We start from the raw sequence: 115,343 nt of genomic DNA on the forward strand, positions 1-115,343 counted from the left end.
ATTAACGTAGAAAGTCTCCGTTCTACTTCAAAATGGATAGGTAAGGGCTGAGTAAAATTTTTAACACGTTTCAACACATGATATCGAATATTCGTTTCACTTTGCTTTTCTTGCTGAGTAATACGTGGTGTTACCATAAATCGGTCTAGCACATTATCTTCACTGAAAATAGGAGGAAGAGCTTCGATGAATGGATTTCTACTATACTCTGATAAAGCTTGTTTCTTATATGTAGCTTCCTCTAAATCGCCTTTAAGGACTAGGCTACTCGTCTTTTCCAAACGCCTCATCTCTTTTCTTCTTTAGTTTTTCCATTAGACTTGAACTAGACCTTTTAGGTATATCATCTTGTACTTTTTCTTTAGTGACAAAATCAATAACACCCGCTTGATCACTAACTATAGTTGATGATAGATCAAACTTTTCCTTTTCACGATTCAACTGTTTTTCCGTATGTTTGTTATCTCTTATCGAAACAATTTTTTCTTTCTTACTAGTCGATTGGTTGAAAGTTTGCCTTTTTTTCTTTTCTGCCCTTTTAATTATTTCGTTCATTACGGCATCTGTATTAATTGTTAGCTGTACTTGATGAGAACGTTCAATTTCTTCCAACTCGCTTCGTAGCTGTTGTTGAAAAATGATTTCCTCTAAAAAATCATTTCGATATTGTTGACTTTGTTCAAGTAATATACATACTTCATAATCCATCCCATTATCATGAGGAATATATATCTTCTCGACATTACGAGGATCATAAACAATTTCAATACTGCGGTTTTTAAGCTTCAGGTACCACTGTTCTTCAATTGCTTGTCGTGAACCATATAACAAGTTTTTAAACTTAATACCTGCTCTAGAAATGGTTGCCTTACCACGTGGTAACACATTTAAGCGTAGAATATTACGATCAATCGTTCGTAAACGCCCTTTACGATTTTGAATTCCCCATTTCCATAAGTTAACCGGCGTTGGTACTAAACTGTCTGAAATCATTTCCTTTTCCATTGGATATTTATCAATAAGTTTATGATTATGGTGAAGTACTAACGTAATTATTAATGTTGTGAATTCTTTAAGATTTAATGTAGCATCTAAGCGATAGTCTTGATCTCCACGTTCTCGATATTCCTTTTGAATTGCACCAGGAGCCTTTTGTTTTATCTTGCCGTTAAACGTACGAAATTTACGTTCAACAATTCCTTTTAAATCTCCTCGGTAAGCTGTGGTATTTTCTATTTTTATATTTAAGTTATTGATTAAATTTTCTACAGAATAACCTTCAAACTCTCCACGGTCTGCAATAATAATTTCGGGTAAATGTTTCGTTGGCCATTGTTCCTCTGTAATCTCGATTCCACATTGCTTACAAAACTCCACCTTGTCAGCTACCATATTATCTAAAGCCATCATCGCTCCAATCCATGAAGGCCCTTCTAATCCAACATATAGTCCTGTTATTATTCGCGAATACACATCGATAACAGCATAAATAACAGGACGACCAATTACTTTATTTACATCAAACGAGCTCACTAAATATATATCTGCAATTGTAGCGTCAATTTGATAACGAGTACCTGGGCCATTCGTTTCCGATTTTGAATTATTTAAAATAGGGCGATGCTTCAGTTCATATTCTTTAGCGCTTTTACGGAACTGAATATCTTTCTTCGGATCTTCTAGTTTCTTAAACCAATAATAAAATTGATTGTAAGATGGAATTCGGTCTGCTTCCCACACTCTGAATTTCATTTCACCATTTTCTTTATAACGGTCTGAATAAAAATCACGTAATATGAAATGATAGACATCTTTTAATGAGTAATTGTTCGTTTTGCGGTAGTATCTATTTATGGCATGCTCAAACTGGATCTTCACTTCATTCGTTATATTAATACCAGTTTGATAATCGCCACTAATATTCACTCTGCGTGGACGACCTGTTTTTGCTTCTGTCAAAGACTTCGCTTTACCCTTACCTCCTGAGTTTGCATAGTCTGGTAACATGGAATTTTTATTCATACCACGCTGCCAATAACGACTAAGCAATTTCTTTATTTTCGTTTTGCCAATTCCACTTGTCTTAACGATTTCAGTAATCTTCTTCTCTCTTCCTTTTTTTCTTAGTAACTCTCTTATATTAGGAAGGATATATTCTTCTACTGTTCTCCAATCTTCTTCACGTTTACGAATTTGAACTTCCGTAAGTTCACTATCTGGAATGGCTTTTGCATAAGGATCACTTACAACAAAAAGCTCATCTTGATTCATCTCTGCCTGTAAGTTTGAATAAATTTCCCTTTGGGGCATAGCACTTGTCGTATCAATATTAACTATATACACATAAGTTTCTTCTATCTCAATAACACGTAGTCTCCTTGAATCAGAAACATATTGAAGCACTTGGTTTATCAATATCATCCGTATTTCACCTTCTTTAGATTACTATCATCAATTGACTTAATGGTGACTGGCTTTTCTAAATCTAAAGGCTCAATCATATCTATGATAATGATTTTTCGAGATAATAAATGATAGAACATCGTTATACCACTACCAAAAGGCAAATGTGTATCTTTATCAAATTCATTTGTGATTTTACGTATGCTTTCTTTAGTTCCTAATAACCTTTGCATTAATGAAATAGATAAATCTTTAATATTCTGGGCACTCATTTCTCTAAATACATCATAGTCTCGAATTTCATAGTAATTGTGAATATAACTGATATTTCTTGCCATTGTTTTATGTATTTCTTCTTCTGTCACTATGCCCCAATTAACTTCTTTTCGATGCCAATACTCACGTTCAATCTCAAATTTTTCAAGTATTCGCTCTTTTAATAATTCATCCTTCATTTTAATTGTATGAGCTACATCAAATATACTTTGTCCATTATTAATCGTTACTAAAAAATCCGTTGTCATCACAATAGGTTCTCCCGTTTTGGGATTGGTAGGATGTTTAATACCTAACTCATCTGCAATGACAATTGTTTCTTCCAGTGGAAGTAAAGGAAATTGTTCACGAATATCCAGGACTAAATCCGAATATTCAGTAATATAAAAGTAGTTTCGTTCTAAATCTGATAAAAACTCATGCTGCCTTTTTGTCTTAATTCCTTTTAAGCGAGTAGATCTACCTAGCGAAGATACATCTTGAATCTTTAACCATGGTTTATATTCTGAACCAATTCCTGAACCACGACCTTCTTTAATCCACTTCTCGATTTCAGATGTTCTTTTTCTTTTAGACATAAAAACACCCCTTTAGACAATCATATCTAAAGGGGTAAAGTTTCGCAACTTTCTTTAAAACATCGTGACTTTCTTCAAAACATCGCATCTTTTTTATAAACATCGCGACTTTATTTCAAAGCCACAATCGACTTTATTACATAAGTCTACCTTATTCTACCGTAACAGACTTAGCCAGATTACGTGGTTTATCTACATCGCAGCCTCTGTGAAGTGCTGCATAGTAGGCGATTAATTGTAACGGTAACACAGAGATTAGGGGTGTTAACAACTCGTGCACTGCTGGAATGATAAAGCGGTCGCCTTCCATTTCTAATCCTTTCATGGAAATGATGCAAGGATTTGCCCCACGCGCAACTACTTCTTTTACGTTTCCGCGAATGCTTAAGTTAACTACTTCTTGTGTTGCTAATGCGATAATAGGTGTGCCATCTTCAATTAAAGCAATGGTTCCATGCTTTAATTCGCCACCTGCGAAACCTTCTGCTTGAATATAAGAGATTTCTTTTAGCTTTAAAGAGCCTTCCAGTCCAACATAGTGATCGATTCCACGGCCAATAAAGAACGCATTGCGTGTTGTTGCTAAATATTCCTTTGCCATGCTTTCAATTTCTTCTTTTTCTTCAAAAATAACTTCCATTGCATTAGCGATAATACCTAACTCATGAATTAAATCAAAACCTGGATCAAAGCCTTTGCTCTTGGCTGTTACTTCAGCAAGAATAGAAAGAACTGCCATTTGTGCCGTATATGCTTTTGTCGAAGCAACGGCAATTTCCGGTCCAGCATATAATAAAAGGGTGTGGTCAGCTTCACGGGATAATGTAGAACCAGGAACATTTGTGATTGTAAGCGTTGGATAGCCTAATTCTTTTACATGTACCAATACTGCTCTGCTGTCTGCCGTTTCGCCACTTTGTGTAATGAAGATAAAGAGTGGTTTTTCAGAAAGCAGCGGCATATTATAACCAAACTCACTTGCAACATGAACCTCAACAGGGACTTGCGCTAGTTTTTCAATAAACTGTTTGCCAAGCAATCCTGCATGATAAGATGTTCCCGCTGCAATGATATATAAGCGGTCTGCTTCCTTAACTGCCCCTACAATAGCAGGGTCAATTGTTAATTTCCCATCATTATCTTGGTATTCTTGAATGATTTTACGGATCGCTACAGGCTGTTCATCTATTTCTTTTAACATATAATGTGGGTATGTTCCTTTTTCAATATCACTAGCATCTAATTCCGCTGTGTATGCTTCCCGGGAAATAACCTCTCCATCTAATGTTTCGATGATCACTTCATCTTTTGTTACAAGCACAATTTCTTTATCGACAAGCTCCACATATTGATTTGTTACTTGCAGCATAGCCATTGCATCACTTGCAACAACGTTAAAGTTTTCGCCTAACCCGACTAAAAGCGGACTTTTGTTTTTAGCGACATAAATAACATCCTTGTTTTGTTCATCCAACAATGCAATCGCATAAGAACCTTTTAACAATTTTAACGTTTGTACAAAGGCTGTTTTTACCTCTTCGCCTGCTTCCACAAAATGTTCGATTAGCTGTACCACTACTTCTGTATCTGTATCACTTTTTAACATTGTTTCTGGAAGATATTCTTTTTTTAATAAATCATAGTTTTCGATTACACCATTATGAACAATCGTAAAACGATCGGATCCGCTTTTATGTGGATGGGCATTTAATTGACTTGGAATACCATGTGTTGCCCAGCGCGTATGACCAATGCCTGCTCTCGCGAATACATCCTCATCAACAATCTTACGCAAATCTGCGATGCGTCCTTTTTCTTTAAACACTTGAATGCCCTCTCCGTTGCTTAAGGCAATACCTGCAGAATCATATCCTCTATATTCAAGCTTTTCTAGCCCTTTTAATAAAATCTCTTTCGCATCTAGGTTTCCAATATAACCAACTATTCCGCACATACTTCTTTTCCTCCGTTCTAGGGAAGCAAGAAGCCATTTTTAGGGGCCATTACTTGCTCCCCTATCTCTGTAGTATTTTTTATTATTAGCATGCTCTTCTCTTTGTCCATTAAGTTGCCTTCATGTTTTAAAGAAGAACCAGCGATTGGCTAATGCAATCGGGAGGCATCCGCCGAAAAATCGATTAACCTCCTCCTCGTCAACTAGTTTTGTGTCGTCCATAACTAGTCCAGGCGCTTTTATTCCTACTTAAACCTCTATCCCCCTTGCAAAAAATAGCGCTTTTTTACAAAAGCAAGTTAATCATACCTCACATGGAAACGTTCCGTCAATTGCTAACTGTTTTCCAAACTACTGGAAGGAAATCCAATTATTTTAAGGAGAAAATCAACTTACTATCACTAGAAGTGCGAGTTCAAAAAGGAGGATAAAAAGGACCAAGAAGTTCGAGGCGGTTTAGCTCTTGAGCATCACAGCGTATGGTGTTAATACGTGAGAAGCGGAAAAGCAAACCAACGAAGAAATTCGACGTGTCATTTTTACCGGACTTTTGAACAACCTCTAGAAAGAAAATCTTTTTTAATAGGAAAACAGGGCAATGAAAATCTAACAAAGTAGTATTTTCATCACCCTATAATTTATGCAAAAGTGTTTTTTTCGTGTCATGGGACATAGTAATAACTTTAAGTGCTTTTAGCAAGCAACTTTCTATTCTTCTATTCCCATCTCTTTTTGCACTACTTCTTCAATTCTATCCACATATGCATTGCATAAGTCTTCTGTAGGAGCTTCTGCCATTATACGGACAAGAGGCTCTGTTCCAGAAGGTCGTACTAAAATTCTGCCATTTCCATTCATTTCTTGTTCTACTTTTGTAATAACTTCTTTTACTTTTTCATTATCTGTTACATGATATTTATCTGTTACTTTAATATTTACAAGTTTCTGTGGGAATTTTTTCATTTCTCCAGCTAGCTCGGAAAGGGGCTTTTTCGTTGCTTTCATAATATTCACAAGCTGTAAGCCCGTTAATAAACCATCCCCTGTTGTATTATAATCAAGGAAAATAATATGACCAGATTGTTCTCCGCCTAGATTGTATCCGCTTTTGCGCATCTCTTCCACTACATATCTATCACCAACTGCAGTTGGAATGCTTGCAATTTGGTGTGCTTCTAATGCCTTGTAAAAGCCTAAATTACTCATTACAGTGGAAACAACGGTGCTCTGCTTTAAACGATTCGTTTCTTTCATGTATTTTGCGCAAATATACATGATCTGATCTCCATCAACTGTTTCTCCGTTCTCATCAACCGCGATTAAGCGATCTCCATCTCCATCAAAAGCAAGACCCACATCTGCTTGTTTTTCCTTAACAAATGCCGCTAGCGCTTCTGGATGAGTAGAGCCAACCCCATCATTAATATTTAAACCATTCGGGGATGCCCCCATTGTCGAGATATCTGCATCTAAATCAGCAAACAAGTGCATCGCTAAAGAAGACGTTGCACCATGTGCACAATCTAATGCAATATGAATATCTGTAAAATCCTCATCAACCGATTGTTTTAAAAATTGAAGATATTTCTGTCCACCTTCAAAATAATCATCTACTTGTCCTAAGTCAGCACCAACCGGTCTTGGCAATGAATCATTTTCTTCATCAATGAAAGCCTCAATTTCTAGCTCTTGTTCATCTGACAGTTTAAAGCCGTCAGGACCAAAAAATTTAATTCCATTATCCGCAACAGGATTATGGGATGCTGAAATCATTACCCCTGCCTGAGCACCTAACACCTTGGTTAAATAAGAAACCCCAGGTGTTGAAATAACACCTAAGCGCATTACTTCAGCACCAATTGATAGCAAACCTGCTACAAGAGCTCCTTCCAGCATATGGCCAGAAATACGAGTATCACGACCAATTAATACTTTTGGCCGGTCTTTATCTTTCGTTAATACAAAACCACCACATCTACCAAGCTTAAATGCTATTTCCGGCGTCAGTTCACTGTTAGCAATTCCTCGTACTCCGTCCGTACCGAAATATTTACCCATTAAATAATCGCTCCTTCTAACTATATTAAAACCTTTTCTTAAGCATCCTTTAAAGTGATAGAAACGCTGGCTGTCTCACTCCCCAATTCCCAGCTTGCGTCATCAGGACCATCAACGCTTACTTGCACTTCATGGTCTCCCTCTTTCAAGCCAGTAACATCTACATAGATGGAAAAGTCTGATGCCTTCATTCCATTCAAGATTGAATCTTTCGCAGTAACCTCCACATTGGTACTTTCGTTTTTAGGAGAAGTAATAGTGCCTTCCAGATTCTCTCCTAATCCTTTTATATTTATTGGAACATTTGATAAAGTTTTTGTGCTAGTTTGTTCGGGCGTGGAAGTCTCTGTTGAATCTGCTTCCCCGTCTGTTTCTGTTTGTTCGTTTGTTTCCTCTGTTGATTCTTCGTTGTTTTCCTTTGCAATGGTTACTTTTACAGTTGCATTTACTAATTGAGGCTGCACAGCTGTAATCCCATTAGAAATAATAACCGGTAATGATAGTATTTGATCTTTTTCAATTTTACTTAAATCAACTTCTACTCGGACATTTTTCGTATCTTTTAATACATTTTCCGCCCCTGAAATTGTTGCTTCTTTCGTATCTAACGTAATAGAATCTATCGTTACATTAGATGGTGGTGAGCCTTTTTTCTCTATTTCAATTGGTACTTTTTTACTTACCCTTTTAACAGGTATCGCTACCTTAACTGTTTCTGGCTCTACTTGTACATCCAATTTATTTAAACTACTATCTAAAGCAGATATCTCTGCATCTTGTTCAATCGATTGTGATGTAGATCCATCAATTTCTACATTTGCTTTTACATAGGCGATTTTATCAATTTCATCCTTCGCACCAGTAATCTTTACTGTGCTTGGATTTACAGTAGCTGCTTCTGCTGAATATCCGTCTGCTATTATTTTGCTGCTATATTCTGCTTCCACCTTAAATTCTCTTGTTACTTTTTCTTTTACAGTTACTTCAACCTGTTTAGGGTCAATCTTCGCTTTCAGCTTATCTGATAAATTCTTAATCTGTAGCTTTACCTCTTTGTTGCCAATTTTTGCATTTGCTAAATCAACATACACTTCAAAATCTTTTCTTTGCTTTGCGATTTGCAAATGACTTGTTGGCCCGGTCAATGTAACATCTACCGTCTTAGGCACACCTGTAACGACCACATTTTCTGTATCGTAATATACTCTTACTGGCACATTTTCGACAACTTCTGTATCATTATCTCCTGGAACATTTACATCACTGGACTCTTTATTTGGATCGTAAACAGTGGAAAATAAAAGCAGCGCCAATGCAAAGGTTATTATTTTCATAAATAAAGTACTATCTATAATTTTATCAAATAGTTTATTCATTTTTCTTCCCCTTCCAGCCCCATTTAACGGAAGAAGTCTGCTTTGTAGATGGTATAATTAAGGCGCTTGTCAAAAGCTCTCTAAATACATCTAGTTTTAAATCACGGTGGAGCTCCGCATTTTTCGTAATGGAAATAGCTCCCGTTTCTTCTGATACTACCACCGTTATACTATCAGTCACTTCACTAATTCCTAAAGCTGCCCGATGCCTAGTGCCCAGTTCCTTTGATATAAACGGACTTTCAGACAAAGGAAGATAACAAGCCGCTGCTGCTATATTTGCTTTTTGTATAACTACCGCTCCATCATGCAAAGGAGTGTTTGGAATAAATATATTAATTAGCAGCTCAGAAGATATTTTTGAATCCAATGAAATACCCGTTTCTATATAATCACTCATACCTGTTTCTTTTTCAATCGATATAAGCGCTCCAATTCTTCTTTTAGCCATATAATCAACGGCTTTGACGATCGATTCAATAATATATTCCTGACTCTCTTCTTCCTGCATTCCGCTTCTAGCGAAAAATTTCCCTCGTCCTAATTGCTCAAGGGCTCGCCTTAACTCCGGCTGGAAGATAATGATTATTGCTAATGCACCCCAATAGATAACTTTCTCCATCATCCAGCTTAATGTTTGTAATTGGAGATAATCACTTAGTAGCTTCACAATAAGAATGACAAAAATTCCCTTTAACAGTTGTACAGCTTTTGTCCCTCTTATGATCATTATTACTTTATAAACGACATACCACACAAGGAGAATGTCTACTGTATTCGCTAAATATTTTAAAAAAGGGAGATCTGCAAACGACATTTTCCTTCCTCCAAAGTATATATTTCAATAGTAGTATTTTATTTTTAACCTACAATTATCATATTATATCATAATTCGTTTTAATACCAATTTAGACAAACTTATTGAATTCTTCCACTTCTTATCGATGCCTTCCTTATTATATGCCTTTTTTCCTCTTAAAAACAAAAATAAGCGGCTTTTCTTTGCACATCACGAAAAGCTCCCCACACTTAAGATGCAGGGAGGCTATTCTTTTCCACTTGGTCATCACCTTTAAAGATATTTACTGTATCAGAAAATACTTTTTTCGTGTGATACCATAACCACTCAAATATTTCATTTACCTCTTTTATTTCCCCGGTAACTTGATCAGCTGATGCCATGTATTTTTTACCATTTATTACCGTAACATCTCCTTGAACCTGACCTTCTATTTTTATATTGCCATTTCGAACAATGATATCTCCTTTTACTACTTCCCCTTTAGGGACAATAGCAGTATCATTCTGTACAACTAAATTCGCTTGCTTCGAAACAGAAAATTGATGATCCTCATTCCAAGCAGACAATAAGCTAGAAACCATTAATATAATAAACAACGATGCTGCCGCAAAAAGCGGATGATGTCTTATCCATCTTTTAAACGTGACTCTCTTCTGTTCCTTTGGCAACATTGCCATTACATTATCCGTAAAATGGACAGGCACTTGTATATGTGAAGTACTTTGCACTAAAGCAATTGTTTTCTTTAATTCATGAAAATGCGTAGAGCAAGCCTCACATTTCTGCAAATGCTCTTTTAATTTTTCTTTATGGTCAGCCTCAATTTCTTCATCGAGATAGTCATGCATATATTCAATAATTTTGTTTGAACAAGTCATACATTTCACCTTCTTTATCAGACATGCCGTAATTGTTTTCTTAATGCTTCTCTTCCTCTGTGGATCCGTGTTTTCACTGTTCCTAAAGGAAGCTCTAAAATTTCACTTATTTCATTCAAAGAAAGTTCCTCGATATACTTCAATACAATAACTGCTCGATATTTATCAGGCAATTTCGAGATTTCTCTCTGTATTAAAGCTTGCAGCTCCAAGCTTTCTACATCATCTTCTGGCAGTCTTGTATTAGAAGATATTTGGGAATACATATTAAGCCCTTCTGTCCCTGGAACTTCTGCATCAAGATAATAATCCGGCTTTTTCTTCCTAATACGATCAATACAAAGATTTGTAGCAATACGATACAGCCATGTCGAAAACTTTAATTCTATGTTAAATCTGTGTATATTAACATATGCGCGAATAAAGGCTTCTTGTGCCATATCTTCTGCTTCATGACGATTGCCAAGCATACGATAGCAAATTTGAAATACCTTGTCCTTATAAAGTTCGATAATTTCGCCAAAGGCATTTTGATCCCCTTTTAATACTTGTTTAATTCTCTTCTTTACTATTGCTTCCATCTATTTTACCTCCGCTCTAAATGCGGCTAATCGATAGTACGTATCGATAGCGGAAAAGGTTTCACTTTAATAATTATTTTTTATATTTTCTTCTTTTGTATATGTTGTATTTTCCTACTAATTGGGAAATTTTAAATAAATTATATGTATTTTTCACTTTTTTTTGATAGACTTGCTATTATTTTAACAAATTATGACACATAATGTTTAAAAATTTTATTATTGGTTATAAAAAAACTAATATTATGCTAAAATCAAGAAAATAAAATGAAGAGATAGATTGAGGGTGAAGCTTATGTCGGAAAAAAAATTGCTCCAAGATATTGAAGAATACCGTGAGATGATGGTTTATCTTGCAAATTGTACATCTTTTTCACACCCAAGAGTTATTGATATAAGCATTAAATTAGATGAATTATTAAATGAATATAACAGCTTCCAACGTTCAAGATACACTCCCAGAAATAATTAAAGTATGACGATGTTAAGAAAAGCGCAGGGTGCCTTGAATAGCTCTGAAGAAAAATGTTCACATTACTCAAAAAAGTGTTTTTTACTTCTAGAGGCATCGGGCAACGCTCACTAGAGCTAGACAGACTTCAAAATTCAACAATTTTATACGTTCTTACCTTTTAAGCAAGGTATCCTTAAAGTGTCCAACTTCACTAGCGTGTATGAATAAATAAACATACATGATTAGTTACAGATAATCCCCCTTAATAGGATGCCTTCTTTATTTATCCAGCTATTAATGAAACTATCCATTTAAAGAACCTTTTAAAACAGCAGTTACCCTAAAGCCGTTAACGCTAGATTCTTCGCCCTAAAAAACTTCCGTAAAACCTTTTCCTTATAAACTTTACACAATAGCTCGGTTTGCTTTTACGAGATTCAACAATCTTTTTGTTTAGAAACTAATTTACTGCTATGAAACTTCTTCATAGAGAAATGCTGCTTCTTCTATTTGATATTTAAAACTTACCGCTAAAAGAATCAACTATTATCTATCGTAATGCAGGCCAAGGATGCTTTCTTAGAAGTTAAAAATAAATTCTAACACTACAAAAAAAGATCAAACACAATTGTGCTTGATCTTTTGGATGAGCCATGGAGGATTCGAACCTCCGACCCTCTGATTAAAAGTCAGATGCTCTACCAACTGAGCTAATGGCTCTTGGCTGGGCTAGCTGGATTCGAACCAGCGCATGACGGAGTCAAAGTCCGTTGCCTTACCGCTTGGCTATAGCCCAATAAAAAAATAAAAGGACATATCTATGTTGTCCAATTTTAAAATGGTGGAGGGGGACGGATTCGAACCGCCGAACCCGAAGGAGCGGATTTACAGTCCGCCGCGTTTAGCCACTTCGCTACCCCTCCGATATTAAAAATCCATTTTATTTCGTGTAAATGGTGCCGGCGAGAGGACTTGAACCCCCAACCTACTGATTACAAGTCAGTTGCTCTACCAATTGAGCTACCCCGGCAAGTATTAATATCTTCTATAATAGTTTCCCTATTAAAAAGGATATTATTCATGTTGTTATCAATTGTTAGTATATGATAAAATGGAAAAGGCTTGTCCATTTTATTTTTCATAAATAACAATATGGTGGAGGATGACGGGATCGAACCGCCGACCCTCTGCTTGTAAGGCAGATGCTCTCCCAGCTGAGCTAATCCTCCATTTGGTGACCCATACGGGATTCGAACCCGTGTTACCGCCGTGAAAGGGCGGTGTCTTAACCGCTTGACCAATGGGCCATATGTTTTTTTTCGTTGTTCTCTCAACTGACAAGATTTATTATATAAAAAACTTATAAGATTGTAAAGTAAAAATAAAAAGTTTAAATTTTCAGATTTTAATAGAGGAATTTTTCTATATTCTGATTCCTAGCTACTAAGAACAGCGCGGGGCGCCTTGTTTATTTCCGAAGAAAAATGCTCTCCAGACTCAAAAAGGGTTTTTACTTTTAGAGGCTAGAAGCATACTCACTAGAGCTTGGCGCTGGCCGGCTAAATACGCCACCACGTCTTGTGAGCTACGTTGAAGTCACCACATCCTTTGGAAAGTCGATGCTTAAAGTAAAGCAGAAGCAGCCTCAAACTTTTTGGTCCTTTTTATCCTCCTTTTTGAGTATGCACTGTAATAACAAGGAGTAAAAATTTTATTTTACTATCCAAATGTGTGATTTAACTTCACCATTATTTGCTTTCACCTTCTATGTTGGTATCCATACTAAAGCTGTGAGGGGAAAAGATATAGACTAATATGAAAAAACGGTCATACGTTTTTTGATAGCGAAATTCATGTGATCTGCGTAACAAATATAGATATTAGGTATTACATGGATCGACTGCTGTAAGATATTAAGACAAGGATCTGAAGGGGAATTAATATCTTATAAGGGAATGTTAAGAAAGATCATATCCAATTATTATTAGCCTGCTCATCAAGTATTGCCCTCAAGTAAATCATACAAGCACCTAAAAGGAAAGTTATCGAGGCTTCATCAAGAGCAGTTTCCTGCGTTAAAAGATTACTGGGGTCAAATACTTATAGCCTAAAACTATTTTTGTGCGACAAAGATAACAACTTTAATTGTAGGCATTTTATTTCCAAATTCAACTCCTTTAGCAGGTGGTCGTTTAAGCTTTTTCCACCACCAAACGAAAGTACTATAGAAAATCTATGTTTGTTTTCTTGAGACAACCTTTGGCAGCTTGTCTTTTATCGAAACCGGTCAGTTGTTGAGTCGGTTCGAAGGGAAAACAACAAACAAAAAAGCCATCTCTCATTAAGGAGAAATGACTTTATATCAACGTTTATAGAGTAAGCTTCCAACCGGACTCGAACCGGTGACCTCTTCCTTACCATGGAAGTGCTCTACCAGCTGAGCTATGGAAGCACTTTGCTAACATATATGTAAAAAACTTATTAAAATAAAAAAATGGCTCCGCAGGTAGGACTCGAACCTACGACCGTTCGGTTAACAGCCGAATGCTCTACCACTGAGCTACTGCGGAATAGTAAAAATATATATGCCTGGCGACGTCCTACTCTCACAGGGGGAGAGCCCCCAACTACCATCGGCGCTGAGAAGCTTAACTTCCGTGTTCGGTATGGGAACGGGTGTGACCTTCTCGCTATCGCCACCAGACTTATTAAGACAATTATTATTATAACGTCTTTTTTAAATTTTTCAAGTGAAATTTTAAAAATTATTCACTGAAAACTAGATTATGTGTAAGAAGAAAGAACCGAATTAATCATTTTTAGTTAAGTCCTCGATCTATTAGTATTTGTCAGCTCCACATGTCGCCATGCTTCCACCTCAAACCTATCAACCTGATCATCTTTCAGGGATCTTACTAGCTTACGCTATGGGAAATCTCATCTCGAGGGGGGCTTCATGCTTAGATGCTTTCAGCACTTATCCCTTCCGCACATAGCTACCCAGCTATGCCTTTGGCAAGACAACTGGTACACCAGCGGTGCGTCCATCCCGGTCCTCTCGTACTAAGGACAGCTCCTCTCAAATTTCCTACGCCCACGACGGATAGGGACCGAACTGTCTCACGACGTTCTGAACCCAGCTCGCGTACCGCTTTAATGGGCGAACAGCCCAACCCTTGGGACCGACTACAGCCCCAGGATGCGATGAGCCGACATCGAGGTGCCAAACCTCCCCGTCGATGTGGACTCTTGGGGGAGATAAGCCTGTTATCCCCGGGGTAGCTTTTATCCGTTGAGCGATGGCCCTTCCATGCGGAACCACCGGATCACTAAGCCCGACTTTCGTCCCTGCTCGACTTGTAGGTCTCGCAGTCAAGCTCCCTTGTGCCTTTACACTCTACGAATGATTTCCAACCATTCTGAGGGAACCTTTGGGCGCCTCCGTTACTTTTTAGGAGGCGACCGCCCCAGTCAAACTGCCCACCTGACACTGTCTCCCACCCCGATAAGGGGTGCGGGTTAGAATGTCAATACAGCCAGGGTAGTATCCCACCAATGCCTCCACCGAAGCTAGCGCTCCAGCTTCCAAGGCTCCTACCTATCCTGTACAAGCTGTACCAAAATTCAATATCAGGCTACAGTAAAGCTCCACGGGGTCTTTCCGTCCTGTCGCGGGTAACCTGCATCTTCACAGGTACTATAATTTCACCGAGTCTCTCGTTGAGACAGTGCCCAGATCGTTACACCTTTCGTGCGGGTCGGAACTTACCCGACAAGGAATTTCGCTACCTTAGGACCGTTATAGTTACGGCCGCCGTTTACTGGGGCTTCAATTCAGAGCTTCGCATTGCTGCTAACCCCTCCTCTTAACCTTCCAGCACCGGGCAGGTGTCAGCCCCTATACTTCGCCTTACGGCTTCGCAGAGACCTGTGTTTTTGCTAAACAGTCGCCTGGGCCTATTCACTGCGGCTCTCTCGGGCTTTAACACCCAAAAGAGCACCCCTTCTCCCGAAGTTACGGGGTCATTTTGCCGAGTTCCTTAACGAGAGTTCTCTCGCTCACCTTAGGATTCTCTCCTCGCCTACCTGTGTCGGTTTGCGGTACGGGCACCTTGAACCTCGCTAGAGGCTTTTCTTGGCAGTGTGGAATCAGGAACTTCGGTACTATATTTCCCTCGCCGTCACAGCTCAGCCTTTATGGTAACGGGATTTTCCTCATTACCAGCCTAACTGCTTGGACGTGCTAATCCAACAGCACGCTTACCCTATCCTCCTGCGTCCCCCCATTACTCAAACGGTTCATAAGGTGGTACAGGAATATCAACCTGTTGTCCATCGCCTACGCTCTTCAGCCTCGGCTTAGGTCCCGACTAACCCTGAGTGGACGAGCCTTCCTCAGGAAACCTTAGGCATTCGGTGGATGAGATTCTCACTCATCTTTCGCTACTCATACCGGCATTCTCACTTCTAAGCGCTCCACCAGTCCTTACGGTCTAGCTTCAACGCCCTTAGAACGCTCTCCTACCACTGACATCAATAGATGTCAATCCACAGCTTCGGTGATACGTTTAGCCCCGGTACATTTTCGGCGCAGAGTCACTCGACCAGTGAGCTATTACGCACTCTTTAAATGGTGGCTGCTTCTAAGCCAACATCCTGGTTGTCTAAGCAACTCCACATCCTTTTCCACTTAACGTATACTTTGGGACCTTAGCTGGTGGTCTGGGCTGTTTCCCTCTTGACTACGGATCTTATCACTCGCAGTCTGACTCCCAAGGATAAGTATTTGGCATTCGGAGTTTGTCTGAATTCGGTAACCCGATGGGGGCCCCTAGTCCAAACAGTGCTCTACCTCCAATACTCTTACCTTGAGGCTAGCCCTAAAGCTATTTCGGAGAGAACCAGCTATCTCCAAGTTCGATTGGAATTTCTCCGCTACCCACACCTCATCCCCGCACTTTTCAACGTGCGTGGGTTCGGGCCTCCATCCAGTGTTACCTGGACTTCACCCTGGACATGGGTAGATCACCTGGTTTCGGGTCTACGACCACATACTTATTCGCCCTATTCAGACTCGCTTTCGCTGCGGCTCCGTCTTCTCAACTTAACCTCGCATGTAATCGTAACTCGCCGGTTCATTCTACAAAAGGCACGCTATCACCCATTAATGGGCTCTAACTACTTGTAGGCACACGGTTTCAGGATCTATTTCACTCCCCTTCCGGGGTGCTTTTCACCTTTCCCTCACGGTACTGGTTCACTATCGGTCACTAGGGAGTATTTAGCCTTGGGAGATGGTCCTCCCTGCTTCCGACGGGATTTCTCGTGTCCCGCCGTACTCAGGATCCACTCAGGAGGGAACGAAGTTTCAACTACAGGGTTTTTACCTTCTATGACTGGCCTTTCCAGACCTATTCATCTACCCCGTTCCTTTGTAACTCCATGTTGAGTGTCCTACAACCCCAAGAGGCAAGCCTCTTGGTTTGGGCTAATCCCGTTTCGCTCGCCGCTACTCAGGGAATCGCGTTTGCTTTCTCTTCCTCCGGGTACTTAGATGTTTCAGTTCCCCGGGTCTGCCTTCAGTACCCTATGTGTTCAGGTAAAGATTCTATCCCATTACGGATAGAGGGTTTCCCCATTCGGAAATCTCCGGATCAAAGCTTACTTACAGCTCCCCGAAGCATATCGGTGTTAGTCCCGTCCTTCATCGGCTCCTAGTGCCAAGGCATTCACCGTGCGCCCTTTCTAACTTAACTTTGGTTTCGGCTAAAGATAAACTTCACATCTCTTCGTCAGCTTCTTCGCTCCGCTCCTCACGTACAAAGTACGTTCCGGTGCTCGCTCCGGCGCTTCCTTGACCTGTTTGTTTCTCTTTACCCTCAAGTTTTTGATAATAGTTTCACTTTTAACAGATTCACTATATCTCAATTTGATACTCTATAAATAGAGAATCTAAGATGGCGATTACTCGGTTTCTTTCTTGGTTCTTACATAATCTAGTTTTCAAGGAACAATTTACGGTTGAAAATAAACTTCACATCTCTTCGTCAGCTCTCTCACTCTGCTCCTCACGTACCTTTGTACGCTCCGGTGCTCGTTCGGTCGCTTCCTTGACCTGTTCGTTTCTTTCCATCCTATAACGGCTGAAAATTAACTTCAACCTACTTTGAGGAATTGCTCCCTCAAAACTGAACAACAAACTCGTCAACAATCTGTGATGGAATGTACATTCCATTTTCCTTAGAAAGGAGGTGATCCAGCCGCACCTTCCGATACGGCTACCTTGTTACGACTTCACCCCAATCATCTATCCCACCTTAGGCGGCTGGCTCACATAAGTGTTACCCCACCGACTTCGGGTGTTACAAACTCTCGTGGTGTGACGGGCGGTGTGTACAAGGCCCGGGAACGTATTCACCGCGGCATGCTGATCCGCGATTACTAGCGATTCCAGCTTCATGTAGGCGAGTTGCAGCCTACAATCCGAACTGAGAATGGTTTTATGGGATTGGCTTGACCTCGCGGTTTTGCTGCCCTTTGTACCATCCATTGTAGCACGTGTGTAGCCCAGGTCATAAGGGGCATGATGATTTGACGTCATCCCCACCTTCCTCCGGTTTGTCACCGGCAGTCACCTTAGAGTGCCCAACTAAATGCTGGCAACTAAGATCAAGGGTTGCGCTCGTTGCGGGACTTAACCCAACATCTCACGACACGAGCTGACGACAACCATGCACCACCTGTCACTCTGTCCCCCGAAGGGGAACGTCCTATCTCTAGGAGTGTCAGAGGATGTCAAGACCTGGTAAGGTTCTTCGCGTTGCTTCGAATTAAACCACATGCTCCACCGCTTGTGCGGGCCCCCGTCAATTCCTTTGAGTTTCAGCCTTGCGGCCGTACTCCCCAGGCGGAGTGCTTAATGCGTTTGCTGCAGCACTAAAGGGCGGAAACCCTCTAACACTTAGCACTCATCGTTTACGGCGTGGACTACCAGGGTATCTAATCCTGTTTGCTCCCCACGCTTTCGCGCCTCAGCGTCAGTTACAGACCAAAGAGTCGCCTTCGCCACTGGTGTTCCTCCACATCTCTATGCATTTCACCGCTACACGTGGAATTCCACTCTTCTCTTCTGCACTCAAGTCCCCCAGTTTCCAATGACCCTCCACGGTTGAGCCGTGGGCTTTCACATCAGACTTAAAGGACCGCCTGCGCGCGCTTTACGCCCAATAATTCCGGACAACGCTTGCCACCTACGTATTACCGCGGCTGCTGGCACGTAGTTAGCCGTGGCTTTCTGGTTAGGTACCGTCAAGGTACGAGCAGTTACTCTCGTACTTGTTCTTCCCTAACAACAGAGTTTTACGATCCGAAAACCTTCATCACTCACGCGGCGTTGCTCCGTCAGACTTTCGTCCATTGCGGAAGATTCCCTACTGCTGCCTCCCGTAGGAGTCTGGGCCGTGTCTCAGTCCCAGTGTGGCCGATCACCCTCTCAGGTCGGCTACGCATCGTTGCCTTGGTGAGCCGTTACCTCACCAACTAGCTAATGCGCCGCGGGCCCATCTGTAAGTGACAGCGTAAACCGTCTTTCAGCTTTCCTACATGAGTAGAAAAGGATTATCCGGTATTAGCTCCGGTTTCCCGAAGTTATCCCAGTCTTACAGGCAGGTTGCCCACGTGTTACTCACCCGTCCGCCGCTAACTTAAAAAGCAAGCTTTTTAAGTCCGCTCGACTTGCATGTATTAGGCACGCCGCCAGCGTTCGTCCTGAGCCAGGATCAAACTCTCCATATAAGAGTAAGATTAGCTCATTGCTAAACTCTAGCTTTTTTTGTTGCTTGTTGTGTCTATAACTTAGTTATAAACGTTTATTGTTGACGTTTTGTTTGTTCAGTTTTCAAAGAGCAATTTGTTGCTGTTGTTAGAAGCAACTTTATTATAATATCACATCAACTTAATTTAAGTCAATAACTTTTTTTAAAAAATTAAATTCGCGTCGAAGTGACGCTTATTAATATACCAAGTTAAGAAATATAAGTCAATATATTATTTCATTTTTTTATCTAAATATTTTTTATTCCTAATTATGTATTGTAAACATACTTTCGGAGGGGCTACTCTTTTTAACAAAGAAAATAGTTCTTGGTACCTTTCCATCATCGCCTTTTTTACACTTTTATCTATTCTTTCATCATTAAGATCAAATATGATCTCATCTAACTCTCGTTTGATTAAATATTCTACTTCCTTTACTTCCGTTTGATTTAGTAATAATCCAATCACATTTGTTCCTCCCTGGTGCAATACGAATTTAAACAGTTTCCTAAGAAAATTCCTTTCTCTCATTAGATTCAATATTCATTTTTTCTATTCAACTTTCTGTATTATTGCCATAATCTCATGGATTATGATTTTTTTGTAATTTTCCTTGATTTTACTTCATAAAATGGGACGAGGTGAGAAATAGATGAATATCTTTTATGTACTTAACGGAAAATCCTTAAAACAATTTGCATTAATAATAGTTGTTTCATTTTTCACAGCATGGTTTTTGTATATGGAGAATATCGTACAAGTACCTGTTTTTTCGGCAAAGGATGGGCCAAAAGCAGTTTATAAAGGTGAAAAAGGAATTGCCCTTACCTTTAACATTGGATGGGGAGATGAGAAGGCAGAACCTATACTTGATACTTTAAAACAAGAAAAAGTAACAGCCACCTTTTTTCTAGCTGGCTCTTGGGCAGAACGACACCCAGATACTGTAAATAGAATTATAAAGGATGGGCACGAAATAGGGATTCTTGGATATGATTATGTTGATTATTCTGAAATAAAAGAAGAGAAAATTACACAAGACCTGTCTAAGGCGAAAACTGCATTTGAAAAATTAAATATTAAAGATATTTCTCTTGCAAGAGCTCCAACTGGTCACTTTAATCAAGAAACATTAAACATAGCAAATCAATATAACTATACACTCGTACATTGGAGCATCGATTCTAAAGATTGGACAAATCCAGGTGTAGATAAAATCATTAAAAATATTTCTTCGGCCAAAAAAGGCGATATTATTCTACTACATGCCTCAGATTCTGCAAAACAAACAGCAAAAGCACTTCCAGCTATTATTGAACGCTTAAAAGGCAAACATTCAAAATTTGTCTCTGTTTCTGAAATGCTATCTAATGCACAATCAAAATCACAAGAAATCAATTGAACATTCATTCCACTCTTTCCCATGCAAAAGATTAGTTACATAATCTTTTGCATTTTTTTATGATAAAAAAGAGACGCTATACACCAAATAGACGATTAGCCTATGATAGGCATTTTCTTTTTATTTCTATGCTGATGAAGTTGGACGATAAAACTTAATATAAAATAACTTAACAGGAATAATATCAGTCAAAAAACAACATTCTACTTAATAGGTGATATTTCATGAAAGGAGCAAAGATTTTATGCTGAGAAAGAGTATTGTCATCCTACTTTTAGCCACTTTTGTTTTAAGCGGCTGTTCTGATAGCGATTCCGCTTCTCAACAAATGGATTATGAACAAACAAAAAAAATGATTGTTGATATATTAAAAACGGATGATGGAAAAAAAGCGATTCGAGATGTTATTGGCGATGAAGAAATTAAACAAAATTTAATTATGAACGAAAAATCGATCAATGATACCATTGAAAAAACGTTAATTTCGGATAAAGCAGCAGATTTCTGGAAAGAAAATTTTAAAGACCCTAAGTTTGCAGAGACAATGGCTAAAAGCATGAAAACCGAAAATGAAAAGCTGTTAAAATCTCTAATGAAAGATCCTGAATACAGAAAAATGATGGTAGAGCTTTTACAAGATCCTGAAATGGAATCAGAAGTGAAGAAAATTCTGAAGAGCACCGAGTATAGAGAGCACCTAGAAAATATCTTAAAAGAAACAATGGATACCCCATCATTTAAGACAAAATTTCAAGATCTATTAGATAAAGCAGCGAAAGAGGCCTCTTCTAATCAAGGGGGAACTAGCAGCAAATCATAAAACTGCTTTTTTTATCAGTAAAAAAGAACTAGTCATGTGACTAGTTCTCTTTATTATCTAATGCTGCTACTATTTTTTCAGCTATTTCTTTATATTTACCCGCTAAAGAATCCGTTTCCTGATAAACAGATGGCGCAAAATCATCTGTATCCCAATTTGGCTGTGCTAAAGGCAATTGCCCTAGCAAAGGAACATCCAAATCTCCAGCTAACTTATTTCCGCCACCTTTTCCAAAAACATACTCTTTATTGCCTGTTTCCTTACTTTGGAAATAAGACATATTTTCAATTACACCTATAATTTCATGCTCTGTTTTTAATGCCATCGCCCCAGCCCTTGCCGCAACAAATGCAGCTGTAGGATGAGGGGTAGTCACAATGATTTCTTTACTGGACGGAAGCATGGAATGTACATCTAGAGCAATATCCCCTGTCCCAGGTGGCAAGTCCAAGATCAAATAATCTAATTCTCCCCAATCTACTTCTCCAAGAAAATTAGCTAACATTTTTCCAAGCATTGGCCCTCTCCAAATAACAGGCGCATTATCTTCAACAAAAAATCCCATGGACATCACTTTTACACCAAATCGTTCAACAGGAATGATTTTTTCCTTATCTACTGCTGGACGTGCAGAGATCCCCATCATATCAGGAATACTAAATCCATATATGTCTGCATCAAGTATGCCTACTCTTTTTCCTAATCTTGCGAGAGATACACCAATGTTTACAGATACAGTGGATTTGCCTACACCGCCTTTTCCGCTCGCAATTGCAAGATAAACAGGCAGTTGCTTAGACGCTTTCTTTCCCTCTTCCAATATCTCTTCCACTAATCTACCTGAAAGTTCAGTAAATCTTAGCCCTACACTTTCTACCCCCTTCTCTTTAAGCATAGAAACAATTTGCTCTTGCAACTCCAACTGAGCAGGAGAACCTAATTTGGCAACAGCGACTTTAATGCTTACATGCCCTTTTTCTTCATACCTTTTAATATCTTTAATAGAATTCAATTCCAATAAGGTTTTATGTAAAAAAGGATCAATCATTTTTTCAAGTATCAACTCTATTTCATCTTTTGTTATCATGATAATCCCCCTATCATTTTACAAATAGTATAACATAAAAAATTTAGGGGTTGCCTTTCTACTATTCCCTCTGAACCAACAATAGCTTTTCTTTCCATGAATTATTTCCCGGGAATATATACCTGATAAAAGGAAGTATTTGCGTCCTTTTATTCTTCATCTTTTATAGGCTCTTCATCTGAAAAATACCGATTAATCCCTTTATATACAGATGCAGCTATTTTATTTTGATACTGATCATCCATTAATTTCAACTTCTCTGTAGGATTGGATAAAAAACCAATTTCAACTAAAGCACCAGGTTTTTTAGCATATTTTAATATATATACACTACCTAATGGTTTTGCTTTCCTAGTCGTATTCTCTAAATTTTCAATTAATTCATCTTGAATAAACTTTGCTGCATCTTCATTTTCTTTTATATGAGGAGCATAGAATGTTTGCGCACCGCTCCACTTTGAAGAAGGAATAGCATTTAAGTGAACACTTAGAAATAAATCTGCATCAGAGTTATTAATAATATTCAACCGTTCTTTCAAATCCTCTACCTTTCGACTACGATAACCTTTTGTATTCTCATCCGCTAGATCTTTATCTTCTTCTCTCGTCATAATGACCAAGGCTCCTTGCTCTTGTAAATAATCACGGATTTTAAGAGAAACCTTCAATGCTATATCCTTTTCTAATACCTCATCGTCTCCTGCTCCACCATCAGGTCCTCCATGTCCTGGATCAATCACAATAATCTTTCCAGTTAACGGAAGGTTCCACGCATCCCAAGAGTCATCATTTGAAAAATCGTATTGTAAAATGAAAAATAGGAGTACTAATCCTATTGTAAATATGCCTATTTTAATTTTTTTATTCACTGTTCTAGTCAGTCCCCCCTGCCCGTCCTTAACAATACTATATGGGACAAGGGGATATTTTAGAACCTGATATAAAACAATTTATCGACGCTAATTTCTGTTCTTTATAACCGGCTAAACAACATCTAATGTAGCCTTAACTTTCTTCTTTTGTTTGCTTTTGTAAATCCTTCTTTCCACCATTCATCTACAAATTGCTCGCATAAATAGAAGAGTGACTCATTTTTACTGCTTTCTTCACTTCCCCAATAAAGCAGAAAATGAAAGAGAGTATCCTTTAAATGTTTATCTTCTTCATAACACCTATTCTTAATCATTTCTTTGCTTTCTCCATAATTGCTAAATTTGCTAAAATTCGCGCCAAGCAGATAAGCTTCAATTGCGACATCATAACAAGCCTCTTCTATTCCTGTATCCATAATTATATTCGAAGTTAAATTAGATGAACCAAAATAACGGGCCACTTTTTCTTTTAAATTTTTTATAGAAATTTCCCTCAGAACCGATCTTTCATATTTCATTTGTTTTTCTCTTTTTTTTTCATCAAAGTTTGTTATAACGGTCACTTTATTTCTCACCCCTTAAAATTAGTTTTTAACTAACCTTTAGGAGTAATACCAGTTACAAACCATTTTTAACATCCAATATATAGATGATTATTTAGATTATTGTAAATCTGAGATAACTTCCAATTAATTAGGAAGCTTTAAAAAAAGCCCCTGATAGTTCAGGGACAAAAAAAACATAAAAGACGAATACTCGTGACAGACCAAGCTCACGCCGAGGATTACTCTAATTTTGTCGATATTTCTTTTATTCGTTTTTGATACCAAGTATAAAAGGAAGCTGCTTTATGAAGAGGGATATCTTTTATGTTAGTATGTATAATCGGCTTCGAACGATTTATCAAGTCTATGGTTGCAAGACCAAAAAACCTCTGCCACTTTGTGCATAATACTTCGATTTCTATAACTTTTTTTCTTTTTGTCATAAACATAGTGGTACTAAAACTACCTTTTTTTATTTGGATAAATTCATTATTTATTACATATCCACTATGAAGAAAATCCAAAACACGATGCAAATACATGAAAATAAAGATAATAACTGAAACATACCAAAAGGACGGCCAAAAGTACATAATAGCCAGCGTCGCTACAATCCATAAATAACTAGGACGTACTAAGCGTGCAATTAAAGCCTTTTTAGAGAGCCTTTCCATTACCTGTTCTACTTCATACTCTGGCAGTAATTCATGAATTATCTCGTATGCCCTTTTATTCGGTAAAAACGGATACAAAGAATTGGTTTCTAATTCACTCTCTCCTGTATCACCCGCACTTATTAACTTCACCTCTGTAATACGAAGCAGCCTCTTCATGAGCGTTTGCTTTATTTCAATCGCCTGTACTTTCTCTTTTAAAATAGAGAAAGATATTTCTTCTACTAAGCCTTTCTTTATATAAATCTTATTGGCATCAGAAGATATTTCATAATTACCATACTTCCAAAAGGTGCGTACTATACCGAACAATATTCCTGCAATTAGAAATACAACAAATACAAGAAAGATAACCCACCAATAACGGAAAACTATATGTACTATATCTTCTGTGATCGTATCTAAACGAAAAACATCATCGATATGAAAATAAACAGTGGAGAAAAAGGGGATTATCGCTAGAAAACTTAAAGAAGTAAATGAAGCTCTAATTAAATCTTTTTTTACTGCTTTAAAATGGATTATCCTTTCCTTATCGTTTTCATTTCCTTCCATTTCCTCCTTCACCACTTTCTCGAGAATATCTTGATTTCCATTAATAGACCTCTCAATCCAGTCTGCCTCTTTCTCCGATATAGCAACAAAGGAAATAGAACTTTCATCACTTGTTTCCCCAGTCTCTAAAGTAAGGGAAGTAGCTCTCCCCATTCTATGTAAAATAGTTGTCCGTCTTTGAATATTTTGGATTTTATTTAAAGCAACCGTGCGATAAGACTTTGTTAATTGTTTATGGCAAACTAAATATGTAGGGTATGGCAATTAATTTATGCAGTGTCCGGAGGACACTGCATAAATTAAAAAAACCACTTGTCAACATTCCAAAATACACATACACTTCCTGTTGGGACAAACAAGCGCAGGAGGTATTAAGGAGATGTTGGCAGTGGCCGAGATTAATTATATCAGACATGAAGCAAACAAAAAAGATAGTAACTACTCAGATATTGCACAAAGAATAGGAAGAGATTCAAGAACAGTTAAAAAATATGCAGAACAGGAAGACTTTAGTCCGGAGATTAAAGGAAAACAAGATAGACCTTCTCCTGTGATTGATCCAGTCAAACATATTTTGGATGAATGGATATTAGAGGATTTTAAACAAAAAAAGAAGTTTCGTAGAACTGCAAAGAGAATGTGGGAACAATTGAAAGAGGAATTCGATTTTAATGGATCAGATCGAACGGTTCGATATTACGTCTCCAAGCGTAAAAGAGAATTTTTAAATGAAGCAAGTCAAGCAGCTTTACCATTGGAAAATAAGCCCGGTTCAGCACAAGTGGACTTTGGGGAAGCTCCATTCAATTATCATGGGGAACAGATTACTTTACCTTATCTAGTTTTATCTTATCCCTACAGTAATGCTTTTTATTTTCAAGTATTCCCTTCTCAAAATAGAGAGTGTTTTCTAGAAGGATTAAAGCGTATTTTTCACCATATGGAAGGAGTTCCAAAAAACATACGATTTGATAATCTTTCAGCTGCCGTAAAGAAGGTATTGCCAAATGGCGAACGGCAATTAACAGAGGAGTTTCAAAACTTCGTTCTTCACTATGGTTTTGAGTGTGAATTTTGTAACCCTAACAGTGGCAATGAAAAAGGCCATGTAGAGGCAATGGTGAAATATGTTAGAAACAATTTTTTACTCCCTGGCCTACATGTGCTTGATTTAGATGAACTTAATAAGACTTTATGGGAAAAAGCCGAAAAAGATCGAATACGAAAGCATTATGAAAAGGAATCTTTTATTTCAGAATTATATGAGGATGAACGAAAAGCTTGGTTAGTTCCACCAAGTAAGGAGTACCAATGTATTAGATACGAATCTTTGAAAGCTGATAAGTATGGATACATAAAGTTAGATAAAAACCTATATTCTACCTCACCTAGGTTTGCGTTAAATAAGGTCTTGGTAAGAATTTCATACGATAAGGTTGATATCCTTACAGAGGATCATCAATTGGTAGTAAGCCATTCTAGATTGTATGGACAATACAGAAAGTCAATGAAATGGCAACCATACTTAAACTTAATGGCCAAACGTCCTTTGGCACTCAAATATACTAGTTTCTATGATCAACTTCCAACTGAATGGCAAATATATTTTCATTCCTGTACACAATCTGAAAAGTCAGAGGCTTTAAGATTATTGGCAATGGTATTAAAAGAATATGATTTTAACAGAATCACAGAAGCTCTAAGCATAGCATCAGAGCATGGTCACCCATCCGTAGAATCGATTAAACAAATATTCTATCAGCTCATCAATGGTCGAGGAATTCGAGAAGAAATACAGCTTCCAAAGACATTACCAAGTATGCCAGAAGCATCTAGAGGACTACAGCATTATGATCAGCTTCTGAAAGGAGCTGGATTAAATTGAACACACAGATTCAGGAGTTCGCCAGACGGTTGAAATTGAGTTGGATAAGAGAACATTATCACGAGGTCGAAGCAGAGACAAATGAAAAGTACCTACTTCAGCTCTTTGAAAAAGAAATAGAGCAACGTGAAGAACGTAAGATGAATCTACTACTTACACAAGCAACCCTCCCTAAAGTAGGTAGAAATCCTTTTAATTGGAAGGATATTGTCCTTACTCAAGGACTGAACAAAGATGATTTATTAAATGGAGAGTTCATAGAACAGCAAGAAAATCTAATTTTTTATGGTGGGGTCGGGACGGGTAAAACCTACTTATCGACACTTATTGGACTGAATGCCATACAAAAGTATGGCAAGTCTATTAAGTTCTTTACAGTAGCCTCATTAGTCAATAAATTATTAGAAGCAAATGAAAAAGGAAATCTCAATAAGCTTTTTAAGCAAATAGAAAAGTTAGATCTTTTAATCCTAGATGAGTTAGGTTATATCCCCTTGCATAAACAAGGAGCAGAATTATTATTTCAGGTTATTTCCATGTGTTATGAAACAAAAAGTATCATTATCACTACTAACCTACAGTTTGGTCAATGGAATCATGTATTTGGAGATCCCATTTTAACGGAAGCAGTCATTGATCGACTCATTCATCATTCTCATTTAATTGTATTTAACGGCGATAGTTATCGCTATAAAGAATCAATCGTACAGAGTTAAATTCCGTTGGCAAGTGGTAACATTTTTAATTGCCGTTCTATGCATTTTTTGCTTGCCAAATACATTAATACTCCTGATTTTATTTGTATAACCGTATCACTGATGCTATAACGATAGGTTATCCAGTTCACGATAATAAATAGTATTCCTACACCGATATAAATTAGAAATAGGAATTGAAATATTTTTAGATAGAGTTTCTCTGTACCAAAATTACTTACAAATAAAATAACAAAAAATATAAGATTACTTTTCATAAAATGAAGCATTTTTATTAGGATAAAAAAATAATGTAATCGCCTTGCCCTTCCAATCATCATTCCACTTCCTTTATTTTTGCAAAGTGGGCAATTTGATCTTTTAATTGGTAGGCTTCATCCTTTGGAATAGCAGGTATTTCATGACTAGAACCCATTGTAGTAATCTTAATGGTATATAAATGATACTTTCGTAAAAAAGGGCCCTGATTTAACTCTACCGACTGCACCTTTGTCATTGGTATCAATTGGTGTTTTTCATTCCATGCTCCTGATTTTAACTGAACGAATTCTTCACTTATATCATACCGCCAATACTTTTGCTTTAAGATGGGTTCTAATAAAATTTCCCAGATGGCAGATAAAATGGTGAAAATAACTAAAGCGATAATAATCCAGCCAATCCAATTTTTCCACGCGAAATAATAATCTAAATAATATAAAACACCTAGAATCATTAATACCACTAAGTTAGTGATTACTTCTGTAATGCGCCAAACTTTAACTGCCTCTTTAGAGATTTGCTTCGTCGGCGCTGGTATAGTTGAAAACATAAATATCTCACTCCCAAATCTTATGACTACTTATACGGATTATTCATCTATTAAGTTTCGAGTTTTTCTGAATAATAAAAAAGACTCCCAAACCAAAATGGTTCGAGAGTCTTCTGAAACGTAAAATTAACGTTTTGAGAACTGAGGTGCACGACGAGCGCCTTTAAGACCGTATTTTTTACGTTCTTTCATACGAGCGTCACGAGTTAATAACCCTGCACGTTTTAATGTTGGACGGTATTCAGGATCTACTTGAAGCAAAGCGCGTGAGATACCATGACGGATAGCTCCAGCTTGACCAGTATAACCTCCACCATTTACATTTACAAGAATATTGTAGCTTCCAGTTGTTTCAGTAGCTACTAATGGTTGTTTTACAACTTCACGTAAAGCTGCAAATGGAATATAAGTTTCGATTTCACGACCATTGATGATGATTTGACCGTCGCCTGGAACTAAACGTACACGTGCAACGGAACTTTTACGACGACCAGTACCGATATATTGAACCTGTGCCATTTCTTTTACCTCCCTTTATTAATTATCCGCGAAGTTCGTAAACTTCTGGTTGTTGTGCTTGGTGCGGATGCTCGCTACCAGCGTATACATGTAATTTTTTAAAGATTTGACGACCAAGAGAATTTTTTGGAAGCATGCCTTTAATAGCAAGCTCAAGCATTTTTTCTGGGTAGTTTGTGCGCATTTCTAATGCTGTTCTTGTTCTTAATCCACCTGGGTGCATTGTATGACGGTAGTAAATTTTGTCTGTTAATTTTTTACCAGTCAATTCGATTTTTGAAGCATTTAAAAGAATAACATTATCACCAGTATCCACATGTGGTGTGAAAGTTGGTTTATGTTTACCACGTAGTATTGATGCCACTTCACTAGCAAGACGACCTAAAGTTTTGCCTTCAGCATCAATAACGTACCATTTACGATCAACAGTGTTTGAATTAGCCATAAACGTTGTACGCATGAGTTTCCCTCCTGAAATTGAATTATTTTATTTGTTTTTTAAGTTCTGTTACGTCTATATGTTCACACAATTAAGTTCCGGGGCTTAATGTGGGTTTAAAATACATACCATATTATGATATATCCTAGACTAGTATATGTCAAGGAAATGTTACACCAGGTTTAGTTGTTATGAAATTTTTCTTTCGACAAATGTAGATAAGCATTATTTCTAGTTTAATAAAGCGAAGTATATTCTGACTGCGGAATATTCGAGAAAGCTAAAGCCGCTTTTCAGGGTAGATATCCAATGCAACTAATTTTGCACCATGGCGCATGAAAAGAAGTGATTTTTAGCACAGAGCAGGTGGAATACACGAAGACTCCCGTGGGAAAGCGAGAAAGACGAGACCCTGCAGGAGCGTAGCGACGAAGCGGCTCGGCGCTCGCCCACAGGAAAGCGAAGTGTATTCCACCTGCGGAACCCTTTTTTCAGGATAGCTCTGCCTTAACTTAACAGTGCCTTTAGTAAAATACTTTCCACAAGTACAACCCATTAGCAGATGCTGTTTTTCCGGCTGCTTGTCTGTCTTTTTTTTCAATTATAGCAGGAATCGATTGTGGGTCTCTTTTTCCTCTGCCTACATCTAAAAGAGTTCCAATCATAATACGAACCATATTATATAAAAAACCATTTCCTTTGAAGCTGAAAATTAACATATCTTCTTCCTGTGTTAATTCCATCGATGTTATTTCCCTTGTTTTATCTTCTTTATCTGTCTTCGCGGAGCAAAAGCTTGTAAAATCATATTCACCGATAAAATGTCTCATCGCTTCTCGTATTGCATCAATATTTAATGGATATGGATAATAATAAGCATAATTTCGTTTAAAAGGATCTCTGCGCTCGGCCATGTGGATAAAATAACGGTACTCTTTGCCTGTTACATGATATCTCGCATGAAAATCTCTGCTGACTGCTTCCACAGAGGAAACAACAATATCATGAGGAAGCAGCGTATTCAGCGCTAATTCCCATCTTCCTAACGGGATATCTAAAGCTGAATCAAAGTGAATAACTTGTCCCTTTGCATGAACACCAGCATCTGTTCTGCCAGAGGCTTGAATCTTCACTTCTGTTCCTTTGTGAATCTTCATTAATGCTCGTTCTATTTCGCCTTGAACCGTACGATCCTTAGGCTGAATTTGAAAACCACAATAGGCAGACCCATCATAACTAATTGTACATTTATATCTTTGCATCTTTTTTCTCCATTATGACCGTAGTAGTAAAAGCAGACATGTAATAAACAATAGAAGAATAAGCATTACAGTATCTACCGTTTTCCAGATTAATTGCCTGTATTTTGTTCTTCCCTCTCCGCCTTGATATCCTCTTGCTTCCATGGCGATTGCTAGTTCTTCCGCCCGCTTGAAGGAGTTGACGAATAAAGGAATTAATAAAGGAATAATTGCTTTAATGCGATTTTTTATGGAGCCGCTTGAAAACTCTACCCCTCTGGCTATTTGCGCCTTCATAATCTTTTCTGTTTCATCCATTAATGTCGGAATAAACCGTAAAGAAATGGACATCATTAAAGCAAGCTCATGAACAGGTAGTTTAAACTTCTTTAAAGGTCCTAATAATGTTTCAATAGCATCAGTCAGCTCAATTGGAGTTGTTGTTAACGTCAGAAGAGATGTCATAATGATAAGCAAAAAGAATCGAATCGAAATTAGAATACCCATTCTAATTCCTTCTTCATAAATCTTAATCCAGCCATAATGAAATACTACATTTCCTTCTTTAGTAAAAAACAAATGAATAAATAAAGTAAAAATAATTAGCCATAGAATTGGCCTTAATCCATTATAAATAAATTTGATTGGAACTTTAGATAAAAAAACCATAAAAAATACATAGCCGATTAATGTGATATATGTCCAATTATTATTCGCAAGAAAAACAACACAAATAAAGGAAAAAATGATGATTAGCTTGGAACGTGGATCCATTCGATGCAGGGTAGAATCCATAGGAACAAAACGACCAATTAGCATTTTACCCATCATAAGCCATCTTCTCCCCTATTTAAATAGTGAACGAATTCCTTCATAAAACTATCTATAGTAAAATGAACAGTTTTCATCTTTATTCCAAACCTTTTTTCGATTTTTCGTTGAAACCTTACTACTTCTGGAACATCTAGCCCTATTTTCAATAAGTTTTCTGTGTTGGAAAAAATCTCTTCAGGTGTTCCCCTCTGATATACTTTCCCTTTATTCATAATCACAATTTTATCAGCATATAAAGCAGCATCCTCCATACTATGTGTAACTAATATAGTAGAAAGCTTCCTGCTTTGATGAAGGGTATAAAACATATCCATTATTTCTTTTCTTCCTCTTGGATCTAATCCAGCCGTTGGTTCATCTAATACAAGTACGTCCGGTTCCATGGCTAGTACTCCAGCGATTGCCACTCTTCTCATTTGCCCGCCAGACAAATCAAAAGGAGATTTTTTCAGAAATTCCTCTGAAAGGCCAACTTCCGCTAATGCCTTTTTTGCTCTTAGCTTTGCCTGATTTTTCGAAACGCCAAAATTCATCGGTCCAAAACAAATATCTTTTTCGACTGTTTCTTCAAATAGCTGCTGCTCCGGAAACTGAAAAACAATGCCAACTTTTTGACGAATGCCTTGTAAATGTTTATGCTTTTTTCCTGCCTCTAGAATCCTATCTCCAATCACTACTTTTCCCTTTGAAGGGCTTAATAACGCATTTAAATGCTGTAGTACAGTAGATTTTCCTGAACCAGTATGCCCGATAATAGCCATATATTCTCCACTTGGAATATTTATATCTACATCCTGAATCGCCAATCTTTCAAATGGGGTATTTTCTTGATAGCGATAATCTACTTTTTGAAGTGAGATGTCCATAACTCTGTCACCAACTCTTCTTCTGATAAAAATATTTTTTCAAGCGAAATTCCATTATTATGAAGCTCGGTTCTTAATTTAACGGAAAACGGAATATCCAATCCAATAGAGACCAGTTCTTTGTCCAGCTGAAAAATTTCTTCAGGTGTTCCTTCACGATAAACTTTCCCTTTGTTCATAATAATTAATCGATCTGCTTTTGCTGCTTCCTCTAAGTCATGGGTAATAGAAATGATCGTCATATTTTTTTGTTCACGCAGTTCTTTAATCAATTGTAATACTTCTTCTCTTCCTTGAGGATCTAACATGGAAGTTGCTTCATCCAAAACGATAATAGCTGGCTGCAAAGCAATGACCCCAGCTATAGCTACCCGCTGTTTTTGCCCTCCAGACAGATGGTGCGGCTCTTGATCAAGAAAAGATAACATCTTTACTTTTTCTAAAGAACTCTCTACTCTCTTGAGCATTTCTTCTCTTGGAACTGCATTGTTTTCTAAACCAAAAGCCACATCATCCTTAACAGTTGTTCCAACAAATTGATTATCAGGGTTTTGAAATACCATACCTAGTTTCTTACGCGCTTCCCATACCGTATCTTCAGAAATTAAAATATCATTAATCATAATAGTGCCTTCATTAGGAAAGTACAATCCATTTAATAATTTAGCAAGTGTAGATTTCCCTGAACCATTATGTCCAACAATAGCTACCCATTCTCCTTGATTTACTTTAAAGGTAACATCATCCAAAGCATAATCCTCTTGCCCTTCATAGCGAAAAAAAACTTTATCTACGGATACTAAAACATCTTGGTTCATATACTCCCTCCAGTTATGTCCTTTTGATAAAAAAAGAAACTCGCCAATTGGGCGAGCTTTGAATTGGTTTAACATAAGATTATCAGATTATAATCTTTTCATTTCCTATTATACTAGGTTTTCTTCATTATGCCTCGGTATACATCTTATGCTGCGCCATTCTTAGCACCCATTTCCCTGTTTGATTACATGAAAAAAGCCCGCACCTCCATTTATAATTATCCATTATAAACGAGGTGCATGAGCTAGACGAGTCATTAACAATTATTCAATTACCTTAACGCTCATCGTAACACTCTTTTGGTGGCTTGTTAGTGTTAGAAACAATTAAAGAAAAAGGGCACTTGAACAAGTTTCATATCAATATAAACTGTCCCGCACCCTTGTTGTCTTGTAAGTGTCTATTAAACTAACTCGATAATTACCATTGGTGCTCCGTCTCCACGACGAGGTCCCATTTTCATGATACGAGTGTATCCGCCTTGGCGTTCTGTGTAACGAGCAGCAACATCACTAAATAATTTTTGAACTGCATCTTGGTTTGTTTCTTCGTTAGCTACTTCATGACGTACATATGCAGCAGCTTGACGACGTGCATGAAGATCTCCACGTTTACCAAGTGTAATCATTTTTTCCACAACAGAACGAAGTTCCTTTGCACGAGCTTCAGTTGTTTCAATTCGCTCATTGATGATTAAGTCTGTTGTTAAGTCACGTAACATAGCTTTACGCTGTGCGCTAGTGCGTCCTAACTTTCTGTAACCCATGTGAGATTCCCTCCTTTTGTTGAAAATTTATTTAGCGTATAGCTATCAAAAGCTATACTAATCAATCATCTTTTCTTAAGCCTAAACCAAGTTCTTCTAACTTATGTTTAACTTCTTCAAGAGATTTTCTACCTAGATTACGAACTTTCATCATATCTTCTTCCGTTTTATTAGCTAATTCCTGCACGGTATTAATACCAGCACGTTTTAAGCAGTTATAAGAACGAACAGATAGATCTAATTCTTCAATCGTCATCTCAAGAACTTTTTCTTTTTGGTCTTCTTCTTTTTCTACCATAATCTCAGCATTTTGTGCTTCGTCTGTTAAACCAACGAAGATATTCAAATGCTCCGTTAAAATCTTTGCACCAAGTGCAACAGCATCTTGAGGACCTGTACTACCGTCAGTCCAAACGTCAAAGGTTAATTTATCATAATTAGTCAATTGACCAACACGAGTGTTTTCAACTTGATAAGACACTCTAGATACAGGTGTATAGATAGAGTCAATAGGAATTACACCAATAGGTTGATCCTCACGCTTATTTTGCTCGGCAGGAGTATAACCGCGTCCACGTTTAGCAGTTAAACGCATACGAAGATTTCCATTTGAGCCTAATGTTGCGATATGAAGATCTGGATTTAGTATTTCTACATCACTATCATGTGTAACTTCTGCAGCAGTAACCACACCTTCACCTTGAATATCAATTTCTAATGTTTTTTCATCATCAGAATAGATTTTCAGTGCTAGTTTTTTGATATTTAATATGATAGATGTTACATCTTCTACGACGCCTTCAATTGTTGAGAACTCATGAAGTACCCCATCAATTTGAATGGATGTGATAGCGGCACCAGGGAGTGAGGATAATAGAATACGACGTAAGGAGTTACCCAAAGTAGTACCATATCCACGCTCAAGTGGCTCTACGACGAATTTTCCGTATTTGGCTTCATCGTTGATCTCAACCGTTTCGATTTTTGGTTTTTCTATTTCGATCATCAAAATATACCCTCCTTCAAAACGTCGAAACCCCGGTCAAAACTTAACCGAAATTCCCCATGTTTACGTTCCCGTTTGTGCACAACAACTGGAATAAAATCTCTGTACGGGCTTTAAAAGTTTTAATCATATCCCATTATAGACAAGGATACAAAATTTATACAGAAAAATTAAACTCGGCGACGTTTAGGTGGTCGACAACCGTTATGAGGAACTGGAGTTACGTCTCTGATTGCAGTAACTTCTAGACCTGCAGCTTGAAGTGCACGGATTGCAGCTTCACGACCAGCACCCGGTCCTTTTACTGTTACTTCAAGAGTTTTCATACCGTGTTCCATAGACGTCTTTGCAGCTGTTTCTGCAGCCATTTGAGCAGCAAATGGAGTTGATTTACGAGAACCTCTAAATCCAAGAGCTCCAGCACTTGACCAAGAAAGCGCATTTCCATGAACATCAGTAATTGTAACAATTGTATTATTGAATGTTGAACGAATGTGAGCAATACCTGCTTCTATATTCTTTTTAACACGACGTTTACGTGTATTAGTTTTACGTGCCATTTATAAAGTACCTCCTTTACTGATTATTTTTTCTTGTTAGCTACAGTCTTACGAGGACCTTTGCGTGTACGAGCGTTGTTTTTCGTATTTTGTCCACGAACCGGTAAACCACGGCGGTGACGAAGACCACGATAACATCCAATCTCCATTAAACGTTTGATGTTAAGAGAGATTTCACGACGAAGATCACCTTCAACTTTTAATTTATCAATAAGATCACGGATTTTACCTAACTCATCTTCAGTTAAATCACGAACACGAGTGTTTTCAGAAACACCAGCTTCTGCTAATACTTTCTGTGCAGTATTTTTTCCGATACCATAAATGTATGTTAATGATATTACTACACGCTTTTCACGTGGAATATCCACACCAGCAATACGTGCCATCTATATGCGCACCTCCTTGTTTTTAGCCTTGTTTTTGTTTATGTTTAGGGTTTTCACAGATAACCATAACTTTCCCACGTCTGCGGATAACTTTACATTTTTCGCAGATTGGTTTTACTGATGGTCTAACTTTCATTATCCTAACCTCCTTGATAGTACGGAGTGCAATCAGATTATTTAAAGCGGTAAGTGATTCTTCCGCGAGTTAAGTCATATGGAGATAACTCAACCGTTACTTTATCACCAGGTAAAATGCGAATAAAATGCATACGAATTTTACCAGAAACGTGAGCCAATACAGTATGACCATTTTCTAATTCTACTTTAAACATGGCATTCGGCAAAGTTTCAGTTATTGTGCCTTCAATTTCGATTACATCGTCTTTAGCCATCGAATTTGTCTCCCTTCATTTTAAAATACGAAATCACCTTTAACTTTATCGTAAAGTGCAACTTTTCGTTTGTAACACGATCGGTGTACATCAAACTAGTCTGAACTGTTCATATAATATATTAAATTATCAGTTGACAGCAACCAAATAATTATAACATACAATGAAGTATTCCGTCCGCTTTAATTACAATAAATTTGTAGAAGTTTACGAACTTGAGCTAGAGTGTAAAGATGCAACTACCAGAACATAGGCCTTTGTTAAATACTTGTTTCTTAATTAATTGTTGGAAACAATCTGATCTTTAAGAAGCGGTATATAGCATTAGCAAATGTATGATCGTATCGAATCTTTACAAATGATTCATATAATATGGTGTATACGAAGAAATTAACTGTTTGAAGAAGAATCATTCTTCTAGAGTCTATCCCTAATTTTGTAAACACATACTCTTTTACACTTGAAAAGCCACTTAGATTCCGCATCTATATAAACTGAATTGGAGTTATCGATAACGCACACCTGGTACAATACCTTATGTCCATAATAGAAAGAATAATAGTTACCTTCTTCACTACTAGATAAAAAAGCAAATTAAGCGGAGTTACCATGAAATCCAAAATACTCTGCACCAATTATCTAAATTGATTAATCTTTTAACGAAGATAAACATGTTAAAAACATGAATATACTATTTTGTTACAGATATAACCATAAAAATTATTATACCTTTTGAAAAAAGGAAATGCATCATGTTTAGGAATAAACTCCTTAGCCATTTCATCCCAATTCTTCTATTTGTTAACTCTGATTTAAGTCCATGCTAGATTCAGATTAGTCTAAGCAAAAGTATGGAAAAAGTGTTTACTTTAAATTACTTAGTAGTTCATCAAGATCTAAAAATACTTTTTGAATATCTTGTTGACCATCAACATTGCGTAGATAGCCTTTTGATTCATAAAAATCAAGTAGTGGTTGTGATTGTTTAATATTAACTTCTAAACGGTTTTTAACAGTTGCTTCATTGTCATCAGCACGTTGGTACAATTCTCCACCACAGCGATCACAAACATCCTGTTTTGCAGGAGGATTGAATACTAAGTGATAAGTTGCCCCACAACTTTTACAAATGCGGCGACCCGTTAAACGTTCCATTAATATTTCTTGATCAACTTGAACATTTATAACATAATCAAGTTTTTTTTCTAAATCAAACAAAATACCTTCTAAAGCATCTGCTTGTGGAACTGTACGTGGAAAACCATCAAGAAGAAATCCCTTCTTGCAATCATCCTTACTAAGTCTTTCACGAACAATACCAATAGTAACTTCATCTGGTACTAATTCGCCTTTATCCATAAATGACTTTGCCTTTAGCCCAAGTTCTGTTTCATCTTTCATTGCAGCACGAAACATATCACCAGTTGAGATGTGAGGGATGCCATACTTCTCGACAATCTTCTCAGCTTGTGTACCTTTACCTGCACCAGGGAGTCCCATTAAGACTAAATTCATGCGTATTCCCCCTAAAGTCGTTAACATATAATTCAAGGGACATATGTCCCCTAAATTATGCTATTTAATAAACCCTTTATAGTGACGTTTAACCAGTTGCGATTCTAGTTGCTTCATTGTTTCTAAAGCCACTCCAACTACGATTAGAATACTTGTTCCACCAATTTGAGCTGATTGTGGTAAATCAGCAATTTGGATAAAAACAACAGGAAGTATTGCTATCGCAGCTAAAAATACCGCACCAACAAATGTTAAACGGTATAGAACACGTGTTAAGTATTCTTGCGTGTTTTTACCTGGTCTAATACCTGGAATATATCCACCCTGCTTTTTCAAGTTATCAGCCAGTTGTTCTGGATTTACTTGAATAAATGCATAAAAGTAGGTAAATGCAAGAATTAGAATTGTGTACAAGATCATTCCAATTGGATGAGTATAATCAAATACCTTTACTATCCAATTTGTCACATCATTTTGCCCAAAGAATCCAGCAACCGTTCTTGGAGTTACCAAAAATGAAACGGCGAAGATAACAGGAATAACACCAGCAGAGTTAACTTTTAACGGCAGATGCGTTGATTGACCGCCACTCATATTATTTCCATTAACCATTCTTTTTGCATACTGGATAGGTATTTTTCTTAGGGCTTGCTGTATAAATATAACTCCAACCACAATTGCCACAACAGCAATTACTATTAATAGCAGCGTTGCAATGCTCATGAAAAGTTGATCCCCAGGATTTTCGAATTTCTGTGCATAGATCTGGTTAGCAATCGATGGAATTCCTGCTGCGATTCCAGCAAAGATAATAATCGAAATACCATTTCCTACACCTTTAGATGTAATTAGTTCTCCTAACCACATTAAAAATGCAGTCCCAGCCGTTAATACAACAGCAATTACAAGATAGGAACCAATGCCAGGATTTGTAATCAAGGAGCCTCCAGAAAGGTTGTTAAAACCATATGACATTCCAAATGCTTGAATGAATCCTAGTACAATTGTAAAGTAGCGTGTAAACTGAGTTAATTTACGTCGGCCAACTTCACCTTGTTTAGACCATTCTGTAAACTTTGGTACTACATCCATTTGTAATAAGCTTACAATAATGGACGCAGTGATATATGGCATAATTCCCATTGCAAGAATTGAAAAGTTTTTCAATGCTCCCCCACCAAAAGTATTTAAAATACCAAAGGCGCTGTAGGTATCTTGCGCTTGTAAAAAATCGGCATTTACGTATGGTACAGGGATAAATGTACCGATACGAAATATAATCAACATTAATAGGGTGAATATGATCTTACGTCTTATTTCACCCACACGCATAAAATTGGAGATTGTCTGAAACATTAAATCACCTCAGTTTGACCGCCGGCAGCTTCGATAGCTTCCTTTGCAGCAGAGGAGAATTTATGTGCTTTTACTGTAAGCTTTTTCTCAACTTTGCCTTTAGCAAGAATTTTAATTCCTGCTTTTTCATTACTTACAATACCTGTTTCGATAAGAAGTTCTGGAGAAATTTCTGCTCCATCTTCAAATTTGTTTAGTACATCAAGATTAACAATTGCATATTCTTTACGGTTGATGTTTGTAAATCCACGTTTAGGTAAACGACGGAATAAAGGAGTTTGACCACCTTCAAATCCAGGTCTTACACCACCGCCTGAACGAGCGTTTTGACCTTTATGACCTTTACCAGCAGTTTTACCATTGCCTGAAGCGATACCGCGTCCTTTGCGTTTGCGTTCTTGTCTTGCACCTTCTGCAGGTTTTAATTCATGAAGTTTCATATTGGCACCTCCTTATTGAAGAAGAATGAATTTTAGTTTTCTTTAACAGAAACAAGATGTGATACTTTATTAACCATACCACGGATTGCAGCATTATCTTGTTGTTCAACTGTTTGATTTACCTTACGTAATCCTAAAGCTTTAACTGTTTCGCGTTGGTCTTGTGGACGACCAATTACGCTTTTTGTGAGGGTAATTTCCAGTTTGTTTGCCATCTAATTTCCCTCCTTATCCTAACAGTTCTTCTACTGATTTACCACGTAACTTCGCTACGTCTTCAGCACGTTTTAATTGTTTTAAACCGTCTAAAGTTGCACGAACCATGTTAATTGGTGTATTAGTACCTAAAGATTTAGATAGAATATCTGCAACACCAGCTAACTCAAGTACCGCACGCACTGGTCCACCAGCAATAACTCCAGTACCTTCAGAAGCAGGTTTAAGTAGAATCTCTCCAGCACCAAAGTGTCCGATGACTTGGTGTGGAATTGTTGTGCTAACCATTGGCACTTCAATTAGATTTTTCTTCGCATCTTCAACCGCTTTGCGAATTGCATCAGGTACCTCTTGTGCTTTACCAGTACCAAAACCAACGTTACCATTTTTGTCCCCAACTACTACTAGAGCAGAGAAACGAAAACGACGTCCACCTTTAACAACTTTCGCTACACGGTTAATTGTTACTACGCGTTCTTCTAGTTCAAGTTTGTTTGGATCAATATGACGCATCTTTTAATGTCCCTCCTTTTCTATTAAAATTCTAGGCCGTTCTCACGAGCAGCATCAGCTAAAGCTTTTACGCGACCATGATATAAATATCCTCCGCGATCGAAAACAACTGATTTAATTCCTTTTTCTACTGCACGCTTTGCTACTAGTTCACCGATCTTAACAGCAGCATCTAGGTTGCTTGCAGAATCTAAGTTTAATTCTTTGTCTAATGTAGAAGCGTTAACGATTGTAACACCTTGAACATCATCAATAAGCTGAGCGTAAATGTGTTTGTTTGAACGGAACACATTTAAACGAGGACGAGCTTCAGTTCCGCTAAGTTTAGAACGCACACGTGCGTGTCTTCTCTTACGAACTTGATTTTTATCAGCTTTCGTAATCATTTAGGTCACTCCTTTCGTTTACCTATGCGGCATTACTTACCAGTTTTACCTTCTTTTCTACGTACAAATTCGCCTTCATAACGAATACCTTTCCCTTTATAAGGTTCTGGTGGGCGAGTAGCACGAATGTTAGCAGCAAGTGCTCCAACATGTTCTTTGTTTGTACCTTTAACAACTACTTTAGTTGCAGATGGTACTTCTATTTCAAGACCTGCTTCAGGTTCGATTTCAACTGGGTGAGAGTAACCTACGTTCAAAACAAGCTTAGTTCCTTGTTTTTGAGCACGATAACCAACCCCGATTAATTCAAGACCTCTTTCGAAACCTTTAGAAACACCCTCAACCATATTAGCTAATAAAGCACGAGTCGTACCATGTAATGCACGGTGCTCTTTAGATTCAGATGGACGAGTTACGTTAATCACGTTCTCTTCTAATTTGATAGCAATATCAGAATTAAAAGTACGAGTTAATTCACCTTTAGGACCTTTAATCGTTACAGTACTGTTATCAATAGTAACTGTAACGCCTGCTGGTACTTCAATTGGTTTTTTACCTACGCGAGACATTTAGTTGCACCTCCATTCAATTAAAACTATATTACCAAACGTATGCTAATACTTCTCCGCCAACTTGTTTAGCACGAGCTTCTTTATCAGTAATTACTCCTTGAGAAGTAGAAACTAGTGCGATTCCAAGACCGTTCAATACACGTGGTACTTCTGTAGCTTTTGCATATACACGAAGACCAGGTTTACTGATACGTTTTAGTCCAGTAATTACACGCTCATTTGTCGAACCATATTTAAGGAAAATGCGGATGATTCCTTGTTTGTTATCTTCAATGTATTCAACATCACGTACGAAACCTTCACGCTTTAAAATCTCAGCGATTTCTTTCTTAATGTTAGAAGCAGGTACTTCTAACTTTTCGTGACGAACCATATTTGCATTACGGATTCTTGTAAGCAAATCAGCAATTGGATCTGTCATAACCATTGTTTTAACCTCCTTCCCAAAATGGGGTTTTACCAGCTAGCTTTTTTCACACCAGGAATTTGTCCCTTATATGCTAATTCACGGAAACAAATACGGCAAAGCTTAAATTTACGGTACACAGAATGTGGACGTCCACAAGATTCGCAACGTGTATATTCTTGTACTTTATATTTAGGCGTGCGTTTTTGTTTCGCAATCATTGACTTCTTAGCCACATTTTCGCCTCCCTCTAATTAGAGATTACTTTTGGAACGGCATTCCAAATTGAGTTAAAAGTTCACGAGATTCTTCATCTGTATTTGCAGTAGTAACGATAACAATATCCATACCTCTGACTTTGTTTACTTTATCGTAATCAATTTCAGGGAAGATTAATTGTTCTTTTACACCTAAAGTGTAGTTACCGCGACCGTCAAATGACTTTTTAGAAATACCACGGAAGTCACGTACACGTGGAAGAGATACAGATACTAATTTATCGAAAAATTCATACATGCGTTCTCCACGAAGAGTAACTTTTGCACCGATTGGCATTCCTTCACGTAGACGGAAACCTGCAATAGATTTTTTTGCACGAGTGATTACTGGTTTTTGACCAGTGATCAATGTTAATTCTTCTACTGCAACATCTAATGCTTTAGCATTTGCAACAGCATCACCAACACCCATGTTGATAACGATTTTTTCAAGTTTTGGTACTTGCATTACGGATTTATAATTAAACTTGCTCATAAGAGCAGGAGTAGTTTCTTTAACAAATTTTTCTTTTAGGCGGTTCATTCATTGTACCTCCCTTCTTCTTTGAACTATTTATCTAGAATTTCACCGGATTTTTTCGCTACGCGTACTTTTTTACCATCAACCGTTGTAGTTCCTACACGAGTAGGCTCACCAGTTTTAGGGTCGATAGGCATAACGTTGGATACATGAATAGCTGCTTCCTGGTCATTGATTCCACCTTGTGGATTCAATTGGGATGGCTTAGAGTGTTTCTTTACAATGTTAATTCCTTCAACTAGCACACGGCTTTTCTTTGGGAATGCTGCAAGAACAACACCTGTTTTACCTTTATCCTTACCAGAGATGACCATTACTTTGTCACCTTTTTTTACATGCATCTTTTCGCACCTCCTTAAAGGCAATTAAATTTATATTATAGTACTTCTGGAGCTAATGATACAATTTTCATAAAGTTGTTATCGCGTAGTTCGCGAGCAACTGGTCCAAAGATACGTGTTCCACGTGGACTCTTATCGTCACGGATAATTACACATGCGTTTTCATCGAAACGAATGTAAGTACCGTCTGCACGACGAACACCACTTTTTGTTCTTACAACAACTGCTTTTACTACGTCACCTTTTTTAACAACGCCACCTGGTGTTGCTTGTTTCACAGTAACAACGATAACATCACCGATGTTTGCAGTTTTACGTCCTGAACCACCAAGAACTTTAATAGTTAGTACTTCACGAGCACCAGAGTTGTCAGCAACTTTCAAACGTGATTCTTGTTGAATCATGTGTGTAACCTCCCTTCGGGATGAAGCTTAATTCCGAACAATTAGATAATAACTGCTTTTTCTACTACTTCTACAAGACGGAAACGTTTTGTAGCTGATAATGGACGAGTTTCCATAACACGGACGATATCGCCAATTTTTGCTTCATTTTGCTCATCGTGAGCTTTATACTTCTTAGAGTATTTCACGCGTTTGCCGTATAATGGATGTTTTTTGTATGTTTCAACAACAACAGAAATTGTTTTATCCATTTTGTCAGAAACAACACGTCCAGTATAGACTTTGCGTTGATTGCGTTCGCTCATTTTACGAACCTCCTCTCACGTTATCGATTGTTGACGCCGATTTCTCTTTCACGAATGACAGTTTTCATACGAGCGATCGCTTTGCGTACTTCACGAATGCGAGCTGTATTTTCAAGTTGTCCAGTCGCTAATTGAAAGCGAAGGTTAAATAGCTCTTCTTTTAAAGATTTAACTTTTTGTTCTATTTCTGCAGTGGTAAGGTCACGAATTTCATTAGCTTTCATTAGTTTCACCACCAATTTCTTCACGTTTTACAAACTTACATTTAACAGGAAGTTTGTGCGCTGCAAGACGAAGTGCTTCACGTGCAATCTCTTCTGATACACCTGCAACCTCGAATAATATTTTACCTGGCTTAACAACTGCTACCCAACCTTCAGGAGCACCCTTACCGGAACCCATGCGGACTTCTAGAGGCTTAGCAGTGTATGGCTTATGAGGGAATATTTTAATCCAAACTTTACCGCCACGTTTCATGTAACGAGTCATTGCAATACGAGCAGATTCAATTTGACGGTTTGTAATCCATGATGCTTCTAAAGATTGTAAACCATATTCACCGAATGCTACTTCTGTACCGCCTTTAGCTTGACCGCGCATTTTCCCACGATGTACACGACGATATTTTACACGTTTAGGTAGTAACATATTATTTGCCTCCTTCCTCAGTTTTCTTCTTCGTTGGAAGGATCTCTCCACGATAGATCCAAACTTTTACGCCTAATTTACCATAAGTAGTATCTGCTTCAGCAGTTGCATAATCAATATCAGCACGTAATGTGTGTAGAGGTACAGTACCTTCACTGTAAGACTCAGAACGAGCGATATCTGCTCCGCCTAAACGACCTGATACCATTGTTTTAATACCTTTAGCTCCAGAACGCATTGAACGTTGGATTGCTTGTTTTTGAGCACGACGGAAAGATACACGATTTTCTAATTGACGAGCAATGTTCTCAGCAACTAGTTTTGCATCCATATCTGCTCTTTTAATTTCAAGAATATTGATGTGTACACGTTTGCCAGTAAGTGAGTTTAAAGCTTTACGTAAAGCTTCAACTTCTGTACCACCTTTACCAATTACCATACCTGGTTTAGCAGTGTGGATGGTAACGTTTAAACGATTTGCAGCACGTTCGATTTCAACTTTAGAAACAGATGCATCGTTTAAGCGTTTAGCGATATACTCACGAACTCTAAGGTCTTCGTGTAAAAGATCAGCGTAGTCTTTACCTGCGTACCATTTAGATTCCCAATCACGAATAATCCCGACACGCAAACCGACTGGATTTACTTTTTGACCCACTAATTACCCCTCCTTCTTTTCTGATACAACGATAGTGATGTGGCTAGTACGTTTGTTGATTTGACTCGCACGACCCATTGCACGTGGACGGAAACGTTTCAATGTTGGTCCTTCGTTAACGTATGCTTGCTCAACCACTAAATTATTGATGTCCATTTCGTAATTATGCTCTGCGTTAGCAACAGCAGATTTTAATACTTTTTCTATGATTGGTGAAGCAGCCTTTGGAGTTAGCTTTAATATGGCTACTGCTTCGCCTACTTGCTTTCCTCGAATTAAATCTACGACTAAACGAGCTTTACGAGGAGCAATACGAACTGTATTTGCAACAGCTTTAGCTTGCATTTGAATGCCCTCCTCTCATTAACGTCTTGTTTTCTTATCGTCACTTGCATGACCTTTGTAAGTACGACTCGGAGCGAATTCTCCAAGTTTATGACCTACCATGTCTTCAGTAACATAAACTGGTACATGTTTACGACCATCATAAACAGCAATTGTTTGACCGATGAATTGTGGGAAGATCGTAGAACGACGAGACCAAGTTTTAACAACTTGTTTCTTTTCACTTTCACTTAACTTTTCGATCTTTGTTAGTAAATGATCATCAACAAATGGTCCTTTTTTTAAGCTGCGACCCATAAATGAACCTCCCTTCGTGATTGCTCTACGGTTCTATCAATGAACCGTAGTTCAACCCCGTTATTTTTTACGGCTACGTACGATGAATTTATCTGATTTGCTTTTCTTCTTACGAGTTTTGAATCCAAGAGTTGGTTTACCCCATGGAGACATAGGTGATTTGCGTCCGATAGGAGCACGACCTTCACCACCACCGTGTGGATGATCATTAGGGTTCATTACAGAACCACGAACAGTTGGGCGTTTGCCTAACCAACGAGAACGACCAGCTTTACCGATGTTGATTAATTCGTGTTGTTCATTACCTACTTGACCGATTGAAGCACGGCAAGTTGCAAGAATTAAACGAACCTCACCAGAATTCAAACGTACTAATACGTATTTACCTTCTTTACCAAGAACTTGTGCAGATGTACCTGCTGAACGAACTAATTGTCCGCCTTTTCCTGGTTTTAATTCGATATTGTGGATAACTGTACCCACTGGAATGTTAACTAATGGTAAAGCATTACCTGGTTTGATATCCGCTTCAGGTCCTGACATTACTTCTAAGCCAACTTCTAAATTTTTAGGTGCAAGAATGTAGCGTTTTTCTCCGTCTACATAATTGATTAACGCGATGTTTGCTGATCTATTTGGATCATACTCGATTGTAGCAACGCGTCCTGGAATGCCATCTTTGTCACGTTTAAAATCGATAATACGATATTGACGCTTATGACCTCCACCTTGATGACGAACTGTTAACTTACCTTGGTTGTTACGGCCGCCTTTTCTTGTTAAAGGAGCTAGCAATGATTTTTCTGGTGTACTTGTAGTGATTTCACTAAAGTCAGAAGTTGTCATTCCGCGTCGACCATTAGAGGTAGGTTTGTACTTTTTAATCGCCATTTCTTTTCCCTCCTCTTCTTAATAGTTTATTTTATGCTTCAAAGAATTCGATTTCGTTGCTGTCTGTAGTTAATTTAACAATCGCTTTACGGCGTTTGTTTGTGTAGCCTCCGAAACGTCCCATACGTTTAAACTTACCTTTGTAATTCATGATGTTAACTTTTTCAACTTTAACGCCAAAGATTTCTTCTACAGCATCTTTAACTTGAGTTTTATTAGCTCTTACATCAACTTCAAACGTATATTTTTTTTCAGCCATTAAGTCAGTAGAACGTTCAGTGATAACGGGGCGCTTAATCGTTTCGCGTGCATCCATTATGCAAGCACCTCCTCTACTTTTTCAACTGCTGCTTTCGTCATGATTAATTTATCATGATTTAAAACATCTAAAACTGTAATGCCAGAAGCAGTAACAACTGTTACACCCGGAATATTACGAGCAGATAATGCTACGTTTTCATCTAAGTCAGCAGTTACAATAAGTGCTTTTTTATTAACAGAAAGATTACCAAGTAAACCTTTGAAATCTTTAGTTTTTGGTGTTTCGAAAGCAAGGCTTTGTAATACTAAAATACTTTCTTCTAATACTTTAGTAGATAATGCAGATTTAATAGCTAATCTACGAACCTTTTTAGGTAATTTATAGCTGTAGCTACGAGGAACTGGTCCGAAAACTGTTCCACCACCACGCCATTGTGGAGATCTGATAGACCCTTGACGTGCACGTCCTGTACCTTTTTGGCGCCATGGCTTACGTCCACCACCAGCAACCTCAGAACGAATTTTAGTTTTATGATTTCCTTGACGTAATGAAGCTCTTTGCATAACAACTGCTTCAAATAAAACATGGTTGTTAGGCTCAATACCGAATACTGTATCTTTTAATTCGATATCACCAGCTTGAGAACCGTCTTGGTTGAATAATGCAACTTTAGGCATTCTTGTTTCCTCCTTTCTAATTTAATTACTTCACTTTTACCGCTGTTTTAATTTTTAATAAAGCTTTTTTAGATCCTGGAACATTTCCTTTAATCAATAAAAGATTACGTTCTGCATCTACTTTAACGATTTCTAAGTTTTGAACAGTTACTTGTTCTCCACCCATACGTCCTGGTAAAGCTTTACCTTTAAATACACGGTTTGGAGCTACAGGTCCCATTGAACCTGGGCGACGATGATAACGAGATCCGTGAGCCATTGGGCCACGTGATTGTCCATGACGTTTAATTGAGCCTTGGAAACCTTTCCCTTTAGAGATTCCTGTTACATCTACTACATCGCCTTCAGCGAATACATCTACTTTGACTTCTTGACCAACTTCATACTCTTCTAAGCTTACTTCTCTTAATTCACGAACGAAGCGCTTAGGAGCAGTGTTTGCTTTTGCAACATGACCCTTTTCAGGTTTGTTAGCTAACTTTTCACGTTTATCTTCAAATCCGATTTGAACAGATTCGTAACCGTCTGTTTCAACAGATTTCTTTTGAAGCACTACGTTTTGAGCAGCTGTTACCACCGTTACAGGGATAAGATCGCCGTTTTCAGCAAATACTTGAGTCATACCGATTTTTCTTCCTAAGATTCCTTTGGTCATTTCAGTCACACCTCCTGATAATCTTAATATTTATTATTATAATTTAATTTCAATATCTACACCTGACGGTAAGTCTAAACGCATTAATGAATCAACTGTTTGTGGAGTTGGATTAACGATGTCGATTAGACGTTTATGCGTACGCATTTCAAATTGCTCACGAGAATCTTTATATTTATGAACCGCACGTAGAATAGTGTATATAGACTTTTCTGTTGGTAATGGAATCGGACCAGAAACAGCCGCACCAGAACGTTTTGCAGTTTCAACAATTTTCTCAGCAGATTGATCTAAAATTCTATGATCATAAGCTTTTAAACGAATACGAATCTTTTGTTTTGCCATTATTTTCCCTCCTTTTGCGCCTATTTTAGAATAGACATTCTCCGCAGAAATTTCCCACACACTCGCCATGGCAAAGCGGCCGGGTGTGTCAGCAACCTTCCACATCATCGCAGTCAAAGACCAACATTGTCTATTATACAGAAACTAATTAAGAAAAGCAATAGTATTTATTATTTTTCTTTTGTTTTGTACACTCAGCCTATTATACATACATGAAATGAATATTTCAAGTGTTTCTGTAAATGTCTAAAAATTGGATTGTATAATCACTTTCTTCTATTGTTCTCTCTTCGATTCTTTTGATGCTGTTCATGTTAAACTTAAAAAGTTTTTCTTTTGTTTTCTTCTTTGCTCTATTTCAGCTCTCTAGTATTTGGAATAGTATTGAATTTTTTCCATTCCAAATTTTCTATCATTATAAAACGCAAATGCCCTATTTAACCCTCAGCTATGATATTCTCTTCAATCAAAATTTCTCCGTTCAATTTTGATTTAAGAACTTATTTACCAATTATTTGAGTGTCGCAGGCAAAAATCCACTACCATAATAAAAACTAATAATTTCTAAGAAAAGCGCAAGCACCTTGAATAGCTTTTTACCTTTGTTGGCATGTGCAATACTTAAAAGATCCTCGCGCTGACTAGCTAAGTGCCCCAGTCCAATTATTGACAATGAGCAAATAAAAAAAACAAGCTGGTTTATACCAGCTTGTTTTTTAAAAAGTATTAATTACTCAACGATTGTAGCAACTACACCAGCGCCTACAGTACGTCCACCCTCACGGATAGAGAATTTAGTACCTTCTTCGATAGCGATAGAAGAAATTAATTCAACATCCATTTCGATGTTATCGCCAGGCATAACCATTTCTACGCCTTCAGGTAAGTTACAAATACCAGTTACATCAGTTGTACGGAAGTAGAACTGTGGACGGTAGTTTGTGAAGAATGGAGTATGACGTCCACCTTCTTCTTTTGATAATACGTAAACTTCAGCTTTGAATTTTACGTGTGGAGTAATTGTACCTGGTTTTGCTAATACTTGACCACGTTGGATATCTTCACGTGCAACACCACGAAGAAGAGCACCAATGTTGTCTCCAGCTTCAGCATAATCAAGTAATTTACGGAACATTTCAACACCAGTTACAGTAGTTGATTTTTTCTCTTCAGCTAAACCGATGATGTCTACAACGTCACCAACTTTAACTTGTCCACGCTCAACACGTCCAGTAGCAACTGTTCCACGACCTGTAATTGAGAATACATCCTCAACCGGCATCATGAAAGGTTTATCAGTATCGCGTTCTGGAGTTGGGATATACTCATCAACTGCAGCCATAAGCTCAGTGATTTTTTCTTCCCAAGCAGCTTCTCCTTCAAGAGCTTTAAGAGCAGAACCTTTAATTACTGGAATATCATCACCAGGGAATTCATATTCAGTAAGAAGATCGCGAACTTCCATTTCTACTAATTCTAATAATTCTTCGTCATCAACCATGTCACATTTGTTTAAGAATACAACAAGGTGAGGTACACCAACCTGACGTGATAATAGGATGTGCTCACGAGTTTGTGGCATTGGACCATCAGTAGCAGAAACTACTAAGATACCGCCGTCCATTTGTGCAGCACCAGTGATCATGTTTTTAACATAGTCAGCATGTCCTGGGCAGTCAACGTGTGCATAGTGACGAGTATCTGTTTCATACTCAACGTGTGCAGTTGAAATTGTAATTCCGCGCTCACGTTCTTCTGGAGCAGCATCGATTTGATCATAACCGCGTGCTTCTCCTCCACCTACTTTAGAAAGTACAGTTGTGATAGCAGCTGTTAGAGTTGTTTTACCATGGTCAACGTGACCAATTGTTCCAATATTTACGTGTGGCTTTGAACGATCGTATTTAGCTTTTGCCATTAGGAAAATCCTCCTTTTAATTGTGAAAATTAAGTATTAGGCTGTGAATTTTCATCACAGCTTTATTGCTTACATAGTAGTTATACTTGATTAAAAAGGTAAAATCAACAATTACCCTTTATTTTTTTTGATGATCTCTTCTGAGATCGATTTTGGTACTTCTTCGTAGTGGTCAAAAGTCATAGAGAATACTCCGCGACCTTGTGTGCTTGAACGTAAAGTTGTAGCATATCCAAACATTTCTGAAAGTGGAACCATCGCACGAACAACTTGAGCATTACCACGTGCTTCCATACCTTCAACACGTCCACGACGAGCTGTTACGTTACCCATAATATCACCCATGTATTCTTCAGGAATGATTACTTCAACCTTCATAACAGGTTCAAGGATTACAGGGTTACATTTAGAAACTGCGTTTTTAAGAGCCATTGAAGCAGCAATTTTAAACGCCATTTCAGAGGAGTCAACATCATGGTAAGAACCATCGAACAATCTTGCTTTAATATCTACCATTGGGTAACCAGCAAGAACACCTCTGTTTAACGCATCTTCAAGTCCAGCTTGAACTGGAGCGATATATTCACGAGGAACAACCCCACCAACGATAGCATTTTCGAACTCGAAGCCTTTACCTTCTTCATTTGGTGAGAACTCAATCCAAACGTGTCCGTATTGTCCACGTCCACCTGATTGGCGTGAGAATTTCCCTTCTACAGATGCAGAAGCACGGAATGTTTCACGATATGCAACCTGAGGTGCACCAACATTAGCTTCAACCTTAAACTCACGACGCATGCGGTCTACTAAAATATCCAAATGAAGTTCACCCATACCTGCGATGATTACTTGACCAGTTTCTTGGTTAGTATGCGCACGGAATGTTGGATCTTCTTCTTGTAATTTTACAAGTGCAGTAGTCATTTTGTCTTGGTCAGCTTTTGATTTAGGCTCAATAGATAATTCAATAACAGGTTCTGGGAATTCCATAGATTCTAGAATTACTAGATTTTTGTCATCACACAGAGTATCTCCTGTTGTAGTATCTTTTAATCCTACAGCTGCTGCGATATCTCCAGCATGTACTTCTGAAATCTCTTGACGGCTGTTCGCATGCATTTGCAGGATACGTCCTACGCGCTCGCGTTTGCCTTTTGTAGAGTTTTGTATATAAGAACCAGAGCTCAAAGTACCAGAATATACACGGAAGAATGTTAATTTACCTACGAATGGGTCTGTCATAACTTTAAACGCAAGTGCTGCAAATGGTTCTGAATCATCTGGATGCTTTTCTACTACTTCATCTGAATCAGGTAGAGTACCTTTAATAGAAGGTACATCTAATGGAGATGGCAAGTAGTCAATAACAGCATCAAGCATTTTTTGAACACCTTTGTTTTTGAATGCAGATCCACAAATAACTGGGTAGAATTCAACGTTAACTGTACCTTTACGGATAGCAGCTTTTAATTCATCAGTAGTAATCTCTTCCCCGCCAAGATATTTTTCCATTAAATCTTCATCAAGTTCAGCTACAGCTTCAAGAAGTTTTTCACGGTATTCATCAGCAAGTTCTTGATACTCTTCAGGAATTTCACGATCTTCAATATCTGTCCCTAAATCATTTCCGTAGAAAGTTGCTTTCATTTCTATTAAATCAATGATGCCTTCAAATTGATCTTCAGCACCGATTGGTAATTGAATTGCATGTGCGTTCGCTTGTAAACGTTCGTGTAATGTTTTTAATGAATAAAGGAAATCTGCTCCTATTTTATCCATTTTGTTAACAAATACTACACGTGGCACTCCATAAGTTGTTGCTTGGCGCCAAACAGTTTCTGTTTGTGGTTCAACTCCAGATTGAGCATCAAGAACCGCTACAGCACCATCAAGTACACGAAGAGAACGTTCAACTTCAACTGTGAAATCTACGTGTCCTGGTGTATCAATGATATTTACACGATTACCTTTCCATGATGCAGTTGTTGCAGCAGATGTAATCGTAATACCACGTTCTTGTTCTTGCTCCATCCAGTCCATTTGAGATGCACCTTCGTGAGTTTCACCAATTTTATGGATACGACCAGTGTAGTAAAGTACACGCTCAGTTGTAGTCGTTTTACCAGCATCAATATGAGCCATGATACCAATATTACGAGTGTTTTCTAAGGAGAACTCTCTAGCCATTTGGTTTTTCTCCTTCCATATGAAAGTATTTTTATTGTATTGATTATCCTACCAACGATAGTGAGCAAATGCTTTGTTTGCTTCAGCCATTTTGTGTGTATCTTCACGCTTTTTAACAGATGCTCCAGTGTTGTTTGCTGCATCTAAGATTTCATTAGCTAATCTTTCTTCCATCGTTTTTTCTCCACGAAGACGAGAATAATTAACTAACCAACGCAAACCTAGTGTTGTACGTCTTTCTGGACGCACCTCCACTGGAACTTGATAGTTTGAACCACCAACACGGCGTGCTTTAACTTCAAGTACTGGCATAATGTTCTTTAATGCTTGATCGAATACTTCGATTGCATCTTTACCAGTACGTTCTGCTACGATTTCAAAAGCTGAATATAAGATAGCTTGAGATTTACCTCTCTTACCATCGATCATCATTTTATTGATTAATTTAGATACAAGTTTTGAATTGTAAATCGGATCTGGCAATACGTCTCTTTTTGCTACAGGACCTTTACGTGGCATTTGATTTCCTCCTTTCAATCATGCTGTATAATTTAATTTATTTTTTTGCTGCTTTTGGTTTTTTTGTTCCATATTTAGAGCGACCTTGCATACGGTTGTTAACTCCAGCTGTATCAAGAGCACCACGAACGATATGGTAACGTACCCCTGGTAAATCCTTTACACGTCCTCCACGGATTAGTACAACACTATGTTCTTGAAGGTTGTGACCAATACCAGGAATGTAAGCTGTTACCTCGATACCGTTAGTCAGACGTACACGAGCATATTTACGTAACGCTGAGTTCGGTTTTTTCGGTGTCATTGTACCAACACGAGTACATACACCACGTTTTTGAGGTGAAGAAACATCTGTTTGTGCTTTTTTGAAACTGTTGTAACCTTTGTTTAACGCAGGTGACTTCGACTTCTCTTGTGAAGATTGACGAGGTTTGCGTACTAATTGGTTAATAGTTGGCATTACTTTTTCCTCCCTTCTTTTATGTTTAAAGCCCACACATCCAGGTGGTTCATATTAGGGCAAAAACAAAGTTTTCATGGTTAATTCCATAAAAACAGTTTAATTAATTATGGCAACAGTTGCTGCGCCTACTTCTATACCACATGATTTGCCTAGCTTCATCATGGAATCAACAAGTATGATAGGTACATGAACTTGTTTAGCTACATTCGTTACTTTCCCAATAAGTATTGGATCTGCATCCTTAGCAACTAATATTTCCGTTACGTTACCTGTTTTTAACGCTTTAACTGTCTGCTTTGTTCCTACTACATATCTTTTAGCCTGTAATACTTTATCATAAGACATATCATATCCTCCAAAGCAACAGGTGAATAGGAGCACCTTTGATATAATAACACCTAGAAAAATTAATGTCAATTGCTTTAATAATAAAATTAAATTGTTTTTCTTTTAACCTTATTAAAAGCCTGAACTTCGCTAGTCTAATTCTAGTTATAAAGATTAGCTTAGCGAAGTTTAGAGCTTTATTTAAAACATTTTTTACTAGTTATTATTCTACTGTTACTGTTTCCTCCGCAGATTCTTCCGCAGTAATAGGTTCAGCATGTCGATATCTTGGCATACCAGTTCCAGCAGGTACTAGTTTACCAATAATAACATTTTCTTTTAGACCTAATAATTCATCGCGTTTTCCTTTGATCGCTGCATCAGTAAGAACTCTTGTAGTTTCTTGGAAAGATGCCGCAGACAGGAATGAATCTGTTTCAAGAGAAGCTTTAGTGATACCTAGCAATACAGGTCTACCAGTAGCTGGTAATTTACCTGCTTTTAAAGCTTTAGCATTGGCATCAGTAAATTGGTGAATATCAAGTAGTGTACCAGGTAATACATCTGTTTCCCCAGCATCTACTACACGTATTTTACGAAGCATTTGACGAACCATTACTTCTACGTGCTTATCTCCAATTTCTACCCCTTGCATACGGTATACTTTCTGCACTTCACGAAGAAGATACTCTTGAACAGCAGTTACGTTTTTCACTTTAATTAATTCTTTCGGATCAATCGAACCTTCTGTTAGTTCTTGACCTTGTTCGACTACATCATCAATTTTAACCTTTAATCTTCCTGTGTAAGGAGCAGTATATGTTCTCGTTTCAAGTTCTCCTTGAACGATAATCTCATGTTGACGATCTCTGCCCTCATTAATTCCTACTACAACACCAGCGATTTCAGATATAACCGCCTGCCCTTTTGGATTACGCGCTTCAAATATCTCTTGGATACGAGGTAAACCTTGTGTAATATCGTCTCCCGCAACTCCACCAGTATGGAATGTACGCATTGTTAACTGTGTACCAGGCTCTCCGATAGATTGTGCCGCAATAATACCTACTGCTTCTCCAACTTCTACCTCTTGGCCAGTTGCTAAGTTTCTGCCATAGCATTTTTTACATACACCATGACGAGTATTACATGTAAAGGCAGAACGAATCCACACTTCTTCAATGTTAGCTTCCACAATTTCTACAGCAAGATCTTCTGTAATTAAACCATTTTCAGGAACCATTACTTCTTGAGTTTCTGGATTCTTAATATCTCTTCTTGCATAACGTCCAATTAAACGCTCATCAAGAGGTTCAATGATTTCTGTTCCTTCTTTAAGTGCAGAAACTAATAGACCTCTATCTGTTCCACAATCATCTTCACGAACAATAACATCTTGAGCAACATCAACAAGACGGCGAGTTAGATAACCTGAATCAGCTGTTTTAAGAGCTGTATCGGCAAGACCTTTACGCGCACCATGTGTAGAGATAAAGTACTCTAATACTGTTAAACCTTCACGGAAACTTGAGATGATCGGCAACTCAATAATTCTACCAGCCGGGTTGGCCATCAATCCGCGCATACCAGCAAGCTGTGTAAAGTTAGAGGCATTACCACGGGCTCCGGAATCACTCATCATAAAGATTGGATTTCGTTTATCAAGTGATTTCATCAGTTTAGCCTGAATAACATCTTTAGCAGCACTCCAAATAGAGATAACTCTGTCATAACGCTCTTCTTCTGTGATTAAACCACGTCTGAATTGTTTTAGTACATTATCAACTTTACCTTGAGCTTCATCGATAATTTCTTGCTTTTCACCTAAAACGACGATATCGGCAACACCAACGGTTATTCCAGCTTTTGTTGAGTGTTTAAATCCTAAGTCTTTCATTCTATCAAGCATTTTAGATGTTTCGGTAATTTTAAATCGTTTAAACACTTCAGCAATAATATTACCAAGTATTTTCTTTTTAAACGGTTCAACAATCGGCATTTCTCTTATTACAGCTGGCACATCGGTTCCTTGTTTAACAAAGAATCTTTCTGGTGTTTTCTCTTCCAGATTAGCCTTAGTAGGTTCATTAATATATGGGAAAGATTTTGGCAAGATTTCATTAAAAATCAGTTTCCCAACCGTTGTAATAAGTAATTGTTTATTTTGCTCTTCGGTAAATGTTTCATTGTTTAAAGAGCTTGCACGAACAGCTACACGCGTATGCAAGTGAACATAGCCATTTTGGTATGCCAACACTGCTTCGCTTGTATCATTGAAGATCATTCCTTCTCCAACTGCGTTATCTCTTTCTAAAGTTAGATAGTAGTTACCTAGTACCATATCCTGCGAAGGCGTAACAACCGGTTTTCCATCTTTAGGATTCAAGATATTTTGTGCAGCAAGCATAAGTAATCTTGCTTCTGCTTGTGCTTCCGATGATAATGGTACGTGAACAGCCATTTGGTCACCATCAAAGTCGGCGTTATAAGCAGTACAAACTAATGGATGAAGACGTATAGCACGACCTTCTACTAATGTAGGTTCGAACGCTTGTATTCCCAATCTGTGAAGTGTAGGAGCACGGTTAAGCAATACAGGATGCTCCCTGATTACTTCTTCTAATACATCCCAAACTTCAGGTTGAACTCGCTCAATTTTACGTTTAGCAGATTTAATGTTATGTGCTAATCCTTTTTCCACTAATTCTTTCATAACAAAAGGTTTAAAAAGTTCTAAAGCCATTTCTCTTGGCAAACCACATTGATACATCTTTAAATTCGGACCTACAACAATAACCGAACGTCCAGAGTAGTCAACACGTTTTCCAAGTAAGTTTTGACGGAAACGTCCTTGCTTACCTTTTAGCATGTGAGATAAAGATTTTAATGGTCTATTACCAGGACCTGTAACAGGGCGGCCGCGACGACCATTATCGATTAACGCATCTACCGCTTCTTGAAGCATACGTTTTTCGTTTTGTACAATAATGCTTGGAGCCCCTAGATCTAATAATCTTTTTAGACGGTTATTACGGTTAATAACACGGCGATATAGATCATTCAAATCAGAAGTAGCAAATCTACCTCCGTCTAATTGAACCATCGGACGAAGCTCTGGAGGAATAACAGGAAGTACATCTAAAATCATCCATGATGGCTCATTCCCTGAACCACGGAAAGCTTCTAGTACTTCTAATCGTTTAATTGCACGTGTACGACGTTGTCCTTGAGCTGTTTTTAGTTCTTCTTTTAAAGCATCTACATCTTTATTTAAATCAATGTCAGATAGTAATTTCTTAATAGATTCTGCTCCCATAGAAGCTTGAAATTTAGAACCGTATTTATCGCGATATGCTCTATATTCTTTTTCAGAAAGTAATTGTTTCTTTTCTAATGCTGTGTCACCAGGATCTGTTACTACATAAGAAGCAAAATAAATTACTTCTTCTAAAGCACGCGGAGACATGTCAAGTACAAGACCCATACGGCTTGGGATTCCTTTAAAATACCATATATGCGATACAGGTGCTGCAAGTTCAATATGTCCCATACGTTCACGACGTACTTTTGCACGAGTTACTTCTACACCACAGCGGTCACAGACTACACCTTTGTAACGAACACGTTTATATTTTCCACAATGACATTCCCAGTCTTTTGTAGGACCAAAAATACGCTCACAAAACAAGCCGTCTTTTTCTGGTTTTAATGTTCGATAGTTAATTGTTTCTGGTTTTTTCACTTCACCAAAAGACCATGAACGGATCTTATCAGGTGAAGCAAGACCTATTTTCATAAATTCAAAATTATTTACATCCAACAAGGGTCCTACCTCCCTTTTGATCTTCAGACTATCTTTTAATAGCCATTTAATAAAAATAAGTACATATATCTTATGAAGGCTGACCCTTTTCATTAGTGTCAGCCTTCATCTAGTTGCTTGAAATTACTCTTGTACGCCTACTTTTTCTGACTCAGGCTCTTGTGTATCTGGTGCTATAGTTAGAGATTCAGCTTGTTGAACATCGTCATCATCATCTGTATCTCTCATTTCAATTTCTTCTTCCGTGCTTGATAGGATTTTAACATCCAATCCTAAACTTTGAAGTTCTTTCATTAATACACGGAATGATTCCGGTACTCCTGGCTCTGGTACATTTTCACCTTTTACAATAGCTTCATATGTTTTCACACGACCAACAACGTCATCTGATTTAACAGTTAGAATTTCTTGTAATGTATATGCAGCTCCGTATGCTTCAAGAGCCCAAACTTCCATTTCTCCAAAACGCTGTCCACCGAATTGTGCTTTACCGCCCAATGGCTGCTGCGTTACTAGAGAATAAGGACCAGTTGAACGTGCATGAAGTTTGTCATCTACCATATGTGCTAGTTTAATCATATACATGACACCAACAGATACGCGATTATCAAACGGCTCTCCAGAACGACCATCATAAAGAACTGTTTTAGCATCTTGTGCCATTCCAGCTTCTCTAATCGTTTCCCAAACATCTTCTTCCCTAGCTCCATCAAATACAGGAGAGGCAACATGGATATTTAAGCTTCTAGCAGCCATTCCTAAATGCAATTCTAGCACCTGTCCGATATTCATACGTGATGGTACCCCTAAAGGATTCAACATGATATCTACTGGTGTTCCATCAGGAAGGTATGGCATATCTTCTTCTGGTAATATACGAGAAATAACCCCTTTATTACCATGTCGTCCAGCCATTTTATCGCCTTCATGAATTTTACGTTTTTGAACAATATATGCACGTACAAGCTGATTCACACCTGGTGGCAGTTCATCTCCATCTTCACGGTTAAACACTTTAACATCATGAACGATTCCGCCGCCTCCATGAGGAACACGTAAACTCGTGTCGCGCACTTCACGAGCTTTTTCACCGAAAATAGCATGCAATAAGCGTTCTTCTGCAGTTAATTCCGTTACACCTTTTGGCGTTACTTTTCCTACAAGAAGATCTCCATCTTTTACTTCTGCTCCAATACGGATAATTCCTCTGTCATCTAGATTACGTAAAGCATCTTCTCCAACATTCGGAATATCACGAGTGATTTCTTCCGGCCCAAGCTTCGTATCACGAGATTCTGATTCATATTCTTCAATGTGAATAGAAGTATAAACATCATCTTTTACTAGACGCTCACTCATTATGATAGCATCTTCGTAGTTATAACCATCCCATGTCATAAAGGCAACTAGCACATTTCTTCCTAATGCAAGTTCTCCTAATTCCATAGATGGGCCATCAGCAAGGATTTCTCCTCTTGTTACTTTGTTTCCAACAGCAACAATTGGACGTTGATTATAACAAGTACCTTGATTTGAACGGATAAATTTAAGCATTCTATATTTATCAAGGTTACCTTTAACTTCTTGGCCATCAATTACTTGCATTCTTCTAACCCAAACTTCACGAGCTTCTACATGTTCAACAATACCATCATGCTTACAAATAACTGCAGCACCAGAGTCTTTACCAGAAACATATTCCATTCCTGTTCCTACTCTTGGAGCTTCTGGTTGCATCAACGGTACAGCTTGACGTTGCATGTTCGCACCCATTAAAGCACGGTTTGAATCATCGTTTTCCAAGAAAGGAATACATGCAGTCGCAGCAGAAACTACTTGTTTTGGCGATACATCCATATAGTCAACGCGATCACGGCGAACAACTGTGTTTTCCCCTCTAAAACGAGCAACAACATCCTCATCTAAGAAAGCACCGTCATCACCAAGACGTACGTTCGCTTGTGCTACTACATAATTATCTTCTTCATCCGCAGTTAAGTAATCAATACGGCTTGAAACTAAACCAGTTTCTGGATCTACCCGACGGTATGGTGTTTCAATAAAACCAAAGCGATTTACTTTTGCAAATGATGATAATGAGTTAATCAAACCAATATTCGGTCCCTCTGGTGTTTCAATCGGACACATACGACCATAGTGAGAGTAGTGAACATCCCGAACTTCCATTCCCGCACGTTCTCTTGTTAAACCACCCGGTCCTAAAGCAGATAAACGACGCTTATGTGTTAACTCGGCAAGCGGGTTTGTCTGATCCATAAATTGTGATAATTGAGAACTTCCAAAGAACTCTTTAATAGACGCGATAACTGGTCGAATGTTAATTAATTGCTGTGGTGTAATGGTATTCGTATCTTGAATGGACATTCTTTCACGAACTACACGCTCCATTCTAGATAAACCAATACGAAATTGGTTCTGCAGCAATTCCCCAACAGAACGAAGACGTCTGTTACCTAAATGGTCGATATCATCAGTAAGACCTACGCCGTGCAACAAGTTAAAGAAATAACTAATCGAAGCAATGATATCTGAAGGAGAAATATTTTTCACCGCTTCTTCTACATACGCATTGCTGATAACATTAATTTCTTTTTCCCCTTCATCATTAGGAGAGTAGATTTTAACAGATTGTACAATAACATTGTCTTCTAACACGCCGCCATATGGGCTTAATGTTTTAAAACCGATGTTATTTTCGAGATTCGGTATAATACGATCCAACGCACGACGATCTAAAAGCGTACCTTTTTCCGCAATTATTTCGCCAGTTTCTGGATCTACAAGCGTTTCTGCTAAACGTTGACCAAACAATCTATTTTTAATATGAAGCTTTTTGTTAATTTTATAACGACCTACATTTGCAAGGTCATATCTTTTCGGATCAAAAAATCTTGAAACCAATAGACTTTTTGCATTCTCAACAGTAGGTGGCTCTCCAGGACGTAAACGCTCATATATCTCTAATAGAGCTTTTTCCGTTCCTTCTGTATTGTCTTTTTCTAACGTATTACGTAAATATTCGTTGTCGCCAATCAAATCAAGAATTTCTTGATCGGAACCAAACCCTAAAGCACGTAAAAGAACCGTTACTGGCAGTTTACGAGTACGGTCGATACGTACGTAAACAACATCCTTTGCATCGGTTTCATATTCTAGCCAAGCTCCACGGTTTGGAATTACAGTTGCTGTAAAACCTTTTTTACCGTTTTTATCTAACTTCCCATTGTAATACACACTTGGAGAACGAACTAACTGAGAAACGATAACACGCTCTGCTCCGTTAATTACGAATGTACCAGTTTCAGTCATAAGCGGGAAATCACCCATGAATACATCCTGGTCTTTTACTTCTCCTGTTTCTTTATTAACAAGACGAACCTTCACTCGTAAAGGCGCTGAGTATGTAACATCTCGTTCTTTTGATTCTTCTACTGGATATTTTGGATCCCCTAAGCTGTAATCAATAAACTCAAGCGATAAGTTGCCAGTAAAATCCTCGATTGGTGAAATATCTTGGAACATTTCACGTAATCCCTCATCTAAAAACCATTGATAGGAAGAGGTTTGGATTTCTATTAGATTTGGTAATTCTAAAACTTCACTAATTCGTGCATAGCTTCTGCGCTGGCGGTGTCGTCCATACTGAACAAGTTGACCTGTCAACTGATTCACCCCTCAAATCAAACGTTATAGTACATCTATTAACATCTTATAAAAGTATTTAACTACCTTTTTTATAAGACAAAAAGAAAAAGGGTTTCCAATCCAAAAACCACATTTTTCATATTTCAAGTATTATTTTGTTAGTTTTTCCGAAATAATCCAACTTTATACATTTATAGAATAAAATTATATCTATCAGAAAAATAATATATTGGCATTATACAATGCTATCACAACGATTTAAACTCGTCAATCTTTTTTTGCTTTTATTATAAAATAACCTTTTTTCTTTTCTACTACTTCTACTTCACTAAATAACTGCTCTAACTTCTCTATTGCGGAAGGAGCTCCCTGCTTTTTCTGGATTACCACCCAAAGTTCTCCTCCACTTGCCAAATATTGATAGCTTTGTTCGAAAATATCATGAACTACTTTTTTTCCCGCACGAATTGGAGGATTCGTTAAAATGGATGCGAACATTTTGTTTTCAACTTGCAAAAGTCTATCACTTTCGTAAATTTTAACGTTTTGTATTTTATTTAGAACCGCATTTTCATTCGCTAGTTCTATCGCTCTTAAATTAACATCTACCATATGAATTTTCGCAACCGTGTTTTTAGCGATAGAAAGCCCAATCGGTCCATAACCACATCCAACATCTAGAATATCTCCTTCAACAGTCGGGTATTCGTATGTTTCTATTAATAATTTCGAACCAAAATCAACTTCCTTTTTAGAAAAAACGCCATTATCTGTTTTAAAGCGAAGTTTATTACCTTTTAACATGTAGTCCCAATAATTTGGATCACTACTTACATTTTGGGTACGGGAATAATAATGTTCTGTCATAACTGACCACCTCCACAGAAGCATAAAATCGGAAGAATCACTGAGGATTATTACGTTTTGAAGTTATACATATTTTAAGGAAAAAAAAGCCCGCTTATATAGCGAGCTTTTTTATATTGATATTACTTAACTTCAACGTTAGCTCCAACTTCTTCAAGTTTAGCTTTGATTTCTTCAGCTTCTTCTTTAGAAGCTCCTTCTTTAACAGCTTTTGGAGTGTTGTCAACAAGTTCTTTTGCTTCTTTAAGACCAAGACCTGTGATTTCACGAACAGCTTTGATAACTTTGATTTTTTGATCTCCAGGAGATGCAAGAACTACATCAAATTCAGTTTTTTCAGCTGCAGCTTCTCCGCCAGCAGCAGCAACAGCTACAGGAGCCGCAGCAGTTACACCAAATTCTTCTTCAATAGCTTTTACTAGGTCGTTTAATTCTAAAACAGTCATTGCTTTAACTGCTTCTAAGATTTGTTCTTTAGACATTATATTGTTCCTCCTTGTTTTTTATCCATTTATTATATTGCATGTAAATAACGTAATTTCTTACGCGCCTTGTTCTTCTTTTTGGTCTGCAACTGCTTTTGTAGCAAGAGCAAGATTGCGGATTGGTGCTTGAAGCACGCTGAGTAACATAGAAAGTAAACCTTCGCGTGATGGAAGTTCAGCAAGAGCTTTAATATCTTCTACTGAAGCAACATTCCCTTCGATAACTCCAGCTTTGATTTCAAGCGCTTCATTTTTCTTAGCGAACTCATTAATGATTTTAGCTGGTGCAATAACATCTTCATTACTGAAAGCAATTGCATTAGGACCAGTTAAAGCATCATTAAGACCTGATAATTCTGCTGCGTCAGCCGCACGGCGTGTTAATGTGTTTTTGAATACTTTGAACTCAACACCAGCTTCACGAAGCTGTTTACGAAGTTCTGTTACTTCAGAAACAGTTAGACCGCGGTAATCAACAACGATTGTTGATTTACTTGCTTTGAATTTCTCAGTAATAGCTTCTACTTTTTGTTTCTTTATTTCGATTACGCTGCTCATCTTTACACCTCCTGTAGAATTTACATTTATACCGGAAAGTAAAAATCCTCCACATCAATATAGACATGGAGGAGTATACAATAGTCGTTTACACAACTGATGAAAATCTATCGTATTACCTCGGCAGGGAATTAAGCTATTACTAGCACCTACTGTCTGCGGTACAAATGTTATTTAATTTTTCACAACAAGATGTATTGTATGTCATTCATCTCGTTTTGTCAAATATATTTTATATTAAACTGCAGATGGATCTACTTTAACACCAGGACCCATTGTAGAAGTAACAGAAACATTTTTCATATATGTTCCTTTTGCTGCAGCTGGTTTCACTTTTACCATTGTATCAAGAATAGTTTGGAAGTTTTCAACTAGTTTTGTTTCTTCAAAAGAAACTTTACCAATTGGAACATGAACATTTCCAGCTTTATCAACACGGTACTCTACTTTACCTGCTTTAATTTCGTTAACAGCTTTTGTTACATCAAAAGTTACTGTACCAGTTTTTGGGTTTGGCATTAAACCTTTAGGTCCTAATACACGACCAAGTTTACCAACTTCACCCATCATATCTGGAGTTGCAACGATCACATCAAAATCAAACCAACCTTGTTGGATTTTGTTGATGTATTCTGAATCCCCAACAAAATCTGCTCCAGCAGCTTCTGCTTCTTTGATTTTTTCGCCTTTAGCGAAAACTAATACACGTTGAGTTTTACCAGTTCCGTGTGGTAGTACAACTGCCCCACGAATTTGCTGATCCGCTTTCTTAGGGTCAACTCCTAAACGAAAAGCAACTTCAACTGATGCATCAAATTTAGTAGTGCTTGTTTTTTTAACAAGATCTACCGCTTCTTGAATTGGGTAAGCTTTAGTACGATCAACAAGTTTGATAGCTTCTAAATACTTCTTACCTTTTTTAGCCATAATAATATTTCCTCCTTGAATTGTGGTTTTAGCGGAATTACCTCCCACGAATAAAGGTTGCGACTCAAAGATTCTCATTGTCGCAACCTTAATCAACAGAACCAGTTAATATGGTTTAGTCTTCAATAACAATACCCATGCTGCGGGCTGTACCTTCAACCATGCGCATAGCTGCTTCAACGCTAGCTGCATTTAAATCAGGCATTTTCGTTTCAGCAATCTCGCGTACCTTGTCACGCTTAACAGTTGCCACTTTATTACGGTTCGGTTCACCAGAACCTGACTCAATTCCAGCCGCTTTTTTAAGTAAAACAGCAGCAGGTGGAGTTTTTGTAATAAATGTAAATGAACGGTCTTCAAAAACCGTAATTTCAACAGGAATAATTAAACCAGCTTGTTCAGCTGTACGAGCATTAAACTCTTTACAGAATCCCATGATATTAACACCTGCTTGACCTAATGCAGGACCAACTGGTGGTGCCGGATTTGCTTTAGCTGCTGGAATTTGCAATTTAACAACCTTAATTACTTTTTTAGCCACGAGACACACCTCCTTAAAGTCCGTGATGTGGTAATAGGGTATACCCCTCCCACTCAACTTATCGTCTTTATATAATAAATAAAGAAATTTGACAATATCCTATCTCTTTTTTGTGAGACATACTGACCTTTGAAATGTTACCACTTTTTCAAGCTTATTTCAAGTTTTTCAGATTAAAATTTTTCAATTTGTGTAAAATCCAGTTCTACCGGGGTATCGCGACCGAACATATTAACTAAAACTTTTACCTTTGCTTTATCTTTATCAATCTCTTCCACAGTACCTGTGAAATTGGCAAATGGCCCTTCGTTTACTTTCACCGTTTCACCAAGCTCAAATTCAATCTCAATACGCTGTTCTTCGACACCCATTCTTTTCAGGATAACTTGTACCTCATCAGGAAGAAGCGGAGTAGGTTTCGACCCAGATCCAGCAGATCCTACAAACCCAGTTACTCCAGGTGTATTGCGGACAACATACCAAGAATCATCCGTCATAACAATCTCAACTAAGACATAACCAGGGAAAACCTTTCTTTTTACCACTTTTTTCTTACCATTTCTAATATCTGTTTCTTCTTCTTCCGGTACTACAACGCGAAATATTTTATCCTGCATCGCCATTGTTTCTACACGTTTTTCTAAGTTTGCTTTCACCTTATTTTCATATCCAGAGTACGTATGCACTACATACCAATTTTTTTCCATAGTAGAGGACTATTTCGTCCTTCCCTCCCCGCACGTAATATTACAGTGTTATTGTTAAGCTCATTTTCTTAGGTGGTTTCCCACTAAATGAAGAGCTTTTTGGTCTTTATAAACGCAAAATGTAAGTTCAAACGGACCATTTTTTATTTTAAAACAATGAAAAAACCCGTTACCGGGCTTTGTTAATGTTTCTTATTGTTTTACCATTATACCATGAGTTGACAACTGTTATTCAAGTATTAAACGAATTAGTTCAGAAATTCCCATATCAACAAGTGCGAAGAATAGAGCGAAAAATGTTACTGTTGCAATAACAATAATAGTATAGTTGGTTAATTCCTTCTTATTAGGCCAACTTACTTTCTTTAGCTCTGTACCTACTTCACGAAAAAAGTTAACAGTACGTTGCATTTCGTTACCTCCATATTTAAAGCGGGTAGCTTATCTTAAAGCAATGAAAAACGATCATTTTGTTTCTTTATGAACGGTATGGGCATTGCATTTTTGACAAAACTTTTTTATTTCTAATCTTTCTGTCCCTTTATTGCTCATTGTAGAATAATTTCTTGTCCCACAATTTTCACAAGCTAAAACAAGCTTTTTCCTCATTTTTGACACCTACTACGTCCTTTATATCTTATCAAACTGTATCACGGACATGTATCAATGTCAATAACAGCCAATAGAACAAGCTTTTCTAAAATAATTAGTTGCTTAAAGAGAAAACTCTCTTATTTCTAAATATCTTTCTAGCTTTCTTTTCACTCTTTGAAGTGCATTATCGATTGATTTGACATGTCTATTAAGTTCTTCTGATATCTCTTGATACGATTGCCCATCTAAATATAATGCCAAAACCTTACGTTCTAGATCACTCAATAACTCTGACATTTTTATCTCGATATGATCAAACTCTTCCTGGTTGATAATAAGCTCTTCCGGATCCAACACTTTTGCGCCGGAAATAACATCCATTAAGGTTCGATCTGATTCTTCATCATAAATGGGTTTATCAAGTGACACATATGAATTTAAAGGAATATGCTTTTGTCTTGTTGCTGTTTTTATTGCCGTAATAATTTGTCTTGTAATACAAAGTTCGGCAAATGCTTTAAAGGATGAAAGCTTGTCCTCTTTAAAATCACGGATCGCCTTATACAATCCAATCATGCCTTCTTGTACAATATCTTCTTTATCTGCACCAATTAGGAAATAGGATCTGGCTTTGGCACGTACAAAGTTTCGATATTTTTGAATAAGATAATCCAATGCATCGCTTTCACCATTATGCACTAGTTCTACTATGACTTCATCCTCAAGATCAACATATTTCTCAACACTTTCGTTACCTTTAGCCCTGTTGTCAGTACTCATTCAGATCCCCCCGACCGTGCAATCATGGATAAAACCATTATACAGTAGGCTAATTTTTAGCGTCAACTGCTCATTTCTCTCCGCGGCGCCATTTTTCGAATATTTCTTCCATTTCTTTTGTAAGTGGAATCTTGGTAACGGGTTTCTTTTCTTTAATTTTTTTTACTTTTTTCCAAATGTTCTGTTCAATGCCATTCATTTCAATTAGAAGTTCTCGTGCAGATTTTCTTAAAGCTCCTTGGCCGAAAATAGCCCATTGTTCTGTAAAATCGGATGTGGCAACATGAATTTGAGTTCTTCTATTGCTTAATTCCTTGGCTAACTTCTCAATTCTTTCATCGGCAGTTTCATTTTCCTTTGTGAAGATTACTTCCACCTTATAGTTTTTAAATTTCTTTTCTGTCCCTCTTACATAATAAGCATCAAAGACAATAATAACATGGTAGCCAGAGTAAGCTTGATATTCTGCCATTTTTTCAACAAGCATGTCTCTTGCAGCAGATAAATCTTTCGTCTTCAGCTTATTTAAGTAAGGCCATGCGCCGATAATGTTATAGCCATCGACAATTAATATATCCATTATTATCCCTCAATCGGATAGCGTTTACGATATACCTCATACATTAAAAGTGCAGCTGCTACAGAAGCATTTAAAGATGTAACGGAACCAGCCATCGGCAGCTGAATAAGAAAATCGCATTTTTCCCGAATTAGCCTCCCAATTCCTTTGCCTTCGCTTCCAATTACTAAGCCTAAAGGCATTGTTCCATCAAAATGCCGATAATCTTCACTACCTTTTGCATCTGTTCCTGCAATCCAAATTCCTCTCTCTTTTAATTCATCTATTGTTCTGGCCATATTGGTTACTCTAACCACCGGGACATGTTCAATTGCGCCAGTTGAAGCTTTGGCAACCGTTGCCGTTAAACCAACAGCTCTTCTGCGGGGAATGATGATGCCATGTGCCCCAACTGCATCTGCAGTACGCATAATCGATCCTAAATTATGAGGATCTTCAATCTCATCCAACAACAAGAAAAACGGTACTTCCGCTTTCTTTTCTGCTAATGCAAACAAATCGTCCAATTCAGCGTATTGATATGCTGCTACTTGCGCGACTACTCCTTGATGATTAGCATCTACTAAGCTGTCTAATTTCTTTTTCGGAACAAATTGCACAAGTACATTTGCTTGTTTAGCTAATGCAATAACTGTTTGCATTTGTCCTTTTTGTGACCCTTCTGCAATCTGTATTTTATTTACATCACGTTCTGCTTTTAACGCCTCTATAACGGCATTCTTTCCTACAATATAATCGCTGTTCACGTTTTGTTCCTCCAACTATTTTCAATAATCGATAAAGCAGCTATAATTACTTCTTCTAGACGCTCTTCTCTGCCTGCTAAATATAAATAACCTAAAACAGCTTCAAATCCCGTGCTGTATCGATAGGTTTGTACATCGGTGTTTTTTGGAATAGTTCCAGATTTAGCATTTCTGCCTCGTTTTAAAACGGCCAGCTCCTCTTCTGTAAAAAATGTTTCTTCCATTAGCTGATGGACTACTTTTGCTTGTCCTTTTGCAGAAACATATTTTGTTGCTTCTCTGTGAAGATGGTTCGGCCTTACTTTTCCGTTATGCAACAAATGCCTTCTCACATATATTTCAAGAACAGCATCCCCCATATAAGCAAGGGCAAGGCTGTTCAACTGCTTTTCATTAATATTTTTATCATAGAGGAGCATCAGTTATCCTCTCTTCCATCGTATACCTTGTGCTGTATCTTCTAGTATAATATTCATTGCCTTAAGCTGATCTCTAATCTCATCTGCTAATTGAAAATCCCGTGCTTTGCGTGCTTGATTTCGCTTTTCAATTAATGCTTCAATCTCCTCATCTAGCAATTCCTGTTTCGATAAGGACATTCCCAGTACATCAAACAGCTCTTCAAATTCATTAATAAAAGCATTTATAACAACAGCAGACGTAGTTTTTTCTAATAAATAATAGTTAGCCTGCTTAGATAATTCAAATAATACCGATATACCATTTGCCGTATTAAAATCATCATCCATATCCGTAATAAACTGTTTATGCAAATGGTCAATTTTCTCTAACCATTCCTTGTTTGTATCCGTTAAATCAGTACTTGCTGTTTTGCGATGCTGTAGATTTTCGTACGATGTTCTTATTCTGTCTAGACCAGCCTGCGTCTTCTCCAACACTTCATCGCTATAATTAATCGGGTTGCGATAATGAACAGACAGCATAAAAAATCGAAGCATTTGAGGATCATATACTTTAATAATATCATTCACTGTCACAAAATTACCTAGAGATTTTGACATTTTTTCATTATCTATATTTATATATCCATTGTGCATCCAATAGCGGGCAAAAGGCTCTCCCGTTAAAGCTTCTGATTGTGCAATTTCGTTTTCATGATGCGGAAATGCCAAATCTTGCCCACCTGCATGTATATCGATCGTGTTCCCTAAATATTTTTTAGCCATAGCTGAACACTCTATATGCCATCCGGGACGCCCTTCTCCCCACGGGCTGCTCCATGCTATTTCTCCATCTTTTGCTTTTTTCCATAAAGCGAAGTCTAAGGAATCCTGTTTCTTCTCGCCTACAGCTATCCTTGCACCTGAGCGCAGCTCGTCAATGGATTGATGGGATAGCTTTCCATATGTTTCGAAGCTTCTAGTACGATAATAAACATCACCGTCCGATTCATAAGCAAATCCTTTTTCAATTAGCGCATTAATAAAATCTATAATGATGTCCATGTTTTCTGTTACTCTAGGATGAATATGTGCCTTTTTGCATCCAAGTGCTGTAACATCCTTAAAATAGGCTTCTATAAAGCGGTCTGCTATTGTTGGGACATCTTCCCCCAGTTCGTTTGCTGCCTTAATTAATTTATCGTCTACATCTGTAAAATTAGAAACATATTGAACGTCATACCCGCGATACTCTAAATAACGTCTTACGGTATCAAATACAATTGCTGGTCTTGCATTCCCTATGTGAATATAATTGTACACAGTGGGTCCGCATACATACATTTTCACCTTTCCCTTTTCTAACGGAATAAACTCTTCTTTCACTCTCGTTAATGTATTATAAATTTGAATGGGCATTATTTATAACTCCTTTCTGTTTGCATTTCCTGTAGTTGTTGTTTTAATTGCAAGATTTCTATTTCCATTTCCTTCAACCGTTCTGCAAACGGGTCTGGCAAATCGCAGTGATTTAAATCCTTGCCTATTTTCATGCCATCTTGCACCTTTACTCTACCTGGAATACCTACCACGGTTGAATTGGAGGGTACATCTCTCAGCACTACAGAACCAGCACCTATTTTAGCATTTTCTCCAATTATAATAGATCCTAATACTTTTGCACCTGTTGCAATCAAAGCATTATCCTTTACAGTTGGATGCCTCTTTCCTTTTTCCTTTCCTGTTCCACCCAGTGTTACACCTTGATAGATTGTCACATTATTTCCTATCTCACATGTTTCTCCAATAACTACTCCCATGCCGTGATCAATAAACAAACGTTTTCCGATTGTTGCTCCAGGGTGAATTTCAATCCCAGTCATAAAACGGCTAAACTGAGAAATAACTCGTGCTATAAAAAAACCGTTTCTTTTATAGAAAAAGTGCGCTATTCGATGGAACCAAATGGCATGTAATCCAGAATAGGTTAAAATAACTTCCAAATAACTTCTTGCAGCCGGATCTTGTTCAAATATTACAGATATATCTTCTTTTATAAGTCGAAACATTTTACCCCTCCCAACCAACAAAACTTTCATATTTCTAGCTGCTTAAGTAAGAAAAACTCAAACACCCTTGCACATCATCGAAATGTAAATGTTCTGACCGATAAAAAATACTTCTTACATTTAATCGGTCAGACTATTTGACACGAATTGATAGGGGGGCGGCTAAATGCGCAACCTCCTGCAACAACAACGTACTAGTACTAATTTGAGTAGATAAATCTTAAGATTGTAAGAAAAACAATTTTAAAATATAAGGTGCTTTAAAATAAAGTAAACTTCCATAAGTGGGGGTTCTTACTGCCCGTTAAGAGTAGGATAAATTGAAATTTCCGTCTATTCATCAAGACTTTCATTTACAAGTATAAAAATAGCGTCTCTGTCTAAAAGACAGAGACGCTATTTAGCGCGGTTCCACTCTGTTTAGATTATTGCCAAGGCAATAATCTCCACTCCTCCTTGTTAACGGACAGGTTCCGCCATTATCTACTAAGAAAAGCGCAAAGCGCCAGAAGCTAGAAGAGCATCTAACCTCTTACATTCGTTCTTTCTTCTCTTGAAGAAAGCTGTTCGATATAGGACTCAGAGGGGCACTTCAAAAAAGGATTTGCATAAATCACTTTCAGCCAATGGTAATTCTCTCTAGAATGCTTCCTTTTTTTACTTTTCCTCATCTACGTTTTAAATTCATTCTTTTCTTTTACTATATTACATTTTGCATAATATGTTAACTATTTAATGATAATAATCGCTTTTCAATTTTTTCTTTTCCTAATAATGCAATCGCTTTTGGTAAGTCAGGACCATGTGTTTGTCCAGTTGCAGCAACACGGATAGGCATAAACAAGTTCTTTCCCTTTTGACCTGTTGCCTTTTGCACTTTTTTAATAGCAGCTTTAATGTTTTCAGGGCTCCATTCATCCATATTGTTCAATTCTTCTCTAAACGAATTTAGTACAACTGGTACTTGTTCCCCAGATAACACCTCTTTTGCTTCTTCCTCATAACTAATTTCATCACTGAAAAACAAAGTAGAAAGTTCCACAATTTCTGCTCCAAAACTCATTTGATCCTGATAAAGATGAATTAAGTCTTGAATCCATGCTTCTTCTACTTCGGAACGATTTTCTCCTATCAATCCTGCCTTAACTAGATGTGGGATTGCCAAATCACACACTTTATTTAATTCAGTCTTTTTAATATATTGGTTATTCATCCAAGCTAATTTTTGCTGGTCAAATAATGCTGGTGATTTTGAAAGGCGATCCGCATCAAAGATTTGGATAAACTCTTCTTTTGAGAAGATTTCCTCCTCACCCTCCGGAGACCATCCTAAAAGAGCAATAAAATTAAATAATGCTGTTGGCAGGTAACCTAATTCTTCATATTGCTCAATAAATTGAATAATAGACTCGTCCCTTTTGCTTAATTTTTTTCTGCTTTCATTTACAATTAACGTCATATGTCCAAATCTTGGTCTTTCCCAACCTAATGCATCATATATCATTAATTGTTTCGGTGTATTCGTAATATGATCATCGCCTCTTAACACATGAGAGATCTTCATTAAATAATCATCAATCGCTACTGCAAAATTATAAGTTGGAGTTCCATCTTTTTTTACAATAACATAATCACCAATTGATTCAGAATCGAAAGAAACATGTCCTTTTACCATGTCCTCAAATTCATAAACCGTATTTTCTGGAACACGAATACGGATGCTCGGCTGTCTACCCTCTGCTTCCAGATTGGCCTGCTCTTCTTGTGTTAAAGAACAACATTTTCTAGAATATTTCGGTGTTTCGTTTTTTTCCAATTGGGCTTCTCGTTCCGCTTCCAGCTCTTCTTCTGTGCAGTAGCATTTATATGCCAGCCCTTTTTCTAATAGCTCTGTATAATATTTTTTATAGATGTCATTTCTTTCTGATTGGCGGTATGGACCATATTCGCCACCTACATCAATACTTTCATCCCAATCGATTCCAAGCCATTTTAAATACTTTAATTGGCTTTGTTCTCCGCCTTCAATATTTCTCTTTTTATCTGTATCCTCAATACGGATAATAAATTTTCCACCTTTATTTCTTGCAAATAAATAATTAAATAATGCTGTACGTGCATTCCCTATATGCAAATGTCCCGTTGGACTTGGGGCATAACGAACTCGAATTTCGTTTGTCATACTTTTGCCTCCTTGATTGTCATTCATAGATTTTTTATTTTACTAACCCTTAAACAGCAGTAAGCCGATCACCTTTTCCTGGTGAAAAAACCATGAAAAGGATACTGCCCATAAAGGTCCGATTGGTTAGCTATCCATCCGAATCCGCAGGAATTAAGAAAAGCCTACAGATGGAGGTTTCACCTTATTCTATCATTTCATTTTTTTCTTTAAAAGAGTGTTTCCATTACTTTCTTTGTAAGAGCACGACTACCTGAGAAGCAATCCCTTCTCCCCTGCCTGTGAATCCCAATTTTTCTGTTGTTGTTGCCTTCACGTTTACATTACCTTCTTCAGTCTCTAATAAACTCGCTATTCTTTTCTTCATCGAAGGTATATATGGTGCCATCTTTGGTTTTTGGGCGATAATTGTGCAATCTGCATTCACTAGTTCATACCCTTTTTCCTTCACAATACTCCAAACATGCTGAAGCAGCTTAGCAGAATCGGCATCTTTAAACGCTTCATCTGTATCTGGAAAATGTTTTCCGATATCACCCTCTCCAACCGCACCAAGGCAAGCATCAGCTATTGTATGTAAAAGCACATCTGCATCTGAATGTCCTAATAATCCTTTTTCGTATGGGATTTCAATACCTCCAATGATAAAAGGCCTTCCCTCTACAAGTTGATGCACATCAAATCCTTGTCCTATTCTAAACATCTCTTTTCCTCCTTCTTTCCCAATGCGTTCATCTTTTTTATAATTGCTTCGGCAAAATATAAATCTTCTGGTGTTGTTAATTTTATATTGTCATAATTTCCTTCAACAATCTTCACTTTTTCCCCTAAGCGTTCTACTAAACTAGCGTCATCCGTTCCTAAAAAACCGTCTCGTTGTGCTTCTGCATATGCTTTCTTTAGCAAAGAAATGCGAAAAGCCTGTGGGGTTTGAATAGCCCACAAGCTTGAACGTTCAACTGTCTCTGTCACTAAATTACCATCTACCTTTTTTATCGTGTCCTTCATAGGGACTGCTAAGACAGCTGCACCGTTTTCTTCAGCAACTTTTGTTAATTCCTTTATTTGTTTGGTGTTTATAAAAGGTCTAGCAGCATCGTGTACAAGTATAACGCTATCATTTTTCAATTCTTTTACTGCGTTATGAATGCTGTACTGTCTCTCGTCTCCACCATCAATAAAAGCAATAATTTTTGTTATATTATTTTTTTGTATTAATTCCATCATTTCTATTTTATCTAGAGGGTTTATCACCAACCATATTCCTTTACAATTAGGGTCCTCTTCGAAAATGTTTAATGTATGGATAAATATCGGTAGACCCTCTAGCATTAGAAACAGTTTATTTTTCCCTGCTCCCATTCTTTTTCCCTGACCTGCTGCGGGTATAATAACTTCATAAAGCATAAATATAAACCCCGATTCTTTTACAATGCTTTTTCTAATAATTTAGGCTTTGCAAATATCATTCTACCTGCAGATGTTTGCAATACACTTGTAACCAATACATCGATGTGTTTTCCAATGTAATTGCGTCCCTCTTCCACTACAATCATTGTTCCATCATCTAAATATGCAATACCCTGATTATGTTCTTTTCCATCTTTAATGATTTGAATTTTCATTTCTTCTCCTGGAAGAACTACAGGCTTAACAGCGTTTGCCAAGTCATTAATATTTAGTACAGAAACCTTCTGAAGTTCGCAAACCTTATTTAAATTAAAGTCATTTGTCACTACCACACCATTTGTCAGCTTAGCCAGCTTAACAAGTTTACTATCAACCTCAGGTATCTCTTCAAAATCGCCTTCATAAATCTCTACTTTGATGGCTAGCTCCTTTTGAATTCTATTCAGGATATCAAGACCTCTTCTTCCTCTATTACGTTTTAATGCATCTGAGGAATCCGCAATATGCTGAAGTTCACCTAAAACAAATTGAGGTATTACAATCGTACCTTCTAAAAATCCAGTTTGGCAAATATCAGCTATTCTTCCATCAATAATAACACTTGTATCAAGTATTTTCAGATTGCTTTTTTCTTCTTTAACAGCATCCTCTTCACTTGCTCTTTTTCTTTTAGCCGTAAAAAGAGTTAATAATTCATCTCTCTTTTTAAAACCAACTTGGAATCCAAGATATCCAAAAAGCAAAGTTAAGAGAATCGGCGCTATCGTATTAATAATTAGTACTTTTATAGCTGTTAATGCATAGCCTATTAAAAAAGCTAATATTAAACCAAAGGCTAAACCTACGCTACCAAAAATTATGTCTGTGATTGGAGCCTCTACAAGGGATTCTTCCATTAACTTTACAAAATCAACTACATAATCAACTGCCCAAAAAGTAATAAAATAAAAAATAATGGCACCAAGTATTGCAGAAACATAAGTGTTATTTATTAAATGAGAATCAAGTGACACAACATTTAATAAATCTGGAATAAAAATAATTCCAAGCGTCCCTCCAATAATCAGGAAACATGCTTGTATAATGCGTTTTAACAATACTTTCACCTCCTCCTTCACATTATAAACAAATTCTCAGATTTGAAACCTGATATTACTGAGAATTATTTTACTTGTAATGAAAAAGTTATATTTGTGTAGTTATTAACATATCCTTCTTAAAAAAATGTAATCATGAAAGTGGTTTACTTAATCATGATATATTCTTCTTAAAGAATATGTTTAGAGTAGCACTAACAGTAATAAAATGTCAAATAATTAAACAGTACATTTTATCATACAGTTCAGCGAACATCAATTGATTTTTTCTCGATAGCTTGTCTATTTCCCATGAAAGAATCTAGTTTTTCATCAGGGAAAATAATAAGTACAACTTATATCTAGATAATGAAAACGAATTTATTCGTTTAATGCCGCTTTTAACGCTTCGCTGACTGAGGATACGCCTACCAATTTAACGCCACTAGGAGCCTTTAATCCATTTAAGTTATTAGAAGGAAGTATGACTCGTTCGAATCCTAGTTTAGCAGCTTCTTGCACCCTTTGTTCAATCCTTGACACCCTTCTCACTTCCCCTGTTAAGCCAACTTCACCAATAATACAATCAGTAGCTCTAGTTGGTTTATCTCTAAAACTCGACGCAATACTCACAGCAATGGCTAAATCAATTGCTGGTTCATCGAGCTTTACTCCTCCTGCTACTTTTAAATAGGCGTCTTGATTTTGTAAGAGCATTCCCACTCTTTTTTCTAAAACGGCCATTAATAATGGTACCCTATTATGGTCTATCCCAGTTGCCATTCTTCTTGGATTTCCAAAACTGGTTGGCGAGATAAGTGCCTGTATCTCTACTAGAACCGGCCGGGTTCCTTCCATTGACGCAACCACTGTAGAGCCAGCAGCACCCTGCGAACGTTCTTCCAAAAATATCTCAGAAGGATTTTCCACTTCTTCTAATCCGAATTCCTTCATTTCAAAGATTCCCATCTCATTCGTAGAACCAAATCGATTTTTGACCGCTCGTAAAATCCGGTATGTATGATGTCTTTCTCCTTCAAAATATAGAACTGTATCCACCATATGTTCTAGTATCCTAGGACCAGCAATAGATCCTTCCTTTGTAACATGTCCAACTATAAATATGGCAATTCCTTTTGTTTTCCCAATCCGCATAAGTTCTGCCGTGCACTCTCTTACTTGTGATACACTTCCAGGTGCTGAAGTCACTTCTGGATGATAAATAGTTTGAATAGAGTCAATCACAACAAATTCTACATTTGAGTTTTCAATTGTTTTACTAATTTCTTCTAGATTGGTTTCGGAATATACAAGCAAATGTTCGGTTGAAACTCCTAACCGATCCGCCCTTAGTTTTGTTTGTTTTTGAGACTCCTCACCAGAAACATATAACACATTATGTTTGCTTTTCGCCAGTTGAGAAGACACTTGTAAAAGAAGCGTTGATTTTCCTATTCCCGGGTCTCCTCCAATAAGCACAAGAGAACCTTGCACTACTCCTCCACCTAATACGCGATTGAGTTCATTCAAATCTGTTAATACTCTTGGCTCATTAATGGTTTCAATACTTGTAATTGGTATTGGTTTTGCTGCTAAAGTGCTTCCTTGCGAATGAGCGAAAGCACCCTTTCTCTGCGATGTACTTTTCTCTATTTCTTCCACCATTGTATTCCAATTCCCGCATCCTGGACATCTTCCCATCCATTTTGCCGATTCATACCCGCATTCTTGGCATAGAAATTTTGTTTTTCGCTTTGCCATTTCTTCTTCCTCCTAACACATATCCACTTACCTTTCATTATCTTCCGTGATGAATGTAATAGCAACTATCTTGTCATCGAACCTATAACGAACGTCTTTCTTCTTTATTTTATTATTTGTATGGAAAGCGCAGGGCGCCTTGCTCAGCAACGAATGCACATGTTCTAACCGACAACTCACTAAAAACATTCATTTTATTGTTAAAAACAAATAACACACGTATAAGAATATACGTGTGTTATTTACCATTACAACTATTTTTGTAAATTTGGCGTTTGATTTGTTTCTTTTACTTTTACCGTAAATTCGCCGTCCTCTATATCCAAATTAATATTTTGACCAGTTAAAACGGTACCTTTCAACAACTCTTCAGATAAGCGGTCTTCAATATGTTTTTGAATAGCTCGGCGTAATGGTCTTGCGCCATACTCAGGATCATAGCCTTCATCTGCAATTTTCCCTTTAGCCGCATCTGTTATCGTTAAATAAATATCTTGTTCTTTTAATCTTTTTACTAATTGTTCTGCCATTAAAGTCACAATTTCTTGTAAATGTTTTTTCTCAAGGGAATGGAACACGATGATTTCATCAATACGGTTTAAAAATTCCGGGCGAAATGCTCTTTTCAGCTCTTCCATTACTTTACCCTTCATATCTTTATAATCTTGATCTCCATCTTGGATATTAAAGCCAACATATTTATTACGTTGTAATGCAGAAGCTCCAACATTCGAAGTCATGATTAAAACAGTATTGCGGAAGTCAACAGTTCTTCCTTTCGAATCGGTTAAGCGTCCATCCTCTAATACTTGTAATAAAATATTAAATACATCAGGATGTGCTTTTTCGATTTCATCTAATAATACAACCGAATATGGTTTTCTTCTTACTTTCTCTGTAAGCTGACCGCCTTCTTCATAACCTACATAACCTGGAGGAGAACCAACCAATCTGGAAGTAGAATGCTTTTCCATATACTCTGACATGTCAATACGGATCATTGCATCTTCATCACCAAACATGGACTCAGCAAGTGCACGGGCAAGCTCTGTTTTACCAACACCTGTTGGTCCTAAGAAAACAAAGGATCCTATTGGTCGTTTCGGATCTTTTAACCCTGCTCTAGCACGTCTAACCGCTTTTGAAATTGCTTTAACTGCTTCTTCCTGTCCAATTACTCGATTGTGAAGAATGCCCTCCATATTAAGCAATTTATCTGTTTCCGTTTGAGCCAATTTAGAAACAGGGATTCCAGTCCAACTAGATACTACACTAGCAATATCTTCAACCGTAACTTCTGTATTTTCCTGCCCTTGTTTCTCTTTCCAATTCTTCTTCGTTTCTTCTAGCTGTTCACGCAGCCTTTGTTCTGTATCACGTAATGATGCAGCCTTTTCAAATTCTTGACTTTGTACGGAAGCATCTTTTTCTTTGCGTACTCCTTCCAGTTTTACCTCTAATTCTTTTAGATTTGGTGGAGTAGTATATGATCTTAATCGTACTTTTGAACCAGCTTCATCGATTAAATCGATTGCTTTATCTGGTAAAAATCGATCAGAAATATAACGGTCTGAAAATTTTACTGCTGCCTCAATTGCCTCATCAGTAATGGAAACACGGTGATGCGCTTCATAACGATCGCGTAACCCTTTTAATATTTGAACAGATTCATCTGCTGTTGGTTCATCCACTGTAATTGGCTGAAAACGTCTTTCTAACGCGGCATCTTTTTCAATATATTTGCGATACTCGTCTAATGTTGTTGCTCCAATACATTGAAGTTCTCCTCTTGCTAAAGATGGTTTCAGAATATTGGAGGCATCAATTGCGCCTTCCGCTCCACCTGCACCGATTAAAGTATGCAGCTCATCAATAAACAAGATAATATTGCCAGCTTGGCGAATTTCGTCCATCACTTTTTTCAGGCGGTCTTCAAATTCACCACGATATTTTGTTCCAGCAACTACTGTTCCCATATCAAGCGTCATTACTCTTTTATCCCGCAAAATCTCAGGTACCTCGTTTTGCACTATTTGTTGTGCAAGACCTTCTGCAATAGCCGTTTTACCAACACCAGGTTCCCCGATTAGAACAGGATTGTTTTTTGTCCTTCTGCTTAAAACTTCAATTACACGTTGAATTTCTTTGCTTCGGCCAATAACTGGATCAAGACTTCCCTCTCTAGCAATTGACGTTAAGTCTCTTGCTAAACTATCTAATGTAGGTGTGTTTGCACTTGCTGCTGAACCGCCCTGATGACTGCCTGATTCACTGCTTCCTAAAAGCTGTAACACTTGTTGACGAGCTTTATTAAGACTAACCCCAAGATTATTTAATACTCTTGCGGCAACCCCTTCTCCTTCTCGAATAAGACCTAACAAAATATGTTCTGTTCCTACATATGAATGTCCTAATTTTCTTGCTTCGTCCATCGATAGTTCAATAACTTTTTTTGCTCGTGGTGTATAGTGAATAGTTTGGGAGGCATCCTGCCCACGTCCTATAAGATTTTCTACTTCTTCTTGGATTTTTTCTGGACCTAACCCTAATGCTAGTAAAGCTTTAGCAGCTATTCCTTCTCCTTCTCGAACTAACCCAAGCAGAATATGCTCAGTTCCAATATTATTATGTCCTAAACGAATTGCCTCTTCTTGTGAAAGTGCTAGTACCTTTTGGGCTCTTTCCGTAAAACGTCCAAACATCATGCTTTCATCCTCCCTATACTCATTATATTGATTTCAATTTAAGTCTTTCCCTTATTAGAGATGCGCGACGAATGTCACGATCATTAGGATTCATTTGACCACCAGCATATAATTGTAGAAATCCAGGCTGAGTTAATATTAAAAGCTCGTTTAAAATATTTTTAGAAATACCTTTTATATAGCCCATATCAATTCCTAATCGAACATCGGAAAGACATTTTGCAGCTTCTTTTGTTTCAATAATTCGACTGTGACAGAGTGTTCCGTAAGATCGGTATACTCTGTCTTCTAATTGTATGTTAGAAGTTTCAGCTAATGCCTCTCTTGCTTGTTTTTCCTGTTCAATCAGTTGGTTCACAACACTTTTTAATTCATCTACAATGTCCTTTTCAGATTTGCCTAGTGTTATTTGATTTGATATTTGAAATATATTCCCTTGCGCTTCGCTGCCTTCTCCATATATCCCCCTAACTACTAAACCTAAATGATTAATAGCTGGAATAATGCGATTCATTTGCTGGGTTAGTACCATTCCAGGTAGATGCAGCATTACTGACGCTCTTAAACCTGTTCCAATATTTGTTGGACAACTTGTTAAATAGCCCATTTCGAGATGATACGCATAATCAATTTGCTGTTCTAACCAATCATCAATCCTACTCGCTAATTCTAACCCTTCTAAAAGCTGCAATCCTGGCTTAATGCATTGAATACGAATATGATCTTCTTCATTAAGCATAATGCTAATTTCTTCATTATCTGAAATTATACATGCTCCAAATGCAGCTTCTTCTGCAAGCTGGGGGCTGATTAAATGTTTTTCTACTAAAACACTTTTTTCCAATCCTTGAAGATCATCCATATAAAGTAATTCTAAATCGCCTATACCTAAAGATTCCTGATCCTTTAATTGATTTTTCACCGCTTGAATTACTTCAGCAGCTTCCTCATTAGAAAACAAAATCGGAAATTTTATTTTTTTTATATTTCTAGCTAATCTAATTCGAGAGGTTAATACAATGTCAGAATCAGGACCGTCTGAACACATCCAGGATGTTTTTGACTTGTTTATAAATTTTTCCAAAGACACCCTTAATCGCCTCCCTTATTAAACGCTAATAACTGCTTTGTTTTCTCTCTTATTTCATCCCGAATCTCTGCTGCCTTTTCAAACTCTTCCTTGTTGATTAACTCTTTAAGCTCATCTTTTAATTTTTCAATATCTTTTTTTATTAAAATATGACCGCCAATTTTTTCAGGAATTTTCCCTTTGTGTTCCATGTTTCCCCCATGCAGTCTTTTCAGAACAGGCTGCAGTTGATCCTTAAATGTTTCATAACAATTGGGACATCCAAATCTTCCTATTTTTATAAACTGAGGAAATGTCATCGAGCAGGTTCTACATTGTAATACTTCCTCTTTTTTATAAGGATTTTGTTTAATCTGCTGAAAACTAGGTTCTATATTTAATAAATTTGCTAATAAGCTATTAATCGATAAACCAGAGGAACCATTAATCATAAATAGTTCACCTTTTTCTGCTGCACATTGTTCACACAGATGAAATTCTGTTTTAGTTCCATTAATGCTTTTCGAAAAATGAAGTGTTGCAGGTCTTATATTACACTCTGAACAAATCATATTTTCACCTCACATAACTGAGTTTTATTTATATTTTAATGTAGTTAACATTGCCTTTAATATTCTTGCTCGTAATTCATCTCTATATGGCAATTCAAGATATAAAACAGATCGGTCAATTACACTAAGCATAATTTTTGCTTCTCTATTATTAATTACCTCTTCTTCCACTAGACGATAAATAACATCCTCCGCACTGCTTTGAGGTATACGACTTTGAATAAGGGTTAATAATTGGTCAATTAAATCAGCGTAATCATAGGATTGCACTTTCATGATACGAATAAAACCCCCGCCGCCTCGTTTGCTTTCTACAACATATCCTTTTTCCATTGTAAAACGCGTGTTAATCACATAGTTTATTTGGGAGGGAACACAGGAAAACTTATCAGCAACTTCACTTCGCTTTATTTCTACTAATGATTTTTCGCTCATTTCCAGTACTTCTTTTAAGTAGTGTTCAATTATATCCGAAATATTTCTCACCCAGCCTCCCCCTTCTGACTTTGACTATATTTGACTATAATTATACATGAAACTACTTATCAATCGCAACGTAGACGTTCTACTAATTTTCCCATTTTAATTACTTCCCAAACCTCTATCCTGTTTTTCTTTATATCAAAGGGGGGATTTTCAATAATAAAAGATTGAGTTATCTATAATATAGTCTGATTTTTCTATATTTTCAAGTAAGACGAATAGCATTTTTTCTCTTATTCTTTTGCTTCCAAAAAAATCATAAGGATAAATTAGTTCATTGTTAATAAAAATCCACTAATCATAACTTTTAAATGGAATGTATTTTATTATGAATTCTTTGTGACAAGAAAGGTTATTTGCTATGCAGATATAGAATATAGTCTATAGAAATAGAGAGAGAGGTCTTTATGATAAAATGAACATAAACAATAAATTTATCTGTAAAATTCTTCAGCTTCTTCATATATTTCTAGGCATTGGTGGATTTTATGGAGGAATATCATTATTAATTCAACCAAACGGTGATTTATTACAACTTCCCTTATCTTTATTGTCTTCATCACCTTTTCCTAACTTTACTATTCCTGGAATAATTTTAGTCATTCTGTTCGGGATTAGTCCTATAGTTACTTCAGTTGCTTTATTCTTCAAATGGAATTGGAATGGCATTTCCAGCTTAACTGTTTTTAAAGATAAACATTGGTCTTGGAATTTTTCTTTATATATTGGGTTTGCACTAATTATATGGATTACCGTACAAGCATATTTAATAAAGAGTTTTTCTACTATACAGTTAATTTATTCTTTTCTTGGCATTGGCATTTTGATTTTCACTTTACTGCCATCTGTTCAGTCCTTTTATAAGATAAAGTAAGCAGTATAGCTTGGTTTAAATTCTATTACCTGCTTCTATACATAAAAAGGATAAATTTCCTTGTGCTTCATCGAAATGCGAATATTCTAAGGGGAGAGTTTCAGCTCACTAGCGGGAGAATTTTTTCGGATTTTGAGCATCTTGATAAGAAGGATACTGACTGTTCTTTAGAAATTGGTAAAAAAATTAGCAGCTTCACTCATCTAAATAAAATAGATAAATTTCAATACAAAAAAGGTACTCAATAATTGAGTACCTTTTTTAGTGCCTGGCGACGTCCTACTCTCACAGGGGGAGAGCCCCCAACTACCATCGGCGCTGAGAAGCTTAACTTCCGTGTTCGGTATGGGAACGGGTGTGACCTTCTCGCTATCGCCACCAGACTATTTTGTTTTTGAGAGTTGTTCCCTCAAAACTAGATTATGTGTAAGAAGAAAGAACCGAATTAATCATTTTTAGTTAAGTCCTCGATCTATTAGTATTTGTCAGCTCCACATGTCGCCATGCTTCCACCTCAAACCTATCAACCTGATCATCTTTCAGGGATCTTACTAGCTTACGCTATGGGAAATCTCATCTCGAGGGGGGCTTCATGCTTAGATGCTTTCAGCACTTATCCCTTCCGCACATAGCTACCCAGCTATGCCTTTGGCAAGACAACTGGTACACCAGCGGTGCGTCCATCCCGGTCCTCTCGTACTAAGGACAGCTCCTCTCAAATTTCCTACGCCCACGACGGATAGGGACCGAACTGTCTCACGACGTTCTGAACCCAGCTCGCGTACCGCTTTAATGGGCGAACAGCCCAACCCTTGGGACCGACTACAGCCCCAGGATGCGATGAGCCGACATCGAGGTGCCAAACCTCCCCGTCGATGTGGACTCTTGGGGGAGATAAGCCTGTTATCCCCGGGGTAGCTTTTATCCGTTGAGCGATGGCCCTTCCATGCGGAACCACCGGATCACTAAGCCCGACTTTCGTCCCTGCTCGACTTGTAGGTCTCGCAGTCAAGCTCCCTTGTGCCTTTACACTCTACGAATGATTTCCAACCATTCTGAGGGAACCTTTGGGCGCCTCCGTTACTTTTTAGGAGGCGACCGCCCCAGTCAAACTGCCCACCTGACACTGTCTCCCACCCCGATAAGGGGTGCGGGTTAGAATGTCAATACAGCCAGGGTAGTATCCCACCAATGCCTCCACCGAAGCTAGCGCTCCGGCTTCCAAGGCTCCTACCTATCCTGTACAAGCTGTACCAAAATTCAATATCAGGCTACAGTAAAGCTCCACGGGGTCTTTCCGTCCTGTCGCGGGTAACCTGCATCTTCACAGGTACTATAATTTCACCGAGTCTCTCGTTGAGACAGTGCCCAGATCGTTACACCTTTCGTGCGGGTCGGAACTTACCCGACAAGGAATTTCGCTACCTTAGGACCGTTATAGTTACGGCCGCCGTTTACTGGGGCTTCAATTCAGAGCTTCGCATTGCTGCTAACCCCTCCTCTTAACCTTCCAGCACCGGGCAGGTGTCAGCCCCTATACTTCGCCTTACGGCTTCGCAGAGACCTGTGTTTTTGCTAAACAGTCGCCTGGGCCTATTCACTGCGGCTCTCTCGGGCTTTAACACCCAAAAGAGCACCCCTTCTCCCGAAGTTACGGGGTCATTTTGCCGAGTTCCTTAACGAGAGTTCTCTCGCTCACCTTAGGATTCTCTCCTCGCCTACCTGTGTCGGTTTGCGGTACGGGCACCTTGAACCTCGCTAGAGGCTTTTCTTGGCAGTGTGGAATCAGGAACTTCGGTACTATATTTCCCTCGCCATCACAGCTCAGCCTTTATGGTAACGGGATTTTCCTCATTACCAGCCTAACTGCTTGGACGTGCTAATCCAACAGCACGCTTACCCTATCCTCCTGCGTCCCCCCATTACTCAAACGGTTCATAAGGTGGTACAGGAATATCAACCTGTTGTCCATCGCCTACGCTCTTCAGCCTCGGCTTAGGTCCCGACTAACCCTGAGTGGACGAGCCTTCCTCAGGAAACCTTAGGCATTCGGTGGATGAGATTCTCACTCATCTTTCGCTACTCATACCGGCATTCTCACTTCTAAGCGCTCCACCAGTCCTTACGGTCTAGCTTCAACGCCCTTAGAACGCTCTCCTACCACTGACATCTATTGATGTCAATCCACAGCTTCGGTGATACGTTTAGCCCCGGTACATTTTCGGCGCAGAGTCACTCGACCAGTGAGCTATTACGCACTCTTTAAATGGTGGCTGCTTCTAAGCCAACATCCTGGTTGTCTAAGCAACTCCACATCCTTTTCCACTTAACGTATACTTTGGGACCTTAGCTGGTGGTCTGGGCTGTTTCCCTCTTGACTACGGATCTTATCACTCGCAGTCTGACTCCCAAGGATAAGTATTTGGCATTCGGAGTTTGTCTGAATTCGGTAACCCGATGGGGGCCCCTAGTCCAAACAGTGCTCTACCTCCAATACTCTTACCTTGAGGCTAGCCCTAAAGCTATTTCGGAGAGAACCAGCTATCTCCAAGTTCGATTGGAATTTCTCCGCTACCCACACCTCATCCCCGCACTTTTCAACGTGCGTGGGTTCGGGCCTCCATCCAGTGTTACCTGGACTTCACCCTGGACATGGGTAGATCACCTGGTTTCGGGTCTACGACCACATACTTATTCGCCCTATTCAGACTCGCTTTCGCTGCGGCTCCGTCTTCTCAACTTAACCTCGCATGTAATCGTAACTCGCCGGTTCATTCTACAAAAGGCACGCTATCACCCATTAATGGGCTCTAACTACTTGTAGGCACACGGTTTCAGGATCTATTTCACTCCCCTTCCGGGGTGCTTTTCACCTTTCCCTCACGGTACTGGTTCACTATCGGTCACTAGGGAGTATTTAGCCTTGGGAGATGGTCCTCCCTGCTTCCGACGGGATTTCTCGTGTCCCGCCGTACTCAGGATCCACTCAGGAGGGAACGAAGTTTCAACTACAGGGTTTTTACCTTCTATGACTGGCCTTTCCAGACCTATTCATCTACCCCGTTCCTTTGTAACTCCATGTTGAGTGTCCTACAACCCCAAGAGGCAAGCCTCTTGGTTTGGGCTAATCCCGTTTCGCTCACCGCTACTCAGGGAATCGCGTTTGCTTTCTCTTCCTCCGGGTACTTAGATGTTTCAGTTCCCCGGGTCTGCCTTCAGTACCCTATGTATTCAGGTAAAGATTCTATCCCATTACGGATAGAGGGTTTCCCCATTCGGAAATCTCCGGATCAAAGCTTACTTACAGCTCCCCGAAGCATATCGGTGTTAGTCCCGTCCTTCATCGGCTCCTAGTGCCAAGGCATTCACCGTGCGCCCTTTCTAACTTAACTTACTTCGAACAACGATAAGCTTCGTATCTCTGCGTCAGCTCTCTCACTCTGCTCCTCACGTACTGTTGTACGCTCCGGTGCTCGTTCGGTCGCTTCCTTGATCTACTCGCTTCTCCCTGTTCTCATGGTTTCTGCTATTTGGTAGATGGTATTTGACTACTATCTACTATAAATAGAGAATCTAAGATGGCGATTACTCGGTTTCTTTCTTGGTTCTTACTATACATAATCTAGTTTTCAAGGAACAATTACGGCTGAAAATAAACTTCACATCTCTTCGTCAGCTCTCTCACTCTGCTCCTCACGTACCTTTGTACGCTCCGGTGCTCGTTCGGTCGCTTCCTTGACCTGTTCGTTTCTTTCCACCCTATAACGGCTGAAAATAACTTCAACCTACTTTGAGGAATTGCTCCCTCAAAACTGAACAACAAACTCGTCAACAATCTGTGATGGAATGTAAATTCCATTTTCCTTAGAAAGGAGGTGATCCAGCCGCACCTTCCGATACGGCTACCTTGTTACGACTTCACCCCAATCATCTATCCCACCTTAGGCGGCTGGCTCACATAAAGTGTTACCCCACCGACTTCGGGTGTTACAAACTCTCGTGGTGTGACGGGCGGTGTGTACAAGGCCCGGGAACGTATTCACCGCGGCATGCTGATCCGCGATTACTAGCGATTCCAGCTTCATGTAGGCGAGTTGCAGCCTACAATCCGAACTGAGAATGGTTTTATGGGATTGGCTTGACCTCGCGGTTTCGCTGCCCTTTGTACCATCCATTGTAGCACGTGTGTAGCCCAGGTCATAAGGGGCATGATGATTTGACGTCATCCCCACCTTCCTCCGGTTTGTCACCGGCAGTCACCTTAGAGTGCCCAACTAAATGCTGGCAACTAAGATCAAGGGTTGCGCTCGTTGCGGGACTTAACCCAACATCTCACGACACGAGCTGACGACAACCATGCACCACCTGTCACTCTGTCCCCCGAAGGGGAACGTCCTATCTCTAGGAGTGTCAGAGGATGTCAAGACCTGGTAAGGTTCTTCGCGTTGCTTCGAATTAAACCACATGCTCCACCGCTTGTGCGGGCCCCCGTCAATTCCTTTGAGTTTCAGCCTTGCGGCCGTACTCCCCAGGCGGAGTGCTTAATGCGTTTGCTGCAGCACTAAAGGGCGGAAACCCTCTAACACTTAGCACTCATCGTTTACGGCGTGGACTACCAGGGTATCTAATCCTGTTTGCTCCCCACGCTTTCGCGCCTCAGCGTCAGTTACAGACCAAAGAGTCGCCTTCGCCACTGGTGTTCCTCCACATCTCTACGCATTTCACCGCTACACGTGGAATTCCACTCTTCTCTTCTGCACTCAAGTCCCCCAGTTTCCAATGACCCTCCACGGTTGAGCCGTGGGCTTTCACATCAGACTTAAAGGACCGCCTGCGCGCGCTTTACGCCCAATAATTCCGGACAACGCTTGCCACCTACGTATTACCGCGGCTGCTGGCACGTAGTTAGCCGTGGCTTTCTGGTTAGGTACCGTCAAGGTACGAGCAGTTACTCTCGTACTTGTTCTTCCCTAACAACAGAGTTTTACGATCCGAAAACCTTCATCACTCACGCGGCGTTGCTCCGTCAGACTTTCGTCCATTGCGGAAGATTCCCTACTGCTGCCTCCCGTAGGAGTCTGGGCCGTGTCTCAGTCCCAGTGTGGCCGATCACCCTCTCAGGTCGGCTACGCATCGTTGCCTTGGTGAGCCGTTACCTCACCAACTAGCTAATGCGCCGCGGGCCCATCTGTAAGTGACAGCGTAAACCGTCTTTCAGCTTTCCTACATGAGTAGAAAAGGATTATCCGGTATTAGCTCCGGTTTCCCGAAGTTATCCCAGTCTTACAGGCAGGTTGCCCACGTGTTACTCACCCGTCCGCCGCTAACTTAAAAAGCAAGCTTTTTAAGTCCGCTCGACTTGCATGTATTAGGCACGCCGCCAGCGTTCGTCCTGAGCCAGGATCAAACTCTCCATATAAGAGTAAGATTAGCTCCGAAGCTAAACTCTAGCTTTTTGTTACTTGTTGTGTTTATAACTTAGTTATAAACGTTTATTGTTGACGTTTTGTTTGTTCAGTTTTCAAAGAGCAATTTCGTTACTTCTATCAGAAGCAACTTTTATATAATAACAATACCAGAAAGGTTTGTCAATATATTTTTCAAAATAATTTGGTGGAGCCTAGCGGGATCGAACCGCTGACCTCCTGCGTGCAAGGCAGGCGCTCTCCCAGCTGAGCTAAGGCCCCATTATAATGGTCGGGAAGACAGGATTCGAACCTGCGACCCCTTGGTCCCAAACCAAGTGCTCTACCAAGCTGAGCTACTTCCCGAAATATGGCGCGCCCGAAAGGAGTCGAACCCATAACCTTCTGATCCGTAGTCAGACGCTCTATCCAATTGAGCTACGGGCGCATATAAAAAACAATGGTGCCGAGGACCGGAATCGAACCGGTACGGTAGTCACCTACCGCAGGATTTTAAGTCCTGTGCGTCTGCCAGTTCCGCCACCCCGGCATTGTCTTTGGAGCGGAAGACGGGATTCGAACCCGCGACCCCCACCTTGGCAAGGTGATGTTCTACCACTGAACTACTTCCGCGTTTATTAATTTTTAAGGATGCGGGTGAAGGGAGTCGAACCCCCACGCCTTGCGGCGCTAGATCCTAAGTCTAGTGCGTCTGCCAATTCCGCCACACCCGCATATTTAAAACAAAAAAATGGTGAGCCATGGAGGATTCGAACCTCCGACCCTCTGATTAAAAGTCAGATGCTCTACCAACTGAGCTAATGGCTCAACATAAAATGGTGCCGGCGAGAGGACTTGAACCCCCAACCTACTGATTACAAGTCAGTTGCTCTACCAATTGAGCTACCCCGGCAATTTGTATTTTATATTATCTATTATAGGATATATAGGCAAGATTTAAATTCCGTTGCTGTGGTAAATTCGAGGGATTATATTCGATCGTGCTCTACCAATCAAGGCTATACCGGTATTTTTCATACAGCTTGTCTACTAATAAATATGGTGGAGGATGACGGGATCGAACCGCCGACCCTCTGCTTGTAAGGCAGATGCTCTCCCAGCTGAGCTAATCCTCCAATATAATATGCCTGGCGACGTCCTACTCTCACAGGGGGGAGAGCCCCCAACTACCATCGGCGCTGAGAAGCTTAACTTCCGTGTTCGGTATGGGAACGGGTGTGACCTTCTCGCTATCGCCACCAGACTATTTTGTTTTTGAGAGTTGTTCCCTCAAAACTAGATTATGTGTAAGAAGAAAGAACCGAATTAATCGTTTTTGTCCAGCTACAACACCGATAAACAGGCGTTTTTCGCTTTTCATTTTTAGTTAAGTCCTCGATCTATTAGTATTTGTCAGCTCCACATGTCGCCATGCTTCCACCTCAAACCTATCAACCTGATCATCTTTCAGGGATCTTACTAGCTTGCGCTATGGGAAATCTCATCTCGAGGGGGGCTTCATGCTTAGATGCTTTCAGCACTTATCCCTTCCGCACATAGCTACCCAGCTATGCCTTTGGCAAGACAACTGGTACACCAGCGGTGCGTCCATCCCGGTCCTCTCGTACTAAGGACAGCTCCTCTCAAATTTCCTACGCCCACGACGGATAGGGACCGAACTGTCTCACGACGTTCTGAACCCAGCTCGCGTACCGCTTTAATGGGCGAACAGCCCAACCCTTGGGACCGACTACAGCCCCAGGATGCGATGAGCCGACATCGAGGTGCCAAACCTCCCCGTCGATGTGGACTCTTGGGGGAGATAAGCCTGTTATCCCCGGGGTAGCTTTTATCCGTTGAGCGATGGCCCTTCCATGCGGAACCACCGGATCACTAAGCCCGACTTTCGTCCCTGCTCGACTTGTAGGTCTCGCAGTCAAGCTCCCTTGTGCCTTTACACTCTACGAATGATTTCCAACCATTCTGAGGGAACCTTTGGGCGCCTCCGTTACTTTTTAGGAGGCGACCGCCCCAGTCAAACTGCCCACCTGACACTGTCTCCCACCCCGATAAGGGGTGCGGGTTAGAATGTCAATACAGCCAGGGTAGTATCCCACCAATGCCTCCACCGAAGCTAGCGCTCCGGCTTCCAAGGCTCCTACCTATCCTGTACAAGCTGTACCAAAATTCAATATCAGGCTACAGTAAAGCTCCACGGGGTCTTTCCGTCCTGTCGCGGGTAACCTGCATCTTCACAGGTACTATAATTTCACCGAGTCTCTCGTTGAGACAGTGCCCAGATCGTTACACCTTTCGTGCGGGTCGGAACTTACCCGACAAGGAATTTCGCTACCTTAGGACCGTTATAGTTACGGCCGCCGTTTACTGGGGCTTCAATTCAGAGCTTCGCATTGCTGCTAACCCCTCCTCTTAACCTTCCAGCACCGGGCAGGTGTCAGCCCCTATACTTCGCCTTACGGCTTCGCAGAGACCTGTGTTTTTGCTAAACAGTCGCCTGGGCCTATTCACTGCGGCTCTCTCGGGCTTTAACACCCAAAAGAGCACCCCTTCTCCCGAAGTTACGGGGTCATTTTGCCGAGTTCCTTAACGAGAGTTCTCTCGCTCACCTTAGGATTCTCTCCTCGCCTACCTGTGTCGGTTTGCGGTACGGGCACCTTGAACCTCGCTAGAGGCTTTTCTTGGCAGTGTGGAATCAGGAACTTCGGTACTATATTTCCCTCGCCGTCACAGCTCAGCCTTTATGGTAACGGGATTTTCCTCATTACCAGCCTAACTGCTTGGACGTGCTAATCCAACAGCACGCTTACCCTATCCTCCTGCGTCCCCCCATTACTCAAACGGTTCATAAGGTGGTACAGGAATATCAACCTGTTGTCCATCGCCTACGCTCTTCAGCCTCGGCTTAGGTCCCGACTAACCCTGAGTGGACGAGCCTTCCTCAGGAAACCTTAGGCATTCGGTGGATGAGATTCTCACTCATCTTTCGCTACTCATACCGGCATTCTCACTTCTAAGCGCTCCACCAGTCCTTACGGTCTAGCTTCAACGCACTTAGAACGCTCTCCTACCACTGACATCTATTGATGTCAATCCACAGCTTCGGTGATACGTTTAGCCCCGGTACATTTTCGGCGCAGAGTCACTCGACCAGTGAGCTATTACGCACTCTTTAAATGGTGGCTGCTTCTAAGCCAACATCCTGGTTGTCTAAGCAACTCCACATCCTTTTCCACTTAACGTATACTTTGGGACCTTAGCTGGTGGTCTGGGCTGTTTCCCTCTTGACTACGGATCTTATCACTCGCAGTCTGACTCCCAAGGATAAGTATTTGGCATTCGGAGTTTGTCTGAATTCGGTAACCCGATGGGGGCCCCTAGTCCAAACAGTGCTCTACCTCCAATACTCTTACCTTGAGGCTAGCCCTAAAGCTATTTCGGAGAGAACCAGCTATCTCCAAGTTCGATTGGAATTTCTCCGCTACCCACACCTCATCCCCGCACTTTTCAACGTGCGTGGGTTCGGGCCTCCATCCAGTGTTACCTGGACTTCACCCTGGACATGGGTAGATCACCTGGTTTCGGGTCTACGACCACATACTTATTCGCCCTATTCAGACTCGCTTTCGCTGCGGCTCCGTCTTCTCAACTTAACCTCGCATGTAATCGTAACTCGCCGGTTCATTCTACAAAAGGCACGCTATCACCCATTAATGGGCTCTAACTACTTGTAGGCACACGGTTTCAGGATCTATTTCACTCCCCTTCCGGGGTGCTTTTCACCTTTCCCTCACGGTACTGGTTCACTATCGGTCACTAGGGAGTATTTAGCCTTGGGAGATGGTCCTCCCTGCTTCCGACGGGATTTCTCGTGTCCCGCCGTACTCAGGATCCACTCAGGAGGGAACGAAGTTTCAACTACAGGGTTTTTACCTTCTATGACTGGCCTTTCCAGACCTATTCATCTACCCCGTTCCTTTGTAACTCCATGTTGAGTGTCCTACAACCCCAAGAGGCAAGCCTCTTGGTTTGGGCTAATCCCGTTTCGCTCGCCGCTACTCAGGGAATCGCGTTTGCTTTCTCTTCCTCCGGGTACTTAGATGTTTCAGTTCCCCGGGTCTGCCTTCAGTACCCTATGTATTCAGGTAAAGATTCTATCCCATTACGGATAGAGGGTTTCCCCATTCGGAAATCTCCGGATCAAAGCTTACTTACAGCTCCCCGAAGCATATCGGTGTTAGTCCCGTCCTTCATCGGCTCCTAGTGCCAAGGCATTCACCGTGCGCCCTTTCTAACTTAACTTACTTCGAACAACGATAAGCTTCGTATCTCTGCGTCAGCTCTCTCACTCTGCTCCTCACGTACTGTTGTACGCTCCGGTGCTCGTTCGGTCGCTTCCTTGATCTACTCGCTTCTCCTCGTTCTCATGGTTTCTGCTATTTGATAGATGGTATTTGACTACTATCTACTATAAATAGAGAATCTAAGATGGCGATTACTCGGTTTCTTTCTTGGTTCTTACATAATCTAGTTTTCAAGGAACAATTTGTGGCTGAAAATTAACTTCAACCTACTTCGAGGAATTGCTCCCTCAAAACTGAACAACAAACTCGTCAACAATCTGTGATGGAATGTAAATTCCATTTTCCTTAGAAAGGAGGTGATCCAGCCGCACCTTCCGATACGGCTACCTTGTTACGACTTCACCCCAATCATCTATCCCACCTTAGGCGGCTGGCTCACATAAAGTGTTACCCCACCGACTTCGGGTGTTACAAACTCTCGTGGTGTGACGGGCGGTGTGTACAAGGCCCGGGAACGTATTCACCGCGGCATGCTGATCCGCGATTACTAGCGATTCCAGCTTCATGTAGGCGAGTTGCAGCCTACAATCCGAACTGAGAATGGTTTTATGGGATTGGCTTGACCTCGCGGTTTTGCTGCCCTTTGTACCATCCATTGTAGCACGTGTGTAGCCCAGGTCATAAGGGGCATGATGATTTGACGTCATCCCCACCTTCCTCCGGTTTGTCACCGGCAGTCACCTTAGAGTGCCCAACTAAATGCTGGCAACTAAGATCAAGGGTTGCGCTCGTTGCGGGACTTAACCCAACATCTCACGACACGAGCTGACGACAACCATGCACCACCTGTCACTCTGTCCCCCGAAGGGGAACGTCCTATCTCTAGGAGTGTCAGAGGATGTCAAGACCTGGTAAGGTTCTTCGCGTTGCTTCGAATTAAACCACATGCTCCACCGCTTGTGCGGGCCCCCGTCAATTCCTTTGAGTTTCAGCCTTGCGGCCGTACTCCCCAGGCGGAGTGCTTAATGCGTTTGCTGCAGCACTAAAGGGCGGAAACCCTCTAACACTTAGCACTCATCGTTTACGGCGTGGACTACCAGGGTATCTAATCCTGTTTGCTCCCCACGCTTTCGCGCCTCAGCGTCAGTTACAGACCAAAGAGTCGCCTTCGCCACTGGTGTTCCTCCACATCTCTACGCATTTCACCGCTACACGTGGAATTCCACTCTTCTCTTCTGCACTCAAGTCCCCCAGTTTCCAATGACCCTCCACGGTTGAGCCGTGGGCTTTCACATCAGACTTAAAGGACCGCCTGCGCGCGCTTTACGCCCAATAATTCCGGACAACGCTTGCCACCTACGTATTACCGCGGCTGCTGGCACGTAGTTAGCCGTGGCTTTCTGGTTAGGTACCGTCAAGGTACGAGCAGTTACTCTCCTACTTGTTCTTCCCTAACAACAGAGTTTTACGATCCGAAAACCTTCATCACTCACGCGGCGTTGCTCCGTCAGACTTTCGTCCATTGCGGAAGATTCCCTACTGCTGCCTCCCGTAGGAGTCTGGGCCGTGTCTCAGTCCCAGTGTGGCCGATCACCCTCTCAGGTCGGCTACGCATCGTTGCCTTGGTGAGCCGTTACCTCACCAACTAGCTAATGCGCCGCGGGCCCATCTGTAAGTGACAGCGTAAACCGTCTTTCAGCTTTCCTACATGAGTAGAAAAGGATTATCCGGTATTAGCTCCGGTTTCCCGAAGTTATCCCAGTCTTACAGGCAGGTTGCCCACGTGTTACTCACCCGTCCGCCGCTAACTTAAAAAGCAAGCTTTTTAAGTCCGCTCGACTTGCATGTATTAGGCACGCCGCCAGCGTTCGTCCTGAGCCAGGATCAAACTCTCCATATAAGAGTAAGATTAGCTCATTGCTAAACTCTAGCTTTTTGTTACTTGTTTTGTTTATAACTTAGTTATAAACGTTTATTGTTGACGTTTTGTTTGTTCAGTTTTCAAAGAGCAATTTTGTTGTTTATGTCTCTATCAGACGACTTTTTAATATTACCAGAAGTCTTTTTCTGAGTCAACACTTTTTTAAAAGTTTTTTTGTTTGTTGCTAACTTGTTTCAGCAACAGATATTAATATACCACCCTATTTGCGTTGTTGCAACAACTTTTTAAAAGAAAAAATATTCTTATAATTTGATTCCAAGTTTACTATAAAACGAAAATTATATCTATCACCCTATAGTCATGAAATATTTGATCCAATTAGTTCTCCTTTCCCTTCTTTCTTTTTATAAACACTTCCTTCACTTTCCTGTTTCTATTCTTATAAAGAAAAAAAGCAGAGCACCATACACGGCACTCTGCTTTTTTCATTAACGATGTCTCATTAAAGGAAATAATAACACGTCTCTTATAGATGGAGAGTTGGTTAACAGCATCACTAAACGATCAATGCCAATTCCCAATCCGCCTGTTGGCGGCATACCATACTCCAACGCTTCAACAAAGTCATCATCCATTAGATGAGCTTCATCATTTCCTTGCTCGCGCTCTTTTAATTGGGCTTCAAATCTTTCACGTTGATCAATCGGGTCGTTAAGCTCTGTAAAAGCATTAGCATGCTCGCGACCTACGATAAATAACTCAAAACGGTCTGTAAAACGTGGATCTGCCTCATTTTTCTTTGCCAATGGAGAAATTTCAACAGGATGTCCATAAATAAAAGTAGGCTGGATTAATTTCTCTTCTACTCTTTGTTCAAAGAATTCGTTAATAATATGACCATAAGCCATGTTATCTTTAATCTCAATACCGTTTTCTTTTGCTAACTTTCTAGCTTCATCCAGGCTTGTCTCTGGCCAGAAATCAACACCAGTATATTGCTTAATAGCATCTACCATATGAAGTCTTGTCCATTCCGGTTTAAGATCTACTTCGTATTCTCCATAAGGAACTGTTGTAGAGCCGTGTATTTCTTGCGCAATATGTGCTACTAAGTTTTCTGTTAGGCTCATGATATCACGATAGTCCGCATATGCTTCATACAATTCAATCATTGTAAATTCAGGATTATGACGAGTAGAAACTCCCTCGTTACGGAAAACCCGGCCAATTTCATATACTTTTTCTAATCCACCAACAATTAATCGTTTCAAGTGAAGCTCAATCGCAATACGCATGTAAAGCGGCATATCCAATGCATTATGATGTGTAGTAAACGGGCGTGCAGATGCTCCCCCTGCAATAGAATGCATCATCGGTGTTTCTACTTCTAAATAACCATGGTCATCTAAATATCTGCGCATAGATTGGATTATTTTACTGCGAAGTATAAAAGTAGTTCTGCTTTCTTCACTTGCAATTAAATCTAAATAACGTTGACGATAGCGTTGCTCGATATCTTTTAAACCATGAAACTTGTCTGGTAGTGGGCGAAGTGCTTTTGTTAATAAAGTAAAATCTTTCACTTTAATAGATAGCTCACCAACGTTTGTTTTGAATAAAACACCTTCTACTCCGACAATATCCCCTAAATCAACTGAATTAAAGATAGCATACTGCTCTTCTCCAACATTATCTTTTCGAACATATAATTGAATTTGTCCTTCAAGATCTTGAATGTGGGCAAAACCAGCTTTTCCTTTTCCTCTTTTCGTCATCACTCTTCCAGCAAGTGTAACTTTAACCGCTTTTTCTTCTAATTCCTCTTTTTCAAAAGAATTGTATTGTTGCTTAAGCTCCTCCGATAAGTTTGTTCTTTCAAAGCGTTTGCCGAATGGATCTACTCCTTGATCACGCAGCTCATTCATTTTGTTGCGTCTAACTTGTAACTGGTCATTTAATTCTTCATGACTCATTTTTAATCATCTCCACAATCTTTTTTATGTATGATTACCTAAAAAAGGAATCGTAAATTTTTATACATACTTTATTATTCTACACAATGTCGGGATTACAGACACTAAAAAAGAAAAAAAACTGTCAGATTTTTCACCGACAGCTATTTTCAACACATATTTATAGAAGATAGAAACAGAAAATGTCAAAACTAGCCTACGTATATTTCCTTTTCTTTTTGTTCTTCTTCTATTACGAGATTATTTAACAGCGTTACCAGTTGTTCTCGTGTGTCGCATTCATTAATTCCGTTTCTCGCTTTTGCATTTCCTCTTATCCCTTTTAAGTACCATGCTGCGTGTTTTCTCATTTCTCTTACTGCAACCTTTTCATTCTTTAAAGAAATTAAACGATCTAAGTGCAAAATGCACACTTTTATTTTTTCACGTGTAGATGGTTCTTCCATTAGTTCGCCCGTTTGTAGATAGTTGACTGTACGATAGATCATCCATGGGTTTCCTAACGCTGCTCTTCCTATCATTACGCCATCACAGCCAGTCTCATCTAACATTCTTTTCGCATCTTGTGGAGTTTGAACATCTCCATTTCCAATTAAAGGGATATTAATTGATTGTTTTACTTCCCGAATAATATCCCAGTTTGCTTTTCCTTCATACATTTGCACACGTGTACGGCCATGAAGTGATATAGCGCTTCCTCCAGCTCGTTCTACTGCTTGAGCATTTTTTACTGCATAAATATGGTCTTCATCCCAGCCCATACGCATTTTTACTGTAACAGGTTTATCTACCGCATCTACAACAGATGCAACCATTTCATAAATCTTATTTGGATCTAAAAGCCATTTTGCTCCTGCATCGCATTTTGTGATTTTAGGGACTGGGCACCCCATATTAATGTCTATAATATCGGCATTTGTATTTTTATCAACAAATTGTGCTGCTTCGACAAGTGTTTCCCTTTCTCCTCCAAATATTTGTAAACTCAGCGGATTTTCTCTTTCGTCTATATATAACATATTCAATGTTTTTTTATTTTTTAAAACAATCCCTTTGTCACTAATCATCTCAGCACATACTAGACCTGCGCCAAATTCTTTAACCGTTAAACGAAATGCTGAGTTACAAATACCTGCCATCGGAGCCAGCACTACTTGGTTTTGCATTTCTACGTTACCTATTTTAAACAATGGTTCTAACCTCCTTTTACTATTTTTGTTCGTTTGAATTAGGCTCTAATTCTTTTCTACTTATATTTAAAACTTTTACAATTAGATCTATCATGTCATCGGAAGGCATTCGGTTTCCTCGTTCAATCTCTCCAAGGATAGAAACTGAGACAAGAAGTTCTTTTGCCAAACCTTCTTGCGTATATCCCTTTAATTTTCGAAAAGCGCGAATACGTCTTCCCCATTTTTCTGTTGTCTCCATATCCTTACTCCTTCTTTATCCCGCAAAAACTTTGTGCAATCTTTTAAAGGTGCTTGTTTATTAGGCAATAGGACAGCTTCAGCAATTTCCAATAAAGGAATCACTACAAACGCCCGCTCTTCTATTCTTGGATGTGGAATATTTAATTTCTCTGATTCTATATTTTCTTGATTATACAATAAAATGTCAAGGTCTATCGTTCGCGGCCCCCACCTAATTATCCTTTTTCTTCCAAGTTCATTTTCAATATGCTGACAGGCTTCTAACAGGGAATACGGATCTAACGAAGTCCTAATATGCAAAACGATATTTAAAAATAGTTCCTGCTCTTTAAGTCCAACCGGATCCGTTTCATAAATAGATGAAATATTTACTACATTTATTTTTGCATGTTTCGCTAGCAAATAAACAGCGTCTTTTAAAAACTCTAGTCTGTTTCCTATATTAGAACCAAGGGAAAGATATGCGGTATTATTCATTGTCTTGTCCTCAAAATTTCAACAGATACAGACTCATAGTGGCCTGGAATTGGTGGATCAGGCTTTATCACTGCAACACGTACACTTTCAAGTCTACTATATTTGTTCAAAAGTTTTTTTGTTATATTTTCAGCAAGTGCTTCAATCAACTGAAATGGTTCTCCTTCTACTATTTCCTTCACATCAAAGTAAAGCTGACCATAATTAACGGAATATTTCAGGTTATCACTTTCACCCGCTTCCTTTAAATCTGCTTCAACCTCTAAATCTATTATAAAACGTTGTCCCAGTTTATTTTCCTCTGGAAATACTCCGTGATAACCGTAAAACTCCATTTTTGTTAAGCGTATCTTATCCACTGTATTTCCCCTTTTCCATTAAAGCATCCATCATTTTTGCCATTCTAGCCATTTCCTTTACATCATGAATACGAATTATTTGGCAACCCTTTTGAATGCCATAACAAACGGTTGCGCCAGTCCCTTCCACTCTTTCGGAAACAGGTAAATCTAAGATATGTCCGATCATCGACTTTCTGGATGTTCCAAGTAAGACTGGGTATCCAAGTTCTACTAGTTTATCTAAATGTCGCATCATTTCTAAATTATACGTTAGATTTTTGGCGAACCCTATTCCTGGATCTAATATAATTGCTTCATCCTTTACTCCAGCAGTCTTTGCAATCTCTATACTCTCCGATAAGTCGGATAATACATCCTCTATAAAATTAGAATAATGCTGATTATCTCGATTATGCATTAAAATAATCGGTGCGCCTTTCTCTGCTGCCATTGCTGCCATTGCGGGATCCTTTTTCGCTCCCCAAATATCATTGATTATATGAGCACCAGCTTTTAATGCCTCTTTTGCTACTTTGCCTTTATAGGTATCAATTGATATTGGTATATTGACCTCTTTAGAAACGACCTCAATAATAGGAATCACTCTTTCTAATTCCTCTTCTGCTGAAATTTCGACATACCCTGGTCTTGTAGATTCTCCCCCAATATCGATAATATCCGCTCCGTTTTCCACCATTTCTAAAGCATGTTGCACGGCTTTATCTTTTTCTTTATACTTCCCTCCATCAGAAAACGAATCGGGATTTACATTCAAAATCCCCATTATCAGTGTTTTCTCCTTATAGTTGAGAGAGTGTGGCCCACATTTTAATATCATATTATTTTCCCTCCATCTCTTTGATTGACCATAACGAACCGGAAAGTCTTCGATATTCTTTATGAAAAGAAGATACCACTTTCCCTACTGCACCATCAAATAAATGGTTATTAATGCTTTTGAGCGGAATGATTTCTTGGATAGAGTTTGTAGCAAATACTTCTTCTGCTTGTTTCACCTCTTCAATGAAATAAAAACCTTCTTCTACTGTCATTCCTATATGTTTTGCATATGCCATAATGAACTGTCTAGTTATTCCATTTAAAATGCCAGTCTCTATACATGGGGTATAAAGAATATTATTCTTCACCCAAAACAAATTAGTTGTAACACCTTCTGCTAAATGCTGTTCCTTTGTTAAAAATACCCCCTCGATCTCCAAGCCTGAACCAATTTCCCGTTTCGCTAGAATATTATTCAAATAGTGATGAGATTTTAACCTTTCGTTTCCTTCCGGGGTATTGCGGGGAATAGTCAAAACCTCCCCCTGTTTTTCTATCATCCCACCTGCCTCTGGCAATGGTTTTATAAACATTACGATATTCGGCTGCATATAAGGATCTGTTTGCAAACCAATTGCACCACTTCCAGCCGATACATTAAATCGAATATATGCGTTTTTTAAGTCATTCTTTTTTAATAAAGCTTGTATGATGTTATTTACATCTTCCCTTATAAAAAACTGATCAATATTTAATAACTTTAACCCTCTATTTAAACGTTCTAAATGGTCATCCAGTAAAAAGGGATGACCATCATAAATACGAAATGTTTCAAACAAACCTAATCCATACATAAAACCATGATCAAAAACCGAAATAACCGCCTCTTCTTGCTTAACAATGCTTCCATTTATATAAATATACATAGCCTACTCTTTTCCGTCTTTTGAATAATAAGTAACAAAGTTCTTTAAAAGTTCCATTCCTGCTGTGGTCATAATCGATTCTGGGTGGAATTGCACCCCTTCAATTGGCAGCTCCTTATGGCGTATTGCCATAATTTCTCCTTCTTCTGTCCAAGAAGAAACTTCAAAACAGGAAGGAAGCGTCTCTTTTTTCACTAATAAAGAATGATACCTTGTCGCTGGAAACGGGTTTGGCAGACCTGCAAAGATTGTTTTTCCATCATGGTACATATTTGATACTTTTCCGTGCATTAAGTTCTCCGCTTGGACAACATCCCCATCAAAAGCTTGTGCGATAGATTGATGACCTAAGCACACACCAAATATGGGAACTTCTCCTGAAAAAGCCGTAATTGCCTCTAAACTGATCCCCGCTTCATTTGGGCTGCACGGTCCTGGTGAAATCATCAAATAGTCAGGATTCTTTTTTCTTATCTCTTGGATAGAAGTTTGATCATTTCTTTTAACAACAAGCGTTTCTCCTAGTGAACCTAAATATTGAACAAGATTATAAGTAAATGAATCATAATTATCAATCATATAAATCATGGCGTTTACCCCTTATGTCTCTCAGCTAATTCTTTTGCATTCCAAAGCGCACGTGCCTTTTTCATCGATTCTTTGTATTCATTGCTAGGAACAGAATCAATCACGATTCCTGCACCTGCTTGCACATATGCTTTTTGATCTTTTACAAGCATCGTGCGGATCATAATATTTAATTCCACATCTCCATTAAATCCAATCCAACCTAATGAGCCTGTATAAGGCCCTCTTTTCACCGGTTCTAATTCTTCAATAATTTCCATTGTTCTAACCTTAGGTGCACCCGTTATCGTTCCCCCTGGAAACATACTGTCGATTAAATTATATTCATCTTTATCTTCAGCGAGCGTTCCTCTCACATTCGAGACAATATGCATAACATGGGAGTATTTCTCGATCACCATAAATTCATCTACTTCAACTGAACCATACGTACAGACTTTACCAAGATCATTGCGCTCTAAGTCCACTAGCATCACATGCTCTGCTCGTTCTTTTTCACTCTCAATCAGTTCATTTGCAAGCTGTTGATCCTCTTTGTCATCTTTTCCTCGGGATCTTGTTCCGGCAATTGGTCTTGTGCTTACCTCCGTTCCCTTCTTTTTCACTAATAGCTCTGGTGATCCACACACAAGCTGAAAATCTGGTGTATGAAAATATCCCATATAGGGAGAAGGATTCAGAATACGCAATTGCTTGTACACTTCCATTGCAGGAACTTGTAATAATTTTGTTTGCCTAACGGATAAATTCACTTGAAATACATCTCCCTGGGCAATATAATCATGAATTTTGCGAACGGAGCGTTGAAACTCATTGTCCTTAATCGACACTTCCAATCCGTCTGTTTTTTCTGAATTCGCAGCATGTACTTCCTGCTCCACCATTTCCAGCCATTGTTCTATTCGATCCTCTGTTTCTTTTTGCACAGCTTCATATTGACTTTCTTCATATAATGCCATAAACCATAATTGATTTTTCTTATGGTCAAATACATACCATTCATTAAAAAGAAGAAAAAACACGTCCGGAATTTCTAAATCATCTATTGTTTCATCAGGCAGTCTTTCCATATAACGAATATAATCATAGCTTAAAAACCCTATTGCTCCTCCTTGAAAATCAGGAAGATCCGTAATAGTTTCTACTTGATATTGTCGTAATACATCTTTTACTAAGTGGAGCGGATTGCCTTCCATCGTTTCTGTATGACCATCTTCTGTTACTGCGAGTTTATTATCTTTCCCTATCATAGAAATAATGGGATTTATTGCAGCAATACTGTATCTTCCTCCTCTGCCGCTTTCTAATAATACATATTGTTCTTTATTTTTTGACACATAAAGAAATTGCTTAAAAAAATGTTCATACGAAAAAGACACACTTCTACTATAAACCTTATACTGTTTCACTAACTTTTCGCTCCTTAAATTTTCTCTTTTTTCATCATACATGATGAATAGGGAGAAAAACAAAAAAATTAATAACGTTATTTTTCATAAAAGTTAGATACCTGCACTAGAATGTAATCTAACTTAAAATAAATACATTCGACAATATGAATAAAGCAAGGCATTCCTGCCCTGCTTGTCACACATCCCTTATACGTTCTCTTCTTGCATCCTTAAAATCGCTGCACCAAAAAGATTCCTACTAAAATAAGCAAAACACCTATAATCCTCGGAATATTTATTTCGTGTACAGGAAGATGAAACCAGCCAAAATGATCAATAATGATCGCAATAATTAATTGTCCTGCTAATGTTAATCCCACAGTAAGAGCAGAACCTATTTGTGGCATTAGTATTACATTTGCTAAAACAAGCATTACTCCTAATGCCCCGCCAATCCAAATCCACCATGGTTTTGTAAACACTGTTCGATTTGGAATAATCGTATGATCAATTGCTAGTGACAGCCCACATAATACTGCAGCTCCTACTAGAAAAGAAATCATTGCTGCTAGATATGGAGAAATGACAGCCGCGCGCAGCTCCGCATTAACAGCTGTTTGAACAGGTAAAGCCATTCCAGCTATAAGCGCAGTTATCAACAGAAAAAAATAAGGCACTTCGACACTCCTTTTCAGATGATGAATTAACCGGGCTCTCCTACCTAGTACTTGTATCGATTATAATTTCGCACTAACTCCGAATATATGCTTTCATACAGTACATCACCCAGTCATGTTTCCATATCACCTTAATTTTACTACTTACTCTAACTGTTTTTATATACCCTAAATGAAATTATATAACAATTTCCTTCTTCTTTTCCTATAAGTATTAAATCTATCTATAAGATCACAAGAGCTATTAACATTCCCTTGACGACAAAAAACAAGCAGTATATTAACTGCTTGTCCTCTGTAAAACTTCCAACTATCTAATAAAAAATCTTACGCTTCATCAAATTGATATAATGGTGTACTTAAGTAGCGCTCACCGTTACTTGGAATAACTGCTAATACTTTTTTCCCTTTTCCTAGTTCTTTCGCTACCTTCAATGCTGCATAAATAGCAGCACCAGAAGAGATACCACCTAAAACTCCCTCTTCTTTTCCAGCACGACGAGCATATTCAAATGCTTGCTCTGTCGTTACTTGAATAATATCATCATAAATTTCACTATTTAACGTTTCAGGAACAAAGCCAGCTCCAATTCCTTGGATTTTATGAGGACCTGGTTTTCCTCCAGATAAAACAGGAGAATCAGATGGTTCTACCGCATATATTTTTATATCCTTATATTTTTCTTTTAATACTTGGCCAGCACCAGTAATGGTACCTCCTGTGCCGATACCAGCGATAAATGCATCTAATTGATCATCGCCAAACGCAGAAATAATTTCCTGACCAGTTGTTTTTCTATGTACTTCTGGATTAGAAAGATTCTTAAATTGCTGTGGTAAAAAATAGCCGTTTTCTTTTGCCAATTCTTCTGCTTTGCGAATCGCTCCGCCCATACCTTCTGGGCCAGGTGTCAGCACAAGCTCAGCGCCATATGCTCTTAATAAATTGCGTCTTTCTAAACTCATTGTTTCAGGCATTACAAGAATGGATTTATATCCTTTTGCTGCTGCAACCATTGCTAATCCAATACCAGTGTTTCCACTTGTTGGTTCAATGATAGTACTATCTTTTTTTAACTCTCCACTTTGTTCTGCAGCCTCAATCATTGCAAGAGCAATACGGTCTTTTACACTGCTTCCAGGGTTCATATACTCAAGTTTTAGATAAACATCAGCACTTTCACCTTCTACTAGACGATTTAATTTTACTATAGGTGTTTGACCGATAAGATCCAAAATAGAATTAGCTATACGTGACATTATTTTCTCCCCTTTTACACTTAATCCGAGTAATTTAATTGGTTTTGTATAAGTAATTTATCAATTAATCCTCTTTTTGTCAATTACTATACAAGGTTTTTCGAAAAATTCACAATTTACTCAGAAATCATTTGTGATCCCTGTTCATTTTATTTTAACACTAAAAAAAGAAAAACTTCACGAAACAAGACAGGCATTGGTCCATATATGCATTTTTAATCTATCTTTTTTTATTTATCCCACCTTAACAAAGAAAAACAAAATCCCCACTGAATGGAAGGTTCACTTTATATTTCTCTTCTTAATGCTTTTAATACATCTACCTTTGTTGCCCTTCTTGCTGGTCGTAATCCGGAGATTATAGTAACTGCATAACAAATAGTTATACAGATAAGCGGCAGACTTATTGGAATATAACTAAATGTGAATCCAGTTGGAATATCTTCATTAAAGAAACTCTTAACAACAATAGGAATAATAAAATTCACTAAATAACTAATGGCGTAGGAAACAATCGTACCAACAATTGCCCCAATCAGCCCAATAAAACTGCTTTCTAAAAGGAATATTTTTTTTATAATAACTGGGTTTGCCCCTAAGGCTTTCATAATTCCAATATCTGGCACTCTTTCCGTAACAGACATTGTCATCGTATTATAAATACCGATGGATGCGATAATAATAGCAATAGTGCCAATAAAAATTAAGCCAACTTTTAAGATAGCAAACACTTTATTGATTTCCTTTAACTCGCTTAAAACAGAATACACATAATAATTTTCATCCTCTAACTGCTTAGATATACTCTCAACATTTTCTAATCTTTCTGCATAAATACTTACTTGGTCATACACTCTTACATCGCTTAGCTGATTACCGCTTTCCCCCGATGCTTTTAATGCTCCTTTGTTTGTGCCTGTAAAGCTTTCAATCGATTTTAAGATATTGTCTGAAATATATACATTATAATCATATATCCAGTCTTTTGTTGGTTTTTTTCCTAATCCAACTATTTTTAATGTTATTTTTTTCTCTTTATCTTCTGATTCCTTCTCGGATTTATGTACCTTAAGTTCAATTTCTTTTCCAATTAATTCACCTTTATAAAGATACTTATCTTTTAACTGGCCCTTTTCATCATAAATCTCATTATAATCGATGCCTTCTGGTAATAGGTTCTCTAGAAAATGATAACCGACCACTACCTCATTATCCTTTTGTGGGAGCCTGCCTTTTGATAGTTCAAAACCGGCTTTTACTTCAGAAGGCATATTTGCAACTACAGTATCGGGAGTGATCTTAAATGAATCCAATGAATACTCCCCTGGTTGCTGTAGCATTTGTCTTCTTGTAACAGATTTCACATGTGCAACGGATTCAAAATACTGAATATCCTTATCTGTTAATCCCTCACTATCCCCTTCATTTTTACCTGGGACTTCTATCTTCGTCACCGTTCGATTTTCTGTTGTTCGCTTTACAATGGATTCATTTAAACCAAACCCTACAGAAGCTAACACAATAAGAAACGCACATCCCATTGCCGTTGCTAAAATGGTCATAAACAACCTTGTTTTATTTTTTTTCATATTTTGCTTAACAAATGCAATTTGATCTTTCCATCTCATACAGAGTGAACCTCCTCTACTATATTCCCATCACTTATTTGCACAATACGATCTCCTATTTTAGCGACCTTTTCATCATGTGTAATGATTAAAAATGTAAGGTGTAAGTCACGATTTAAGTCTTTAATAAAGGTTAATAATTCAGATTCTGTATCACTATCCAGGCTGCCCGTTGGTTCATCAGCTAAAATAAGCGGAGGATTCACAACTAACGCTCTTGCAATACTAACACGCTGCTGCTGCCCGCCAGATAGCTCACTAGGATAATGGTCAGCAAAATCTTGCAAACCAACTCTTTCTAATACCTCTAATGTTCTTTCTTTCCGTTCTTTTTCTCCTTCCCCCTTAAGAATGAGAGGAAGCTGCACATTTTCAAATGCAGTCATGCTCGGGATGAGTTGGAAACTTTGAAAGATAAATCCTATATGCCTTAAACGAAAATCAGCAAATGCTGCTTCATTGAAATCAGTTACTCTTTGATTATCTATCCATATTTCTCCCTCATTTGCTTGCATAAATCCACTGATTAAATTTAGCAATGTCGACTTTCCCGATCCACTTCTTCCTATAACCGTTACAATTTCGCCTTTTTTTATTTCGAGATTAATGTTTTTCAGCACAGAATAAGTGGTTTTTTTATTTTTTTTTCCGATTTCAAATGAATGACTAACCTCTTTAATCTTTATCATATTTTTCTCCTTCCGATTAAACAAACTATTAAATAAACGAAATAATTGGTTAAAAACCCTACACTAATAAAAAAAAAGCATAGCAGGGTGCGCTATGCTTTTTCCTATTCTTACTATTATTAGATTTTTCTTTTTCTATTTTAAGACTTTTCAGCATGCCATGTGCTGATTTCAATAGCTAGGATATTGTAACCATGAAATCAAAAATGCCTATCGTTTTGCTTCTTCTGAAAGAGTTTCTAATTCTTCTTTTGTAAATATATATTTTTCATTGCAGAAATGACAATGCGCTTCCGCTTGACCATCGGTTGTAATCATATCGTCTATTTCTTCTTTGCCAAGACTAACAATAGCATTAGAGAATCTTTCTTTAGAGCATGTGCAAGTAAAAGAAACCGGCATTGTTTCCATTACCTTCATGTTTTCTTTGCCAAAAATTTCTTCTAAAATTTCTTCAGGTGTTAATCCCTTTTGAATTAATTTAGAAATAGGTGGTATTTCGCCTAAACGCTTTTCAATTTTTTCAATTGTTTCTTCCTCTGTACCTGGCAATAACTGAAGAATAAACCCACCAGCTGCTAATATCGTGTTATCAGGATTAACAAGAACCCCCACTCCAACGGAAGATGGTACTTGCTCAGATGTTACTAGGTAATAAGTAAAATCTTCTCCTAATTCCCCAGAAACAATCGGTACTTGACCTGTAAAATAATCACGCATCCCAATATCTTTTACAATTGATAATGTTCCTTCTGTTCCTACTGCTCTTTTGACATCTAATTTACCATGCTCATTTAAATCGAAATGTGTCTGCGGATTCGTTACATATCCTCTAACTTCTCCTTTTGCATTTCCATCTACCAATATTAGTCCAATAGGTCCGCCGCCATCAATTTTTACGGTCAGCTTTTCATCGCCCTTTAGCATAGCTCCTAACATAGCTGCAGCAGTTAGTGATCTTCCTAGCGCTGCAGAAGCTGTTGGCCAAGTATAATGTCTTCTTTGTGCCTCAGCCACTATATCTGTGCTTTTTACTGCGTACGCTCTCACTTGGTCATTAAACGCTAATGCCTTAACTAAATAATCACCCATTTATTATTACTCCTTTTTAGAAACTATTCTTCTTACACAAACAAAAAATTATTTAATGTTATCTTTGTTTTTTTTATAAATCAGCTGTAGGCCTTTTAATGTTAAAAATGGATCCACCACATCAATTATATGGGATTCTTTTTTTATTAAGTTAGCCAATCCACCTGTTGCAATAACTTTAGGATTCTCAATACTTTGCTCTTTCATTCGTTTCACAATACCCTCAACTTGCCCAACATAACCATACAGAATTCCAGATTGCATGGCAGCAACGGTATTTTTTCCAATTACTCCATCAGGACGTACAATTTCTATTCTTGGCAGTTTTGCCGCTTTAGAGTAAAGGGCCTCTGTTGCAATATTAATCCCTGGAGAGATTGCTCCGCCCATATACTGCCTCTGTTCATTTATATAACAAAATGTAGTCGCAGTTCCAAAGTCCACTACAATCAACGGACTGCCATATTCATGAATAGCAGCGACTGCATTAACAATCCTATCTGCGCCAACCTCTTTCGGATTATCATACTTTATATTCAAACCAGTTTTTGTTCCAGGTTCAACGACTAAAGGTTTTAGATGAAAATATTTTTCACACATTCTTTCTAATGCAAACATAATCGGAGGAACAACGGAGGAAATAACAATCCCATCAATTTGAGAAAAACGCAAACCTACATGGTCAAACAGAGATTTAATGATCATACCATATTCATCTTCTGTTTTATAACGATTCGTTTCGATTCTCCAATGATGATTTAATTTATCATTATCATACACGCCTAAAACAATGTTTGTATTTCCAATATCAAAAACAAAAATCATAACCTTCACCACTTTTTTATTATTAGTACTTAATGACCTTTCACTTTATAGCTGAAATTCACCCGATTCACTCCACTTCCTCGGATTCCCTTGAACATCAATCTATCTAAAAACCACCTTAATAACAGATTCAGCTTTATAAATTCTAACGGTAGCAACCATAAATTTCATCTATTTTGCTTTTAATGCATGTTCAAAAGGCGGATAAAAAGGACCTAGAAGTTCGAGACGACATCAACTAGAGCATCAGCCTTCCACAGCATATGGTGACTTCAGCGTTGCTCAAAGGACGGGAGTGTTTTTAGTTGAACAACCTCTTTATAAGTCAGATTCATTTCTATATATGTCGATTACCATAACATAATATCCTATTAGTTATGAAATATCAAAATCATTTATAAATATAATATGAACTTGCTTTATTTTGCTCTTTTAGATGCAGTTTTGTCCCCATTTTCATGCAAAAAGGATGCGCATATGCACATCCTTTTTTAAAAAAAGAAATTATAGGTCCTCTTTAGGCTCTTGATCTTCTTTTTTCATATTAATATTTACTTTCACATCATCTTCACCAGATGAAATGGTTTCCGATTTAGCAGAACGGTCTGGAAGTTTTCCATCTTTATACAAACTGTTAATTTGCTCAGCATCTAATGTTTCTACTTCTAGAAGCGTTTCTGCAATGATATTTAATTTTTCGCGGTTCTCCGTAAGAATAGTTTTTGCTTTTTCATACGATTCTTTAATTATTCTTTGGATTTCCTGATCAATGTCATATGCAATAGCATCGGAATAATTTTGTTCGTTATTTAAATCTCTTCCTAAGAATACTTGCCCTTGAACTTGACCAAATTGCAATGGTCCAAGCTTATCGCTCATTCCATACTCTGTTACCATTTTACGGGCAATATTCGTTGCTCTTTGGAAGTCATTATGAGCACCTGTACTCACTTCGCCAAATACAATATCTTCTGCTACACGTCCGCCTAATAGGCCAGTGATTTTATCAAGAAGCTCTTGTTTTGTCATTAAGAAACGATCTTCTTTTGGAAGCATAACAGCATAACCGCCTGCTTGACCGCGAGGAACAATCGTTACTTTATGTACCATATCAGCTTCGTCTAAAACAACACCAATTATTGTATGACCCGCCTCATGATATGCTACAATATTTCTTTCTTTCTTCGAGATTACGCGGCTTTTCTTTGCTGGCCCTGCAATTACACGATCCGTTGCTTCATCCAAGTCTTCCATATCGATCTTCTTCTTGTCTGATCTAGCTGCAACAAGTGCTGCTTCATTCAGAAGATTTTCTAAATCTGCACCTGAAAAACCTGGAGTACGCATTGCAATGCTTTTAAGATCTACACTAGCATCTAGCGGTTTATTGCGAGCATGAACTTGCAGAACTGCTTCACGGCCTCTTACATCTGGTCTGTCAACCGTGATTTGACGGTCGAAACGTCCTGGACGTAATAATGCCGGGTCTAAAATATCCGGGCGGTTTGTAGCGGCGATAATAATAATTCCTTCATTCGCTCCAAAACCATCCATTTCAACTAAAAGCTGATTAAGTGTTTGCTCTCGTTCATCATGCCCTCCACCAAGACCGGCACCACGCTGACGACCAACAGCATCAATTTCATCAATAAAGATAATACATGGTGCGTTCTTTTTCGCTGTTTCAAATAAATCACGAACACGGGAAGCACCAACACCGACAAACATTTCAACAAAGTCTGAACCACTTATAGAGAAGAATGGCACACCAGCTTCACCAGCAACAGCTCTTGCTAATAATGTTTTACCAGTCCCTGGAGGTCCATTAAGTAAAACACCTTTTGGTATTCTTGCTCCAAGTTCAGCAAACTTTCTTGGATCTTTTAAAAATTCTACTACTTCTACTAACTCTTGCTTTTCTTCATCTGCTCCAGCTACATCTTTAAAGCGTACTTTCTTTTTCTCTTCATTGTAAAGCTTTGCCTTACTTTTCCCAAAATTCATCACTCTACTGCCGCCGCCTTGGGCTTGGTTAAGCAGGAAGAAGAATAAAATGAAAATAATCACAAACGGAATAATCGAAGTAAAGAATGTTACCCAGCTGCTTGTTTCTTGTGCCGGAAGTACATCTGTACTCGTTCCTTCTTGTGCTGCTTTATCAATTCGTTGCTGCACAGTTTCGTTATTCGTTACATATGAGACAAAATATTCATCACTTTTATATGATTTTAATTGTCCTCGTACTTCTAATACACCTCGTTCAGGCTGTGTTGTAATGGACTTCACTTCATTTTTTTCTAGATGACTAATTAATTGATTATAGGATATATGCTTGGTAGGTTCGTTATTTCCATTGAAAAAACTTACTACACCTATAATTACTAAAAATATTAATAAATAAAAGATGGTATTACGGAAAATACGGTTCATCCCTTACCTCCTCCCACGGTAAACAAACTATAGTGTATCGTATCATAGAAAATTGTGTAAATTCAAGAAATTAACCTTTTTGTTTACTGTTTTTCTAAATTGCCCTATTAATTGTTGTTTGATGAATAAATTTCTGGTTTTAAAACACCAATATACGGAAGATTACGGTATTTCTCTGCATAATCCAAGCCGTAGCCAACTACAAAAGCATCTGGTACGATAAATCCTACATAATCTGCATGAAGATCTGCTTTTCTTCCAGTTGGTTTATCAAGCAGTGTTACAATCTTAATTGATTTTGCTTTTCGATAACGAAATAACTCCACTAAGTAACTTAGTGTTAAGCCGCTGTCAATGATATCTTCAATGATTAAAATATCTCTGCCTTCAACAGACGTATCTAAATCCTTGATTATCTTCACTTCACCAGAAGATACAGTAGAATTCCCATAACTTGATACATCCATAAAATCCATTTCCAAATATGTATCCATTCGTTTTAGAAGATCACCCATAAAAGGCATTGCCCCTTTAAGAACACCAATTGCTAATGGAAATTTGTCATTATATTCTTCTGTTAATTGAAATGCTAAGTCTTTTATTTTTCCTTGAATTTCTTCTTCTGATATTAATATTTTTTCAATATCATGTTTCATTAAGTGTGCCCCCTAGAAGATCATTGCTTTTTATATGTTATTAAAAGATAACAACCACTATTACCAATACAATAAGAATGAATTGATTTTTTCAGGCCCGGTATCCACAATATATTGTTTTCGCTATCTGTTACAATAGGCCAGGTCTTTCTTTTTTGAATGGATACTTTTTCATCCATAAAGATACTTTTCACTTTTTTGGTTCCATTCATTCCTTTTATCTTTATTCTATCTCCATCTCTTCTAGTGCGAATAATTAAAGGAAACGAGATAGCTTCTGGACATAAAAGAATACTGTTAGCATCAAGCAGTGGTCTACTGTCTCTACATTCTACCTTAATATAGTACCCATTAGGTAATAATATCTCTCCCATTTTTGAAATTTCATGATAAAAGGTTTCTTCTGGTAGAAAATTCAATTGAAAATGGGCTAATCGATACGATTTAACCACATTTAAGCCTTCAGGGAGATTAATGTTTCCAGATGAATGAGGACTATTCAACAAAGTAATAATCTTATCTGTATGTAATGCGGATAATGAAGCAGGTATCTTTTTATAAAGATAGTTTAATATTAGATGAATACATCTTCTTTGTAAAGGAATAGCTATAGAAAGAAATACATCAATGTCAACAATTATTTCATTATCTTTCTTCTTTCTTACCACTGTATTCCATGTCTCAATAGTTAATTCCATTAAATAGCGCTCATCTTCTTGTAATTCTTCACTAAAGCGTTGAAAATGCCGGGCTACATGGCGGTTTTCATTTTTAAGAAAAGGAAGAACATATTTTCTGTATCTATTTCTGCTATAAACGTCCTTTTCATTACTTGGATCTCTTCTAGGGTCTAGTACATTTTCTAAACAATATGCTTCAATGTCTTGCCTTTCGAGACAAAGAAATGGACGAAACAAGGATCCTCTTCCAAATGGTCTTGTAAACGGAATCCCAGCTCTTGACTCACCTGTACTTCCTCTTGTTAGTCTCATAAGAATCGTTTCTACTTGATCATCCCCATGATGACCTAGTGCCAAATAATTCATACCATGCTTTTCCATCATTTCTTCAAAAAACAAATAGCGACATTTTCGTGCAGCTATTTGAGAACTCACACCGGTTTCCCTAATAATGAGTGGAACATCTACGCTTGTCATCACAAACGGAATAGATTTTCTCAAACAAAATGCTTCTACAAATTTTGCTTCCTGCAGTGATTCCTCTCCCCTAAACATGTGGTCAACATGTGCTGCCATAACAGTGATATTCCATTCTGTTTGTTTGCTCCAAAGAAAATGAAGTAATGCCAGCGAATCTGGACCTCCTGAAACCCCAATTAGAATTTTATTCCCTTCTAGTCTTAATCCTCTCGCATCTAAATATGTTTCTACTTTTTGTGCTAACATATGCCATTCTTCCTTATTTCATTCTCTCTATTCTACATACCCAGTTGTTCATATTTTCAACCGATTATATGTAGTCTATTATTACTATAGAATACCACTTTTAATACATGGTTTTCAAAGAGATTCTCTTTTCTATTTTTTTATACTTACTTCTCATTCATAGTAACATCTAATTATTCCTAATAAGGAAGGGGTTTTCTTTACTTTCGCTTTAAAACTTAAACAAAAATAGTTACGCTTTCCAACATTTTTCACGTGGCGGGCAGATATTTCTAAACCACATCAGGTTAGCTGTCCATAGATATAAAATAAGTATAGTAAAGAAATGAGAAGAATAAGAAAAAGGGACTCAAGTACTCCTGCCTTTTTTTTCTTTTTCACTACCGTACTTCTGCTTAATGAACCATTTTTCTTTTTCACCTGTTGATTTATTCTATTACTTCTGACAGTAGATGACTTCACAGCGGCTCTCGTTTTAACAGGAGTGCCACTCGATAAGTGTAATAAATCTCTTCTCATTTCATTCGCACTTGTATACTTTCCTGTAAAAGCCTGACATAATATTCCTTCATATGGCAGCAGATCATTATTCTTTTGTATCATCGTTTTTAATTGATTGAGACCTCCATTGGTTTTATTAAACCTTCTTGGAAAAGCAATATTCATGATGATCATAGCAACCGCAAATAAATCATAAGTGGGTTCCGCCTTTCTTGTACCCATTCCCCAATATCCACGATCGAAAAACTCAGTAAATTCCTTGATTGCTCTCCCTTGGATGGTCGTTCCTCCTACATCAATGCATCTAATTCTTGTGGGAGGACCAGTAATAATTAAATTCTCTGGCTTTAAATCTCCAAATACCCAATTATTCTCATGCAAAACTTGCAAATCCTTTAAGAGCTGAATCATTAATACATTTATCCAAGAGCTATCCTTATGTTGGATAAATGTTAATAAATCCGGCCCCTTGATATATTCCATTACATAAAAGGAAACTGTTCCGCTGTTAGTAATCCAATCATCCACATCCATCAAAGAAGGTCCAAGGCTGTAACCTTGGACCTTCGCAAAGGATTTTAAAACATTTACTTCGGAAATAATAGACATCCCATTGCTACTTACCTTTAAAGCAACTTGTCCTATTTTGGATTCCGCCAAGAAAACAGTCCCATTTGCTCCATAACCAAGTTCTTTTAAGATGGTATATTTGTTTCTATGCCATTTTCCTTGAATAATAGTACCATGGTTTATTTTAAATAGACTCTTCGAAGTATTCATCATCGCCACGTGAAATCAAGCTCCTTAATGAGCGTTTATTCTTAAAGTAATGGATCGCTTCTTTTAGCGCTGGGCCAGTTGGGGTTATTCCACCTGTTGTAAGTTTAGAAAAAATACTAGTGAGAGACTCAAGTCTTGGTGTCCAATCCAACAGTTTCTCGACTTCTTTCTTTTTCCCGGGAAATACAAAAACCGAATACTTATTTTCCCCCGATCTAGCATTTAAACTTAATGAAAGATCAATCAATGCCTCTTTTACTGTTGGCAGCTTATGCTTCATACTGGCACTTGTATCTACTAGTATCAACACTTCTAATTCCACTGTCTCCCCTAATTCATCTACTACTTCCATAACCTCCCCACGTTTTTCTGGGGGCAGGTCTTCTACCGTTTTTGAATTTCCTAATATTTGCTGCAGTTCTTTATTCACAACACCTTGCAATGTTTGAGTCATCGCTTTTTTTGTGACCATCTGAACCGTTTGTGCTAGTTGCTGGGCGTAAACTACCTGGCTTACTCCACCACCAGACATGGCAATTCCCTCAATCTCTTTAATCCCTTGTTCTTCAATCGTATCATGTTCCATAACACCAATAACATTAACTGTTATCCCTTGTTCATTCGCCAATGCAGCCATCGCTATTGGATCTTCCCCTTGATTTGAGCATCCATCTGTAATAAGTAAAATTTGTTTAAGTGTTCCTGCTTTCATTGCTTACTCCCCCTCCATTTATGAGTTAGTCCCATTTTCGACGGAATAAGGAGTATTTATACATACTTTTCTTTGTTTTAGACTATTTTCGGATAGATAATATTTATTCAATTCGCACTCTGAATACAATTTGCCACTCGCTAAGGGAATGCTTAGCAGCTTTGTTCCTTTCAATTAATTTGCCTTTTGGCTATATGCTCGAACGGGGATCGACTTCCATTTTGGAATATTATGGCTTATTTTTGCTACTAGTACCGTCATATCATCTTCTATCATCCCTGATCGGGAACGAATTACTTCTTCCATGATCAAATCGGATATTTCTTGTGGATCGTCTGTTTTTAATTCTTTTATTTTTCTTTTCATCCATACATCAAAGTTCTCCACATGCTTCGGACCTTCAAACACCCCATCACTCATCATAATAAGGATATCCCCAGCCTTTAATTGCTCGCTAACAACATCCACATCGAATT

107 protein-coding genes, 17 tRNA genes, 9 rRNA genes, 1 pseudogene and 2 other annotated features (1 of these 136 running past the window's edge) are annotated in these 115,343 nt (G+C 38.4%); of the genes and pseudogenes, 6 read left to right on the forward strand and 128 right to left on the reverse strand.

Annotated features, from left to right (window positions below):
• From AC5LWL_RS00005 to sigW, 9 genes and pseudogenes are all read right to left on the reverse strand, one after another.
• Positions 1–290: pseudogene (locus AC5LWL_RS00005) on the reverse strand (ATP-binding protein); the annotation flags it as partial.
• The gene (locus AC5LWL_RS00010; protein ID WP_493432463.1) at positions 265–2,421 is read right to left on the reverse strand and encodes a TnsB C-terminal domain-containing protein; all 2,157 of its coding nucleotides are present in this window, start codon (positions 2,419–2,421) and stop codon (positions 265–267) included. The pseudogene AC5LWL_RS00005 and the gene AC5LWL_RS00010, both read right to left, overlap by 26 nt.
• Entirely contained in the window at positions 2,418–3,257 is an 840-nt protein-coding gene (locus tag AC5LWL_RS00015) for a TnsA endonuclease N-terminal domain-containing protein (protein WP_493432464.1), read from the reverse strand. The genes AC5LWL_RS00010 and AC5LWL_RS00015 overlap by 4 nt, the downstream gene beginning before the upstream one ends.
• Positions 3,258–3,408: 151 nt before the next feature.
• Positions 3,409–5,211: a glutamine--fructose-6-phosphate transaminase (isomerizing) gene (glmS, locus tag AC5LWL_RS00020; RefSeq protein ID WP_493432465.1), complete on the reverse strand. Its 1,803-nt coding sequence runs from the start codon at positions 5,209–5,211 to the stop codon at positions 3,409–3,411.
• A gap of 708 nt (positions 5,212–5,919) precedes the next feature.
• Positions 5,920–7,269: a phosphoglucosamine mutase gene (gene glmM, locus AC5LWL_RS00025; RefSeq protein WP_493432466.1), complete on the reverse strand. Its 1,350-nt coding sequence runs from the start codon at positions 7,267–7,269 to the stop codon at positions 5,920–5,922.
• 38 nt (positions 7,270–7,307) lie between these two features.
• Complete coding sequence (locus tag AC5LWL_RS00030; RefSeq protein WP_493432467.1) at positions 7,308–8,645, reverse strand: CdaR family protein; 1,338 nt, start codon at positions 8,643–8,645, stop codon at positions 7,308–7,310.
• Positions 8,638–9,462 (reverse strand): diadenylate cyclase CdaA, encoded by an 825-nt coding sequence (gene cdaA / locus AC5LWL_RS00035; protein WP_493432468.1) that lies wholly within the window; start codon positions 9,460–9,462, stop codon positions 8,638–8,640. Before cdaA ends, AC5LWL_RS00030 begins: the two co-directional genes overlap by 8 nt.
• A gap of 212 nt (positions 9,463–9,674) precedes the next feature.
• On the reverse strand, positions 9,675–10,325 hold the full coding sequence (locus tag AC5LWL_RS00040) for a zf-HC2 domain-containing protein (RefSeq protein ID WP_493432469.1): 651 nt from the start codon (positions 10,323–10,325) through the stop codon (positions 9,675–9,677).
• Between the two features lie 17 nt (positions 10,326–10,342).
• Complete coding sequence (gene sigW / locus AC5LWL_RS00045) at positions 10,343–10,906, reverse strand: RNA polymerase sigma factor SigW (protein ID WP_493432470.1); 564 nt, start codon at positions 10,904–10,906, stop codon at positions 10,343–10,345.
• Between the two features lie 295 nt (positions 10,907–11,201).
• Between sigW and AC5LWL_RS00050 the strand changes: the two genes are divergently transcribed.
• Entirely contained in the window at positions 11,202–11,378 is a 177-nt protein-coding gene (locus AC5LWL_RS00050) for a Spo0E family sporulation regulatory protein-aspartic acid phosphatase (RefSeq protein ID WP_493432471.1), read from the forward strand.
• A 629-nt stretch (positions 11,379–12,007) separates the two neighbouring features.
• Here AC5LWL_RS00050 and AC5LWL_RS00055 read toward each other — a convergent pair.
• The 12 genes from AC5LWL_RS00055 to AC5LWL_RS00110 form a co-directional block, all read right to left on the reverse strand.
• Positions 12,008–12,080: transfer RNA gene (locus AC5LWL_RS00055), tRNA-Lys, on the reverse strand.
• A 1-nt stretch (position 12,081) separates the two neighbouring features.
• A tRNA-Gln gene (locus AC5LWL_RS00060) sits at positions 12,082–12,156 on the reverse strand.
• Positions 12,157–12,199: 43 nt separating this feature from the next.
• Positions 12,200–12,283: transfer RNA gene (locus tag AC5LWL_RS00065), tRNA-Tyr, on the reverse strand.
• Positions 12,284–12,314: 31 nt separating this feature from the next.
• Positions 12,315–12,390: transfer RNA gene (locus AC5LWL_RS00070), tRNA-Thr, on the reverse strand.
• 123 nt (positions 12,391–12,513) lie between these two features.
• Positions 12,514–12,589 (reverse strand) — tRNA-Val (locus AC5LWL_RS00075).
• A gap of 3 nt (positions 12,590–12,592) precedes the next feature.
• Positions 12,593–12,667: transfer RNA gene (locus AC5LWL_RS00080), tRNA-Glu, on the reverse strand.
• A gap of 1,072 nt (positions 12,668–13,739) precedes the next feature.
• Positions 13,740–13,812 (reverse strand) — tRNA-Thr (locus AC5LWL_RS00085).
• Positions 13,813–13,855: 43 nt separating this feature from the next.
• A tRNA-Asn gene (locus tag AC5LWL_RS00090) sits at positions 13,856–13,930 on the reverse strand.
• Positions 13,931–13,947: 17 nt separating this feature from the next.
• A 5S ribosomal RNA gene (gene rrf / locus AC5LWL_RS00095) occupies positions 13,948–14,064 on the reverse strand.
• Positions 14,065–14,179: 115 nt separating this feature from the next.
• Positions 14,180–17,116 (reverse strand): 23S ribosomal RNA (locus tag AC5LWL_RS00100).
• Between the two features lie 488 nt (positions 17,117–17,604).
• A 16S ribosomal RNA gene (locus AC5LWL_RS00105) occupies positions 17,605–19,154 on the reverse strand.
• The 16S, 23S and 5S rRNA genes sit together here with 2 tRNA genes alongside, the layout of an rRNA operon.
• A 252-nt stretch (positions 19,155–19,406) precedes the next feature.
• Positions 19,407–19,643 (reverse strand): hypothetical protein, encoded by a 237-nt coding sequence (locus AC5LWL_RS00110; RefSeq protein WP_493432472.1) that lies wholly within the window; start codon positions 19,641–19,643, stop codon positions 19,407–19,409.
• Between the two features lie 184 nt (positions 19,644–19,827).
• Here AC5LWL_RS00110 and pdaB point away from each other — a divergent pair, with 184 nt between their 5' ends.
• Both pdaB and gerD read left to right on the forward strand, forming a co-directional pair.
• Positions 19,828–20,577, forward strand: a complete 750-nt coding sequence (gene pdaB / locus AC5LWL_RS00115) for a polysaccharide deacetylase family sporulation protein PdaB (RefSeq protein ID WP_493432473.1) — start codon at positions 19,828–19,830, stop codon at positions 20,575–20,577.
• A gap of 244 nt (positions 20,578–20,821) precedes the next feature.
• Positions 20,822–21,397, forward strand: coding sequence for a spore germination lipoprotein GerD (gene gerD / locus AC5LWL_RS00120; protein ID WP_493432474.1), 576 nt, complete (start codon positions 20,822–20,824; stop codon positions 21,395–21,397).
• 40 nt (positions 21,398–21,437) lie between these two features.
• On the opposite strand, the gene AC5LWL_RS00125 is transcribed toward gerD, so the two are convergent.
• From AC5LWL_RS00125 to AC5LWL_RS00140, 4 genes are all read right to left on the reverse strand, one after another.
• Positions 21,438–22,484, reverse strand: a complete 1,047-nt coding sequence (locus AC5LWL_RS00125) for an Mrp/NBP35 family ATP-binding protein (protein ID WP_493432475.1) — start codon at positions 22,482–22,484, stop codon at positions 21,438–21,440.
• Positions 22,485–22,633: 149 nt separating this feature from the next.
• A complete protein-coding gene (gene cwlD, locus AC5LWL_RS00130; RefSeq protein ID WP_493432476.1) occupies positions 22,634–23,353 on the reverse strand; it encodes an N-acetylmuramoyl-L-alanine amidase CwlD in 720 nt (239 codons plus the stop codon).
• Between the two features lie 125 nt (positions 23,354–23,478).
• The gene (locus AC5LWL_RS00135) at positions 23,479–23,919 is read right to left on the reverse strand and encodes a DUF2521 family protein (protein ID WP_493432477.1); all 441 of its coding nucleotides are present in this window, start codon (positions 23,917–23,919) and stop codon (positions 23,479–23,481) included.
• A gap of 221 nt (positions 23,920–24,140) precedes the next feature.
• Positions 24,141–25,394, reverse strand: coding sequence for a PH domain-containing protein (locus AC5LWL_RS00140; protein ID WP_493432478.1), 1,254 nt, complete (start codon positions 25,392–25,394; stop codon positions 24,141–24,143).
• Between the two features lie 115 nt (positions 25,395–25,509).
• On the opposite strand from AC5LWL_RS00140, the gene istA reads away from it, so the two are divergent.
• Positions 25,510–27,015 carry an IS21 family transposase gene (gene istA, locus AC5LWL_RS00145; protein ID WP_493432479.1) on the forward strand — a complete coding sequence of 502 codons (1,506 nt, stop codon included), beginning with the start codon at positions 25,510–25,512 and terminating at the stop codon, positions 27,013–27,015.
• On the forward strand, positions 27,012–27,731 hold the full coding sequence (gene istB / locus AC5LWL_RS00150) for an IS21-like element helper ATPase IstB (RefSeq protein ID WP_493432480.1): 720 nt from the start codon (positions 27,012–27,014) through the stop codon (positions 27,729–27,731). Before istA ends, istB begins: the two co-directional genes overlap by 4 nt.
• Here the strand turns inward: istB and AC5LWL_RS00155 are convergent.
• From AC5LWL_RS00155 to AC5LWL_RS00485, 67 genes are all read right to left on the reverse strand, one after another.
• Positions 27,728–28,051: a hypothetical protein gene (locus AC5LWL_RS00155; RefSeq protein WP_493432481.1), complete on the reverse strand. Its 324-nt coding sequence runs from the start codon at positions 28,049–28,051 to the stop codon at positions 27,728–27,730. The two genes, istB and AC5LWL_RS00155, sit on opposite strands and share 4 nt — an antisense overlap.
• Complete coding sequence (locus AC5LWL_RS00160) at positions 28,048–28,542, reverse strand: PH domain-containing protein (RefSeq protein ID WP_493432482.1); 495 nt, start codon at positions 28,540–28,542, stop codon at positions 28,048–28,050. Before AC5LWL_RS00160 ends, AC5LWL_RS00155 begins: the two co-directional genes overlap by 4 nt.
• 126 nt (positions 28,543–28,668) lie before the next feature.
• Positions 28,669–29,061, reverse strand: a complete 393-nt coding sequence (gene rpsI / locus AC5LWL_RS00165) for a 30S ribosomal protein S9 (RefSeq protein ID WP_493432483.1) — start codon at positions 29,059–29,061, stop codon at positions 28,669–28,671.
• A 22-nt stretch (positions 29,062–29,083) separates the two neighbouring features.
• Positions 29,084–29,521 carry a 50S ribosomal protein L13 gene (gene rplM / locus AC5LWL_RS00170; protein WP_493432484.1) on the reverse strand — a complete coding sequence of 146 codons (438 nt, stop codon included), beginning with the start codon at positions 29,519–29,521 and terminating at the stop codon, positions 29,084–29,086.
• 503 nt (positions 29,522–30,024) lie between these two features.
• Positions 30,025–30,762 (reverse strand): tRNA pseudouridine(38-40) synthase TruA, encoded by a 738-nt coding sequence (gene truA, locus AC5LWL_RS00175; RefSeq protein ID WP_493432485.1) that lies wholly within the window; start codon positions 30,760–30,762, stop codon positions 30,025–30,027.
• A gap of 12 nt (positions 30,763–30,774) precedes the next feature.
• Positions 30,775–31,572, reverse strand: coding sequence for an energy-coupling factor transporter transmembrane component T family protein (locus AC5LWL_RS00180; RefSeq protein ID WP_493432486.1), 798 nt, complete (start codon positions 31,570–31,572; stop codon positions 30,775–30,777).
• A complete protein-coding gene (locus AC5LWL_RS00185; RefSeq protein WP_493432487.1) occupies positions 31,569–32,441 on the reverse strand; it encodes an energy-coupling factor ABC transporter ATP-binding protein in 873 nt (290 codons plus the stop codon). Before AC5LWL_RS00185 ends, AC5LWL_RS00180 begins: the two co-directional genes overlap by 4 nt.
• Entirely contained in the window at positions 32,417–33,259 is an 843-nt protein-coding gene (locus tag AC5LWL_RS00190) for an energy-coupling factor ABC transporter ATP-binding protein (RefSeq protein WP_493432488.1), read from the reverse strand. The genes AC5LWL_RS00185 and AC5LWL_RS00190 overlap by 25 nt, the downstream gene beginning before the upstream one ends.
• Positions 33,260–33,663: 404 nt before the next feature.
• On the reverse strand, positions 33,664–34,026 hold the full coding sequence (gene rplQ / locus AC5LWL_RS00195) for a 50S ribosomal protein L17 (protein WP_493432489.1): 363 nt from the start codon (positions 34,024–34,026) through the stop codon (positions 33,664–33,666).
• 61 nt (positions 34,027–34,087) lie between these two features.
• Positions 34,088–35,032, reverse strand: coding sequence for a DNA-directed RNA polymerase subunit alpha (locus AC5LWL_RS00200; RefSeq protein ID WP_493432490.1), 945 nt, complete (start codon positions 35,030–35,032; stop codon positions 34,088–34,090).
• 170 nt (positions 35,033–35,202) lie between these two features.
• Complete coding sequence (gene rpsK / locus AC5LWL_RS00205; RefSeq protein WP_101176333.1) at positions 35,203–35,592, reverse strand: 30S ribosomal protein S11; 390 nt, start codon at positions 35,590–35,592, stop codon at positions 35,203–35,205.
• A gap of 23 nt (positions 35,593–35,615) precedes the next feature.
• Entirely contained in the window at positions 35,616–35,981 is a 366-nt protein-coding gene (rpsM, locus tag AC5LWL_RS00210) for a 30S ribosomal protein S13 (RefSeq protein ID WP_493432491.1), read from the reverse strand.
• A 22-nt stretch (positions 35,982–36,003) separates the two neighbouring features.
• A complete protein-coding gene (gene rpmJ, locus AC5LWL_RS00215; protein WP_000868344.1) occupies positions 36,004–36,117 on the reverse strand; it encodes a 50S ribosomal protein L36 in 114 nt (37 codons plus the stop codon).
• Positions 36,118–36,154: 37 nt separating this feature from the next.
• A complete protein-coding gene (gene infA, locus AC5LWL_RS00220; protein WP_016204578.1) occupies positions 36,155–36,373 on the reverse strand; it encodes a translation initiation factor IF-1 in 219 nt (72 codons plus the stop codon).
• An 864-nt stretch (positions 36,374–37,237) separates the two neighbouring features.
• The gene (locus AC5LWL_RS00225) at positions 37,238–37,888 is read right to left on the reverse strand and encodes an adenylate kinase (protein WP_493432492.1); all 651 of its coding nucleotides are present in this window, start codon (positions 37,886–37,888) and stop codon (positions 37,238–37,240) included.
• A gap of 60 nt (positions 37,889–37,948) precedes the next feature.
• Positions 37,949–39,244, reverse strand: coding sequence for a preprotein translocase subunit SecY (gene secY, locus AC5LWL_RS00230; RefSeq protein WP_493432493.1), 1,296 nt, complete (start codon positions 39,242–39,244; stop codon positions 37,949–37,951).
• Positions 39,244–39,684 (reverse strand): 50S ribosomal protein L15, encoded by a 441-nt coding sequence (gene rplO / locus AC5LWL_RS00235; RefSeq protein WP_493432494.1) that lies wholly within the window; start codon positions 39,682–39,684, stop codon positions 39,244–39,246. The genes secY and rplO overlap by 1 nt, the downstream gene beginning before the upstream one ends.
• A gap of 32 nt (positions 39,685–39,716) precedes the next feature.
• The gene (rpmD, locus tag AC5LWL_RS00240; RefSeq protein ID WP_493432495.1) at positions 39,717–39,899 is read right to left on the reverse strand and encodes a 50S ribosomal protein L30; all 183 of its coding nucleotides are present in this window, start codon (positions 39,897–39,899) and stop codon (positions 39,717–39,719) included.
• Positions 39,900–39,912: 13 nt separating this feature from the next.
• Positions 39,913–40,413, reverse strand: a complete 501-nt coding sequence (gene rpsE, locus AC5LWL_RS00245) for a 30S ribosomal protein S5 (protein WP_493432496.1) — start codon at positions 40,411–40,413, stop codon at positions 39,913–39,915.
• 23 nt (positions 40,414–40,436) lie between these two features.
• Positions 40,437–40,799, reverse strand: a complete 363-nt coding sequence (gene rplR, locus AC5LWL_RS00250) for a 50S ribosomal protein L18 (RefSeq protein ID WP_493432497.1) — start codon at positions 40,797–40,799, stop codon at positions 40,437–40,439.
• Between the two features lie 32 nt (positions 40,800–40,831).
• Positions 40,832–41,368: a 50S ribosomal protein L6 gene (gene rplF / locus AC5LWL_RS00255; protein ID WP_493432498.1), complete on the reverse strand. Its 537-nt coding sequence runs from the start codon at positions 41,366–41,368 to the stop codon at positions 40,832–40,834.
• Between the two features lie 31 nt (positions 41,369–41,399).
• Positions 41,400–41,798: a 30S ribosomal protein S8 gene (gene rpsH, locus AC5LWL_RS00260; protein ID WP_493432499.1), complete on the reverse strand. Its 399-nt coding sequence runs from the start codon at positions 41,796–41,798 to the stop codon at positions 41,400–41,402.
• Positions 41,799–41,827: 29 nt separating this feature from the next.
• Positions 41,828–42,013 (reverse strand): type Z 30S ribosomal protein S14, encoded by a 186-nt coding sequence (locus tag AC5LWL_RS00265; protein WP_493432500.1) that lies wholly within the window; start codon positions 42,011–42,013, stop codon positions 41,828–41,830.
• Positions 42,014–42,038: 25 nt separating this feature from the next.
• A complete protein-coding gene (gene rplE, locus AC5LWL_RS00270) occupies positions 42,039–42,578 on the reverse strand; it encodes a 50S ribosomal protein L5 (protein ID WP_493432501.1) in 540 nt (179 codons plus the stop codon).
• Positions 42,579–42,604: 26 nt separating this feature from the next.
• Positions 42,605–42,916, reverse strand: a complete 312-nt coding sequence (gene rplX, locus AC5LWL_RS00275; RefSeq protein ID WP_493432502.1) for a 50S ribosomal protein L24 — start codon at positions 42,914–42,916, stop codon at positions 42,605–42,607.
• Between the two features lie 35 nt (positions 42,917–42,951).
• Positions 42,952–43,320 (reverse strand): 50S ribosomal protein L14, encoded by a 369-nt coding sequence (gene rplN / locus AC5LWL_RS00280; protein WP_445492927.1) that lies wholly within the window; start codon positions 43,318–43,320, stop codon positions 42,952–42,954.
• Positions 43,321–43,361: 41 nt separating this feature from the next.
• Positions 43,362–43,625, reverse strand: a complete 264-nt coding sequence (gene rpsQ / locus AC5LWL_RS00285) for a 30S ribosomal protein S17 (RefSeq protein ID WP_493432503.1) — start codon at positions 43,623–43,625, stop codon at positions 43,362–43,364.
• Between the two features lie 20 nt (positions 43,626–43,645).
• Positions 43,646–43,849 (reverse strand): 50S ribosomal protein L29, encoded by a 204-nt coding sequence (gene rpmC / locus AC5LWL_RS00290; protein ID WP_003351417.1) that lies wholly within the window; start codon positions 43,847–43,849, stop codon positions 43,646–43,648.
• Positions 43,839–44,273, reverse strand: coding sequence for a 50S ribosomal protein L16 (gene rplP, locus AC5LWL_RS00295; RefSeq protein WP_031537904.1), 435 nt, complete (start codon positions 44,271–44,273; stop codon positions 43,839–43,841). Before rplP ends, rpmC begins: the two co-directional genes overlap by 11 nt.
• Before the next feature lies 1 nt (position 44,274).
• Complete coding sequence (gene rpsC, locus AC5LWL_RS00300; protein ID WP_493432504.1) at positions 44,275–44,931, reverse strand: 30S ribosomal protein S3; 657 nt, start codon at positions 44,929–44,931, stop codon at positions 44,275–44,277.
• Positions 44,932–44,934: 3 nt separating this feature from the next.
• Positions 44,935–45,276 (reverse strand): 50S ribosomal protein L22, encoded by a 342-nt coding sequence (gene rplV, locus AC5LWL_RS00305; protein ID WP_493432505.1) that lies wholly within the window; start codon positions 45,274–45,276, stop codon positions 44,935–44,937.
• Between the two features lie 18 nt (positions 45,277–45,294).
• On the reverse strand, positions 45,295–45,573 hold the full coding sequence (rpsS, locus tag AC5LWL_RS00310; RefSeq protein ID WP_493432506.1) for a 30S ribosomal protein S19: 279 nt from the start codon (positions 45,571–45,573) through the stop codon (positions 45,295–45,297).
• A gap of 60 nt (positions 45,574–45,633) precedes the next feature.
• Positions 45,634–46,464: a 50S ribosomal protein L2 gene (rplB, locus tag AC5LWL_RS00315; RefSeq protein ID WP_493432507.1), complete on the reverse strand. Its 831-nt coding sequence runs from the start codon at positions 46,462–46,464 to the stop codon at positions 45,634–45,636.
• Between the two features lie 31 nt (positions 46,465–46,495).
• Complete coding sequence (rplW, locus tag AC5LWL_RS00320; RefSeq protein ID WP_493432508.1) at positions 46,496–46,780, reverse strand: 50S ribosomal protein L23; 285 nt, start codon at positions 46,778–46,780, stop codon at positions 46,496–46,498.
• Positions 46,780–47,403: a 50S ribosomal protein L4 gene (gene rplD, locus AC5LWL_RS00325; RefSeq protein ID WP_493432509.1), complete on the reverse strand. Its 624-nt coding sequence runs from the start codon at positions 47,401–47,403 to the stop codon at positions 46,780–46,782. Before rplD ends, rplW begins: the two co-directional genes overlap by 1 nt.
• A 25-nt stretch (positions 47,404–47,428) precedes the next feature.
• A complete protein-coding gene (rplC, locus tag AC5LWL_RS00330) occupies positions 47,429–48,058 on the reverse strand; it encodes a 50S ribosomal protein L3 (protein ID WP_493432510.1) in 630 nt (209 codons plus the stop codon).
• 36 nt (positions 48,059–48,094) lie between these two features.
• Positions 48,095–48,403: a 30S ribosomal protein S10 gene (rpsJ, locus tag AC5LWL_RS00335; RefSeq protein WP_009336571.1), complete on the reverse strand. Its 309-nt coding sequence runs from the start codon at positions 48,401–48,403 to the stop codon at positions 48,095–48,097.
• Between the two features lie 730 nt (positions 48,404–49,133).
• Complete coding sequence (gene tuf, locus AC5LWL_RS00340) at positions 49,134–50,321, reverse strand: elongation factor Tu (RefSeq protein WP_493432511.1); 1,188 nt, start codon at positions 50,319–50,321, stop codon at positions 49,134–49,136.
• Positions 50,322–50,432: 111 nt separating this feature from the next.
• Positions 50,433–52,508: an elongation factor G gene (gene fusA, locus AC5LWL_RS00345; RefSeq protein ID WP_493432512.1), complete on the reverse strand. Its 2,076-nt coding sequence runs from the start codon at positions 52,506–52,508 to the stop codon at positions 50,433–50,435.
• Between the two features lie 48 nt (positions 52,509–52,556).
• Positions 52,557–53,027: a 30S ribosomal protein S7 gene (gene rpsG / locus AC5LWL_RS00350; protein ID WP_493432513.1), complete on the reverse strand. Its 471-nt coding sequence runs from the start codon at positions 53,025–53,027 to the stop codon at positions 52,557–52,559.
• 37 nt (positions 53,028–53,064) lie between these two features.
• Positions 53,065–53,487, reverse strand: a complete 423-nt coding sequence (gene rpsL, locus AC5LWL_RS00355) for a 30S ribosomal protein S12 (RefSeq protein WP_493432514.1) — start codon at positions 53,485–53,487, stop codon at positions 53,065–53,067.
• A 99-nt stretch (positions 53,488–53,586) separates the two neighbouring features.
• Entirely contained in the window at positions 53,587–53,835 is a 249-nt protein-coding gene (locus AC5LWL_RS00360) for a 50S ribosomal protein L7ae-like protein (RefSeq protein ID WP_493432515.1), read from the reverse strand.
• A gap of 205 nt (positions 53,836–54,040) precedes the next feature.
• Positions 54,041–57,640: a DNA-directed RNA polymerase subunit beta' gene (gene rpoC / locus AC5LWL_RS00365; protein WP_493432516.1), complete on the reverse strand. Its 3,600-nt coding sequence runs from the start codon at positions 57,638–57,640 to the stop codon at positions 54,041–54,043.
• A gap of 123 nt (positions 57,641–57,763) precedes the next feature.
• The gene (gene rpoB, locus AC5LWL_RS00370) at positions 57,764–61,324 is read right to left on the reverse strand and encodes a DNA-directed RNA polymerase subunit beta (protein ID WP_493432517.1); all 3,561 of its coding nucleotides are present in this window, start codon (positions 61,322–61,324) and stop codon (positions 57,764–57,766) included.
• A gap of 249 nt (positions 61,325–61,573) precedes the next feature.
• A complete protein-coding gene (locus tag AC5LWL_RS00375) occupies positions 61,574–62,173 on the reverse strand; it encodes a class I SAM-dependent methyltransferase (protein WP_493432518.1) in 600 nt (199 codons plus the stop codon).
• Positions 62,174–62,295: 122 nt separating this feature from the next.
• Positions 62,296–62,655, reverse strand: a complete 360-nt coding sequence (gene rplL / locus AC5LWL_RS00380) for a 50S ribosomal protein L7/L12 (RefSeq protein WP_493432519.1) — start codon at positions 62,653–62,655, stop codon at positions 62,296–62,298.
• Positions 62,656–62,715: 60 nt separating this feature from the next.
• A complete protein-coding gene (gene rplJ / locus AC5LWL_RS00385) occupies positions 62,716–63,216 on the reverse strand; it encodes a 50S ribosomal protein L10 (RefSeq protein ID WP_493432520.1) in 501 nt (166 codons plus the stop codon).
• 30 nt (positions 63,217–63,246) lie between these two features.
• Positions 63,247–63,396 (reverse strand) — a sequence feature (ribosomal protein L10 leader region).
• 57 nt (positions 63,397–63,453) lie between these two features.
• Entirely contained in the window at positions 63,454–64,143 is a 690-nt protein-coding gene (gene rplA, locus AC5LWL_RS00390; RefSeq protein WP_493432521.1) for a 50S ribosomal protein L1, read from the reverse strand.
• Positions 64,144–64,258: 115 nt separating this feature from the next.
• The gene (gene rplK / locus AC5LWL_RS00395; protein WP_141434103.1) at positions 64,259–64,684 is read right to left on the reverse strand and encodes a 50S ribosomal protein L11; all 426 of its coding nucleotides are present in this window, start codon (positions 64,682–64,684) and stop codon (positions 64,259–64,261) included.
• 173 nt (positions 64,685–64,857) lie between these two features.
• Positions 64,858–65,391 (reverse strand): transcription termination/antitermination protein NusG, encoded by a 534-nt coding sequence (gene nusG, locus AC5LWL_RS00400; RefSeq protein ID WP_493432522.1) that lies wholly within the window; start codon positions 65,389–65,391, stop codon positions 64,858–64,860.
• A 228-nt stretch (positions 65,392–65,619) separates the two neighbouring features.
• Positions 65,620–65,802 (reverse strand): preprotein translocase subunit SecE, encoded by a 183-nt coding sequence (secE, locus tag AC5LWL_RS00405; protein ID WP_493432523.1) that lies wholly within the window; start codon positions 65,800–65,802, stop codon positions 65,620–65,622.
• A 54-nt stretch (positions 65,803–65,856) separates the two neighbouring features.
• Entirely contained in the window at positions 65,857–66,000 is a 144-nt protein-coding gene (gene rpmG / locus AC5LWL_RS00410; RefSeq protein WP_493432524.1) for a 50S ribosomal protein L33, read from the reverse strand.
• A gap of 105 nt (positions 66,001–66,105) precedes the next feature.
• Positions 66,106–66,765, reverse strand: coding sequence for an RNA polymerase sporulation sigma factor SigH (sigH, locus tag AC5LWL_RS00415; protein WP_493432525.1), 660 nt, complete (start codon positions 66,763–66,765; stop codon positions 66,106–66,108).
• Positions 66,766–66,835: 70 nt separating this feature from the next.
• Positions 66,836–67,345, reverse strand: a complete 510-nt coding sequence (locus tag AC5LWL_RS00420) for an NYN domain-containing protein (protein ID WP_493432526.1) — start codon at positions 67,343–67,345, stop codon at positions 66,836–66,838.
• 2 nt (positions 67,346–67,347) lie between these two features.
• Complete coding sequence (gene rlmB, locus AC5LWL_RS00425) at positions 67,348–68,091, reverse strand: 23S rRNA (guanosine(2251)-2'-O)-methyltransferase RlmB (protein ID WP_493432527.1); 744 nt, start codon at positions 68,089–68,091, stop codon at positions 67,348–67,350.
• The gene (locus AC5LWL_RS00430) at positions 68,088–68,510 is read right to left on the reverse strand and encodes a Mini-ribonuclease 3 (protein WP_493432528.1); all 423 of its coding nucleotides are present in this window, start codon (positions 68,508–68,510) and stop codon (positions 68,088–68,090) included. Before AC5LWL_RS00430 ends, rlmB begins: the two co-directional genes overlap by 4 nt.
• 3 nt (positions 68,511–68,513) lie before the next feature.
• On the reverse strand, positions 68,514–69,911 hold the full coding sequence (cysS, locus tag AC5LWL_RS00435) for a cysteine--tRNA ligase (protein WP_493432529.1): 1,398 nt from the start codon (positions 69,909–69,911) through the stop codon (positions 68,514–68,516).
• A complete protein-coding gene (cysE, locus tag AC5LWL_RS00440; protein WP_493432530.1) occupies positions 69,911–70,561 on the reverse strand; it encodes a serine O-acetyltransferase in 651 nt (216 codons plus the stop codon). The genes cysS and cysE overlap by 1 nt, the downstream gene beginning before the upstream one ends.
• Positions 70,562–70,947: 386 nt before the next feature.
• Positions 70,948–71,244, reverse strand: a binding site (T-box leader).
• A 41-nt stretch (positions 71,245–71,285) separates the two neighbouring features.
• Positions 71,286–72,743, reverse strand: coding sequence for a glutamate--tRNA ligase (gene gltX / locus AC5LWL_RS00445; RefSeq protein WP_493432531.1), 1,458 nt, complete (start codon positions 72,741–72,743; stop codon positions 71,286–71,288).
• A gap of 226 nt (positions 72,744–72,969) precedes the next feature.
• Positions 72,970–73,446, reverse strand: a complete 477-nt coding sequence (ispF, locus tag AC5LWL_RS00450; protein ID WP_493432532.1) for a 2-C-methyl-D-erythritol 2,4-cyclodiphosphate synthase — start codon at positions 73,444–73,446, stop codon at positions 72,970–72,972.
• Complete coding sequence (ispD, locus tag AC5LWL_RS00455) at positions 73,434–74,150, reverse strand: 2-C-methyl-D-erythritol 4-phosphate cytidylyltransferase (RefSeq protein WP_493432533.1); 717 nt, start codon at positions 74,148–74,150, stop codon at positions 73,434–73,436. Before ispD ends, ispF begins: the two co-directional genes overlap by 13 nt.
• A 20-nt stretch (positions 74,151–74,170) precedes the next feature.
• Positions 74,171–75,250: a PIN/TRAM domain-containing protein gene (locus AC5LWL_RS00460; RefSeq protein ID WP_493432534.1), complete on the reverse strand. Its 1,080-nt coding sequence runs from the start codon at positions 75,248–75,250 to the stop codon at positions 74,171–74,173.
• A 360-nt stretch (positions 75,251–75,610) separates the two neighbouring features.
• Complete coding sequence (gene radA, locus AC5LWL_RS00465) at positions 75,611–76,990, reverse strand: DNA repair protein RadA (protein ID WP_493432535.1); 1,380 nt, start codon at positions 76,988–76,990, stop codon at positions 75,611–75,613.
• 254 nt (positions 76,991–77,244) lie between these two features.
• Positions 77,245–79,695, reverse strand: coding sequence for an ATP-dependent protease ATP-binding subunit ClpC (gene clpC / locus AC5LWL_RS00470; RefSeq protein ID WP_493432536.1), 2,451 nt, complete (start codon positions 79,693–79,695; stop codon positions 77,245–77,247).
• A gap of 22 nt (positions 79,696–79,717) precedes the next feature.
• Positions 79,718–80,785: a protein-arginine kinase McsB gene (mcsB, locus tag AC5LWL_RS00475; protein ID WP_493432537.1), complete on the reverse strand. Its 1,068-nt coding sequence runs from the start codon at positions 80,783–80,785 to the stop codon at positions 79,718–79,720.
• Positions 80,786–80,787: 2 nt separating this feature from the next.
• Positions 80,788–81,336 carry a protein-arginine kinase activator protein McsA gene (gene mcsA, locus AC5LWL_RS00480; protein ID WP_493432538.1) on the reverse strand — a complete coding sequence of 183 codons (549 nt, stop codon included), beginning with the start codon at positions 81,334–81,336 and terminating at the stop codon, positions 80,788–80,790.
• Positions 81,337–81,360: 24 nt separating this feature from the next.
• Positions 81,361–81,822, reverse strand: a complete 462-nt coding sequence (locus tag AC5LWL_RS00485) for a CtsR family transcriptional regulator (protein ID WP_493432539.1) — start codon at positions 81,820–81,822, stop codon at positions 81,361–81,363.
• Between the two features lie 412 nt (positions 81,823–82,234).
• On the opposite strand from AC5LWL_RS00485, the gene AC5LWL_RS00490 reads away from it, so the two are divergent.
• Positions 82,235–82,693, forward strand: coding sequence for a hypothetical protein (locus tag AC5LWL_RS00490; RefSeq protein WP_493432540.1), 459 nt, complete (start codon positions 82,235–82,237; stop codon positions 82,691–82,693).
• A 266-nt stretch (positions 82,694–82,959) separates the two neighbouring features.
• Here the strand turns inward: AC5LWL_RS00490 and rrf (AC5LWL_RS00495) are convergent.
• The 36 genes from rrf (AC5LWL_RS00495) to spoIIE form a co-directional block, all read right to left on the reverse strand.
• Positions 82,960–83,076 (reverse strand): 5S ribosomal RNA (gene rrf / locus AC5LWL_RS00495).
• 72 nt (positions 83,077–83,148) lie between these two features.
• Positions 83,149–86,085, reverse strand: a 23S ribosomal RNA gene (locus AC5LWL_RS00500).
• Positions 86,086–86,561: 476 nt separating this feature from the next.
• Positions 86,562–88,112 (reverse strand): 16S ribosomal RNA (locus AC5LWL_RS00505).
• A gap of 192 nt (positions 88,113–88,304) precedes the next feature.
• A tRNA-Ala gene (locus AC5LWL_RS00510) sits at positions 88,305–88,380 on the reverse strand.
• Positions 88,381–88,387: 7 nt separating this feature from the next.
• Positions 88,388–88,464: transfer RNA gene (locus AC5LWL_RS00515), tRNA-Pro, on the reverse strand.
• Between the two features lie 5 nt (positions 88,465–88,469).
• A tRNA-Arg gene (locus tag AC5LWL_RS00520) sits at positions 88,470–88,546 on the reverse strand.
• 13 nt (positions 88,547–88,559) lie between these two features.
• Positions 88,560–88,648: transfer RNA gene (locus AC5LWL_RS00525), tRNA-Leu, on the reverse strand.
• Between the two features lie 8 nt (positions 88,649–88,656).
• Positions 88,657–88,731, reverse strand: a tRNA-Gly gene (locus AC5LWL_RS00530).
• A gap of 19 nt (positions 88,732–88,750) precedes the next feature.
• Positions 88,751–88,832 (reverse strand) — tRNA-Leu (locus tag AC5LWL_RS00535).
• Positions 88,833–88,850: 18 nt separating this feature from the next.
• Positions 88,851–88,926, reverse strand: a tRNA-Lys gene (locus AC5LWL_RS00540).
• Positions 88,927–88,935: 9 nt separating this feature from the next.
• Positions 88,936–89,011 (reverse strand) — tRNA-Thr (locus AC5LWL_RS00545).
• Positions 89,012–89,158: 147 nt separating this feature from the next.
• Positions 89,159–89,234: transfer RNA gene (locus tag AC5LWL_RS00550), tRNA-Val, on the reverse strand.
• Between the two features lie 10 nt (positions 89,235–89,244).
• A 5S ribosomal RNA gene (gene rrf / locus AC5LWL_RS00555) occupies positions 89,245–89,362 on the reverse strand.
• A 119-nt stretch (positions 89,363–89,481) separates the two neighbouring features.
• A 23S ribosomal RNA gene (locus AC5LWL_RS00560) occupies positions 89,482–92,418 on the reverse strand.
• A 351-nt stretch (positions 92,419–92,769) separates the two neighbouring features.
• Positions 92,770–94,320 (reverse strand): 16S ribosomal RNA (locus AC5LWL_RS00565).
• 470 nt (positions 94,321–94,790) lie between these two features.
• Positions 94,791–96,275, reverse strand: a complete 1,485-nt coding sequence (lysS, locus tag AC5LWL_RS00570; protein WP_493432541.1) for a lysine--tRNA ligase — start codon at positions 96,273–96,275, stop codon at positions 94,791–94,793.
• A 191-nt stretch (positions 96,276–96,466) separates the two neighbouring features.
• On the reverse strand, positions 96,467–97,465 hold the full coding sequence (dusB, locus tag AC5LWL_RS00575; RefSeq protein WP_493432542.1) for a tRNA dihydrouridine synthase DusB: 999 nt from the start codon (positions 97,463–97,465) through the stop codon (positions 96,467–96,469).
• 19 nt (positions 97,466–97,484) lie between these two features.
• Positions 97,485–97,706, reverse strand: coding sequence for a helix-turn-helix domain-containing protein (locus AC5LWL_RS00580; RefSeq protein ID WP_493432543.1), 222 nt, complete (start codon positions 97,704–97,706; stop codon positions 97,485–97,487).
• On the reverse strand, positions 97,655–98,185 hold the full coding sequence (gene folK / locus AC5LWL_RS00585; protein ID WP_493432544.1) for a 2-amino-4-hydroxy-6-hydroxymethyldihydropteridine diphosphokinase: 531 nt from the start codon (positions 98,183–98,185) through the stop codon (positions 97,655–97,657). Before folK ends, AC5LWL_RS00580 begins: the two co-directional genes overlap by 52 nt.
• A complete protein-coding gene (gene folB / locus AC5LWL_RS00590) occupies positions 98,182–98,544 on the reverse strand; it encodes a dihydroneopterin aldolase (protein WP_493432545.1) in 363 nt (120 codons plus the stop codon). Before folB ends, folK begins: the two co-directional genes overlap by 4 nt.
• Positions 98,537–99,364 (reverse strand): dihydropteroate synthase, encoded by an 828-nt coding sequence (gene folP, locus AC5LWL_RS00595; RefSeq protein ID WP_493432546.1) that lies wholly within the window; start codon positions 99,362–99,364, stop codon positions 98,537–98,539. The genes folB and folP overlap by 8 nt, the downstream gene beginning before the upstream one ends.
• A gap of 1 nt (position 99,365) precedes the next feature.
• Complete coding sequence (pabC, locus tag AC5LWL_RS00600) at positions 99,366–100,232, reverse strand: aminodeoxychorismate lyase (protein WP_493432547.1); 867 nt, start codon at positions 100,230–100,232, stop codon at positions 99,366–99,368.
• A 3-nt stretch (positions 100,233–100,235) separates the two neighbouring features.
• Positions 100,236–100,820 (reverse strand): aminodeoxychorismate/anthranilate synthase component II, encoded by a 585-nt coding sequence (pabA, locus tag AC5LWL_RS00605; protein WP_493432548.1) that lies wholly within the window; start codon positions 100,818–100,820, stop codon positions 100,236–100,238.
• Positions 100,821–100,825: 5 nt separating this feature from the next.
• Positions 100,826–102,229, reverse strand: coding sequence for an anthranilate synthase component I family protein (locus tag AC5LWL_RS00610; protein ID WP_493432549.1), 1,404 nt, complete (start codon positions 102,227–102,229; stop codon positions 100,826–100,828).
• Between the two features lie 212 nt (positions 102,230–102,441).
• Positions 102,442–102,888: a DMT family transporter gene (locus tag AC5LWL_RS00615; RefSeq protein WP_493432550.1), complete on the reverse strand. Its 447-nt coding sequence runs from the start codon at positions 102,886–102,888 to the stop codon at positions 102,442–102,444.
• A 327-nt stretch (positions 102,889–103,215) separates the two neighbouring features.
• Positions 103,216–104,148: a cysteine synthase A gene (gene cysK, locus AC5LWL_RS00620; protein ID WP_493432551.1), complete on the reverse strand. Its 933-nt coding sequence runs from the start codon at positions 104,146–104,148 to the stop codon at positions 103,216–103,218.
• Between the two features lie 287 nt (positions 104,149–104,435).
• Positions 104,436–105,776 carry an ABC transporter permease gene (locus AC5LWL_RS00625; protein WP_493432552.1) on the reverse strand — a complete coding sequence of 447 codons (1,341 nt, stop codon included), beginning with the start codon at positions 105,774–105,776 and terminating at the stop codon, positions 104,436–104,438.
• A complete protein-coding gene (locus AC5LWL_RS00630; RefSeq protein WP_493432553.1) occupies positions 105,773–106,465 on the reverse strand; it encodes an ABC transporter ATP-binding protein in 693 nt (230 codons plus the stop codon). Before AC5LWL_RS00630 ends, AC5LWL_RS00625 begins: the two co-directional genes overlap by 4 nt.
• Before the next feature lie 210 nt (positions 106,466–106,675).
• Positions 106,676–107,557, reverse strand: coding sequence for an Hsp33 family molecular chaperone HslO (gene hslO / locus AC5LWL_RS00635; protein ID WP_493432554.1), 882 nt, complete (start codon positions 107,555–107,557; stop codon positions 106,676–106,678).
• 48 nt (positions 107,558–107,605) lie between these two features.
• Positions 107,606–108,382 (reverse strand): type III pantothenate kinase, encoded by a 777-nt coding sequence (locus AC5LWL_RS00640; RefSeq protein ID WP_493432555.1) that lies wholly within the window; start codon positions 108,380–108,382, stop codon positions 107,606–107,608.
• A 504-nt stretch (positions 108,383–108,886) separates the two neighbouring features.
• A complete protein-coding gene (ftsH, locus tag AC5LWL_RS00645; RefSeq protein ID WP_493432556.1) occupies positions 108,887–110,812 on the reverse strand; it encodes an ATP-dependent zinc metalloprotease FtsH in 1,926 nt (641 codons plus the stop codon).
• Between the two features lie 107 nt (positions 110,813–110,919).
• A complete protein-coding gene (hpt, locus tag AC5LWL_RS00650) occupies positions 110,920–111,468 on the reverse strand; it encodes a hypoxanthine phosphoribosyltransferase (RefSeq protein WP_493432557.1) in 549 nt (182 codons plus the stop codon).
• A gap of 20 nt (positions 111,469–111,488) precedes the next feature.
• Positions 111,489–112,874: a tRNA lysidine(34) synthetase TilS gene (tilS, locus tag AC5LWL_RS00655; RefSeq protein ID WP_493432558.1), complete on the reverse strand. Its 1,386-nt coding sequence runs from the start codon at positions 112,872–112,874 to the stop codon at positions 111,489–111,491.
• 282 nt (positions 112,875–113,156) lie between these two features.
• Positions 113,157–114,158, reverse strand: a complete 1,002-nt coding sequence (gene prkT, locus AC5LWL_RS00660; protein WP_493436503.1) for a serine/threonine protein kinase PrkT — start codon at positions 114,156–114,158, stop codon at positions 113,157–113,159.
• On the reverse strand, positions 114,130–114,867 hold the full coding sequence (locus AC5LWL_RS00665; protein ID WP_493432559.1) for a vWA domain-containing protein: 738 nt from the start codon (positions 114,865–114,867) through the stop codon (positions 114,130–114,132). The genes prkT and AC5LWL_RS00665 overlap by 29 nt, the downstream gene beginning before the upstream one ends.
• Positions 114,868–115,041: 174 nt before the next feature.
• Positions 115,042–115,343, reverse strand: partial view of a stage II sporulation protein E gene (gene spoIIE, locus AC5LWL_RS00670; RefSeq protein ID WP_493432560.1) — the end only. The gene runs 2,176 nt beyond the window's last position; only the last 302 of its 2,478 coding nucleotides appear in the window; its start codon lies off the right edge, out of view — the gene reads right to left on this strand; the stop codon is at positions 115,042–115,044.

Source organism: Niallia sp. WK069_GA_01 (assembly GCF_983173855.1).

Coding starts and splice junctions, on each gene's coding strand:
- ispF (WP_493432532.1), bottom strand. CDS start 73,446: ATGTTTAGAATAGGACAAGGATTTGATGTGCATCAACTTGTAGAGGGA.
- rplJ (WP_493432520.1), bottom strand. CDS start 63,216: ATGAGCAGCGTAATCGAAATAAAGAAACAAAAAGTAGAAGCTATTACT.
- secY (WP_493432493.1), bottom strand. CDS start 39,244: ATGTTTCAGACAATCTCCAATTTTATGCGTGTGGGTGAAATAAGACGT.
- AC5LWL_RS00375 (WP_493432518.1), bottom strand. CDS start 62,173: ATGACAGAACATTATTATTCCCGTACCCAAAATGTAAGTAGTGATCCA.
- mcsA (WP_493432538.1), bottom strand. CDS start 81,336: ATGATTTGTTCAGAGTGTAATATAAGACCTGCAACACTTCATTTTTCG.
- AC5LWL_RS00180 (WP_493432486.1), bottom strand. CDS start 31,572: ATGATGGGTAAAATGCTAATTGGTCGTTTTGTTCCTATGGATTCTACC.
- radA (WP_493432535.1), bottom strand. CDS start 76,990: ATGGCAAAGCGAAAAACAAAATTTCTATGCCAAGAATGCGGGTATGAA.
- AC5LWL_RS00030 (WP_493432467.1), bottom strand. CDS start 8,645: ATGAATAAACTATTTGATAAAATTATAGATAGTACTTTATTTATGAAA.
- ispD (WP_493432533.1), bottom strand. CDS start 74,150: ATGCTTTATGAAGTTATTATACCCGCAGCAGGTCAGGGAAAAAGAATG.
- rplB (WP_493432507.1), bottom strand. CDS start 46,464: ATGGCGATTAAAAAGTACAAACCTACCTCTAATGGTCGACGCGGAATG.
- rplM (WP_493432484.1), bottom strand. CDS start 29,521: ATGCGTACAACGTTTATGGCTAATTCAAACACTGTTGATCGTAAATGG.
- ftsH (WP_493432556.1), bottom strand. CDS start 110,812: ATGAACCGTATTTTCCGTAATACCATCTTTTATTTATTAATATTTTTA.
- hslO (WP_493432554.1), bottom strand. CDS start 107,557: ATGGGTGATTATTTAGTTAAGGCATTAGCGTTTAATGACCAAGTGAGA.
- AC5LWL_RS00580 (WP_493432543.1), bottom strand. CDS start 97,706: ATGGAGACAACAGAAAAATGGGGAAGACGTATTCGCGCTTTTCGAAAA.
- lysS (WP_493432541.1), bottom strand. CDS start 96,275: ATGAGTCATGAAGAATTAAATGACCAGTTACAAGTTAGACGCAACAAA.
- AC5LWL_RS00225 (WP_493432492.1), bottom strand. CDS start 37,888: ATGAATTTAGTCTTAATGGGACTCCCTGGTGCAGGTAAAGGTACACAA.
- gerD (WP_493432474.1), top strand. CDS start 20,822: ATGCTGAGAAAGAGTATTGTCATCCTACTTTTAGCCACTTTTGTTTTA.
- rpmJ (WP_000868344.1), bottom strand. CDS start 36,117: ATGAAAGTTAGACCATCAGTAAAACCAATCTGCGAAAAATGTAAAGTT.
- rpmD (WP_493432495.1), bottom strand. CDS start 39,899: ATGGCAAACAAACTGGAAATTACCCTCACAAAAAGCGTAATTGGTCGT.
- rpsH (WP_493432499.1), bottom strand. CDS start 41,798: ATGGTTATGACAGATCCAATTGCTGATTTGCTTACAAGAATCCGTAAT.
- cdaA (WP_493432468.1), bottom strand. CDS start 9,462: ATGTCGTTTGCAGATCTCCCTTTTTTAAAATATTTAGCGAATACAGTA.
- AC5LWL_RS00160 (WP_493432482.1), bottom strand. CDS start 28,542: ATGTTTTCAACTATACCAGCGCCGACGAAGCAAATCTCTAAAGAGGCA.
- folP (WP_493432546.1), bottom strand. CDS start 99,364: ATGATATTAAAATGTGGGCCACACTCTCTCAACTATAAGGAGAAAACA.
- rpsS (WP_493432506.1), bottom strand. CDS start 45,573: ATGGGTCGCAGCTTAAAAAAAGGACCATTTGTTGATGATCATTTACTA.
- pabA (WP_493432548.1), bottom strand. CDS start 100,820: ATGATTTATATGATTGATAATTATGATTCATTTACTTATAATCTTGTT.
- AC5LWL_RS00360 (WP_493432515.1), bottom strand. CDS start 53,835: ATGTCTTATGATAAAGTATTACAGGCTAAAAGATATGTAGTAGGAACA.
- rplO (WP_493432494.1), bottom strand. CDS start 39,684: ATGAAACTTCATGAATTAAAACCTGCAGAAGGTGCAAGACAAGAACGC.
- AC5LWL_RS00665 (WP_493432559.1), bottom strand. CDS start 114,867: ATGAAAGCAGGAACACTTAAACAAATTTTACTTATTACAGATGGATGC.
- AC5LWL_RS00420 (WP_493432526.1), bottom strand. CDS start 67,345: ATGGATATATTAATTGTCGATGGCTATAACATTATCGGCGCATGGCCT.
- AC5LWL_RS00630 (WP_493432553.1), bottom strand. CDS start 106,465: ATGATAAAGATTAAAGAGGTTAGTCATTCATTTGAAATCGGAAAAAAA.
- secE (WP_493432523.1), bottom strand. CDS start 65,802: ATGCAACGTACTGTTAACTTTTTTCGTGAAGTAGGTACAGAGCTAAAG.
- fusA (WP_493432512.1), bottom strand. CDS start 52,508: ATGGCTAGAGAGTTCTCCTTAGAAAACACTCGTAATATTGGTATCATG.
- rplD (WP_493432509.1), bottom strand. CDS start 47,403: ATGCCTAAAGTTGCATTATTCAACCAAGACGGTTCTCAAGCTGGTGAT.
- AC5LWL_RS00185 (WP_493432487.1), bottom strand. CDS start 32,441: ATGGACATCTCACTTCAAAAAGTAGATTATCGCTATCAAGAAAATACC.
- hpt (WP_493432557.1), bottom strand. CDS start 111,468: ATGAAACATGATATTGAAAAAATATTAATATCAGAAGAAGAAATTCAA.
- AC5LWL_RS00050 (WP_493432471.1), top strand. CDS start 11,202: ATGTCGGAAAAAAAATTGCTCCAAGATATTGAAGAATACCGTGAGATG.
- infA (WP_016204578.1), bottom strand. CDS start 36,373: ATGGCTAAAGACGATGTAATCGAAATTGAAGGCACAATAACTGAAACT.
- cysK (WP_493432551.1), bottom strand. CDS start 104,148: ATGTCACGTATAGCTAATTCTATTTTGGATCTTATCGGTCAAACACCT.
- glmM (WP_493432466.1), bottom strand. CDS start 7,269: ATGGGTAAATATTTCGGTACGGACGGAGTACGAGGAATTGCTAACAGT.
- rplN (WP_445492927.1), bottom strand. CDS start 43,320: ATGATTCAACAAGAATCACGTTTGAAAGTTGCTGACAACTCTGGTGCT.
- AC5LWL_RS00190 (WP_493432488.1), bottom strand. CDS start 33,259: ATGAACCAAGATGTTTTAGTATCCGTAGATAAAGTTTTTTTTCGCTAT.
- rplW (WP_493432508.1), bottom strand. CDS start 46,780: ATGGATGCACGCGAAACGATTAAGCGCCCCGTTATCACTGAACGTTCT.
- gltX (WP_493432531.1), bottom strand. CDS start 72,743: ATGACAAACGAAATTCGAGTTCGTTATGCCCCAAGTCCAACGGGACAT.
- AC5LWL_RS00200 (WP_493432490.1), bottom strand. CDS start 35,032: ATGATCGAAATAGAAAAACCAAAAATCGAAACGGTTGAGATCAACGAT.
- folK (WP_493432544.1), bottom strand. CDS start 98,185: ATGAATAATACCGCATATCTTTCCCTTGGTTCTAATATAGGAAACAGA.
- AC5LWL_RS00640 (WP_493432555.1), bottom strand. CDS start 108,382: ATGATTTTTGTTTTTGATATTGGAAATACAAACATTGTTTTAGGCGTG.
- tuf (WP_493432511.1), bottom strand. CDS start 50,321: ATGGCAAAAGCTAAATACGATCGTTCAAAGCCACACGTAAATATTGGA.
- istA (WP_493432479.1), top strand. CDS start 25,510: ATGTTGGCAGTGGCCGAGATTAATTATATCAGACATGAAGCAAACAAA.
- AC5LWL_RS00010 (WP_493432463.1), bottom strand. CDS start 2,421: ATGATATTGATAAACCAAGTGCTTCAATATGTTTCTGATTCAAGGAGA.
- rplP (WP_031537904.1), bottom strand. CDS start 44,273: ATGTTACTACCTAAACGTGTAAAATATCGTCGTGTACATCGTGGGAAA.
- pabC (WP_493432547.1), bottom strand. CDS start 100,232: ATGTATATTTATATAAATGGAAGCATTGTTAAGCAAGAAGAGGCGGTT.
- AC5LWL_RS00125 (WP_493432475.1), bottom strand. CDS start 22,484: ATGATAACAAAAGATGAAATAGAGTTGATACTTGAAAAAATGATTGAT.
- rpmC (WP_003351417.1), bottom strand. CDS start 43,849: ATGAAAGCTAATGAAATTCGTGACCTTACCACTGCAGAAATAGAACAA.
- rplA (WP_493432521.1), bottom strand. CDS start 64,143: ATGGCTAAAAAAGGTAAGAAGTATTTAGAAGCTATCAAACTTGTTGAT.
- rplV (WP_493432505.1), bottom strand. CDS start 45,276: ATGCAAGCTAAAGCTGTTGCAAATACAGTTCGTATTGCTCCTCGTAAA.
- AC5LWL_RS00430 (WP_493432528.1), bottom strand. CDS start 68,510: ATGCTCCTCTATGATAAAAATATTAATGAAAAGCAGTTGAACAGCCTT.
- AC5LWL_RS00040 (WP_493432469.1), bottom strand. CDS start 10,325: ATGACTTGTTCAAACAAAATTATTGAATATATGCATGACTATCTCGAT.
- clpC (WP_493432536.1), bottom strand. CDS start 79,695: ATGATGTTTGGACGTTTTACGGAAAGAGCCCAAAAGGTACTAGCACTT.
- rplL (WP_493432519.1), bottom strand. CDS start 62,655: ATGTCTAAAGAACAAATCTTAGAAGCAGTTAAAGCAATGACTGTTTTA.
- glmS (WP_493432465.1), bottom strand. CDS start 5,211: ATGTGCGGAATAGTTGGTTATATTGGAAACCTAGATGCGAAAGAGATT.
- cysS (WP_493432529.1), bottom strand. CDS start 69,911: ATGCCCATTCAAATTTATAATACATTAACGAGAGTGAAAGAAGAGTTT.
- sigW (WP_493432470.1), bottom strand. CDS start 10,906: ATGGAAGCAATAGTAAAGAAGAGAATTAAACAAGTATTAAAAGGGGAT.
- tilS (WP_493432558.1), bottom strand. CDS start 112,874: ATGTTAGCACAAAAAGTAGAAACATATTTAGATGCGAGAGGATTAAGA.
- sigH (WP_493432525.1), bottom strand. CDS start 66,765: ATGAGTACTGACAACAGGGCTAAAGGTAACGAAAGTGTTGAGAAATAT.
- AC5LWL_RS00490 (WP_493432540.1), top strand. CDS start 82,235: ATGAACATAAACAATAAATTTATCTGTAAAATTCTTCAGCTTCTTCAT.
- rpsE (WP_493432496.1), bottom strand. CDS start 40,413: ATGCGTCATATTGATCCAAACAAACTTGAACTAGAAGAACGCGTAGTA.
- rpmG (WP_493432524.1), bottom strand. CDS start 66,000: ATGAGGAAAAAGCTTGTTTTAGCTTGTGAAAATTGTGGGACAAGAAAT.
- AC5LWL_RS00015 (WP_493432464.1), bottom strand. CDS start 3,257: ATGTCTAAAAGAAAAAGAACATCTGAAATCGAGAAGTGGATTAAAGAA.
- rpsQ (WP_493432503.1), bottom strand. CDS start 43,625: ATGAGCGAACGCAATCAACGCAAAGTCTATACTGGACGTGTTGTTTCT.
- prkT (WP_493436503.1), bottom strand. CDS start 114,158: ATGATGAATACTTCGAAGAGTCTATTTAAAATAAACCATGGTACTATT.
- rpsL (WP_493432514.1), bottom strand. CDS start 53,487: ATGCCAACTATTAACCAATTAGTACGCAAACCTCGTCAATCTTCACAA.
- AC5LWL_RS00155 (WP_493432481.1), bottom strand. CDS start 28,051: ATGATGATTGGAAGGGCAAGGCGATTACATTATTTTTTTATCCTAATA.
- rplF (WP_493432498.1), bottom strand. CDS start 41,368: ATGTCTCGCGTAGGTAAAAAACCAATTGAAGTACCAGCAGGCGTTACA.
- pdaB (WP_493432473.1), top strand. CDS start 19,828: ATGAATATCTTTTATGTACTTAACGGAAAATCCTTAAAACAATTTGCA.
- rplQ (WP_493432489.1), bottom strand. CDS start 34,026: ATGGGTTACAGAAAGTTAGGACGCACTAGCGCACAGCGTAAAGCTATG.
- rpsM (WP_493432491.1), bottom strand. CDS start 35,981: ATGGCACGTATTGCTGGTGTGGATATTCCACGTGAAAAGCGTGTAGTA.
- truA (WP_493432485.1), bottom strand. CDS start 30,762: ATGCAAAGATATAAATGTACAATTAGTTATGATGGGTCTGCCTATTGT.
- cysE (WP_493432530.1), bottom strand. CDS start 70,561: ATGTTTCGACTTATAAAAGAAGATATATCTGTAATATTTGAACAAGAT.
- rplE (WP_493432501.1), bottom strand. CDS start 42,578: ATGAACCGCCTAAAAGAAAAATTTGTTAAAGAAACTACTCCTGCTCTT.
- nusG (WP_493432522.1), bottom strand. CDS start 65,391: ATGGAAAAAAATTGGTATGTAGTGCATACGTACTCTGGATATGAAAAT.
- AC5LWL_RS00625 (WP_493432552.1), bottom strand. CDS start 105,776: ATGAGATGGAAAGATCAAATTGCATTTGTTAAGCAAAATATGAAAAAA.
- rpsJ (WP_009336571.1), bottom strand. CDS start 48,403: ATGGCAAAACAAAAGATTCGTATTCGTTTAAAAGCTTATGATCATAGA.
- rpsK (WP_101176333.1), bottom strand. CDS start 35,592: ATGGCACGTAAAACTAATACACGTAAACGTCGTGTTAAAAAGAATATA.
- rpsI (WP_493432483.1), bottom strand. CDS start 29,061: ATGGCACAGGTTCAATATATCGGTACTGGTCGTCGTAAAAGTTCCGTT.
- rplC (WP_493432510.1), bottom strand. CDS start 48,058: ATGACCAAAGGAATCTTAGGAAGAAAAATCGGTATGACTCAAGTATTT.
- rplR (WP_493432497.1), bottom strand. CDS start 40,799: ATGATTACGAAAGCTGATAAAAATCAAGTTCGTAAGAGAAGACACGCA.
- rpsG (WP_493432513.1), bottom strand. CDS start 53,027: ATGCCACGTAAAGGTCCTGTAGCAAAAAGAGACGTATTGCCAGATCCG.
- rplX (WP_493432502.1), bottom strand. CDS start 42,916: ATGCATGTAAAAAAAGGTGACAAAGTAATGGTCATCTCTGGTAAGGAT.